Below are 115343 nucleotides of genomic sequence, written 5' to 3'. Positions count from 1 at the left end.
TTTTATTCAAAGAAGCCTAACAAGTGATTGATTTAAGAGCGATCCACATATAAAGCGCACTATAAATACCACGCTAGCACCTGCTGAAACATAACTGAGGAGTAAAGCTTCATTAATTTCCACTAGCATTAGCAAAAAGCGCGCGATATGTGAAAAATATGGTAATCTAATCTGGCGACAACATTGTCGTAGCAGCAAAACATGGTGTTTATGAAAGAAAAAGCAACCTCTTTTGATATTGCCCACTTGGCAGGGGTTTCTCAATCAACCGTTTCGCGAGCGCTCAACAACAGCCCGCTGGTTAACCAAGAAACTCGAGACCGCGTTCAGCGCATCGCCCGGGAACTTAATTACAAGGTAGATAAGAATGCCAGTAATTTAAGAAAACAAAAGAGCAGCACAATTGCCCTACTCTTGTTTGAAGATCCAACATCTGACGACTCGATGATCAACCCTTTCTTTTTAGCGATGCTCGGTAGTATTACTCGCGCTTGTGCGCAAGCAAACTACGATCTCCTCGTATCATTTCAGAACTTAGAAGACGACTGGCACGCGGAGTACGAAGATTCAAACAAGGCTGACGGTATTATATTGTTAGGCTACGGTGACTACACTGACTATCAGAACAAAGTTGCTCAGCTTGAATCGCAAGGTACGCATTTTGTTCGCTGGGGGGCACCTGATGAAGCTCATCCGGGGGTCAGTATCGGCTGTGATAACTATCAAGGTGGTCAAAGCATTACTTCTCACCTCATCGGACTGGGTAAAACATCGTTTGCCTTTATTGGCGACAATGGCGAGCACGCACCGGAATTTAAAGCGCGCTTCGAGGGGTATTTTAAAACATTACAATCTCATGGCTTAGCGCAATCAAGTGTCCAGCGTAACGCCATTTCTACCGAGGATGCAGGCTTTGAAGCGGTCAAGTCATTGCTGCAATCTAGCGAACTACCTGAAGCTATTGTCTGTGCCTCAGACCTTATTGCCATGGGTGTTTTGCGCGCGTTGCGTCAAGCAAAAGTGAGTGTTCCTGACGATGTTGCTGTGGTAGGTTACGACAATATTGCCGTATCTGCTTACACCACGCCTTCGCTCACCACGGTGCAGCAAAACACAAAGCTTGCAGGTGAGTTATTGGTAAATACCCTATTGAAAGCAATAAACAATGAGGAGGTGGAGGATTACTTAATGCCCGCAGACATCATTGTACGCCAATCTTGTGGCAGCGAATAAACGGCGTTAACTTGTGCCTTTTTGAATAGCTATTACTTCCATAAAAAAGCCCCGAACGTTTACGCTCGGGGCTTTTTTTGACTTTCAATTTTTTGCGTTCGTCGTTTTTTACTGGCTAAGCAAGTTGTTACTGACGAGCAAGTTGATGTTCAATTTGAGTGAGTAACGCAGGGTTACTAGGCTTGCCTTCTCGAACCCACACTTGAACGCCATTAGCCTTAACGGTAGCGTTTAACGCAGCGCCGTCCTCTACGTTTTGGGTTTGCCCAGACAATTGTTCTACCCAATTGCCCGACTGCATTAGTTTACTCACCTCAAACGTTTGGGCATTCTCCCCCTTGTTTAGCAACACCAGCGCTGTTTGCTGCGCATCTTTGGTATCGATAACGCGGTAGAATGCCGCGCGATGGCCGCTAAGTTCCAGATTTACCTGCACACCGCGTTGCAAGGCAACAGTGTTCTTACGCACGTTGGCGATTCTTGTTAGCGCCTGTTGAATAGGATGGCTCTTAGCCTGATCGATACGTTGCTGGCCAAGGTAGTTACGATTACCAGCATGCTCAGCCGTACCGCGCATGAAACCGATTTCTGAGCCCATATAAACAACCGGTATACCTCGAACAGTAAAGAGCCAGTTGTGTGCATTAATAAACCCTTCATCTGTTGCATCAATGCGCGCCATATCATGGTTGTCATAGAAGGTGGTTAGTTCATAGGGGTTATTGTAAGGGCCGTGAGTGAGATATAGTACCTTTTCTAAATCTGCGAAATCACTTTCTAGCGGCTTTTCAAAGACGTTTACCATGGCTTTTTGCATAGGAAAGTCTAGAACGCTAACACCACCATTTTTAGGTAACGTATGCTGCGCAATATTTTTAGCTTCGTAGTCGAACGCTTCACCAAACATAAAGAAGTCTGGGTTTTGTTTGCGAATACGGTCAGACGCTTCACGCCAAAATGAATGCGGCACGTGCCTTATGGTATCTATCCTAAATGCATCAGCGCCTTGCGATATCCAATAAAGGTAACTGTTAATTAAATAATCCCGAACTTCTGGGTTCTCATCATCTAGGTTTGAAAGCTTTACTAAGTCTGGATAATTATGGAAAAAGCTATGTAGCGGATTGTTTTCAGGATCCAACTCTTCAGGCGCTAGGTTTTGATGGTCAGCAACTAAGTTTCCATCTTTATCGTAAAGCTCACCATAACCTGGCAAATCTTCTTTCATGGTAAAGCTTGGGGTGCCATGATTTGCAACGATATCAAACACTGATTTAAGACCGTGCTGACGCATCCGTGCGGTATAGTCACTTACGCTCAAATCGTCGCTAATTAAATGCTCATCCGCTTTATAAAAGTTAGTTGCCCAGTAACCATGATAGCCAGTTTTCCCGCCGTCTTTAAATGCACCGCCGTACGTAATAGGCTCGTCGCCGTTAAACGCATAGTCAGGGTTGTCATGTACAGGTGTCATCCATACCGCGGTGAAACCCATATCTTTGATGTAATCCGCGTTATTTAAGATGCCTTGTAAATCACCGCCCATATAACCCACATAGGCTTTTTTACCGTCGGGCCCTTCAAGCGGCAACTGCCAAGTAGGATGTTCACCACCCTGATCTTCGTGGTTATTCTTAGGGTCACCGTCGACAAAGCGATCTGTTACTACAAAGTACACCGCTTCGCTAGCAAAGGGCGTGCTGGTACCCACAATAGCCTGTGAAGTATGCATCTCTTTTTTATCTGAAGACGATGTAGCCGTGCTGGTGCAAGCCGAACAAAGCAAACCAGCTATCGTTAATGCAATTGCTGAACGTTTAAATAGCATATTAAGCTCCCTGCTCCGCTTCAAGTTCTTGTTTATCTGACTCTTTAACAAAGAAGACCGACACAGCACCAATTAGCATAGATACACCTGCAACCACAATAATGTACTTGGCATCGTTATCGAATACACTGCTTAAGATCCATCCAGCAGTTAGGCCTGAAACAATTTGCGGTGCTGCCACGGTGAAGTTGAATATACCCATGTAAACCCCGGTCTTATTCGCTGGTAATGCGCCGGCTAACATAGCGTAAGGCATAGCTAAAATAGCCGCCCACGCAATACCCACGCCTATCATTGGAATAAGAAGTTTTACCGCACCAAGTGGCACTGTCACTTCAGTAATGAGCAGGTTTACGTTCACCATAGTAAGGTCTTGAAATAGCAAGAAGCTTACATAGCTCAAGCCACCAAGCGCTAAAGCCGAAGCGTACACTGTTTTACGACCAAATTTATCAGCCAGCTTTGCTAAGAAAATAGAAAAGATTGCAGCGAACACAGAATACGCCGCGAAAAGTATGCCTACCCAGTCACCAGCAGCACCTTTTGCCATAACAATAGTCTCTGGCACCATAGGGGCCGCAGCGATATAAGCGGGGTCAAACCATTGCTTGTCAACGTTCCAAATATGTTGAGTTATAGCTGGCGTGGTGTAAACCCACATAATAAAAAGCGCAAACCAAGAGAAGAATTGAACAACTGCCAGTTGTTTCATAGTGGCAGGCATGTCTTTTACCAGAGCAAAAAACTCACCTAAACGTTGGCTAAGCGGTGCTTTAGCATTACTTTCATTTAAAGCGGCTTCATCGGTAAGGCCTTTGTAGCGATTATATTCTTGTGGCGCATACTCTTTAGTGCGTATAACGGTCCAAATAACCGTACCTAGCAGTACAGTCGCACCGATGTAGAATGCCCACATTACCGAAGGCGCAACCTCTCCCATTTGAGCGGTATTTTCCAGTCCTACCACATTGGTTAGAACGAATGGCAATATAGAACCAATTACCGCACCGATATTAATAAGAAGCGACTGAATTGAATAACCTATGTTGCGTTGTGACGCTGGTACCATATCGGATACCAGTGAGCGGAACGGCTGGAAACACACATTGAACGATGCATCCATCAGTGCAACCATTAAGGCCCCCATAAGCATAGGTGCTAAGAAGGCAACGAAGATCGGCGCATTGGGTAATAAGATCATGCCTACCACTGCAGCAAGCGCACCGGCAAGTATAAACGGCCGACGGCGACCTAATCGATTCCAGGTTCTATCCGATGCCGAGCCAACTATAGGCTGTACTATCAAGCCCATAATGGGCGCTACAAGCCAAAATAGCGATAGTGAATGAAGGTCTGCACCTAGGTCCGATAGTATCCGACTGACGTTTGCGTTTTGCAGTGCAAAACCAAATTGAACACCCAGAAAGCCAAAGCTGACATTCCATATTTGCCAAAAAGAAAGGCGTGGTTGAGTTGCTTGCATATTTTGCTCTATTTATTGTTTTACTTTAATTAATACGGTTATTGCACAATGAAAACATTAGCTGACATAGCAGGAAGGCTTATGGTTTCAGAGGCGTTAAATGTTTGGCCGTCACTCACGCGAGTTATTGATACATCCGTACCCAATACCTCTGCGTACTTTGCTAAAGGCAAATCTACCGGTTTTTTATTAAGGATAACCATAAGCTTCTGTGCTGTATCCTCGGCTACTCGAAAATATGTGTAAACCCCGTCTACAGGCGCATAATGTTTAAGCTCACCTTTAAATAATTGAGGATGAGTTTGGCGCAGCGCTAATAAGGTTTTTATACGCTCCTGCGCCCACAGCTCGTCACCAGAAAGGCCCTTACCGCTAAACGCATTTTTTTCGCTATCCGATGGCCACCCGCCAGGAAAGTCAGAGCGAATAATACCATGGTCTTCTGTCCCTTCATTGCCCATCAAAATCTCAGTACCGTAGAATACTTGTGGTATACCGCGCGTTGTTAAAAACAGCGTCATTGCCATATTCCATTTAGCTTTGTCGTTGTTTAACTGGGTGAATATTCTGCTCATATCGTGATTATCCGGAAAGATAACCAGATTATTCGGGTCACCATACAAGAAATCAGTAGCTAACGTTTCGTAAACTGTAATAAACCCAGAATTCCAGCTTTCATCGCTATTAAGCGCTTCAACAACGGCAGTTTGAAGAGGGAAATCCATCACAGAAGGCAACGCGCTATCATAATCATCGTGTCGCTGACTGCCTGCTTGCCAATAGGCTGTGATAGCAGGGTTTACCGACCACTCTTCCCCAACGATATTGAAGTTAGGGTATTCCTTCATAATACGGTTGGTCCACTGACTTAAAAACCCTTTATCAGGGTATGAATAAGTGTCTACTCGTATGCCGCTCAGATTTGCGGTTTCTACCCACCAAATTGCATTTTGAATTAAGTAATTTGCTAAATGTGGATTGCGCTGGTTGAGATCTGGCATTGTTGGTACAAACCAACCGTCGCTAAACCCTTTGATATCGCTTGCTATGGCGTGAGGGTCGTGAAGCGATTCACGCTTGTGGGTAGTACCCACAAACTGTCCGTTATTGTTTATCCAGTCAGAAGACGGTTTATCGTCCATCCATACATGCTCACTACCAATATGATTAAGCACCATATCCATAATAACGCCGATGCCGTTTTCGTTTGCTTTGTTACTTAGTTCAATAAACGTCTCATTAGAGCCAAAGCGCGGGTCAATGTTGTAGTAATCGGTGGTAGAATAGCCATGGTAGCTGTACTTTTCCATTGCGTTTTCAAGCATGGGCATCGTCCATATTTGGGTGAAGCCCATCTCTTTTATATAATCGAGGTTATTAGCAATGCCCTCGATATCACCACCGTGGCGCCCGCCTTTAAAAGTCCTATCGACCTTATCCTGATAACCATCAATGTTGTCATTTTCCAAATTGCCATTAGCAAACCGGTCGGGAGCAATTAGGTATATGGCATCTTCTGGCCCAAAGCCTTCTCTTTCTGACGAACCTTTGGCACGTTCTTCCAAAGAATAGTGAATGTCCCGTGAACTACCGTCCTCGTCTTTTAACGATAACACCAATTCTTGCGGACTCGCGTCGGCAATATCTAGCGTTACAAAAAGATAGTTTTCACTATCAAGTGCTCTGCTTTGTTTTATTTGCACACGCCCTTCGGACACGGAAACCTTATCATCAGCAACGTCTTTGCCAAAAATCATCAGTTCTACTTCAGTATGTTGCATGCCTGCCCACCAGTTAGGTGGATAAACGTCTAGGTTACTTTCTTGTGAAGAAAAAGCAGAAAATGCTGGAAATAAAGTAGCAAGGCTAACAACAAGTGAGCGCGAGACACTACGTGATGAGAAAATAGCATTAGTTACGCGGTTTCGATTAAACATATAGACACCGATGTTAAAAATACGTTAAGTGCAAAATATTACCGAGATACTACATTGCATAGCCTGACTGACCAATGCTCTGCATACGTATTCACGAGACACCAAGTCAATACACAGGGTGTCTCGTTTAAATAAAATCTCTAGCATTAGATTTCGTTTATAGCTTTACACACTATCTAGAAGGCAAATACTTTCGTCTCTAGTCCATCTAGTGATAACGAGGCTCTGTAGTTAACATCACCTTTTTCTAAGATAATGCCGTCATGAGAAAGAAGTGGCTCAAGGCTAATAGTTTTGTTATTTGCACTTAATACGCTTGCTGGTACTGTAAATTCTATTTCCCCTACTGGTGCATCACTAAAATTTGCGATAACCAAGAAACCATGATCATCTTGTACACGAGCAAATGTAAATTGCTGCTCTGAATACGCTGAATTTTCGACGCCGAGATTGAGCGCGTGGAGGCTTTGGTAATTACCAATAGTGGCCGGGTTAGTAGCGGCGATAGACATCACGCGTTTGTAAAACTTATGCAGTTCTTTTTCTTCCTTTGTAGATTGACCACCATCAAATTTTCCATTATTCATAAACCGCTGATGAGCAGGAACGCCAACGTAATCGAAAATAGACGTACGCGTTGGGTCGCCAAAGCCTGTCTCTTCGCTGCCGTCTTCGCCCACATCTTGGCCAAAATAAAGCAGCGTTGGAGAACTGCTTATAAGCGTACTCACGGCAAGTGCAGGCTTACCTTTTTCAGCGCTACTTGCAAAATCAGGGCTAGCAATACGCTGCTCATCATGGTTCTCTAAAAAGTGCAGCATGTGTGGTGCAATATCGCTAACTTCTTTGTGAACAGCGACCAGGTCACTAACCTTGCTCTTTCCTTGCATAATTGCTTTTAGCGTATCGTAAAAGCCTACCTTGTCGTATAAATAGTCCATCTTGCCTTTATGAAGGTAATCGCGATATTTGTCAGGCTGATAAACTTCTGCCAGCAAGAATGCATCAGGTGCTTTTTGCTTAATGCTGCTGTTGAGAAAAGACCAGAACTCTACTGGTACCATTTCGGCCATATCAAAACGAAATCCATCGACCCCTTTTTCAACCCAATAATGGGCAATGTCTCTGAATTTGTACCACGAGTCGGGAAGATCTTTCCCTTGCCAAAACGCGGCGTGCTCTGCGATAGATTTTCGACTGTATTCGTCTGGTAGCAAGGGAAAATCATAGGAACCGTCTGGCTTCACACCATAATTAACCTTTACTGTTTCATACCAGTCGTTAATATCTGGCTGCGCTGCCCTTGCACCGTTCCCTGTCCACTTTGCAGGAAACTCATCGAACTTACCGTCTGACAATGGGTGGGGCTCGCCACCTAGCACTTGGTAATTATCAGCAGAAGGCACTTTAAATGCTTCGCCAACGACATAATAGAAGTTGTTATCGCGGGCATACTCTACAGACGTATCGTCTGTTGCACCAAAATCACTTACCCCTTCAGGGGCAGAAAGCGAATGATAATCGCGGGCCACGTGGTTAGGAACAATATCGATAATGACTTTCATACCCGCAGCATGAGTTCTTTCAATCAGGGCTTCGAACTCTTCTAGGCGCTTTGCTGGGTTATCAGCTAGGTCAGGATTAACATTGTAATAATCTTTTACAGCGTATGAGGAACCAGCGCGGCCTTTCACTACATCGGGGTCGTCATTTGATATACCGAAGTCAGTATAGTCATTGATTACTGCATGATGTGGCACACCGGTATACCAAATGTGACTGGTGCCTAAAGCCTTGATGGCTTCAAGAGCTTTAGGGGTAAAGTCGCTGAATTTGCCTACGCCATTTTGCTCGATCGTACCCCAAGGCTGATTAGTAGAATTAGTATTTCCAAATAGTCGAGTGAATACCTGATAGACCACTGGTTTACCTTGTCTTTCACTGTTATCCGTATGCGTTAACATATCACTTTGTTGATTTGATGCTGAAGACTTACTTCCTTTGCCCTCGTGTGTTTGATTATTTGCTGATGGCGACGGACCAGTGCACGCCATCAAACTCAATGAAAGCATAGCAACAGATAGAGGCTTAAGGGAAAAACCCGACTTTTTATTAAACATAGTTTTCGTGACAAAAATGTAAATGATGCCAACAGGATACGCGTTAAATGTATGTTAAAAAACATGCATACGTATTCAGAAATGAAAAAGCCGCCCTAGAGGACGGCTTTTAAAAATGGCTTTACAACAATGTCTAAGCCGCTTGTGCCACACGCAATGGTTTCTGTATGGGACGAGCGGTATGTGTCGGAACAGTTTCAACAGCGTGTAACGCATTATCAAGCTTACTGTGGATCTTCTTGTGAAAACTTTTTAGCGGCTTAGCTAAGTCTTCTAATAATACGTTCGTAGATAGCCTATAGGGAACACGCTTACCGTTAAACTCTACGGCATCTCCTACTGGATTGAAATGAATACCAAATGCTTTCATTCTTCTTGCTAATTTGGGCTCCATCAAAACGTATGCATGCTTAATATTTAAGTGTTGGCAGATACTGGTTGCCATTAAATACAGCGCAATAGAAAGATAAGGAAAGTGCTCTACGTTAAATGGTGTACTCTTCTTTTGTTTTATCTTTTTAAGCTTATCGGCAGGCAGGATTTTCGAACGCATTTGGCGAACTCTGAACTCTCTTGGAATTGCCAATCTTGATATCTCACAAATGCTCGTAGGGTCGCAACTAGAGGGAAGCAATGAACCGTCATCAAAAGCATCTGCGCACTTTTCTTCTAAAGGCAGCGATAACCCTGCTTCGGTCGGCAAGACCAAACGAATGGTACCTGCGCATTCGCCTGTTGGTCGGTGTTTTATGTAGCAGTTGATGGCGCGATCGTCGTATTTATCTTTTTCAATGGCTGCCGCGTTTTTTTGCTCAAACTTCATTTCCTCGCAATAAACTTTATGACGGGTTTTATAGCTCACTTGTTTTTCATTTTCTTCGTTAGCTATAACGAGTTCATAACGGCTAAAAAAGAAGCTGGTGATAGTTTCTTCAAGTGACAATCGGCGTGGAAATGCTTTAAGCAGTTGTCGAGGTAACTGGTTTAACTTGTTAGTTACAGCACTATTTAGCGCACGAGCAGCGCTCATTGTTGTTGTTTTCAACGCAAAAGTCCCCTAATTTATCTTAATTATTAGGCTTGTGGGTAACTTCCTGTTCGCAGCAGTAGCCTTTGGTATATTGTTTTAAATTAATATTTAAAACGCTATTTTATCTTTGTCTTATTATTGGTATCTCGGCTTTGTCTGATAAGCGCATCCCCACTTACAAAATCAGACTTTGATAGGCGGTCATACAGTAAAACATTCGCTGTTGCCGCCAAATTCATACACGAATACGTGGGTACATAAACAACGTGGTCGCACCACGAGAGAGTGTCTTCGCCTACACTTCCATCTTCAGGGCCTAGAATATAAAAGGCATTTTCTGGGTGTTCAAACGTTGGTAAAGGCTCAGCGCCTTCAACAAGTTCAACCGCAACTACGGACGCCCCCTCTGGTACAACATCCCGTAAATTATCAACGCCAACCGTCGGAATAACCTTATGAAACGCTTTCGTATCTGCATTAAAGTCTTTAGCGAAACGATAACGCTGCCCCGTATAAAACACGCTAGCGACACCGTAGCATCCAGCAGCACGTAAAATAGATGCTACGTTGACTGGATTTTTTGGGTTAACTAGCCCAATCGAAATTTTTTGATTTGCTATTTGCACTTTTTATTAGCTTTTTATTATTTGAGTTTGATACTGCCACGACTTAAAGCAAGCTGCTACGCGTAACCACAAAAAATTAACCATAAGTATTAGAATAAATACATAAAACCTACAGCGACGTCATCGTGACCGATACGTTGTTGCAGGTAATCAGTTATTGGTTTACGCCTTAGCACAACCCTATCAATCAGGCCATTTAATGCGCTAAATGCTATTTTCTCGTCTACAACTTTACGCTTTTCTTATATTGGCAAGCGTTTCACGTGTCTGTAATTAACGTATTAAAGAAAATAACTAATCTTGTTCAGGTTACAGCAAATTGCAGACCAATAGTGTGAAAATTTTGCAAGTTCGGTGCAAAGTTTACATCTTTAATAACATGTAAAAGATAAACACTCTTTTTATCAACTAGTTATGATAAAAAATAGGGTTTGGTGCGTTTAGCTTGTTGTAGGAGCTAGTATTTGTTTTGCCAGATCAATTGTCTGATTAGGGACAAGAACTAATAAAAAGTGAAGGTTATAAATAAACTATAGACGATAGGCCCGATAGTGTGTTGCCATTTTGAAACACGATAACCCTCTGTAAATATTGACTTTCTTTACGAACAAAAAAAAGCTTGGATGATATCCAAGCTCTTAATGATAACTGTTGCTAAATTCATACAGGACTTTCGTATAATTGCTGCGGACTCTCTAGGCTATTTGGTAATTTAAACCATCAGCATTTGAATTAAGATTTTTAAGATGACGTCGGGCCATACGCCTACCCTGCCCATAACCTCTCAATAACTTCTTCTTATCCATAGTAAGTCGTTTAACGCAGAAAGCTTCATCCGGTGCTATTACTCGAATGATGCAGTCGGTCGGTGGTTGTTTAAAAAAATCGAGGGTTTCATTATAAATGGTCGCGCGCTTAAGCATTTTTTCTAGAATTGCGGGTTGGTTTCCATACATCTTTTGCATCAACCAGGTTGATTTTACTTCAGGCTTAGTAAACCCAAGTGGTTGAGAAAGTATTACGGTAATGTCCCTTGCCCCCATGTTATAAGCTTTAATTGCAGGTATTGCATCTGCAACTCCGCCATCCAGGTAGCGCGTACCGTTAATGATTATTTCATCTCGATATGCGGTAGGTAGCGCACAAGATGCTACCATCAATTCGTCTACATTAGTTTCTGTGGCCTGAATATATTCACATTCACCTGATTCAGCATTCGTAATACCCACGTACAAGGGCATACTGCTCTTTTCACCTGGAGAGGGAATGTTCATTGATTGCTTTGAATGATGCCATAACCAATGCACATCTGTCATATGACCACCTTTTATGAATCGTAGCGGACTAAAGAACTCTCGCTTCGTTGCATATTGGGTGATAATAGTTTTACTCAAACCTTGCATTTTGGAAACGTAAGTCGACAAATTTGTCGCCCCAGCGGACACCCCTAGCGTAAAATCAAAGGGGTAATAGTCTTGCTCCATGAATTTATCTAGTACGCCAGCCGCAAATATTCCGCGCATAGCGCCACCTTCTACAACTAATGCACTTTTCATCTGTTCTCTCCCTGTAGATACATTCATAACCTTCTGGTAGGACCACTTCCGGTAACAATTATCCTACAAGAGAATCAAGAGATATGCCAAGAAGAAAAAAACCGCGAACAAGGTCGCGGCTTTTAAATTGATAACACTTAGACGTTAACTAAATTTTCTGATGAGCTTTTATTTCATCGTTACAGTCAACATGGGTGCATTACCATCGGGCCCGGCAACCTTAAATTCATAAAGGCCAGATTCAGCGATTTCAATCATCAAATTGTTATTGCTCGCTCCCAAAATTTTAGGCTCACTTGGCGTGACGATATTACTCGCGGCATCGTTAGGATTACCAAGGTTTACCGTTGACCAATCTTCAGAGGCAACTTTAAACTCGATGCTACCTGCACTTAACTCGATGTCGGCTGCGTAAACACCCTCTCCTTGATACTCAAACATATCTGCTACACCCCAACCGTTCATACCACCGCGAATATAAACTTGGGTGTCTCCCCAAAATGCTTCTTTAAATACACCAATGGTAGGGGCATCTAAGTCAGTCACGTTGAACACAAACACATAGCGATCAGCAGTTTCAATGTTTAGAACAAGGTTATCGTTAGTCGCAGCCAAACCAAGGGTTTGACCTGGCGCTAAGTTACGGTCGGCATCGTCGGCAGACAACGCACCAAAGTTCACTGTACTCCAGTCTTCGGACGCCACTTTAAACTCGTACGTGCCAGGCTCAATATCTCGAGCAAAGGTATAGATACGACCACCTTGGTAAGAAAACTCATCGTCTGTACCCCACCCGTTCATTGCACCACGAAGGTACACAGGCGTTCCAACGTAGGGTTCTTCGTTTTCAATCATTAATATAGGCGCTTCGCTGTCTGATGCATCGATGGTAAACAGGTATGTTGCACTGATATCAGGTGTAAACGACAGGTTAGTATTAGTCCGAGCAAGTACTTTCTCCTCTTTTGCTATTACCATCCCATCTTCACCATCTGCAGCACCAAAGTTCACCGTGCTCCAATCCTCAGAGGCAAACTTAAAGCCATAAGTTACACCGCCTTCAAGCGCAGCTGTAGCCGTATATACACCGTCACCTTGATAAGTAAATGCATCATCCGTTGACCAACCGTTCATGTCTCCACGAAGGTAAGTAAGGGTATCGCCGTAGGGCACAACGTCAGGCGCGCCAGAAGTTGCATACGCTGATAGACCGTACCCTTGAGCCCCAGACTGAGGCTTAACAAACACAGCAATAGTCAGTGCAGGTACAGTAAAGGTTCCGTTAACGTCTTCACCCTCAACAAAAGTTGCACCACGTACTGCGGCATCAACTGAGTTCATTTGTGTTGCGTGAAGTGAAAAGCCGGTTGCTGTATTTACAGTGATAGATTTCTCTTCGTAACCCGTGTTAACCAGAACCATCACCGCATCGTTCATCATATCTAGGTCTTGACGAGATACTTCGCTGTTATCTGATACACCATCGTCAATACTCATTGCGATAAGACCACGCTGTTGGCGTGAACCAATATTGTGGAACCCAATACGATCGATAATATCTTCCGCCGAGGTTAATCTAAACAAAGGACTGGTCATTCTAATGTTTAGCAACTCCGCAAATACGTCTGATGCAAACATAATGTCCGCCATAGAAGCTGCACGGTTAGGGTTGTAAATAAATTCACCCATTTCTTCCCAACGGGCTTCATTGTCTTGTGCTAACGGTAAGCCTACATTCCAGTTATTTGTCTCGTATGTGAAATCTACATAGTTAAACCAGTCACCCGAGTCATAGGTATTTCGATCCATTGATTTAGAGCGAAGCATTTCGCCGCCCATCTGTAGAAATGGAATCCCCTGAGACACTAGGTTAATGCCCATAGCCACATTTTGTGCGCGCACTCTCTGCGCTAACGTGATGTCTTGTGGAAGCGTGTAATTTAATTGGTCCCACAAGGTTTCATTATCGTGTTTAGACACATAGTTAATGATGTCTGCGGGGTCTTCTGCATAGCCGCCCAAGTTACTCGTCGCACCAGCACTGCCTGAAGAGGTTTCCAATACATAGTCTTTAAGCGTACCAATCATGCCCATTTTCACACGGTCTTGTGCACTTAACAGCCCATCATCTTCGGGTCGAAATATAGCGCCCTGACGAATAGCTTCACGAATGCGATCGTTATAAGTACCAATTTCAGTACCGGCCATATTGAGCTGGCTGGCTTGCTCGTAACCGCGGTCTATTTTGGTCCAACCCTCGCCATAAAAGTAGTTGTCTTCATCAATAGCTTTAACAGCATCACGAAGGCGTACCATGGTGTCTTTGGTTGCCTGACTCATGATGTCAAAACGGAAAGAGTCGTACTTGTAGTGTTCAGCCCACATAAGCAACGAGTCTTCCATGAATTTTTCCATCATCACATTACGTGGTTCTGTGTCATCACAGCACGTTTCGCGGACAATCGCCCCACTATCTACCTCATAACGGTGGTAATACCCTGGTACAGCTTTATCTAGAACAGACTTACTGAAAATACCAGATGCGTTGGTATGGTTATAAACCACATCGAGTGCAACACGAAGCCCCATTTCATGAAGCGCTTGGATCATAGCGCGCATTTCTACAATACGTTCAACACCTTCAGCACTTGATGCATAGCTACCTTCAGGCGCATTAAAGTGATGAGGGTCGTACCCCCAATTGAACGTATCCAGATTGCGTAAGTCATCGGTCAACTGCTGAGCTTTACCCGCTTGTGATAACGGGTCGTAAGCGTTGTAAACATCAATCAATAATGTGTCCGCGCTTTCTTCTTCACATACCGCAGCACTGCTATTTAAGCGACAAAGTTTGCCCACTGTATCGTACAAATCAACAGTGTTAGTTGGGTCTTCATCAATAGTTGCGATGTCATTCGCTGGAAGGATATGAAAATAGGTTAGCCCTGCCTCTACCAACTTTTTAAGGTGCTCAACCGGTGCCGTTCCCTCTTCGGTAAAGGCGAGGTATTTCCCACGATTTTCTTCGGAAGTAGACATATCGCGCACGCTGAAATCACGTATGTGACCTTCGTAAATAACCGCGTCTTCATAATTTTCTACCGTAGGAATGGTGTGAGTATCCCACCCCTCAGGTTTTAAATCTTCATCGGCAAGGTTTACAAAGCGTGAGAAACGACCGTTTGTGCTAAGCGACACAGAATATGGGTCTGTTACAAGCAGGGTTTCTACGTTACCTGTAACAGGGTGATATACCGTAACCTCATAGCGATAAAGCTGACGGTCTAGCGACATATCGCCTTCATAGCGCCATACGCCTGACGCGTCATCACGTACCATATCTATACGCTGACTTAACGTTTTATCATCGTTATAAAGCAAAAGGTCGACATTCGAAGCGGTAGGCGCCCACAGCGCAGCGGTAATACCTTGGTCTGTATAAACCCCGCCAAGTTGTGCCTCGTCGGCATCATCTTCACCCATGGTGTAAAGTGCATCAATTGCGTTTGCCAGTTGAATACCGGTTGCTGCTACAAGTGCACCGTCTGCATCATATCCTCCAACGACCGCTTGTGTCGTCAGTACAGTTTTCGCATCTTCAACCGACCAGTCTCCTTCCCACGCCTGCATCGAAGATAAATGCAATGCGCGAGCAGATTGCTCTTCGGTAAGTGTTGTACTCATTAGCGCTACTTCATTACCATTGATACCCTCTTCTAGGGTGCTCTGTAAATCAGCCTGGGCTGAATAGTGAAGTTTCACTTCTGATACAGTTTCGGGAACATCCCATAAAATGGTGTTCGCATCTAACCAATGGGCACCAAAGCCTTCTATATCAACCGGCTGTGGCCCAAGCGACATGATCGGGAATTCAAAAATCGTTGGTTCGCCCGAAAGAGTAAAGTTCATTCGCACAAAAGTTTCATCGTCTTGTACTAATGAAGCTTGAAAATCACCGCCACCCATCTCTTTACCTGCATCATCAGTACCTTTGTGAATGATGAAGTTATGACAGCTGCCGTAACCTTCTTTAAGATCTAATATCCAATAGGCCCCATAGTTCGGATCGATACCGCTATGAATTCGACCGTTCGCCCAATCCGTGTCTGCGTCAGCATAGGCATCACATTCGTCATTGTTCCAAGTATGTAGTCGCCATCCTTCATAAGCAGCGTCGTTACTAGAATTATCCGCGTCAACCGCAGCGCGATTGTAATATAGTACCGCTTGATTAGATGACGGGGTAAATACAGGCGCAGGTAGACTTGGATCGGCCCCAGCTTCACACGCGTCGTTTGCTTCGTTAGGTACTAACGGCGCGTCACATTGAATAGGAGGCGGCGGCTCGCAGGCCGTTCCTGCTGCATTAGGTACATTGGGCACTTCACAAGTAAGCAAATCGTTTGTGCCTGACTCTACGCCAGAACCGCCGCAACCCGTAAGTGTATAAGCGCCTACTAAAAGTAACGCTGTCCGCACTACTTTCTTTTTAGTAAACATAAAATTCTCCTGAATATTTTCGCTATTTTTGGCAACTGAACGTTTTTGTGCGTCGCCAAATAAATTACCTAAGATGTTGTTTTTCATAGTTGATATGTCATTCCTAGGTAATATTGGGTGCCAAAGTACTGAATAGTGCCGGTTTGCTCTTCTGACGCGAAATAGCTTTTGGTTGGCTCATCCGTTAGATTGTTTACTTGAAACAGAACGCTCCAATTGTCGTTAATTTCGTAAGACGCTTGGTAATCAATAACCAGTTCGTCATCAAAGTTAACAACCTGATCGTTAACCGCTACTTGCTGAGATACGAAGGCATCGCGATAGCGACTAGATAGGCGGGTTTCAAAGCCCTCGTATTCCCAGAAAACGGTTAGTGTTGCCACGTTTTCAGAAAGCCCTGGTAAATTAGCGGCATAAACGCCATCGCCAAGGGTGCGCTGAATTTCACTTTCCGTATATGAGTAGCTTGCGCTAACCCCTAAGCCTGACCATAACCCAGGTAGCATGCTGTAAATTTGCGTGTAGGCGACTTCTAGTCCTCTAATGTAGCCACCTTCTGCGTTATTTACCGCAGTGCTATAGCTTCCGTTTTCTGTAGGCACAGTAACAAAGATAGGATCGCCGTTTTCATCCCTTGCTAGTTCAGCTTCTTGCCCTGCAAATTCAGGGGTTAAGTAGACTGGAACGCTTACGTTGTCTGGAATGACTATGCCGTTTGCTTCAAAGTCGTAAGGCTCTATTTCAATGTCTTCTACAAATGACTCAATGTCTTTATAGAAACCCGCTACAACCAGAGCCCCTTCTGTATCTGAGAAGTAATATTCCCATGACACATCGTACTGTGTAGCGTAAAACGGCTCTAAGTACGGGCTATTACGGGCATTACCACTAACCCTTGCTGTTGGGTTTGAAAGCGTGATTTCACCTGAGTCTCTGTCTTGGAACGCAGTAACTGTTTCAATAGTAGTAGACGCATTCGCCGCAAAACGGTTAATTGGCGCTCTCCCCATTACTTTTGCGGCAGCTACTCGAAGCTGAGTATCGTCAGTTAGTTTAAAGTTCAGGTTAATAGAGGGCAGTACATCTGAATACTCGTGGCTGATTAACGCTGGACGATAAAAATTATTGATGAGCCCTACGTCATCTGTAATGTTTTGCGCGCCTGCCGTAGGGTCGCTTACCTCAACCGACGTCCCCGTTTCTAAGTCTTGAATAAGCTGGGTAGCGCGCTGCAGTGTAGTTGAGCTCTGTTTGCTTTTAACGTATCTAACACCGATATTACCCGTAACAGGAATACTACCAATTTCAGTGTTGATGTTTGCCATTAAGTAAGCCGAGTTTACGGTTTCAAATACATCACCGCTTTCTTGCAGTGTCCACGCTGTAGCTGGGCCTGTTCCTGGGCCATTGATAACGCCAGCAGCTCCAGGCCCCCATGTTTGAACAGGCTGCGGTCTACCTTCTGGGAACCAAGCATTGAGCGCACTGTTTAAATCGACTGATAAATAGCTTGGGAAATATCCAAAATCACCGCTCCAATCAACTTGTTCAACCATGTCTGACGTTAAACGAAGTGGCGGTTCACTGACTGAAAAGGCACTGTCATTACCGTATTCAAAGACAGAGCGATCGTTGTTGTATTCCCGGTCTGAATAACGATATCCAAATTCAAAACCAGAGATGATTGGTGCGTCTACGTAATACTGGAAGTCGACACGGTATGCATCTAGCTCATCTTTGTTTTCAAATGGATAGATACCGTACTTGCTCACCATGACCCGGTCTAAATCGGTAAAGGCATCAGTTTGGTTAAAACCAATATCAGGCAGGTTTAAGCCGTTCAGCAAATAAGATATTTGAACGTTTTCATCAAATACTGGGTTCGCAGCTGTCGCATCTTCGCCTACAAGCGACCATAACAAGCCGTTTCTAAAGTCACTTTCAGCACTTGAACGAGATACGTCAAACTGAACTGCTAAATCCGGTGATATTTCCCAGCTAGCATTAACACCTAAGTTAGTAACACTGTCGAAGTCTTGATTGTCGTCGTTTACCAGTTCAACTCGGGTGAAGCTATTGTCTGTGCGAGAAAAAGTACCGCCAACGACGCTGTTGTTTACTACAACCGGGTTAGTAATACCCGCGTTGATACCGCCTAACTTAACGCGAAATCCCCGAGCAAATGCTTCAGAATCAAATTTTGAAATGAAGGCATCAGCTTTTAAGGTGAATGTATCGATAGGCGCCCATTCAAACGCCGCAACGTAGCCATCGCGCGTTTCTTCACCGCCCTTGTGCTGCATCTCAAAACCTTCTGAAATGAGCTCACAGTTTGGACAGTCTGCCGAGCCGTCGGTATCCCCTTCCAGGCCATCAACATCTACCTGACCGTTATAAGCTAAACCGATGAACTGCGTAGAAACGCTTGGCTGGAATAGACGTGCATAACCCAATGATACACCTAGGGTATCGTCTAGAAATTTACCTTGATAAGAAAAGCTTAGTCTATGACCGTATTCTGTAGCATCGCTTATTTCGGATGCTCTATCGTTATACATACCACGCATGTTAGCGCTAAATTTATGTTGCTCTTCAATGGCAAGTGGTGATGCTGTTTTTAGTTCTACCGTACCCGCAATACCGCCTTCAATTAGCGATGCCTTGGGAGATTTATAAACCGCTGCCTCGCTAATAAGCTCAGACGGATATTGGTCAAATTCAATAGCGCGACTTCCGCTGGTGGATACCTGCTCCCTACCGTTTAACGTAGAAAAAACAAAGTCACCTGATAAACCGCGAATATTGATTTGCGCCGCTTGTCCGCCGGTACGCACTGCCGAGATACCCGGCAAGCGGGTCAGAGCATCGGCCATAGATACGTCGGGAAGCCCGCCAAGGTCATCTGCAGATATTTGCTCAGAAACCGTGTCAGAGAAACGTTTTTGGTTTAGTGATTGAATTAAGCTGGTACTGAAACCACGTACTTCGATACGCTCTAAGGTATCTTCATCTGGTCGTTCAACTTCATCTACGGGTGTGTCTGGAGACTCTTGAGCATAGAGCGGCAGCGCACTAAACGCGACCCCACTACTGATCAAGGCCGCCATGATAGTGCTGGGTTTGAATGTTTTCATTGGTGTCCCATCCTTGTTTATTATCGACATTTTTAGGAATACCACACCCAAAAATGCCTCTTATGGTTCAACACCAAATACTACTGGTTTGTATAAAAAGGGAGCAATGCTATGCATACGTATTCATTTACATATGAGAAACATATATTTAATGAATCGTGGTTTTTTAGCAATTTAGTTAACATTTTATTATCAGAAATAAAAAAGCAGCCATATGGCTGCTTAATAGAATGCGCGTTTATTTACCTCGCTAATGCGTTAAGAATACGCAAAATAACATAGAAAATCTTTAAGTAACCTACTTCATTGAACGCTTGTACTTCGCAACCATCCCGTTTATGTAATCGTCATGTGAAGGCAATTTAGCAATAGGCTCTCTTTTAAGTTCTAGCAATTTTGTTAACATTTGATTTAATTGTGCATCGGATACGCTATTTACTAAGCCATGGTAATCCTTTGGCATTACACCCTGTCCGTATAAAACTTGAAGCCAAGAACTTTCAAGGAAAAGATCGTTTTGTTCTCTTTGAAGAACACCATTTTCTTTGAAAAGTTCAATCTTATGGGCTAATGAGTCTGGCAGCGTGATGTTGCGCATATCGTTAAAAAAGGCACTGTCCGTTCTTTCATTCACTACATAGTGTAATACCAAAAAATCTCTGATTTGTTCGAATTCGAGTTCTGATTGTTTGTTGTATTCGTCAATTAAGCTCTTTGTCACACCATTGTGCGGAAACAGCTGAATTAAACGCACAATTGCTGATTGAATAAGGTGAATGCTAGTTGATTCTAGAGGCTCTAGAAATCCGCTTGATAGGCCTACCGCCACCACGTTTTTATACCACTGCTTTCGCCTTCTACCGGTTGTAAATTTTATCAGCTTTGGATCGCCCAGTGGTTTAGTATCTAAGTTTGATAATAAAGTGTCACAGGCTTGGTCATCGCTTATATAACGAGAGCTATAAACATGACCGTTACCATTCCTATGTTGTAACGGAATTCGCCACTGCCACCCTGCATCGTGTGCTATAGAGCGCGTGTACGGTGCGGTTTTTTCGTGCCTTTCTGACGGGACTGCCAGCGCACTGTCACAGGGTAATAAGTGGGACCAGTCGTCATAGCCTGCCCCTAAAGCACCTTCAATCAACAAGCCTTTAAAACCGGTGCAATCTATAAATAAATCGCCATCAATGACTTCTCCACTTTCCAGGTGCAGCGCTTGTATATATCCGCTGTCATTACAACGTTGTACTCTTGCGATCTTACCCTCTACACGCACTACGCCCATTTGTTCACTTAGCTTTCGCAAATACTGCGCATACAGACTGGCGTCAAAATGGTAGGCAAACGGAAGTTCTAAAACGGGGTCTTTTGCATTAATTTGGGCGAATTTTCCCGCTTCAGCAGCGAGATAATTCAGATCATAATCCCACAAATCGTTCATTAAACCTTGTTGGCGAGCCTTCACCCAATAGTGATGGAAATGACAAAATGCCATACTTCTGCCAGGAGCTCCGAAGGTGTGGTAGTAACATTCTCCTTTAGTCTTCCAGTTTTCAAAACGAATGGCGAGTTTAACCGTAGCTTTAGTGTCGTGAATAAACTGAGCTTCGTCTATACCCAATACTTGATTTACGAGTCGAATTGGAGGAATGGTTGCTTCTCCAACACCAACCGTACCTATGGCTTCAGATTCCACAAGCGTAATTTCAATAGCCTGGCCAAGCAGCTTCTTCAAAAGTGAAGCAGCTAACCAACCGGCAGTACCGCCTCCTGCTATTACGACGCGGTTTATAGATTTTTTAAGAGGGGTAAGCATAAACGTCTCGAATTTATCAGCTACTATTAACGATTTTTCTTTATACAAAAAAGAAAAGCCACCGTTTGCTTTCTTTTAGCATAAGCTAAAACAAAAAGCAGCAGGTGGCTTTACACACACGAAGCGATTAGAACTTGTAGTTAAAACCTAACAAGTAGTTTGTTCCGTAAGTCTGGAACTGTGTAATTTGGCGTCCGTCAGCAGCAGATGCTTGAATATCGTCCTCGTCAGTCAAGTTCTGTGCTTGAAGCGTTACACGTAAACCTTCTAGGTAATCGATACCAGATTCGCCGAAGTCATAACCAATTTGGGCATCGACAAGCGTTCCACCCTGCTTAGTTGCATCAACTAACGCAAGACTTAAACCACGCTCTTCAGTCAAGTATTGATCACGCTTCGTTGCAGCTAAACGGAACTCGAAACCGTTGCTTTCGTAGAAGAAAGTCATGCTGTAAGACTCTTCTGAAAGGCCTGGAATTCTTGTTTCACTTTGACCTGGCGCTGCATCAACTTCACCGTCCATGAAGGTAGCACTTGCAAATAAGCCAAAACCTTCTAGAGATTCATGTACAAGGTCAAATGGTAGCGAGCCCTGCAATTCGTAGCCACGTACAAAGCCTTCAAAACCGTCTAGCACACTGCCTACTTGACCTTCGAACAACATAGGCGCTTGGCCTTCAGAACCTTGATGAAGATCTGGAATATAGAAGTCAGTAAAGTCAGCAACGAGTGATGTGCTGCGGTGCCAGTTCTTAATATCTTTGTAGAAGAAAGACACTGCAACGTAACCCGTATCAGCGAAATAGTTTTCATAAGCTAAATCAAACTGGTTCGCTTCAAGTGGACGAAGCTCCGGGTTACCAGCACTACCACTCCAAGGACCGTTCTCAATGTCTGTACTTTCAATTTGGTTATCGTTAAATGAGAAAGTAACCTGTGTATTCGGGCGCATATCGTCCATACGCGGACGAGAAATTACTTTACTTAACCCTAGGCGCACAAACTGACCTTCCGCTACTTCAGCCGATAGATTCAACGTTGGAAGCACATCTGTGTAGTCAGCACCGCCGCTAATTGGATTAGCAATAGTGTAACCGTCTGTATCTGATGTAGTTGAGAAACCTGTAGACTGCTGGTCTGCGTTTACAACTTGAACACCTACATTACCGCGTACCCAGATATCACCGAACTCCATTTCCAAATCTAATTTGGTGTAAAGCGTAATGAGTTCTTCGTCTACCGTGTAGGTATCACCTAGGCGATCATTTTGAACACGGCTGGCATCACTTTCGATGTAATATCCGCTTTCATATAAGCCTAACGAGTCATACGCTAAAATGCCTTCGATACCGATGAAATCTAGATTTGTTACACCTAATACGTCTGGAATTGCTGCATCGCCTGGATATGTAGGAGCCGTTAAATAAGCACCGTTGTTATCTTTAGATTTTGAACGATCAGAATAAACAACACCTGCCGAAAGACCTGTAACCACACCCCAATCTACATAACCTTTAAGGTCGAAGCGCAATGTATCAAGCTCTTCTTCGAAAACAGGTTGGTTTACGAAGCCGTCTTGACCATCAGACTCTAATAGAGGTGGTGCACCCCATGCTTGTGGGCCGGCTAATGTGATAAGTGTTGGGTCAGTTAAGTCAACTGGCGCAATAGTTGGGTGGTCTGAGAACATAACACCGGTAGAGGTCATTTCCCAACTGCGAGCAGTGAGAGGGCGACCTTCTGTGCCTGCACGACCAACACCTGAGTAACTTTCTACGTCAATGATTTCTTTTTCTACTTTACCTGTAGAGTAATCAACTTCCAGTGTCCAAGAATCATTAATTTGGTACTCAGCGTTAATACCTACAGTGGTTAGATCAGCTTCCTGTCGACGAGCATCGTTTCTCACAACACTGTAGAAACCGTCAGAGTATCCACTGGTAACAAGACCGTCTTCAACACCTGTGATGGTATAAGCACTTGTACCCCACTCTGCACCACCTTCTTCAAGACCACGACGAACGTCGTCTTCGACGAAATCGATGTAAAGCGCATCAAGTTGAATATTTAACTTATCTGTCGGTGCCCACTCAACAACAGCTGCAAAAGAGTCACGTTCTAGCATGGCAGAACGTTGGAAAGAGTCATGTCCACCAAGTACAACTGTATCTTCTGGTACTTCTACAGGGTCAAGAGCACGGCGCTCATTGTCAAAATTAATACCGGCATAACCCCAACCGCGGAACTGTTGCTCTTGACGAGGCGATTCCATTGTTGCAACGGTTAATGCTAAACCAATTGTATCGTCTGCGAATTGGTCAACAAAGTTTACAGAGACGCGGTGTCCATCATTATCAAAATCTGGATTCGGAGAATCTTCAGCGTTCTTCTCGAATGTACCGTTTACGGTAAAGGTGCTTTCTGCTGTAAGAGGCTTAACAGTTTGAAGGTCAATTGAGCCACCGATGTTTTGCGTGGTCATGCCCGCTTCCGGTGTTTTGTATACCAGAATGTTTGAAATAATTTCCGTAGGATAAAGGTCAAACTCAACCCCTCGGTTGTCACCCATCCCCAAAAGCTCACGGCCATTTAAAGACGTTCCAACGTAATTTTCGTTAAAACCACGGACCGAGATACCACTTGTTCGACCGTTGCGACGCTCACCAGTAACACCTGGTAGACGTGCAATTGATTCTGCAATACTTGTGTCAGGAAGTTTACCGATATCCTCAGCTGAAAGCGCTTCAACAATGGACGTATTATCCATTTTAATTGCTTGAGCACGCTGTAGGCTGCCGCGTATACCGCTTACTTGAATAACTTCTAGATTAGCTTCATCAACAGCATCAGTGTTTGCTTCTTGAGCTAGTGCAGGTGCACTTCCAAATGCCATACCGCCTGAAATAAGCGCAGCTTTAATTAGGTTGGGTTTAAATTGTTTCATAAAACGGGTGTCCCATACGGTTATAGTTGTTGTCTTTTTGTTGTTCTTATGACAAATAAATGACAATACATCTCACGGGGACAATGCTATAGATGCCCTAGGTTTTGCACAATTGCCTGCATACGTATTCAATAAAATTTATGCAACACGGTTTTAACAAGTAACGAATAGTTAGTGATGTAATTTTACAACACATATCAGGCGCAACAGCCGATATGTAAAATTTTTATGAAATTAAGTTTCAGGAAAATTGTGTATCTATGCTCAAAAAAAGACACGCAAGCGGTGTTGATACTAGGTTTGTTAAAGGATAGAAAGGAAATTAAACGCGATATTTGTAGTTTATAGTAACATTCAAAGCACTAAAAAACCTTTTTAACAGGTTCGTGTTAATAACAGGCTAGCTTAAGCAAAAAAGCCTCGTAAAAACGAGGCTTTGTAGAGATAGTAGTTAATAACGGCCCACTAATGTTTAATCAACGCCGAATCCACACTTCTCTACGGCTTGCTTATAAGCTGATGCAAAGTCTTTCCCCATTTGTATAAAACTTTCACTGGTATAGTGCCAAGGGTCATCGCCATATGAGTATGTGTCAGAGTTAGACATGTAAGTAGCGCAATTGTCTGACTCAACAAAAAGCTGCTGCGCTAAATGCACCCTTTCTATGTAAGGCATAATATCTTCTTCGCCCATTTCGGAATCGGTGATTTTGCCAATAACAACAGGTAAATCATCGGTTCTTAACGCGGCACGGAATAACTGCATTAAGGAAGTAAGATTATCTAGATATGCATTGGCTGATGCTTCGCTCGCATGGGCATCTGCCTCGCCTTGCATCCAAATAACGCCCATAGGTTTAAGCGTATCTGGTTCACCATCCCCGTCGATATCAATGAAGGAATAGGCATTGTTAATCGTTTCTAGAGCGAAATCGTACTGGTTAAGTCCTTTGCCTTCATTAAAATTGGGGTACCAGTTGCTGTAACCCGTATTAAGCGCCAGTCCAGTGCCGCCTACCGCATACTTTATAATGGCAATTTTTTTATTTGGATACTGCTGCTCTATGGCTTTTGCAAAGGTTAACTCTGCTCCGAATCGCTCAGAAAGCGCATTAGCTTTTCCATCTGATTTAAAGCCTGTACCGTGACCGGGTTTTAGCTTATCCCACTTCCCTACACCGCCATTCTCTTGATTATCGAAGACGCCATTACCATGAAAAATCATGACATCTTGTTCTTTTGTTAGACTACGCGGTAAATCAGAAACGTACCCATAGCCGTCCATATTCGATTGGCCAGCCATGAAAAAGGTCAAATACTCATCGGCTACACTCGAGCAGGAAATCAGTGAAGCTAAACAGACTATTGCGGTGTTTTTCGTAATACAGTTCTTCATATAGTTCTTCGCGTATTTTATTGACCCGTTAAGACTACTGGTAAACATAATCATAACAATGTGAATACGATTGCAAGCTTACGAAAACTCAAAAAGTAAATTAGGTTAAAATACTAAAAACAAAAAAGCCCGCTTAAAGCGGGCTTTCAATTCGACTAATAAGCGTTAGCTTACCAACCTGTAGTTTCGCGTAGCGCTTTGCCGATTTCAGCAAGTGAGCGTACTGTTTTAACGCCTGCGTCTTCTAGTGCTTTAAATTTCTCATCAGCAGTACCTTTACCGCCTGCGATGATTGCACCAGCGTGACCCATACGCTTACCTGGAGGGGCAGTAACACCAGCAATGTAAGAAACAACTGGCTTAGTTACGTTCTCTTTAATGAACGCAGCCGCTTCTTCTTCTGCAGTACCACCGATCTCACCGATCATTACGATAGCTTCAGTTTGCGGATCGTCTTGGAACATCTGAAGGATGTCGATGAAGTTTGAACCAGGAATTGGGTCACCACCGATACCAACACAAGTAGACTGGCCGAAACCTTCGTCAGTAGTTTGCTTAACCGCTTCGTACGTAAGTGTACCAGAGCGAGAAACAATACCTACTTTACCAGGCTTGTGGATATGACCAGGCATGATACCAATTTTACACTCTCCAGGAGTAATAACACCTGGGCAGTTTGGACCGATCATGCGAACGCCTTTTGCTTCTACATATTCTTTAACGTAAAGCATATCTAGCGTTGGAATACCTTCAGTAATACATACGATTAGCTCGATACCCGCATCTGCAGCTTCAACGATTGAATCTTTACAGAATGGAGCTGGTACGTAGATAACTGTTGCAGTTGCGCCAGTTGCTTCTACCGCTTCGCGTACAGTATTAAATACTGGAAGACCTAGGTGCTCAGTGCCGCCTTTGCCTGGTGTTACACCACCAACCATTTGCGTACCGTAAGCAATTGCTTGCTCAGAGTGGAAAGTACCCTGACCGCCAGTGAAACCCTGACAAATTACTTTAGTATCTTTATTAATTAATACAGACATTATTTGCCCTCCGCTGCAGCAACTACTTTCTGCGCTGCATCAGTTAGCGATTCAGCAGCAATGATATCAAGACCAGAGTTCGCTAGAACGTCACGGCCAAGCTCTGCATTGGTACCTTCAAGACGTACAACTACTGGTACTTCTACGCCAACTTCCTTAACCGCACCGATAATACCTTCTGCAATCATGTCACAGCGTACGATACCACCGAAGATGTTAACCAATACCGCTTTAACATTGTCATCAGAAAGGATGATTTTAAATGCTTCAGCTACACGCTCTTTAGTCGCGCCGCCACCAACATCTAGGAAGTTAGCTGGCTTGCCACCGTGTAGGTTTACGATGTCCATTGTACCCATTGCAAGGCCAGCACCGTTAACCATACAACCTACGTTACCGTCTAGTGCAACATAGTTAAGTTCCCACTGAGCCGCGTGAGCTTCACGCGCGTCTTCTTGTGAAGGATCTTGCATGTCTTTAAGCTTAGGCTGACGATATAGTGCGTTGCCATCGATACCAACTTTTGCGTCAAGGCAGTGTAGGTTACCGTCAGTTTTGATAACTAGCGGGTTAATTTCGATAAGTGCAACATCAAGCTCTTCAAACATCTTAGCTAGGCCAAGGAAGATTTGAGTAAATTGCTTAATTTGAACGCCAGAAAGACCAAGAGCAAACGCCATTTCACGAGCTTGGTAAGGCTGAGGACCTACAATTGGGTCGATTTCAGCTTTAAGGATTTTCTCTGGAGTCTCTTCTGCAACAGTTTCAATCTCAACGCCACCTTCAGTAGATGCCATAAATACAACGCGACGGGTTGTACGGTCAACTACTGCACCAAGGTAAAGCTCGTTAGCGATATCTGTGCAAGATTCAACTAGGATTTTGCTCACAGGCTGACCATTTTCGTCAGTCTGGAAAGTCACCAAATTTTTGCCTAGCCAGTTTTCAGCGAAAGCGCGAATGTCGTCTTTGTTTTTAACTAGCTTTACACCGCCAGCTTTACCGCGACCGCCCGCGTGTACTTGACACTTAACTACCCACTCTTCACCGCCGATGCGGTCAGCGGCTTCTACAGCACCTTGAGCAGTGTCTGCTGCGTATCCTTCAGAAACAGGCAAGCCGTATTCTTTGAATAGCTGCTTACCTTGGTATTCATGCAAATTCATGGTGTTTCTATCCGATTTTTTTATGAGACAAAAGTCGCAAATGCGACTTGATTAGTTTGACTGATATTATAGGGCAAATATCAGCGTTGCGTTAGGTGCTAAGCTAGCATACACAAGCCTAACACCTAACCACAATTCCGTGAGACGAAAGTCCTATACGTCTAGAAGTAGACGTGTTGGATCTTCAAGCATCTCTTTAACGGTTACCAAGAACCCTACTGATTCTTTACCATCGATAATACGGTGGTCATAAGAAAGCGCTAGGTACATCATTGGTAGAATTTCTACTTTACCATTAACAGCCATTGGGCGGTCTTGGATTTTATGCATACCAAGAATTGCACTTTGTGGCGGGTTAATGATTGGTGTAGACATTAGTGAACCAAACACACCACCGTTGGTAATTGTGAAGTTACCACCTTGTAGCTCAGCCAATGACAATTTACCGTCACGGCCTTTAAGTGCTAGTTCTTTAATTCCTTTTTCAACACCAGCCATGCCTAGTGTATCAGTATCTTTAAGTACTGGAGTCACAAGGCCGCGTGGTGTAGAAACAGCAATAGATACATCGAAGTAGTTGTGATAAACAATGTCATCACCGTCGATAGACGCGTTAACTTCAGGGAAACGCTTAAGAGCTTCAGTTACCGCTTTCACGTAGAAAGACATAAAGCCAAGACGAATACCGTGACGCTTCTCGAAGCTCTCTTGATACTGTTTACGAAGGTCCATAATTGGCTTCATGTTCACTTCGTTAAACGTTGTTAGCATTGCAGTAGAGTTCTTGGCTTCAAGAAGACGATTAGCAATTGTCTTACGAAGACGCGTCATAGGAACACGCTTCTCAGTACGGTTGCCTGTTGGCAGTTCTGCTGGTGCAGACTCGGCAGCAGGTGTAGCCTTAGCAGCGCTATCGCCGCCTTTAAGGTACTTTTCTACGTCTTCTTTAGTGATACGGCCATTTTTACCAGTACCCTTCACTTTAGCTGCGTCTACGCCTTTTTCAGCAAGTAGACGGCGCACTGACGGGCTAAGCGCATCGCTGCTGTCGCCATCATCACTATCATCGCTTTCGCTAGATGCTGCGGGAGCAGAAGCACCGCTTGCAGCACCTTCTACAAACTTAGCAATAACTTCTTCAGCTGTAACAGTCGCGCCTTCTTCTGCGACGATTTCAGCCAGTGAACCGTCTGCAGGAGCAACAACTTCAAGTACTACTTTGTCAGTTTCGATATCAACCAAGTTTTGGTCACGAGAAACAGACTCACCCACGGCTACATGCCATGTAGCGATAGTCGCGTCGGCAACTGATTCAGGAAGAACAGGTACTTTAACATCTGAAGTTTTACCAGATGCAGCCGGAGCTGATTCAGACTTAGACTCTTCTTTAGACTCGCTATCAGCTTTTGGCTCAGAAGCAGCAGCGCCACCCTTCTCTAGTTTAGCAATAACTTGCTCGCCTAAAACTGTTGCACCCTCTTCGTTTAGGATCTCACCAATTGTACCGTCCGCTGGCGCCACAACTTCTAAAACTACTTTATCAGTTTCAATATCAACCAGGTTCTGGTCTCGTTTAACTGCGTCACCGGCCTTTACGTGCCAGGTTGCAATGGTGGCATCGGCAACTGACTCAGGTAGAACCGGAACTTTTATCTCAATTGTCATTACTGTTCCTTATTTAATTGTGAGTGCGTTTTCAACCAGAGCTTTCTGTTGCTGGTTGTGAACGGATACATAACCTACTGCAGGTGACGAGGATGCATCACGACCTGCATATGTTAATTTTGCACCATCTGGAATTGCTTGCCAGAAATGGTGTTGGCTACAGTACCAAGCGCCTTGGTTTTGAGGCTCTTCTTGACACCAAACCCAATCTTTTACATGGCTGTATTGTGCCACAACTTTAGCGCATTCTTCTTGTGGGAATGGGTAAAGTTGCTCCAAACGAACGATTGCGACGTCTGTTTGCTCATTTTTACGGCGTTGGTCTAACAAATCGTAGTAAACCTTACCTGAACACATAACAACGCGCTTAACGTTCTTAGGATCGATATCGTCTATTTCACCAATTACGTTGTGGAATTTACCTTCTGCTAATTCTTCTAACGAAGATACGGCCATTGGGTGACGTAATAATGACTTAGGCGACATCACGATAAGTGGTTTACGCATTGGGCGAACAACTTGGCGACGAAGCATGTTGTATACCTGAGCTGGTGTTGAAGGCACACACACTTGCCAGTTGTGATCAGCACACATTTGCAAGAAACGCTCTAAACGTGCAGAGCTATGCTCAGGGCCTTGTCCTTCATACCCATGTGGTAGTAATACAGTTAAGCCACACAGACGGCCCCACTTGGCTTCACCTGAACTTAGGAATTGGTCGAATACAACTTGCGCACCGTTGGCGAAATCACCGAACTGCGCTTCCCAGATTGTTAAGCAGGTAGGCTCTGCAGTGGCATAACCATATTCAAATGCCATTACCGCTTCTTCAGAAAGTACAGAGTCGTAAATTTCGATTTCACCCTGTCCTTCTCGAATATGCTGTAGAGGCATATAAGTAGAAGCATCAGCTTGGTTGTGAAGTACAGCGTGGCGATGAAAGAAAGTACCGCGACCAGAGTCCTGACCTGTAATACGAATGTCTTCGCCGGCATCTACGATAGTGGCATAAGCTAAGTTTTCTGCCATACCCCAATCTAGCTTTTTGTCGCCAGCAACCATGGCTTTACGGTCTTGGTAAAGTTTGTTAACACGTGACTGAAGCTTGTGCTCTTCAGGAATAGTGGTAATTGATTCACCTAGCTCTTTAAGCTTTTCAACCGAAAGTGCACCATCGTATGGTGTATCCCAGTCGTGTCCTAGATACGGAGACCAGTCTACACTGTGCTCAGTCATTGGACGCCACTCTTCAACAACGCATGCACCGTGGTCTAGCGCTTCGCGGTATTCTTCAATATAGCGGTCGGCATCACGCTGCTCAATCACACCTTCAGCAATTAACTGGTCAGCATAAAGTGCACGTGGAACTGGGTGCTTTTTAATCTTTTGGTACATCAACGGCTGCGTGGCATTTGGCTCGTCCGCTTCGTTGTGACCATGACGACGGTAACAAACTAGGTCAATTACTACGTCTTTCTTAAACTTATTACGATATTCAAGCGCTAGCTGTGTAACAAAGGCAACCGCTTCTGGGTCATCAGAGTTCACGTGGAAAATTGGCGCCTGAACCATTTTAGCGATATCAGTACAATACTGAGTAGAGCGAGTATCTTCCGTTTTTGACGTAGTGAAACCAACTTGGTTGTTCACCACTATACGAACGGTACCGCCTACTGCAAAGCCGCGCGTTTGCGACATGTTAAAGGTTTCTTGTACCACACCCTGACCGGCAATTGCTGAGTCGCCGTGAATAGTAATAGGAAGCACTGTGTTAGTGTCGTTATCGCGACGCGCAAGACGAGCGCGTACTGACCCCATTACTACGGGATTAACTATTTCTAAGTGAGACGGGTTAAATGCTAGCGCTAAGTGAACATTGCCACCTGGCGTTGCAAAGTCAGAAGAGAAACCCGCGTGATATTTAACGTCACCCGCACCAAGAGAATCATCGTGCTTACCAGAGAATTCATCAAACAGAACTGAAGGGTTTTTACCCAACACATTAACCAGCACGTTCAGACGACCACGGTGAGCCATGCCGATAACCACTTCTTTGGTACCTGCTGTGCCCGCCTTGGTGATAAGACCTTTAAGCATAGGAATCAGAGCGTCACCACCTTCTAATGAGAAACGCTTCGCACCCGGGAATTTAGAGCCTAGGTATTTTTCCATACCATCTGCTGCGGTTAGGCCTTTAAGAATGCCTAACTTCTCATCGCGTGAGATTTCTGGTTTGGCCTGAACTGATTCAATCTTTTGCTGTAACCAACGCTTTTGCTCGGTATCGGTGATGTGCATGTATTCCGCACCGATAGAGCCACAGTATGTGCGATTAAGGGATTTAAACAGCTCACCTAGCGGCATAGACTCTTTACCAATGGCGTAAGAACCTACATTGAATACTGAATCAAAATCTTTCTCGGAAAGACTGTGGTGAGAAAGTTCTAGATCGCGTACACGCTCTTGTTTCCATAAACCAAGCGGGTCTAGGTTTGCGTGCTGATGACCGCGGAAGCGGAATGCGTTGATTAACTGAAGAACTTTAACTTGCCTATCGTCTGAAACATTTGCCGAAGGCACAGACGGGCTAGACATGCGGGCTGTGGGCCCTAACGCAGCAAGTTGCCTAAATTGATTTTTGATAGTTGTATGATTGGTTTCTAACTCTACGCCATCGACTTTGGGGAGGTTATCGAAGATTTGTCGCCAATTTTCAGAGACGCTTTGAGGGTCTTCTAAATAGGTTTCATACAACTCTTCAACATAGGCAGCGTTGGCACCTGCCATGTGCGAGGAATCCCACCACGCTTTCATCACGCTTTCTTGCATTTAATTTGCCTTGCTACGTTTTATAAAATCTAGTTAACAATCAATATGTATTATAAGGTTATTCTCAGCATAACCAAGTGTTATAACAGCGAATATATAAAAAAATAGCCATCCTTTTGGGATGGCTATTTAGAGCATCACTTTCTGTAACTAAAAGAAGTTATCAGAATATAGTACTAAACAGCCCGTTGTAAAAGCATAGACTTAATTTGGCCTATTGCTTTTGTTGGGTTCAAGCCTTTAGGGCATACACTCACACAGTTCATGATACCGTGACAGCGGAATACGCTGAATGCGTCATCAAGGTCGTTAAGACGTTCTTCAGTTGCAGTATCGCGACTATCAATAAGGAAGCGATATGCATGAAGTAGACCCGCAGGACCAATGAACTTGTCTGGGTTCCACCAAAACGATGGGCATGACGTTGAACAACATGCACAAAGAATACACTCGTACAGTCCATCAAGTTTCGCGCGTTCTTCAGGCGACTGTAAGTGCTCGCGCGCTGGCGGCTGCTTGCTATCGTTGATTAAGAACGGCTTAATCTTTTCGTACTGTGTATAGAACTGTGTCATATCAACAACAAGGTCACGTACAACCGGTAGACCTGGAAGTGGACGAACTACTATTTTACCTTTGCCCAGTGCAGATAGAGGAGTAATACATGCTAGGCCATTTTTGCCGTTCATGTTTACACCGTCTGAACCACATACACCCTCACGGCACGAACGACGGAAAGAAAGCGTCGGATCCTGCTCTTTTAGTGCAAGTAGCGCATCTAGCACCATCATGTCTTGACCTTCCTCTACTTCTAGAGTGTAGTCTTGCATGCGAGGCTTCGCATCTACTTCAGGGTTGTAACGATAAATCGAAAAAGTTAATTGCATGATCGTTGCCTCTCTTAATATGAACGCACTTTAGGCGGGAATGCTTCCCTAAGCTTAGGCGCCATATTCACTTCACGTTTAAGCATTTTATCAGTGTTCGGATCGTAGATGCTGTGGCATAACCAGTTGTCATCATCACGTTCCGGGAAGTCGAAGCGGCTATGAGCACCACGGCTTTCCGTTCTGAAGTTCGCTGCTACTGCTGTGCTGTACGCAGTTTCCATTAGGTTATCAAGCTCTAAACATTCAATACGTTGAGTGTTGAAGTCTGAACTCTTGTCGTCAAGGCGTGCATGCTTAAGACGCTCGCGAATTTCGCTAAGCTCTTTAAGACCTTCCGCCATGGCTTCACCTTCACGGAATACTGAGAAGTTAAGCTGCATGCATTCTTGCAAGTCTTTCTTAATTTGAACAGGGTCTTCGCCCTTTCCTTTCTCTGAATTTTCCCAACGGTTGAAACGTGTCATTGAGGCTTCAAGATCAGACTCAGACGCGTCGCGTGTTGGTGCCATTTCAGATAATGTCTTACCAAGATGTAAGCCAGTCGCACGACCAAATACAACAAGGTCAAGTAGTGAGTTACCGCCAAGGCGGTTTGCGCCGTGTACCGATACACATGCAATTTCACCACATGCGAATAGACCGTTAACTACCTTATCATTACCGTTTTCATCAACAGTTAGACATTGGCCATCAACGTTGGTAGGAATACCACCCATCATATAGTGACAAGTAGGAATTACTGGGATCGGCTCTTTAACTGGGTCAACGTGTGCAAATGTACGCGATAATTCAAGAATACCTGGTAGACGAGATTCAAGAACGTCTTTACCAAGGTGGTCAAGCTTAAGCTTAATGTGAGTACCCCACGGGCCTTCACAACCGCGTCCTTCACGAATTTCCGTCATCATTGAACGTGCAACAACGTCACGACCCGCTAGGTCTTTCGCGTTAGGTGCATAACGTTCCATGAAGCGTTCGCCGTCTTTATTTAGAAGGTAACCACCTTCACCACGACAACCTTCTGTTACCAATGTACCTGCGCCAGCAATACCCGTTGGGTGGAACTGCCACATCTCCATATCCTGAACCGCTACACCTGCGCGTAGCGCCATACCAACACCGTCACCGGTATTGATGTGCGCGTTTGTCGTTGAAGCGTAGATACGACCGGCACCACCAGTTGCAAGAACAACTGCGCGCGACTTAAAGTAAACTACTTCGCCAGTTTCAATGTCGATTGCTGTACAACCTACAACGTCACCGTCTTGGTTTTTCACTAGATCTAGTGCGTACCACTCAGAGAATACTTTGGTTTTGTTCTTTACGTTTTGTTGATAAAGAAGGTGAAGTAGTGCGTGACCTGTACGGTCCGCCGCAGCTGCCGTACGAGCGCCCTGCTCGCCACCAAAGTTTCTTGACTGACCGCCGAATGGACGCTGGTAGATTTTACCATTCTCGAAACGAGAGAAAGGTAGACCCATATTCTCCATTTCGATAATAGCTTCTGGACCAGTTTTACACATGTACTCGATGGCGTCTTGGTCACCAATATAATCTGAGCCCTTTACGGTGTCATACATGTGCCATTCCCAGTTGTCTTCGTGTGAATTACCTAGTGCTACGGTAATACCACCCTGTGCAGACACAGTATGAGAACGGGTTGGAAATACTTTAGACAACAGCGCGCATGATTTACCAGATTCTGAAATCTGTAGTGCTGCGCGCATACCTGCACCGCCTGCACCAATTACAACTGCATCAAACTCGTGAACGGGTAAACTCATTTTACACTCCCCACAGTACAAATAGGCCAACAGCTACATAGCCGAACGCGATGATATTTAGAATATATTGTAGTCCTGCGCGCAGACCTGTTGCTTTAACATAGTCTGTTAGCACCTGCCATAGGCCGATGCGCACGTGGATCACCACTGCTACTAGTGCTGCCAATGTGAAAACTTTCATAGCTAGGCCAGAGAATAACCCTCGCCATTCGACAAATGTCAGGTTATCGGTAGTTATAAAGAACCACGCCATGAAAACCGAGTACGCGAAAATAATTGCTGCTGTAGCGCGAAGTGAAACGTAATCTTGTACGCCGTCACGCTTAATGCTTGCTTGGTTGGTTACCATAATGCAACTCCCAATACTACGGTCAGTACAACCCAAAGTGCGATTACTGCTTTAGCACTTGTGTTGCCCGACTCTAATTCTTCCCAGTGACCTAAATCCATAACAACGTGTCTTAGGCCGCCTAGAATGTGATACGTCAGCGCTGAGGCTGTGCCAATTGCGACAAATTTTCCAAGGAAACCGTCCATGATTGCTTGAACGTTCGCGAAACCTTCAGGCGAATGAACAGAAACTGCCCATGCCCAAATAACAAAAAGAAGCGCGAAGAACATTGCAACACCGGTTACACGGTGGAGAATTGACGAAATAGCAGAGGGCGGAAATTTAATAGTATTGAGTTCTAAATTTACTGGTCTTTGCTTTTTCACAATGTATGCCTGTTTAATCCGTAGGGGATAATGAATTTCTTACCTTTATTATGTCCTGAGTAAGTGAATTCGATTTTTAACCTGTTAATTGCCTCATCCATTGAGTTGTTAACAATTTGTGAATTATTCTTTAATGCCTGTAACAGAATAAATATTCTGTTTCCGAAGCACCGCTGAGTATATCCAGCGTAGTATATAATTACAATTTTTTGTGCCGTAGTAAGACTTTAGTCGCTATACGCACTTTTGTGATAATTATTTTGCTAAAAAAGAGATCAAAATTGAGCGCAACACGTTATAACGAGTGCAATTACAGTAAATCGAAGTTTATCAGTAGCTAAATAGAATAACTATGCATATCAATAAGAAATTAAGCACTTTTAATCTGAATGCGTAATTATTCTTCATGAAGAGGTTACTTTTTAATCTAACCTGTTAATATATTTATTAATCGGTGGTTTACCTTTGTCGAAAAGCAATTGATAATTGCACTGTATCGGGCAAAGTGATTTACCACTAAGTTAATTGAACGTTAGTTAATTGCTAGTATTTTTTTAAGCAATTCAGAATATTTATTGTTCAAATATGCAATTAAATTGACTTGGTGGTGCATAATAAAGTACAAATACGCCCACTTTTCCCACCGAAGCGGATATTTTCGTCCGTTTTCGCTGCAAACAGAACCATTCTGAGGAGAGCATTTTATGGCAGATCAGAAAGCCATTCTTAAAGCCGGCGGTAAGGAAATCGAGCTTCCTATCTTGTCTGGCACCGAAGGACAAGATGTAATCGATGTCCGTACGTTAGGCCAGCACGGTTATTTCACGTACGACCCAGGTTTTATGGCGACAGGATCTTGCGAGTCTTCAATTACCTACATTGATGGCGCTCAAGGTGTTTTATTACACCGCGGTTTCCCTATCGAAGAACTTGCACGTGACGCAGACTACCTAGAAGTTTGTCACATGCTTCTTCACGGTGATGCACCAACAAAAGAACAATACGAAGAATTTAAAGAGACGATTACACGTCACACCATGGTACACGAACAAATCAACATGTTCTTCCACGGTTTCCGCAACGACGCGCACCCTATGGCAATGCTATGCGGTACCGTTGGTGCTATGTCTTCGTTCTACCATAGTGATTTAGATGTTTCTAACGAAGAGCAACGCAAACGCAGCGCACACCGTCTAATCGCTAAGATGCCAACGCTTGTTGCTATGTGCTACAAGTACAACATCGGTCAACCATTCGTTTACCCACGTAATGACCTTAGCTACGCAGCTAACTTCCTGAACATGATGTTTTCTGTTCCTGCAGAAGAGTATCAAATCAGCCCAGCTGTTGAGCGCGCGATGGACCGTATCTTTACTCTTCATGCTGACCACGAGCAAAATGCTTCAACGTCTACCGTTCGTCTTGCTGGTTCATCTGGTGCAAACCCATATGCATGTATTGCTGCAGGTGTTGCATCACTTTGGGGCCCTGCTCACGGCGGCGCCAACGAAGCGTGTCTGAACATGCTTGAAGAAATCGGTACTGTAGACCGCATTCCAGAGTTTATTGCTCGTGCAAAAGACAAGAGCGACCCGTTCCGTCTTATGGGCTTTGGTCACCGCGTTTACAAAAACCACGACCCTCGTGCCACAGTAATGCGTGAAAGCTGCCACGAAGTACTAAGCGAACTTAACGTTAAAGATCCACTACTTGAAGTAGCAATGGAACTTGAAAAAATTGCGTTGAGCGACCCGTACTTCGCAGAGAAGAAATTGTTCCCTAACGTAGATTTCTACTCAGGTATCGTTCTTAAGGCAATTGGTATTCCTACCAACATGTTTACGTGTATCTTCGCTCTGTCTCGTACAGTAGGCTGGATTTCACACTGGCATGAAATGATGAGCGACCCTAAACAGAAGATCGGTCGTCCTCGTCAGCTTTACACTGGCCACAGCCAGCGTAAGTACACGCCGATTAAGTAATTATTCAGGTAACACTGAACTAAGTATTACGCTTAATAGTAAAAATAGCGCCTTCATGGCGCTATTTTTGTTTATACAACTATCGTCAAGGAACATCCATGCCCTATTCTGCGGTTTTTTTAGGTATCGCCGGTCTTATTCCTTTTCTAGCAATGCCACTAGCCTATCAGCTTAATTTGTTATCACTAACGCAAAGTGCCGTTTATTTTGTGCAGTACTCAGCTGTGTTGTTATCTTTCTTTGGAGGTATTCATTGGTGGGACGCAGTAAGTAACCAACGCTATGGCAAGCAAATGCTTATCGCAATGTTGCCAACAATCGTAGGGTGGCTGTGTTTAGTATTCTCACATGATGTAAAAGCTTTTGGCGTATTGTCACTTAGCTACGTTGCAGTATTAATCTATGACAAGTTCACGCTAAGCCTTCCTAAAGAGCAGATTGTAAGTTATATCAGTTTGCGTATGGGCTTAACTAGCGTTGTGGTTATCTGTCACGCCTGGATGATTTATTTGCTGGTATAGATACCGTATAGATGTAGCATGTGTGCTCGGAAACGGCCAATTTACCGTTACGCATAACCAGGAAATGAAACCTTTAAGCCACTGATAGTATTATTAATTCCACCAATTTCTTCACAAATAAAAAAGGCGATAATAATGAAACATTATTATCGCCTTAGTTCTTTTACCTTACAGTATTTTCAGAAGCGCAAGGTAATTATTCAGCGCGTATAAGTGAAAGTAACTCTTCTGTTTTTTGTTCCATCAGCGCGATGTCGCCTTTGCTTTCAACATTCAATCGGATAACTGGTTCAGTGTTCGATTTACGCAAGTTGAAGCGCCATGTATCGAATTCTAATCCTAATCCGTCAGTTGTGTCGATAACGCTCGCGAGAGGTTGATACTTACTGGTTACACGTTCAAGTGCCGCGTCAGCATCTTTAAGTTTACTGTTAATTTCGCCTGATGATGGGAACGCCTGAATACGTTCTTTTACCATACTTGCGAGCGTTTGTTTTTTCACACATACCAATTCAGCAATTAATAACCAAGGGATCATGCCCGAGTCACAGTAGGCAAAATCTCTAAAGTAGTGATGCGCGCTCATTTCTCCGCCGTAAACGGCGTCTTCTTTACGCATACGTTCTTTAATAAACGCATGGCCTGTTTTAGATTTAATCGGTGTACCGCCTGCATTCGCTACGATATCTTCTGTGTTCCAGTACACGCGTGGGTCATAAATGATCTTGCTGTCGGCATTTTTCTCGATAAAAGCTTCAGCAAGCAAGCCAACAATGTAATACCCTTCAATAAATTCACCGTCTGCATCAAACAAGAAGCAGCGGTCGAAGTCACCATCCCATGCAATACCGAAATCAGCACCTGATGATTTAACCGCGTCAGCTGTGTCTGCACGATTTTCAGGTAAAAGAGGGTTTGGTATACCATTTGGAAAAGTGCCATCTGCGTTGTGATGTACTTTAATGAATTCAATCGGTACACCCTGCACTTTCATTTCTTGTTCAATTGCGTCAAGTGCAGGCCCAGCCGCACCGTTACCGGCATTAACCACTACCTTTAAAGGCGTAAAATTACTCAGATTGACATAAGATAGCATGTGCGAAACATAGTCCATCATGCACGATTTCACAGTGTATTTATCGCTTTGTGAAAGCTTTACTTCATCTACATGAGCAGTACCGTTGAAAAACGCATCAGCGTCAATCTTAACGCCATTGGTATAATGCCCTAACCTCTCTGATACAAAGCTGTCCTCTAACGCTTCTGCTTTTTCTTTAATCGCGTTGAGGCCTGTGTCTCCGCTGATAGGCACAGAGCCTGCTTTCACCAGTTTCATACCGTTATAGTTGATAGGGTTGTGACTAGCAGTTACTTCAATACCACCGTCAACGCCAAGATGTTTGGTAGCAAAGTAAATTTCTTCGGTTCCTGCCATGCCAATGTCGGTAACAGTAGCTCCAGCATCGATAAGACCTGCGCTTAACGCAAGTTTCAGCGGAGTAGAAGTAAGACGTACATCGCTGCCAACAACAACAGTCTTTGCTGCAAGCTCTTGCGCAAAAGCATAACCAATTCGGTAAGCTACCTCTTCAGTTAACTGTGAATTCAATTCGCCACGGATATCGTACGCTTTAAAGCAGGTAATTGGGGTCGCCATTTGGATAGAAATTCCCTGTGTTTTAACTATTTATGATTACATTACCGCCTCTTACGACCTAAAGGAACATACCGGCCTTTATATTTATCGCAAAAGAGAAGGAAACATATATTTAAAGATACTGGTATTAAATCATTAGGAAGAGTGAAATACTAATTCAATTTGAATAACACAGCGTTTGACTATCACCTTTTTAATCACTGAACCTAAAGCGAAAGTTCAAAGTGGGTACTGTTATACAGAACACCTTGATGCTGATACTTGCGATAAAAACATAGTGTAGGATTAAAGCCACTTTTTATAAGTACTTTTTCAGAAGCAGGATTGTTATCCATGACTTCAGCACAAAGCGTTGTGATGCCCATGCTTTTGGCCTCATCTATCAAAAATAAAACGCAGCGAGAAGCTATGCCCTTACCGCATTCTTTTTCGGCAACTCTATAGCCAATTTCCGCCCTGTTGCCTTGTCTATTTTTGATATTAGCACGGGCTACGACCTGGTTGTTTCGCTGCCTGTCAACAAGCACATAGCCCCATGCTCTTTTCTGTTGTTTTAAGTAGCGAAACTCACTAACGTGATTGCCAACACCATCTATTGAATAAAACGCCGCCTCTCTTGGTGCTATAGACATTTCAAAATAGCGTCTATTAATACGCTCAAATTCTAAAAGTGTTAGCACGTGTTTTTCGGCGACGCTTTCAAAATGCATTGGCAGTGCTACTCCTTGCTGAACCTAATGAAGAGGTATTGATTAAAAGCCCAGTCTAATACAAGTCCGCATAGATAATTACCCATAGTCGAATCAAAACAGGCAAACCTTTTATCTACTTTGCTAATGAACCGCTTTGGTAATCGTTAAATGCCTGAACAATTTCCTGCTGAGTGTTCATTACAAAAGGTCCATATTGGACCACAGGCTCTTCAATAGGTTTACCTGAGACCACTATAAACTTACAACCCGTATCAGTGGATACAGATAGCTGCTTGCCACTTTGTGACAAAGCGCCCAGCTCTCCCTGCGACACAATAGTTTCTTTGCTAAGTTCGTCGCTATTAATGACCACGATTCCCTCGTACACGTAAATAAAGGCAGCTTCATCCGACCCCAGTGTAATTTCCGAACTCCCGCTTCGTAGTGCAACGTCTAAAAAAGTAGGAGCAACCGCCGTTGTCTTCACAGGCCCTTTCACACCGTCAATTTCACCCGCTAACACTTTGATTACTGCATCTTGAATGTGTACTGTCGGAACAATTTCTGGCTGTATGTCTTGATAGTTCGGCGCTGACATTTTCTCTTCGGCCGGAAGATTCACCCACAGCTGAAAGCCTTGTAACAAGCCCTCCTCCTGCTCTGGCATTTCTTCATGTATTATGCCTCGACCCGCATTCATCCATTGAATGCCACCAGCATCAATAACCCCCTCATTGCCTACAGAGTCTTTATGGCGCATTTTTCCTGCAAGCATATAAGTAACTGTCTGAAAACCACGGTGAGGATGTGGTGGAAAACCAGCAATGTATTCACCTGGATTATCTGAACCAAAAAAATCCAACATTAAAAAGGGATCGAGGCGAGGTAGATCAGGTTGTCCGATAATACGAGTAAGCGACACCCCCGCGCCATCACTTGTTGGCATACCTGTAACCACTTTCTCTATCGATTTTCGTTCACTCACTTCCACTGACATAATGTGTATCTACCTTAAATCTTAGCCTTCACTATCTTTTACGAGCTTCACGTTTAGCTTTTTGTATTACCGATCTTGAGTGCTTCAACGTCCCATTTTATCGCGACCGTGAGGCGACATAAGATCTTGCTCAGGCCCGACGGGGATTACCTGGGTTGGATTTATCATAGTGTGGCTGTAGTAATAGTGCCTTTTGATATGGTCGAAGTTTACCGTTTCAGCAACGCCCGGAACTTGATAGAGTTCTTTCATATAGCCGTAGATATTTGGATAGTCTGCGATTTGCTTTTTATTGCATTTAAAATGCCCGTGATACACAGCGTCGAAGCGTATCAGCGTAGTAAATAAGCGCCAGTCTGCTTCTGTTATTTTACTGCCAACCAAATAACGTTGTTTGCTCAACCTTTCTTCAACCCTATCTAGGGCGCAGAACAATGCAGTTACTGCCTCTTCATAAGCCTCTTGCGTTGTAGCAAATCCAGCTTTGTACACGCCATTATTTATGTCGTGATATACCATGTTATTGATGGTATCGATTTCTTCGCGTAACGCTTCTGGGTAATAATCGTCGTCATTATTAGTAAGTGAGTTAAACCCACTATTAAAAATACGAATAATCTCCGCAGATTCGTTATTCACGATGGTTTCAGATTGCTTGTCCCAAAGAATTGGAACGGTAACACGAGTAGTTATCTCAGGATTAGCCTTGGTGTAAATTTGATGCGCATAATCAAAGTTATAAAGCTTATCACCCGTCGACCCCGGATAGTCTTTAAATTCCCATCCTTGACCAAGCATTTCGGGATGTACTACTGAAACATCAATATGCGACTCCAGTCCCTTAAGCTTTCTAAATATAAGCGCTCTGTGGGCCCATGGGCAGGCTAACGAAACATAAAGGTGATAGCGGTCTGACTCAGCTGGGAAAGTTGCTTCGCCGCTTTTGTTAATTGTGTCACGAAACTTAGATGCTTGACGTTCGAATTTGCCACCGCTTTTACTGGTGTCATACCATTTATCTTGCCACTTCCCATCAACGAGTAAGCCCATATGCCTGCCCCTTTTTATTACTTCATTAAACAATGCATTCATTTAAACATGTATTGGGTAGAACGTATGTCGCTTAAAATCGGATTTATTATTCGAAAAAACTGGAGTGTATTGATCTTTAGTGTGCACTTTTGAGATGATGCGCGCCCTGCTAGCGTGTTCGTACGTTTAAACGTTAGCACACGCCTTTGTTAGTTTATTTTTTAAGTGAAGTGAAGCATGTCTGATGACCCTCGTTTAGGCGGTATCGTGCGCTTGTATGGCGCGCAGCAAACCAATAATTTAGCCAATAGTCATGTAGCCGTAGTCGGCATTGGTGGTGTAGGAAGTTGGACTGCCGAAGCACTGGCTCGTTCAGGCGTAGGCACTATTACACTTATTGATTTGGATGATGTTTGCGTTACGAACACGAACCGACAGATACATGCGCTCTCAAACACTATCGGAGAAGCAAAGGTCGACGCAATTGCAGCTCGGATAAACTTGATAAACCCAGCTTGCAACGTGATCTGTGTCGAGGATTTCGTTACACCTGAAAATACAGCCACATTGTTAAATAAAGAAATGCACGCTGTGGTTGATGCTACCGACAGTATTCGCGCTAAAGCGGCGATGATAGCTCACTGTAAACGCAACAAAATTCCCATTGTTACGGTTGGCGGTGCGGGCGGTCAAATAGACCCAACTCAAGTCACTAAAGGCGATTTAGCTAAAACAACGCAAGACCCCCTAGCAGCTAAGCTACGCAGTGAGCTTAGACGTAACTATAATTTTAGTAAAAATCCAAAACGCCGCTTTGGCGTTGAATGTATCTATTCAACAGAGCAATTGCGCTACCCACAACCTGACGGCTCGGTTTGTTACAACAAATCTGCAATGGAAGGTGGTACTCGACTAGACTGTGCTGGCGGCTTTGGTGCTGTGGTCACGGTAACCGCCACCTTTGGTATGTTTGCCGCTGCAAGTGTAATAAATAGATTAACTGGACAAAAATAGACTTTGGCCGATAACTTGCGCACAATAGTCAAAAACTTATAACACCTTGTCTTAACGACTTTTTAAGCGTTAGCTTGTTATAACAAAAGTATCGGTGAGAAGGAGAACAACATGTCACCTGATGAACTCAATAAATTAATGGCAGATTGCGCGAAGGACGCTGTGGTAACAGCAGCTGATGAGTTCGATATTGTACTCGACCACTCACCCGCTAGCGTAGCACTGGTGGACGACATTTTACTTAGTTTCGTAGATAAATATCACGATTTAGCGTTAGAAGATGAAGCTGTCTTCACTATTTGCAATATCTTCGGCGCTTATGTCGGCGAAATTTTAAAAGCACAGTTAGATGGCGAGTGGGTTTACGATCAGTCTAATCCAAAAGCGCCAGCCGTATTTTTGAAGGTTGGTGAAAATACCTACGCATTAGCAGGTATTTGCTATGAGCGGCTGGTCAATGACAGTCAAATAAGCGTTAATTCTTATTATGAACAAGCGCTGGGCAACCACTTAGGTAGTCACTAAATGTCTATCGGCCTTGTAGTTAATCAACTTCCAGTATAATTAAGTTGCACGGCTGCTGGCTCTCTCGGATGACGCTTCTTTCGGTTAGCGCATTTCTCGGTATTAGTTCTGGGGAACCATACTTTCAGGGATTGGGCGTCTCCCAATCCTCTACCATCCACTTCAAGTGGCGACTCTTGGAAATAGCATATAAAGCTATGCTGTAAAAAACGATTTTCACGCCCGTAATAGTTTCAAACCCCCAGTGATGGTGCATTGTGTAATATAGCTGAACGCTTAAGAGTGCCAGTACACCCAACTGAGCCAGTGGTATAACCCATTTTCGCCAAGCTAAATACTCTTTTTTCCACAAACGTTCACGCTGACTAACTAAAACCAAAGCCATTAACACGGGTAAACTGGCTGCTAGCCCTAAACCCAAGCTTTCTTTTTGCGGGTAAAAAAATGCGAGTAGTTCAATGGTTTGAGTACGAGAAGCTAGAGAAAATATAAACGCTAACCAATCTATGCAAAGAAGAATAAGTACGCTATAGAGCCAACGTGGCGGTAGTATTCTCCCTGACTCATCATAAAAAGCTAGCGGTAATTTGAGCATATTTTCACTTCTATGTTTGTAACTTTGAATCTTCAGAACACCATAAGTCCTGATGTTATTTATCTCTAAGAAGTGACTAAAGTGGGGGTAGACAACGCTTTTTTAAACCTTCTTGTTGTTGCTTTAACCGTATAATCTGTCGCTTTTAATTTTCATACCCCCCAAAAACGTTTTCCGACGCGCTACTCTAAGTATGCGCTAACAACTTATATCGTTAACGCTAAACATATATACTGCGTCTACGCGGGTTTTCCTGTATAATCCGCGGCCATTTTAAGCTCAGTCATTTTCCAGGTGATATTTTAGATGACAGTAGAAACGTTTAATCCAAACAAAGTAGTAAATAAAACCACCACGCTAGAAACGCCAGTGAAGGTATTAAGTGATAACAAACCTTCGCAGCAAAGCAATGGCAGCAGAATTGGTTTTGTTAGCTTAGGTTGCCCTAAGAACTTAGTTGATTCTGAGCGTATTCTTACTCAACTTCGCACCGAGGGTTATGACGTCGTCCCTACCTATAACGATGCTGATCTCGTTATCGTTAATACGTGTGGCTTCATTGATGCGGCAGTTGAAGAGTCGCTAGATACCATCGGTGAAGCACTTAAGGAAAACGGTAAAGTTATCGTGACTGGCTGCCTAGGTGTTAAAGAGGACGAAATTAGAGAGCTTCACCCGAACGTGTTAGCGATTACTGGCCCTCATGCCTACGAAACGGTAGTGGAACAAGTACACGATCATCTTCCAAAACCACATCACAACCCGTTTGAAGACCTCATTCCTGACCATGGTGTAAAATTAACGCCGCGTCACTATGCGTACCTGAAAATTTCAGAAGGATGTAACCACCGTTGCACGTTCTGCATTATCCCTTCTATGCGTGGCGACCTTGTCAGCCGCCCAGTGGGCAATGTGCTTGATGAAGCCAAGCGTCTAAAAGAAGCGGGCGTGAAAGAATTATTGGTTATTTCACAAGATACAAGCGCTTATGGTGTTGATGTTAAGCACAGAACGGGGTTCTGGAACGGCATGCCTGTTAAAGCACACATGCAGCAACTGTGTGAAAAGCTTGGTGAAATGGGTATTTGGGTCCGTTTACACTATGTATACCCCTACCCACACGTTGATGACCTAATACCGCTAATGAACGAAGGAAAAATTCTTCCATACTTGGATATTCCCTTCCAACATGCCAATAAACGCATCCTCAAATTAATGAAGCGTCCAGGCAGTGCCGAACGCGTTCTTGAACGTGTTAAGAAATGGCGCGAGCAATGCCCGTCGCTTGTCATTCGTTCCACATTTATTGTTGGCTTTCCGGGCGAAACAGAAGAAGAGTTTGAAGAACTATTGGATTTCCTTCGTGAGGCCCAGCTTGATCGCGTTGGCGCATTTGCATATTCACCCGTTGAAGGAGCAAGAGCAAACGACCTGCCTGACCCAGTACCAGACGATATAAAACAAGCGCGCCTTGCGCGCTTTATGGAAGTACAGGGTGAGATAAGCCAAGCTCGTTTACAAGCTAGAATCGGTAACGAATATCAAGTTGTTATTGACAGTGTCGATGCAGAAGGAGCAGTTGGTCGTACTTACGCAGATGCACCAGAAGTTGACGGCCTGGTTCACTTAAACGGTGTTTATGACGTAAAACCGGGCGATCGTGTATGGGCTGAAGTTATTCACGCTAACGAACACGACGTGTGGGCTGTACTGTCTGAAGAACAAGATGAAGAAGACGAAGGCACTGATTCCGTGCTGTAACTTCCGGTTCAAAAGCGGTCTCTACTAACAACTCATTTATTCGTTACTTCTGTTACCCTATCGGCTAATTGCCAGTCGATAGGGTTTTATGTATAAAGCGGCTTATACACAATTAAATAAGTAACACAATCAACGCCATCTTCTGTGGTACGTAAATAAAATATGGCAACGTTCCCCTACTCCAAATCGAAACATTTATCTCACTACATCTTGTCGTTTAGGATATTACTCATTTTGACTAGTGTGTTCAGTCCTAGTGCACTTGCCAACACAGAGTGTAAAGCTTTACGAACCGCGGGAGCACAGCAGTGGTTTCCTTATGCCTTTAACGAGTTTGATGGAAAATTAAAAGCCACGGGGATAGCGTTTGACGTTTTAACGCTATTATCGCAGGATTTGGGCGTCACACTAAAAATAGAAACCGGATTACCATGGAAACGCATTGAATCTAAACTCGACGCGGGTGAACTTGATATTCTGGCGGGAAACTATTGGAACGAAGCCCGAAGTCGAAAGTGGCTTATCACCGCATCATTCGCAACAGATGAGGTATACCTTGTGCTCTCGCCCTCATTGGTGCAAACACGAGGTACTGAAATTTCGCTTAACGCACTAACGCAATATATTGGTGTAATGCCACGAGGTATAAGCTTAGGTGAAAAGTTTGATAGCATTAGGTCAAACTTGAAAATTATCGAAGTTAAAGATCACGACAAGATGTATGAAATGATACGTCGTCATCGTGCTGATTACGCAGTTTCACCACAAAGCGCAGCACTAAGCCACTTGAACGCACCAGAGAACGATGGCATGCAATTAAGTCAGTCGGCTATATCATCAAACAATGTGCATTTTGCTATCTCTGCCAAATCAAAATGTGCGTCGCTATTCCCAGAGTTTAATGATGCCCTTAGCGCTCGTTTGAAGGACGGGTCTATTGAACAGATTATTAACACATATAATTTAACGCGGTAGCAATCTACGACTCAATACGAAAACGTAGTTGAAAGGTAAAATAGAAAAATTAAAGGCAAAGATAAAAGAGCGCTTAGTTATAAGCACTCTTTTATTTTAATTCGTTTACGTTTAAGTTCGTGGGAAGCTAGCAATGAGCTTACCAAGGCAATACTTCACCATTTGAATGGATAAAGCGACCGGCGTTAGATACATTTAGCTCATCTATTCTTTGCGACAAACGTTCGGCGCACGTATCAGCGTCGATATCCCCTGCCCCATTTACCATTTCAGTCTGCACGAATCCAGGGTGGAAGATACCTACGGCAATTCCTTGAGCCTTTAAGTCATTGGCCATAGAAACACCCGCTGCATTTAGCGCAGCTTTAGACATTCGATAGCCGTAATAACCGCCTGAACCATTGTCAGCCATTGACCCCATGCGACTGGTGATTAACGCAATTTTACTGTCCTGCGCCATTGCAGGCAGCAGTGTTTGCGTAACAAGAAGTGGGCCCATAGCATTAACGCGAAACTGGTAGTCGATAGTGTTTGGGTCCCAGTCATCAAGACTTTCACGTCCAAGTACACCAGCATTATTGATGAGCAAATCAATGTTGATATCCATTAAAGGAGCAAGTTTTTCAGCCAATGTCTCAGGCTGAGATACATCCACACCTTTGATAATTGTCACACCTGCACTGTTTAACTCATCACAGCTATTACGACATGTGGCATAAACCTTTGCGCCACGTGCTTTATATTGCTTGGTAAGCGCAAGGCCTATGCCTCTATTGCCACCGGTAATTACTACGTTCATAACGGTTCCCTTGTTACAATGTGTATGCTTTAAAAAGGTTTCATTAACCTTTCACAAGAACTGGCTGATTCGTTAGGGTTTATCGCTCAATACTAATAAGTCCTAAGCCCTATTTCTGCACTCATTTCTCGTTATTTTATAGTCTTCAAAAGCCGTTCTAGATCTTCTGGTGTATCAATTCCAACCGGAGGTGGCGCTATCGCAACTTCACAGTGAATTTTATCGCCATACCATATAGCACGTAGCTGTTCTAATGACTCTATCTGTTCGAGCGAACTAGGTGCATACGCCACATATTGCTTAATGTATTGAGCGCGGTAGGCATAAATACCTATGTGGCGTTTGTACAGCGACGTGTTTGCAGATTGTGGGTTCGCCATCATGTGATCCCGTTCAAAGGGAATGGGAGAACGCGAGAAGTAGATTGACTCTCCCTTTTCATTCACCAATACCTTTACGATATTTGGATTAAATACATCTTCAACACTTTCGATTGGCGTAGACAGTGTAGCCATTTGACACTGAGGCGCATTAGCAAGGTTGTCGGCAACCTGTCTGATATTTTCTGCAGGTATAAAGGGTTCGTCACCCTGTACATTCACCACAATAGTAGCGCTGTCAATGCCTTCTTTTTCGACAACCTCAGCAATACGCTCTGTTCCCGATTGATGATTAACTGACGTCATACAGACTTTGGCAAAACCAGCCACTACGTTTTGAATGCGCTCATCGTCGGTTGCCACTATGATGGTATCGGCGCCAGCCTCCTTAGCACGCTCGACGACGTGTTGAATCATTGGTTTTCCGCCAATTAACGCTAAAGGTTTGCCTGGAAACCGGCTTGAGCCATACCGAGCGGGTATCACAACTGTAAATGACATAACTTTTATTTGCCCCTACTTACCACTTAATTAAACGTTTTATTAGCGCGTTGCGTCTACTTCGTCTAACGACAATGCAGTTGCTTTACTTTCGATAAGTACAGGGATGCCATCTTTAATATCAAAAGCCAACCTATCGAATCGGCAAATTAACTGAGTCTTGTCTTCACTAAGTACTAATTTTCCCTTACACACTGGGCAAGCCAAAACTTCTAAAAGCTTCTTATCAAAGGCCATTGTTATTATTCCTGTCCGTTTTGGTGAATCTTTAAACCTGCTTTGGCAAGTTTTACGTTTACTAAATTAAAAAAATCTGGCGCTAAATGAGCGGTAACGGGTAAAAACCAGCAATCGTCGTGGGCGAAGGATGCCGCTTTCACCGCATCTTTTTCCGTCATTAACACTCTGCCGTTAGGTATATCTGAAGGCGTTATAGCATGATGATCAGCCAATGGAGTGGCAGAAGAAAGTTGAATACCCATTTCTCTAAGCTGAGAAAAAAAGCGCTGGGGAGAACCGATACCAGCAATTGCGCTGCACGGCACTTTTTTAATCTCTTCAAGCGTTGTGGTTTTCACTCTGTTAGCCACACAGGTAAAATCCCCTGCGACTAACGTCATCAAATATTGAGGCGCTACGGCATTATTGAATGTTGGCATTGAACGGCTATTATGGATTACCGCATCAACGGTATTTAAACGCCATTGCCCTTCACGTAGTGGCCCCATTGGTAACAAAAAGCCGCTTCCCACTTTTCTGTCATCCATTACCACAACTTCAACATCGCGATGAAGCGCGTAATGCTGAAGGCCATCATCACAGATAATTAAATCACATTGCAACTCGTCACCTAAGTAAGCGGCTCCGCGCGCACGCACTGGGTCGATAACTACATCACACTGGCTTCTTATAGCTAATAAACGGGGCTCGTCGCCTACTTCAGAAGCATCGTCCTCGCCGTTAACTAATCGAGGATAAAACGGTGACTTAGCGCCATACCCGCGACTTAAAATACCAACCTTTGCGCCTTGTTTTTGATAGTAATCGGCTAGCGCCAATACGACCGGAGTTTTACCGTTTCCACCTACCGAAATATTGCCAACTACAATGACAGGCGCACTCGCTTTGTAAGCTTTTTTAAGGCCTACCTTGAATAATAAACGTCGAAGTGCTGAGACAAAGTAAAACAACAGCGCAAGCGGTGATAGAAGCCACACTAATGGATGGCCATAATACCATTTATCGTGCTTGGTTTTACTTTGCAATTGACTCACTTAGCCTCACCAAATTGCAGTGCGTGCAGCTGTGCGTAATGACCGCCTTTTTCAAGCAACTCATTGTGTTTGCCTTTCTCTAGAATGCGGCCTTGCTCAACCACCATAATGCAGTCTGCATTTTCGATGGTAGACAACCGGTGCGCCACAACAATACTGGTACAACGTTTTTGCAGCGTTTCCAGCGCATCTTGAATTAAACGCTCAGACTCAGTATCAAGGGCAGAAGTCGCTTCGTCCAAAATCAAAATGGGCGCTTCGGCAAGGATTGCCCGAGCAATAGCAATACGCTGTCGCTGACCACCCGATAGCATTAGGCCATTTTCACCGATAACCGTATCTAAACCATCAGGTAGGTTCGATAAGAACTCTTCAACATGCGCCATCTTAGCGGCATTCTCAATGTCTTTTCGAGATACATTCTCTCGCGCACCATAAGCAATGTTGTTCGCAATAGAATCGTTAAATAGCGTCACATTTTGTGAAACCACGGCAAACTGCGCTCGCAGATTTTTTAGGTCAATGTCGTTAAGCGGCTTGTCGTCTAGGCGTATTTCACCCTCTTGCGGTACGTAAAAACGCGTAAGTAACGACGAGATTGTCGACTTACCACTTCCCGAACGCCCTACTAGGGCAATTGATTCGCCGGGGTTAGCTTTAAAACTCACGTTTGACAATGCAGGTGTCTGCTTGCCCGGGTAAGAAAAGGTGACGTCGTTGAATTCTATCTTACCTGTAGCGCGTTCAACCTTTGTTTTACCTTTATCTTCTTCATCAGCTTCATCAAGAATTTCAAAGATACTGGCACACGCTGCCATGCCTTTTTGGAATTGGTTGTTAATGGTAGTGAGCTGTTTTAGAGGCTTCAGAAGCATTACCATGCAAAATACGACGTTGATAAACACACCAGCCGTTAGCTTTTCTAGCATGCCCGGCGTACTGGCTATAAACAAAACAACAGCAAGCGCTATTGATGCAATAACCTGAATTGACGATACGCTTAATATAGAGGTCACATGAAGCTTCATCGACTGCTGGCGATTGTGATTATTTTTCTGGTTAAAGCGCTTCTGCTCTATTTCTTGGCCGCCAAACATGATCACAACTTTGTGACCTTTTACCGCCTGCTCTACTGACGACGTAAGGTTGCCCATTGATTTTTGTATGCTTTTACTAACGATGCGAAAACGTTTACTGACAATAGATACAATCACCGCCACGATAGGGCCAATCAAAAGAAAAATAAGTGAAAGTTGCCATGAGTAATAAAACATGACACATAGCAAACCAATAACCAGCGCGCCTTCTCTGACAAGCGTTAACAACGCTTTACCAGAAGCGTTAGCTACTTGCTCAGTATCATAAGTAACCTTGCTTATAAGCCCGCCAACTGCATGATTATCGTGAAATGACACGGGTAAATGGATGTATTTATCGAACAGCTGTTGGCGCATGCGCATAACAACTTGGGCACCAATCCAGTTTAATGTATAGCTGCCTAAGAAATTGAACACGCCGCGCAATAGAAACAATGGAACTATGGCGTACGCAGCCATCCGAAGATAATCTTTATCGTTATTACCTAGGGACTCATCAATCATTGGCTGTAGCTGTGAAAATACAAAAGTATCTACCGCGGAATAACCAATCATACCGATAATGGCAAACACAAAAGGCACTTTGTACGCTTTCAGATACTGTAAAAAGCGCTTAATTTGATAATCCGAGTTGTCGGCTTGTTGCATGTAGTTTTTTTAACCTGTTTAAAACGTTAACGAAAACGCGTTAAGAGTATTGTACTCGTTCTCACTCTAATTCACTAATATAGAGGCAAAATTGGTTAGTCTGCCAACTAACTGAACAATGTGTGGTCACTTCACTATAATACCAACCCTCATAGGTAATTGCCCTACCAGAAGGCGCTGGCAAGGTTTCTAGCAAAGCGTGGGAATGCAGGAATGGCTTTTTACTATTTACAGGGTGTTGAAGTACCAGCTTTTGAGGTGCCGGCTTTTGAAGTGCTAGTTATTGATGAGCTAGGGTTGTGCTTCTAAATGTCGCGGGTTAATGCCTCTCAAATACCAGCGCTTATGCAAAGTATATCGCTGGGTATCTATGTGATAACTGCCCTGGGTAAACGTTGCCCTAACATAGCCGTGGTAACTGGTTAAATACTGCTTTACTTTATGATACTTGTATCGCCTAGCCACTTCACTTGCTGGAAACTGCCAGCGATTCTCGAAACCTTGGGTAAAGATCACAGCCCTTGGTGCAACATGCTCTATAAAGACATCAGTAGATGAGGTCTTACTACCGTGATGGGGCGCAATAAGAATATCAGCACTTAAATTTGAAAAGCTTGGTATTAACGCGCTTTCTTTTGCTGAAATCTCTTGTATTTCACGTGTGATCAGGGCGTACTCGCTCGCCTTTTCAATATCACCGGGTATAAGAACGCTGCCAGACTGACCAGAAACTTTAACCACACAGGACATGGCATTATTGTCTTGCTTATTGCCCTTTGGCGGCCATAAAAATTCGACGGTCAAATTCTGCCAATAAACACGCTTGCCTCTCTCGCATCCCGCGGTAGGCGAATGAAAGCTGGCGTGTGCTGCCAAACTATGAAGTTTAACCGCAGATAAACCTCCCGCGTGGTCGTTATCACTATGTGTATGAATAACAACATCGATGCTTGAAACATGTGTACCTTCCAGAAATGGAAGCAGGTGTGCGGTCGCTGTGCGAGCAATACCCTCAAACTGAGCACCAGAATCAATAATGATTGCTCTACTCCCTCTTGTAATAGCGATCGCGCTAGCTTGGCCAGCATCAAAAACGTGAAGCGTCCAAGGCTCCTCATTAACGGGTGACCATTTTTGAATGAAACTAAAAAAAGGTATGGACAAAATTAGGATACATACTTTTTTGTAGCGCCATGCAGGCAACAGAAAAATAACAACAGCAGCAAGCAAACAGAGCGTAGCGCCATTACCCTGGTGAACATCAACTGCACTTAATGAAAAGCCACTAAGCAGGTTTAGAAATGACAATAAATACCCCAAACAGGTATCACTTGTTTGAAATAGTGCGCTTGCCAATTCTTGGACTGGGCCGAAATGAATAAAATGAAGCAGCAATAGAGAGAGTAAACAAACGGGCAGCAACAAAGTTATAACGGGTAAGGCAATCAAGTTTGCTATTAGCGCAATAATACTTGCACTATCAAACCAGATGAGTGTTAGCGGCATCATTATAAGCGTTAGCGCTATTTGCAGCTTTATTAGCGACACATACCAAGGTGAGCGCTGTAGCCCCCATGTGGTCACTAAAAACCAAATACACACCACTGCACCTACGCTTAAGTAAAAGCTTGCACTTAACATAGAAAGCGGGAAAAGCAGCAAACTCAACGCCAGCATAGCTAACGCAATATTTATTGGCCTCCATGCATTACGTGAAAGCGACAACGCGCAGCCAATAGCTACAAGAACCCAGGCTCGCACAACGGGCAAGGCACTTCCGCTTAACAGCGCATAAAAAAAACAAATAACCACAAGCAAGCAGAGCACTATGGCTCTAATCGGCGCTTTAATAGTTAATAACTTTGAACGTCGATCAGTTTTGTTCTCTCGATCTACTGTCTTTAACCTTATGCTTGTTATGCTGGCTAAGAAGTAATGCACACTACCGAATATATCGAAAACGTGTCTAAGTATGAAAATTATCGGGTTAAAAGCTAATAAGCATACCCCGGCAATAAGTGATAAGTGCATACCGGATATACTAAATATGTGCCCGGTACCTGTGCGTTGTAACAGCGCCCAGTTGTCTTTTGTAAACCCAGCCTTATCGCCAAGCAGTAGCGCCCGCCACCAATTGAGGTTATTGAGATTCTGCGCTTCTAGCGTTGTCGAAAGGTCATAGCGCAACGAATGCTCATGCGTGGTTTTATCGTGCTCTATAGATTTAATATATCCAGTGACATGAATAAACTGACTAACCAGCTGCTGCTGGCGGCTTGCTCCAACGGGATTGACCGTACCGTATGCAGGCTTAAGTTTAACAACCGCTGTAAACGTGTCGCCATTGTGCAAACATTTAAGTCCGACAGACTTTTCTGACGCTTGCGATGTGACGTGCTGCTTTACATCATCTAAACCACGTTGTGAGCGTTGCACTCGCTCAACATTGTCACTTGAAAACTTGTATTGCTTGTGAGCAAGGCGAGCTCTAAAGTTGAAAGCGTAAGATAAAACAGCATTCAGGGGTTTTGGCACTGCGCCATCATCTAAAAATGTCGCGACGCTCTCGCCATTTACCGACGTAATGCTTACCACATAATGAAAAGCGGCCTCTGAGTTATTACTTTTATTAGAAACACATCCCTGCGATAAAACTCGCCCCGATATTGTGACATCTTGTTGAATTTTACCCTTGGGCAGTTGCCAAGCGTAGTAAAAATGCCCTACACTCGCCACCCACAGTACGCCGAGTATTAAGCCGCTCACTGCACAACATAGCTGTACATCAAAAATGGTCTTATTGGACCTAGGTTTTTTTAAAGAAAACAGTAAGATGACAACAATAGCTATCACCAATATGGCAATCATCAATGCCATGGTGTGGGTACTTGGAAGTTTTTGCCATAAAACCGCACTTATTGCGCCAACGCAAAAACAGCTTAGGCAAATTGTGATACGATTGACCATGTTTTCACGTAGCAATTGACAGTGAGTGAACGTTGCTAGTGCAAAACCGTGCTGCGCAATCCCGTTTGCTGTTATTTTTTCTGTCTTTTTTGATTTTATTTTCGAGATGCATTGATATTTATGCCTAAGAAATTTATTCGACGTTTTTTGCCAGATCACCAAAGCATTAAGCAAAACAAAGCGTTAAAAATATTTGGTAGCGTATTGCACGAACCTAATTTATGGCACCTGAACCGTCGCTCTGCATCTGGCGCGTTTGGCATAGGCTTGTTTTTTGCCTTTTGGCCTGTGCCGTTTCAAATGTGGCTTTCTGCAGGTTTAGCTATCCCTTTTCGAGCAAACCTTCCCTTGTCTGTCGCAACAGTCTGGGTAACAAATCCATTTACCATTCCCCCTATATTTTATGGGGCTTACAAAGTGGGTACTACTGTACTTGGGACCAAACCTGAGCATTTTGAATTCCAGTTTAGCTGGCAGTGGGTGGTAGAAAGCATTAACACCATTGGGCCCGCTTTTTTAGTTGGTTGTGGTATTTGCTCTGTGGTTTTCGGATTGGCAGGTTACTTTTCCTTAAACTGGGTATGGCGCTTTCAAGTGAAAAAAGCGTGGGAAAGACGCAGACAAATGCGTAATCAGACGGCTCAATAACAAAGCCCCGTAGAGCAAATTTCAGCAAGAGTAAATAGCAGCATTTGCTTTCGATAAGACATAAAAAACGCCACATCTCATTGTGGCGTTTTTTTTGGTTTTTATCGGAAGTGAGACTTAAGAGTTCCTGTGTTTTGTACTTGAACTGCGTTAGGCCGAGGCTCAATATCAAAGAGGCCTCAGTCTAAAAAGCATTCTTAGCGTTTATTTCACAGGTCTATTTTTCATGCTCAGCGAGGAAGGCAACCAACGCAGCTTCATCCCACACATCTACATCAAGCTCTTGTGCCTTGGTTAATTTAGATCCAGCCTTCTCACCTGCAACAAGGAAGTCAGTGTTCTTACTCACTGATCCCGCCACCTTAGCACCAAGTAACTGTAGCCGCGCTTTAGCATCTGAACGCCCCATTTCACTAAGCGTACCGGTTATAACGCAGGTTTTACCTTCGAGAGGCAAGTTACCCGAATCAGGCTTTTCAATGGCGGGCCAATTGATTCCTTCATTTAGAAGTGCGTCAATCACATCGGTGTTATGCGACTCGTTAAAGAAGTTGTATATATGGGTAGCTACCACCTCGCCCACATCCTGCACTTCTACTAAAGCTTCTAATGAAGCTTCACGAATCGCTTCTAAGGTTTCAAAATGCGTAGCTAAGTTTGCCGCTGTCGCTTCACCTACTTCACGGATCCCCAATGCGTATAGAAATTTGGCAAGGGTGGTCTGTTTTGATGCTTCTAGAGATGCCAAAAGCTTGCTTGCAGACTTCTCAGCCATACGCTCTAAGCCAATAACGTCACCTAAAGCCAGGGTAAAGAAATCTGCAGGACTGTGTACAAGATCAGCATCTACTAATTGGTCAACAAGCTTATCGCCCAAACCATCTATATCAAACGCTTTACGCGAGGCAAAATGTTTTAGCGCCTGTTTGCGTTGCGCTGCACAAATTAACCCACCAGTACAGCGAGCGACTGCTTCATCTTCAAGCTTTTCAACCTGCGAGTCACACACAGGGCACTGGCTTGGGAAACTAATGTCAGTTTCACTACCCGTACGATTTGCTTCAACCACAGAAACTACCTGAGGAATAACATCACCGGCGCGACGAATAACAACAGTGTCGCCAACTTTAACGCCCAATCGGGAGATTTCATCCTGATTATGTAGTGTGGCATTTGATACGGTTACGCCACCTACAAAAACAGGCTCTAAACGCGCAACCGGTGTAATTGCCCCAGTTCTGCCTACTTGAAACTCAACGTCCACCAGTTTGGTTACTTCCTCTTGCGCAGGAAATTTCTGTGCAATCGCCCAACGCGGTGCTCGGGCTACAAAACCAAGGGTGTTTTGCAATTCAATGCGGTCTACCTTAAAGACGACGCCATCAATGTCATATGGCAAGTTGTCGCGCTTTTCCAGGATATGATTGTAGTAATTTAAACAACCCTTACCGCCCTCTGCTGTGTCGATATCTGGGCATAGTGGCAGCCCCCATTTACCCAATTGTGCAAGTCGCGCACTGTGGGTTGAAGGTAAATCAAAGCTTTCTGGTTGTACAACGCCTAGTGAATAAGCATAAAACATCAGTGGGCGTTTAGCGGTGATTTTCGAGTCTAACTGACGCAAACTTCCGGCTGCGGCATTGCGCGGATTGGCAAAGACCTTACCGCCCGTTTCTTTTTGATGTTCGTTTAATTTTGCAAAGCCATCTCGCGGCATAAACACTTCACCACGAACCTCGACGCGGTCTGGATAGTGATCGCCGCGAAGGGTTAAAGGTACATTTGAAATAGTACGCACGTTAGCTGTGATGTTTTCGCCTACCTGACCATCGCCCCGCGTTGCAGCGCGAACTAATTCACCGTTTTCGTACAAAATACTCACGGCTAAACCATCTAACTTAGGCTCACAGCTAAAGTCCAAAGTAGCAGTATCTTTAAGCCTGTCTTTTAAGCGCTTCTCAAATGCCAATAGAGACTCTTCATCGAAAGCGTTATCTAGCGACAGCATAGGCACATCGTGAGTAACTTGCTCAAATGCAGAAAGCGCAGCACCTCCCACCTTTTGACTTGGAGAATTTGGGCTCTGTAATTCAGGATATTGTTTTTCAAGCGCTATTAGCGCCTGCATATCTCTATCATAAACGGCATCGGGAACCGAAGGGTCGTCTAGTACATAGTACTGGTAATTGTATTCATTTAACGTGTTGCGAAGTTGAGCAACTTGTTGCTTTGCTTGTTCTAAAGAGTCTGACATGGAGTTGTTTTCACGCCGTATAAATAATTAAAAGTTTTACAATTTGTTGCTTAGGTTACTTAACCCAAACGACCTTTTGTTTCAAATGAAGCATTAAACCGCCGTCTTTTTAGTCGGTTAGTATAATTTGCAGCCTCGCTGTAGCGCTATTTAATAGAAAAGGACCTGGGTATGAGCCAAGTCCTTTATTACGCTATCATCAAGCACGTACAAAGCGTGCGATATAGACAGTTGAATAGCTTGCGTTAGCTGCGAGCAATCATACGCTTGCGTTCAAATTCACGAATTTTTTCAACGTATTGCTGTAAGCCCTGTTTAGTTAACACACTTCGACGACCATCTAAAACCTGAGCACCAAACTCGTCCGCTAGCTTACGCGCCGCGTTGTGCATCATATTGAATACTTGATGAGGGTCGCCTTCAATGGGCAATATCATAAACAAAGATACACCTTGGGTCTCAAAATTTTCCAGGTTATCAATATCAAAAACACCAGGTTTAAACATATTGGCTAGGCTAAATAATACAGGCCCTTTGCCATTGGAATTTACGTGACGATGGAAGATATCCTGGTCGCCAAACTTAAACCCTAGTGTAAGCAACATAGGTAAAAGCGCAGCACCAGAAATAGCCTCACCTTCAGGTGCTCTTACGTTTAACACCAATACTTCGGGTTCAACGCTAGATGACTTTGCTGGCTCAGATGAGCTAGTGGCAGTGTCGCTGTGTGTATCATTTGCACTAAAGCTCTCTTCACCAAATTCCGGGTTACCCTGCTCGCTGGTGTCGAAGTCGATGCGCATTTGGTCATCGCCAAAATTAGGCTCTTCCCGCTTCTTGATCGGTGTTTTGCTTCGCTTACTACGTGTAAAACGTCGCGGCTGTTCATTTTCTTCCTGGCTACTCCGTAATGAAGATGAATCTTCTTGGGCGTCTAAGCTAAAGTCAGCCACTTCTCGCTCGTTTTTAGCCGGTGCTTGAACCGGTGCTGGTTCTTCTTCAAGCGTAGGGTCTACATAAAACTTTTGCGCAGGACGAACGGGTGCTGCTGGCGCCTGTGCGGGCTGTGCCGTGGTTTGATTATCAGAGTAACCGTTATTTGAGCCATTCGAGTTGTTCGGCGCTGAATAAGACGCCTCTTGTGCATTTTCTTCGCGCTGTGTTTGTGGCGCTGACTGAGCTTCATCGTCGCCTTCTCGAAGCAAGAAACCAGGAGGCTCAGGGAAGGCAGCAACGTTGTCATCGCTTTTACTTGTTGCGGTATCAATCGAGCGAGCCTGCCCTTTCATGTGTGGCTTGGGGTTCGTTACCACTGAACCATACAGCTTGGGCGCTTCTTGAGCGTCTTCTTTTTCGCGCTCTTTTCCATCCTGTTTTTCGGCTGGCGACATCGAAGAATTATCATTGCTGCTGGCATTAGCGTGTTCTTCGCCAGCATCGTCTTTCTGGCTATGAATGTCACTCGAAGAAGCATATTGAGAAGAGTGATTGCTCTCATCGTTACTGAATTTTTGAGCGTCGCTGCCGTTATCTGGGTTATTCACCGAGTCATCATACGACATGCTAGAAGCTGAATTTTCTGCTGCGCTGCTCTCATCTGCTCTATTAGGTGAGTTTTGCGAATTGCTAACCACTCGAACCGCACCAATGCCAAGTTCATCAAAACCTTCCTGTGGTTCGGATTCTAATTCGCCATCATCCTCCTGCCATTGACGGGGCTCTAAGCGCTCTTTTTCCGAAGGCTTACCGTTTTTACGAATTTTCCAAATACCGTGGGCAAGCACAGCAATGATAAAAACCGTGCCTCCAAGGAGTAAAAATAGACGTAATTGATCTTCCATTTAATTTCTTTCGCCCTTTGTTATGCTTCTGCGAAGGCTACAGCTTCGTCAACGTCTACCGCTACCATACGTGAAACTCCAGGTTCCGCCATAGTAACACCGGTTAAGTGACTAGCCATTTCCATCGCTATTTTATTGTGGGTGATATAAATAAACTGCACTGTTTGTGACATTTCTGACACTAAGTTACAAAAGCGCCCTACATTTGCATCATCCAATGGTGCATCTACTTCATCCAGCAAGCAAAATGGTGCCGGATTCAATCTGAAAATAGCAAACACCAATGATAAAGCGGTTAATGCTTTTTCTCCACCGCTTAAGAGGTGAATCGTACTATTTTTCTTACCAGGGGGACGAGCCATTATCGTTACCCCAGTCTCTAATAAGTCATCATCGGTAAGCGCAAGGTATGCTGAGCCACCGCCGAAGACTTTAGGAAATAACATTTTAAGGTCTTCGTTAACCTGCTCAAAAGTGTTTGAAAAGCGCGTGCGTGTCTCTTTATCAATTTTTCGAATAGCGGACTGCAGAGTTTCCAACGCATCGGTAAGGTCGTTGTGCTGTGTATCCAAATGAGACTTTCTTTGTGACTGGGTCTCATATTCTTCAACCGCAGCTAAATTTACCGCTCCTAAACGCTGAAGGTTGGCTTGCGTTTTTTCAAGGTCTTCTTGCCAACGCTTTTCTTCAGCCTCTTCTGGCAAGGTTTCTAAAATGCTTTTTAGTGATTGCTGTGTTTCGTCAAGCTGTTCTAGGATCGTATTTGCGCGTACCCGATACCCTTCAATATCAATGTTTAGTTTATCGATGTTTGTCTGTCGGGTTTGTATGTCTTTACCTAGAGCCTGATGCCCTTTTTCGGCTTCTCGCAACCACTGTTCAATATCTTCAAGGCTGCGCTGCTTAGCGCTTTTTAGTTGCTCTAACTCAGCCTTATTCTCTAGCAGAGACTGAAGCTCTGCTTCCTGAATTTCTTCCGGAGACGTAAGATGCGCTAGCTCTTTTTGTAATCTCTCTTTGTTTTTTACATATTCTTCACGCTGCTCAAGATTACGCGTAACCTGCTGTCTATATAAGTTTTGATGATTTTCAAATTGCTGCTTTTTTAATGCAAGCTCATGATTTTGCGACGTTAATGAATCAACTGAGGCGCGTAATTCTGATGTATTTCGCTCATTTTCTTCACGTTTCGCATTAACTTCATCAATATGCACTTCGTATTCAAGAATGTGCGCTTCTAGAAGTTCTAACTTTTCAGAAAGTTGCGCCAACTGCTCTTCTTCTTTGGCAAGCATTAACTCTTGTTTTGCCAATTCATCATTAAGTTTGGCGCTGCGAGTAGATTGCTGCTCTTGCTGCATTTCAAGTAAAGAAAGCTTGTTTTTAATCTGAGCCCGTTGATTTTCTTTTTCAGCTAAGGCGTTTTGAGCTGTATGCTTTCGAGCTTCGCATGCTTCAAAAGCTTGCTTCGCTTCCTCAATGGAATGCTCAACTTCTTCAATGAGACTTTCAATAGCTTCAATATTATCTGTAAGCGATTTAATTTTGTTAGCACGCTGTAAAGCACCGTCATTCACCTCACCCGGTTTAACGACCCAATGGGAGCTGGCCCATAAACCTGAAGGTGAGATTGCGCTAGTAAAGCCTTTAACACCGCTTTTCATTTCGGTATCAGTTAAGCGTTCCACCTTACTTGCAAGATCTTCATCGTCTTCACAAAGGTAAATATCATCAAAAAATGCGGGAACCTGTGCCGGTGAAGTGTTTCTACCGCCAAGCTCGGTTAATAAAGCATGGGCTAAAGAGCCGGCTTTTGCCGAACTTACGAACAGGCTTTCGGTGTACACCTTTACGCCTGTGGGCAGACGCGCTTTGTTTTTCAAAAGCTCTTGTATGGGGTAGTTTTTCGCGACTACAGGGTCTCTAGCGTGCTGTAATATAGCTTCGATACAGGGTGCAAGCTTTTGGCTTGAGCTAATTTGTTGCCAAAGCTTTTCTATTCCCTCTAATAGCGTATCTTCAAAGTTAGAAGCGTCTTGCTGAAGTGCTTCTAATGCAGATTTAGTGGATTGGGCGGTTTGCAGCTGACCCTGCGCCTCACGATGTCTCGCTTCAATAGTTTGCACTTCAGCATGCTGTTTTTGGAGTTTCTCGCTAGCTGTTTGAACCGCTTGTTTACCTTCATCAATATCAAAATCTAGCTCGTTTGCTTGCTCTTCTAACAATGCTATTTGATCTGAGTAGTCTTCGTCATCAAGCTGTTTTAGCTCGTCTTGCAGTTCGCTAATACGCTGGGATGTGCGAAGCTGCATACTCATTGTAGACTGAATTTGGCTATGACACTGTTGCACGTCTTGTCGAAGCTGGTTGTACGTCTGCTCTTGCTCACGAGCTTTTGCGTTAAACTCTCTTAGCGACTGCTCTACGTCTTCAAAACGCGCTTTTGCATGTTCCAGCTCAGCTTCTTTCAGTAAAAGCTCTGGTTCAATGTTTTCAAGCGCCTCGTTTGACACAGCAAGTGCTTCCTGCGCTTCATCAATAGAGTGGTTTAGCAACTCATGCTGTTCGTTTATCCGCGTTAACTCTTGCTCTATTTGCCCTTTTCGCTGTTTCGCATGCAGGGCGTTTTGCTCTAATCGCGTGATTGCATTGCTTGTGGTGAATAACTGCTGCTGCAGATCATCGATGACTTGCTTGGTCTCAACTTGCTTAGTTTTATACGACTCAAGCCCGGCTTCATCACCTTGTAACTTAGCATTCAAATCGTCGACTTCTATTTGCAGTGTTTGCTGCTGCTTTTGCAGCGCTTCAATATGTTCGCTATTTTTAAGAAATCTAATTGCCGCAAGCTGACCCTTCAACTCTCTGGCCTGTGCGCGCAATGTTTTATAGCGGGTTGCAGCGGCAGCTTGTCGCTGTAATTTTTCCAACTGCTTGCCAAGTTCATCGCGCACATCGTTTAAACGTTCCAGGTTGTCTTGCGTGTGCCTGATGCGATTTTCTGTTTCTCTGCGACGCTCTTTGTACTTTGATATACCCGCAGCTTCTTCAATAAACACGCGCAGCTCTTGTGGCTTAGATTCAATAAGCCGTGAGATCATACCTTGTTCGATAATGGCGTAAGAGCGTGGTCCTAGCCCTGTTCCTAAAAACAGATCGGTAACGTCTCGTCTGCGACATTTGGTACCGTTGAGGAAGTAAGTTGACGTGGCATCTCGAGTTACTAATCGTTTAACCGACAGCTCGTTGTAGTTAGCAAATTCGCCTGCGATCCGCCCTGCACTGTTATCGAAAACAAGTTCAACGCTACATTGCCCCACGGGTTTTCGTGAAGATGAACCGTTGAAGATCACGTCTGTCATCGCATCGCCGCGTAGGTTCTTCGCTGAACTTTCACCTAATACCCAGCGAACAGCATCAATAACATTGGATTTACCACAGCCGTTCGGCCCAACAATGGCAGTCATTTCCCCGGGAAATGGAATAGTAGTCGGCTCAACAAAGGACTTGAAGCCCGCAAGCTTTATCTTCTTAAGCCTCACGCATCATCCCTATGATATACAGAGTTGCCGGACGAAATCGTCATAGCTTCAGCCCAATACCCCTTGATGGGATGCTGAATTAGCGGATGATATGGAAATGATGTAATCACACAGAAGGTTCTTTTGTTATTATGTTTCGACTCTACCAAAACTAACAGCTTGTAACAATTACCATTTCGGCGAGTTAGGCACAGAACGCACCAAGGGCGTATGATAGAGTAAATAGCTAATAAACAAAGCGTTTAAAATAACGCGAAGGAGTATGAATGAGTTCAGGTGGTGTACATTATTTCTTTGAAGGCTTTTCGCTTATAAAGACGAAAGGGCTAAAGCGTTTCGTGTTTGTGCCCCTCATTATAAACCTTGTTCTGTTTTCCGTTGCTTTTTATTTCCTGTTCGGCCAAATAGAAATGGGCATAGCCTATGTTATCGACCTTGTACCAGAATGGTTAGGCTGGATAAAAACGGCCATCAGTTTCTTCTTATGGCCTTTAGCGGTAATTAGCGTGTTACTCATTTTCGCACTTATATTTGGCACCTTGGCCAACTGGATTGCCGCGCCTTTCAACGGCGTGTTATCAGAAAAGGTTGAGCGCCATTTAACGGGCCAAGACTTGGGTGATGAAGGCGTTATGTCGTTGGTAAAAGACATTCCGCGCACTGTAGGCCGTGAATTGACTAAACTCATTTGGTATTTACCTCGCGCCATCGGTTTTTTATTGCTGTTCTTTTTCCTACCTATTATCGGTCAAGTGCTTTGGTTCTTATTTAACGCCTGGATGATGGCTATCCAGTATTGTGACTACCCTTATGATAACCACAAGGTAGATTTCACTCGAATGCGCTTGCACCTGGGCGAACACAAAGGAAAAGCAATGACCTTTGGTATGATGGTAAACGTGTTCTCGCTCATTCCCGTGGTGAACTTCATTGTTATGCCAGTAGCAATTTGTGGTGCCACATCTATGTGGGTAAGAGAGCTAAAGCCTACGCTTCGAGGGTAGGGAGAAATAACCCGTTGTAGTAGCTGTGAAGTTGGTTAATGAATAGAACTATGGCGTTATCGAAAAAGAGTGTGCGGCTGCTTATTTAGTGCCGGTAAATGCTTCGTACTCAGCTAGCCAGTGGGCCGCCTCTTTTCGATTGCCGCTATTGTGAAAAGCTTGGAAGAAATTCATTGAGATGGGCCGCTGCGCATTTTGCTTTTCAAGCTGTTGCTGCCAAAGCACCAGATATAAAGGCGGGATCACGCCGCTATCGTGGTGCTCCATAAACGTAATACGTCGGCTAGGTTTGTAGCTATTAAGCCCCAACACTGAACAGGTTTTAGCGCGAGCAATAATGGTTGCGGGGTCTATCGACAGCCAATTCTCTACCGTTTCATGTGGTGCATACCAATACTCAGTATCTACGACAACGTTGGGCGGTCTGAAGTCTTCAATTCCGTCTTCATCGCACAGTTTGTTTGCCATCCCCTTGCCAATGGGGTATTCGTCAGCAAAGCCAGCAAAATGGGCTAGTTCGTGCACAAATACTGAATAAGCGTCACTAATATCCAAATACATTACACCGTTTTGAACATTCGCTTTGCCCTGCTCGGCCACTACTACTGCATGGCTAAATTTACGCTTTTTGGCGATATTGGCTAACGGGGTTATATTGCAACCTAAGATGCCCGCCCTTTTATAGTTAGCGTCGCAATCCAGCACATCGGTTTTCAGCCAAATAGGCGGAGCTAAACAAATAGAAAGGTTTTTAAGGCGCGAATCATTGTTATATGACTGATAAAGTTCGTGCGCTCTCATAATGGTCGCCAAGCTTGTAGCGAAAGGTTGAACGCGCTGCAGGCAATTTGCTTTACCCTCCCAATTGAAAGTGCCAGATTGCCTTGTTGCTTGCGCCACTGAATAAGGAGAATAAAGTTTGATGGCCTCTAGCGCTTTCTCCGCCTGCTGATGGCCTTTTTTCGCCGCAAAATTAAAGTGCGACTTAGCTTCTGAGAATTCACCCTCGCCCCATAAAAGCCTTGCGTACTTAAACGCGCTTTGCATGTCTAAGGTTGCTGTAGCTGCCAGCAAAGGCTTAGCTAACTGCTGTTGACCGTGAAGTAGATACCAATCGGCCAGTGCAGCCTGTGCAGGCAAATAGTCTTGTGACGCTGCGCGTATCAGCCACTTTTCTCGCTTTTCTGGCGAATCGGTAGACATCGCGAAGGCTAGTTGTGCTTCCGCTACATCGCCAAGTGCTGCTAAGCGCATAAAACGCTCTGAAGCACCCTCTTCGCCTAAGATTTGGTACAACAGCCACGCAGCGTCGGCATTTTCTAGATTAACAAGCTTCTCCAGAAAATAGGTCGCTGTCTCTTGGTCAATGGAACCTTTAGAGGAAAAGCCGTTGTTATATGCGCTCTCGAATATCTCGAGCATGTGGGCTTGGGCAATGTCACTACCCTGCTTTGCAGCCAACCAAAGCAGCGCTAGCGCGTTATCTCGTGGATTGTTTTCAAAAGTAGTATCAGTTTTATTTGGGGCGATAGTATCAGACTGAACGCTATCAGATGTGCCAATTTCATCAACTTCTAACAAGCCACTATTTAATATTCCGCCATCTACGTTTGGGTGCGATGGTAATAGCACGCTAATTGCGTTAGAAATAAGTTGGGGGGCATAGCGCCCGCTATCGCCCGCAACAATAAGCAGTGCGAAGACTGCTAAAAATAAGCCTCGCATAATGCCTTGCGCTTACTCTTCGCTAGCTACATCGTTGCTAGCTTTATCACGCAAACGGTTTAGCTCCATTCTTGCGTAACGATGTTCTACGTAGTCGAACACGTTTGTACTTAGCGCAAGCTTGAAGTAATTAGATGCGATGCCGCTATTTCCGCGTAAAGAATGAAATTTACCTAAGTAAAAATACGCTTCACATAGACGGTCAGTTAGCGCTTTTTGGCTTTTAACACCGTTGAGCAATGAGTTAAGTACATCGTTTTCATCAACAGTACCTAGAAACAAATCCACCAGCGAAGTTGCCCAGTGATCGTTGTCTAGCGTAGGACGAATAGTCGCTAAGTAAGTTTGGCCTTCCATTTCTGACACATCGTAATGCGCGAAGTAAGACCACAGCGCACGAAACGGATCACTGTTATCTTTTTCAAAAAAGCGATTAAGGTCGCTAGTTGCAAGTTCTGCACGGCCACCGTAGTAAAGCGCGATGCCACGGTTTAAGAACGCGAAATCGTACTCAGGGTTAATTTCCAACGTAGAGTCAAATGCGTCGTAAGCCTGAATGAAGTCACTCTGCTGGATATAATGAATACCCATAGAGTTATAGGCTTCTGCTAGATCAGGCTTTAAATTAATGGCCTGGGTGTAATCGAACTGCGCTAAACCGGCAAGGCCCACACTGTCGTAAAGCATGCCTCGTTGAAAATGAAGCTCAGCTTTATCTTCATCTGAAAGCGCCGGGCTAGTTAGCACTTGATTATAACGCGCAATCGCCATCTCAGAACGAGGATTAATAGGTGCAGGCTCGGCTAGAAGCAAATTTCCCATTTGTGGTCTTTCTGAAACAGGGGGTGTTTGCGCACAACCGGTTAAAATAGCAGCGAATAGAGAAAAAAAGATGAGACTAACGTTTCTGCACATGGTAAAAAAGCATTCTATAAAAAAAGAAAAAACCGCCTGAGCATATAATATACGCTTGTCCGCGGCGCTAATGCCGCCAACCTTCTCGCATTTGATGATAAAAGTAAAGCGTATTGGGTGGTTAACACAGGTAGCTATGAAGAAAAATAATTTAGAACAACTATCACAACTTGCTTTTAACGCACAAAAAAATTCTCATTCACCCTATTCCAATTTTAAAGTTGGCGCGGCTGTACTTACCCCTAGTGGAGAGACCTTTGCAGGGTGTAACGTAGAAAGCGCGGCCTTCCCTTTAGGCCAATGTGCCGAAGCCACGGCCATCGGTAATATGGTTACGCAAGGTGAAAAACGCATTTCACACATTGTTATTGCCAGTCCGAACGATGAATTTTGTTTCCCGTGTGGCGGCTGTAGACAAAAAATTGCTGAATTTGCGCCAGATGAAACCCCGGTAACCATGGTTAGTCAAAGCGGAGAGAAGTTTGAAACCACAATTGGTGAATTACTCCCCAATGCCTTCAGGGCGCACGATTTAGACAAATAGGTTTATCAACCATACCTTGCAATAAACGAGGCTCAGGCAGTTTTCACCTCTACCAGCCTCGTTTTTGATATCTTATAAAGCAGTGGTGGCAAGGTTTATAGCCCGTTTGTGAAAAGGCGCTTTTGCAAAAGGTAGTACACTGTGTTGTACCAGAACTTGAGAATTAACGCATGGTAGAATTGCTGTTTGCATGTTGTTCCCCCTTTTTTCACTAAACGGAGGAACTTAATAAAAGGGGTGAAAATATTTATTGTTTTTCTACAATTGCTTTTGCAGTTTTTATAGCAAGCTTGGCAACCTTCTAATCATTATTTTCATCTTGGCGCTTATTCAGCTTCGCTGCTGCCACAAAACCAATAATAAAAATGGCGAAGATAACCACGCCTACCCAAATCAATACGTTAAAAAGAAAGTCCATGTCATTTCCTAATCACAGTTTTATGATTTAACTTTAACATTTATTTGACTGAGTAGGCGAATTAGATCATCCAGCCTATTTACTTCATAAACTATGTTATTGAGATTTTTCTATACCAATAGCCATTACAGACTGACCGTCTTTAATGGCTGGCATTTGATTAACCATCATAACCGTGCCATCAACAGGCGATTTGAGGGATTCAACTAAATTACCAAAATAGTCGGTGACCTTACCTATGTCTTGCCCAGTTGACACTTTTTCACCTATCTCCACCGAGGCCTTGAAAAAACCGGTTTTTGAGCTTTTAGGGTATTTAATGGTTTCGTAGATAATTGGCTCAGGGTGCGGTTTTGACTGTTCTGGCAACATCTTTAAAAAATACATAGCGTTCTTAGCCACCTCTAGCGCTTTCTCTACAGACTCTTCATCTGTTTGCGCTAAATGCCCTATTTCGGTAGTAAGACCAGGCTTTCCCCTTGTCATAGCTGTGTTAGGGTAAGAAATTGAATTGTTAGGATCTCTTGGGCGGTCGCCATACATAACAATATGCTGCATGCCAGTTGCTTTCGCGAACTCAAATGTTAAAGCGTCAAGTTCCTCGTCGCCAACAAAAGGAGAATACACATGATTCAATAACGTTTGGTTTGCACTGCCAGAATGCATGTCTATTAAAAAGTCAGCTTTGCCAATAAACTCTCTGGTTAGCAACTCAGCAATTTGTTCTGTCGGTGTGCCATCTGCGCTCCCTGGAAACTCCCTATTCAGGTTTTTCTCATCTTTAGGGTTTAACGCAATTCTATTTGCATGGAACCCATCTAAGTTTGCCAAGTGCAGTACAACCAACACACCGCTCATCTCGTTAGGATTAAGGTTTTGCTGAAGTTGTTGTAAGGCATACATAGACGGGAACTCATCACCATGAATGCCAGCGGTAAGTAGCAGTACTGGACCGTCTTCTTTTCCGTTAATAACGGTTACTGGCAGGGTAATATGCTTTTCAGTAGCAAGGTAGGACGCTTTTTCACCCGTTTGTGTGGTCACGCCCATCAATTCATAAGGTTCATTTGCGTTAGCATTAAGGCTTAACGCGGAACATAGGGAAACAAGAACACCGGCTAACGCTTTCTTTTTAAACGACATACTTAAAAACTCATTAGAAAATAACGCACTAGTAAGCCAGGACGTTTAAGGATAATCAATAATGAGTATTTTAAAGCACCTTTTAATTAAGCTTTTACCTAAGCCTGTTATCTAAAAGTTCCTGGACCGACTTTGGCAACGCATTACGGGCTTTACGTGTGATCTTAACTTCATTTTTTTGCCACAATATTCCTATATACACCACGCCTAAACCAATAGCCGTTAAAGCAACAGGAAAAAGCCAACTGTCTCTAAACACATTCGAGGCCAAATGCCCTAAATAGAAACAACTGCCTAACGCGCCAAATATCACAAATACTTTTCGAACCAATAATGCGCCTAGCCCAACCATGACAAGGTTTATACAAAGATAGAAAAACTTTGAAAGTTCGTTGTCTGAGTTTTGGCTAGTGAGCCCGCCCCAAAACGCAATAACGCCGAATAAATATAACCAAAATGCGTAGTCGGCAGTGTGCCTTGACCGTAAGTCAACCCAAAAAGCCAGTAAGGTCATAAAAATGCCGAAGTACATGGATACTTGTGCGCGGAATTCCCATGTGTATGAATTCCACATGTTGTCTTGGTCGATGATAAGCATGACAGCATCCATACTGATGTACCACAGTGTTACTGCTATAGGCATTATCAAAAATGGATACTTGTACCGCCAAGCTACTATCATGCCGGTCACCAATGTGCCAAGTTCCATGTACAACCACAGCCATTTAACGCGTGTATGCAACTGACGATAGACTGCATCGTTCTCGGGCCAAAGGCCAAGCCACTGTTGAAAACCGTAGATAGCAAGCGGTGTTAAACACACTACAAAGGTTGCACAAATACCGGCAGGAATAATAAGGTTTTTATTTGCTAAAGAGTTAGTAAGTTTTATCCCTACACCAGCGTAGAGCAATGATATGAAGATTATCCCCAGCCCCCCAAACTGTTCCCACCCTAAATTCATAAACAAAGTCATGGCGCCAATAGCGATAAGGCCGCCCAGATAATAAAGAATATGGGTAAAGGTAAAAGCGGGAGAATGCTGGCTTTCTGCCTGAAAGAAGTTATAGAGGTCAACGCCTTGCTGTTCAGAGATGATCTTCTTCGCTACTGCTTTTTGAATACTTGCTTTCGTTACTTCCATGTACTTCTCTGAATTAGCTTGTAGAAATTAGAACTTTTACTTTACTGGGTTATAAGTAAAAAGCCAGCCTAGAGAAGTTACAGAGTATTACTCGTCGCTTTTTCATAAGCCTTCTCAGATTTGTTCCACATTAAGTGGCCAAAAGCGATACCTGCAATGGGAAAAATGATCAAAGCAATGATTGGGCGTACCCAAATATTCTGTGATGGTTCAATAAACTCCATCAATATGGCCCAGAGGATAGCAGTAGGTACACCCCAACCTAAAACACCGTTTACTATAACGAAGCGCTGCTTTCCTTTCCTTCGCGTTTTTGCCCACTTTTCCATGTTCATTGTTATACCCTTTTGTAAAATTAAGCAATCAGCGCAAGGCAGACCAAGACAACGGCTAAGCTAACAAAACCAACAGCGAAAGTTCTTCCTTCGTCTCTACCCGCTCGCGGATATTTGCCAAAGGTTAGAAGCTTAAGCACCACATGGCCTGTACCAGTTATCACGAAGTCAATAATTGCGTCTACGACTATCCACTTTAGTATTCGAAGTATAAAGCGGCCCAGCGGTTCTAAAACGTCTTCCATAACTTTAATGCTCTTAATTGCTTTTATTAAATAGCGCTTTTGTTAAATAGTGCTTTTATTAAACAGTCGCTGTCTTTTAATGTTGTCGCTAACGAAGCACTTTAATCAGCCTATTCGTTCTTCTAACGGCAATACTATAAGCCAATTTCACCAATAAAAATTAAGGCCCACATAGCCAACACAGCGACAAAATTGATGGTAAACACCATACCACGCAATCTAATATTGTTGGTAAATATTTGAACAATGCTGTGCAACACTCTGCCAATTACAAATACCCAAGCCAAGTAGATTTGCACACTGTCTATTGGCTTATCCATTGCGATAAGCAATACACTGGCAATGTAAAAAATTATTGGCCACTCGAATTGATTGCTTAGGTTCGCACTGATTTTAGGCTGAATATTGCTGAAAGGGTTTGAACCATCTTTTCTTTGCCCCACTCCCCACACAACCGGTGCGCGAGCTATAGTGAGTAATGCGTAAAGTACAGTACAAAGAAATACATGCGTAAATAGTGGAAGTATTAAACTGGACATATTAATGAGCTACACGTTCACTTTATATTTCAAATCAAGGGCTTCATCACCTGTCATTCCACGGAAACCCCACTGATACTTTTCTTGTTCTTTAATCGTGATCTCGATATCTACAGGTGAAATTCCTAACTCTAGCTCAATTTGTTTAAACAACGCTTTTATAAGTGTCTTTTGCGTGTGTATTTCTCGCCCTTTCATCATGTTTATTTCGATAACTGTGTATGCCTCGGTTCTACCTTCAGGGTAAAAGAAGTCGTCTTTTGACAGCGGCACAAAGCGATGCGCTCTTTTATTTTCAGGTAAGCCTAAGACTGATTGCATACATGAATGAATAACATCTGATAGCTTGCGTTTTATTGGGTTTAATTGTTCGTCTATGCCATAGATTACGATCACGTTGCCGTCCTTTGCGTTTATTATATTGCTAACGGAGTTTTAGTTATTTTTCATACCCGTTCTACTTCGAGTATTTTATTTTTTCACTTTAACGCAGTTTAACCTCAAATATGATTTCACTTTCTTTTTCTATAGAACCATTTGGACCAAAAAGTATGCTGTAGTAACGCAAACGTTCATTTAACGCCTCTGCTATTAGCACTCCAGTTAATGCAGGTTGCGGCCAAATTGAATTGTGTGCAGAAATCATTTCGGACCACCTTCTGGTTAAAAGCTCTTTATAACCACCATTTTTCCATTCACCCGGTATATCACTCCACTCTGCACAAGTAATTAGCACTTTTAGCGGGGCTGAAAGGCAACATAACTTTCTCATTTCGTGCTCAGCGTCGAGCGCAACATTTTCCGACTCAATGAAAATCAGTGGAACATCTGTTCCATTTCTAGATTTTCGACAAAATGTATAGTCGATTTTGAAGAGCTCTTTTTTGTAATTTAAGCCCATTTTACGAGAAAGCGGCTCTAAAATAGTATCCTCATAAAGGCGAGTACGATTCCTCGATGTCTTCCAAGACTCATTGAATTGGGAAACAGGTAAAGCTTCTAAACTTTTAACGAAGGAAGATCTAAACTCATCCCAAAGTAAGTGCAGTGCCATTTAAATCCTTATGTTGAGTGCGAATAAGACAGGTATAAAATTTATAACTTTGTAGCGAAACAAGCCTGTCTTGTTTACTCATTTGTTTAGCTAACGCAATGGTACTAAAAGATGTTTGTTAGTGTTACGCTCACTCGGTAGTTACCTATTATTTTTAATTGGAAATTTACCTTTAATTGCAAACCAAATACCTGGAAAGCCAAAAGCGAAAAAGAATAATATCGCATTGAATAAAGATGGTTCAGATCTCTTGCCTGATATTAACTCACCATTTCCGAGTTGCCCTAGTAAATACCAAATAGATAACCCAAATACAGTTAACCCAATTACTCGTCCTAAGTAATTACGTAACTTTCCAGTAGTGATACACATTACAAAAATGGTTAAGCAGAAAGCACCAAACACATAAATTCCGATTGGCTTACTCATTTCTGGCGCAATTAAAATCATAACAACACCAAACAACCCTGCAATACTACCGAGTAATATTCTAGATAAAGGACTTAACCCTTTGTTTAGGACATATTGACCAGATTTGTACATACTTTCCCTGTAACCCTAATGCTCCATAAAGAAAGGACAATGCATGGCTATACTTAGCGAAGAATGAGCGCCAGCCATACTTTAAACAACTTTACTTAACATGCCAGGAATAACTTGAAAAATCGAAACTGTCCCCGAATACAAAAATGTGACTACACAAAAATGCCCGCCTTGTTTAGCCGCCTAAATAGCCGCGCCCAAACGACCTACCATTCAATATCTTTTGTCTGTAAACACACAAATAACCCCAGAATTGTTGTACATAATTTCATGGTTGAAATCACAGTACGCTGCGGCAGCATTTAATGGCAGCTGTTCATTGCCCCACCTTTGGGGCTTAAAATATGCGAGCTCTCCGCTAATGCATCTTTTCGCTTCTTGGTCTGTTGAATAAACACACATTTGCGATTGGTCGACGTGAGTCTTTTGGTCGCACCCATTCAAAAGAATAGAAAATATGGCTATGAATAGTAATTTCTTCATGAGACTTCCTTGTTTCGTTCTAGACGGTTTACTCGTGAATAAGGCGTGTATTAGTACTTGTACGCCATAAAGATGCCTGTCTTGATTAATCCGTATTTAGTTTTGCTCAAACGCCAAGCTAGGTTTCACTTATCATTTGAGTTTCAAAGCTTCGATTGCACGTTAGCGTTAGTTGAAAAAGAACATAGTTGTCGTTTTATTGTTTCTATTAGTAAATCGGGTGAGTCTACACCTAAGTATACGGCATGCTTACCATTTATAGGTGAATGTAGCTTTATTTTCACGTTAGGTACACCCGAGTAGTTAAACCGTTTTATGCCCTTAGCTCTCTTCACGAACGTTGTGTTCGTGCTGATATCAGAGATGTTTGAAAAAGTGATTGTAAACGGTTGAAACAACCCGTATCGAACAATGAGGTTATCTTTATAAATCGAAATGGGCCGTACTGCCACAGCTTTATATTCAGCATAGAAAAAAGCTAACCCAAATAGAGTAAAGGCCGAAGCTATGTTGGCAACTGAGCTAGACCAAATAAAATGTAGTAGCAGATGCACAAGCGGCAACTCGATCATCATGACCACAATGAAGCCCATCAAATTACTTTGCGCACCATCTTTTTTATAGTAGTAAAAATGCTGATTACCCAGATATGTACTGCTTTTAATGCGTGAAGCGAATAATGCGAAAGACCACATACGTCCCTCGAACTGAAGTAAGTTGCTAAGCAACGATGAGCCAAAGATACGTTCTATAGGTATTTGCAACGCTAAATCGGGGTCTTCTTTTTTAATAAGAAGTGCGCGAACTGCAACACTTACCGTTATTAAGGTACCTATTTCTAAAGCTAACAAAGCTCCGATAGCAAAGTAGCGGCCACTTTCAAGGTAGTAAAACATCACCTTGTTTTGTTCTGGAATAATAATGGCGCCAATAAAAATCGCACAACAACACAATACAATGGCTTTCAAAACCGCCTTTTGCTTGTCTGGCTCGTACAAAAAACACAGTACTGGCAGTACTAGTAATACGTCTAGCATAAACAACCACTCGTGCTTTTCATCACCATAGCCGTTGATAAAGTTCGAGGAGGAATAGTAAAACCACCACCAAAGAGATGCTAAACATAAGAAAGCTAGAGGGATAGAGCTTTTAAAGCGAGTGTTCATTGCACGGCTCTATAAAATCATGAAAATCGAGTAGATTAACAGCCAAAGAATCTGGCAGCCGTAACTTAGGCGTTGATAAAGCCCAGGTACAGTTTTTCGTTCAAGGGATTTGGCTAGTTTATAAGAAAAGAAAACGCAGCCTACAACGCTCAATACAGACAGAAGCCTCAGCGGCCAAGAATAGTAGCTAGAGAAGGTAACAATCAGCGGCGCCACGATAAACGAAATTAACATTATTAGCCCTGACCATGTATGGATTTTACAACTTTTCGAAGGTGTTGTTGTATATGGGTCGGCGTCCATTGGGAAGTAGCCACAAACCCAAGTACAAATGCCATGTATTATTGTCATTGCACCGATAACCATAGTTGGCATATGGTCTAAATGTGAGTTAATAAGGTAATACCCAAACAGAGTGAATAATAAGCCCAACGGGTAATTATTGATTGCAGGAGAGAGTTTCTGCGTTGGACTACCAAATGCGCCAAGTTCACTACAAAACTGCTTCGAATGGCTGTAGTTTGGATAGAATCGAGAAGCAATGTAAATACCCAAAACTATCCAAACCGATGCTGCTAACCCTGTAAAAGATAAAAGGCTATCCAAGTTAATGTCCTCCTTGATTTTATTGCGGTTACAGTAATTAAGCGAAGTCCCTATTCATAAGCCGAAAAACGTTTTAACTGGCTTGGTACGGGATATTTTGCGTTATCATTTTTTTATTGCCGCTATAGTTTTCATAAAACTGCTGGTGTGCAGTATAAGAAAACGTATCGTCTCTTTTTGTATATTGGGCAATCCAGTCTATCAACATGGGTAAATTATCATCTTGAGCTTGTTTGGTATCGTATTTATGGGGCTCCCAAGGTCTTGCTTTCGCGTTAGCAATACACAACTCGATGGGTAAATTCATAAATATAATTTCTGAAGACTGCCCCTCTACAAGCTTAAGCAGGTCTGTGTAACACCCTTCAATTACCCAAGTCTCATTAGAAGCGGTAAAAGCCCGTATCTCTTGGTCCGACTCTTTAATCGGTTTTCTTTCTGGCGGGCTAGTGGGTTTCCATGCAAGGGTATCGAGATCTAAATGTGCTAAACCGTGAGTTTCACCCAAACGGCGCGCTAGCGTAGATTTGCCAGAACCGGAATTTCCGAATATTAAAATTTTAGTCAAGGCGCTTTCCCTTAAATCACCTACCAACAGATTTCACAACATGCAGCTCAGACTAACGATTAAAACCAACTATCGGTAATACAAGATGAAAACGCAACATGTTAAAGAGTTTTCGTCATCACAAATACTGAGGGCATACTTTGGAATACCCAGCTAATGCTGAAACTTGACCCATTTATTTTCTTTGCGAATAAACCCTACATTAGTCACGGCATGAGGCCATTGGTTTTCCGGGTTGTGCACTATCCCTTTTACCGTCTCTAAACTATCCGTATCCTCTGAACCGGTTACAATGATAACGTCTCTGGAAGGCACATAAACAACAATATCGCCTTTCACTGGAAAGGTTTCTTTCGTCCAAAGCGCATCATAAATCAAAAAAGACGCTTCGTAAGTGCCATCCGCAACCACCATAGAGATAGTCGAAGGATCACCTTTAATTTGTAGCGACTCAATAGCATTCATCAAATTAGACATTGAGAGGTCCCTGAGCTCTTCCTCTTTTACATCTAAGTTAGCAATGTCTTCTTTTGGCATGAACTTGATAGATGAAGGCGTATCAATGGCATAAAGAATATAGAGAACATCATTTAGCTTTTCATAAAAGAAAGGCAGCTCCCCCTCACCACCTTCGCTCATCAATTCAGTTATATGATTTATATAACCTGAATCTTTTATTACGGGAAAGATATTCGCTTTATCTATGTTAGCTTTAGCGTCACTACTGTTCCTTGTTAACGCACTGATGTACGCCTCTATAATTACGTCGAGCTTTTCTGGTTCAGAAAGGTAATTCATATAGGCGTTATCGAGGTATGCGGTTGACGTCCCTCCACCGCTGTAAGTCATCTCAACCTCGAGACGGCCTTTTATTTGTGCACTTATAACCTCTGGTTTGGTGGTAACAGCCTTCACATACCTTTTAGTAAACGCACTTTCATCTAAATTGCTTTCGGCAAAGACACTACAGATAAAAAAGCATACAAACGCTACTATAATTTTTCTCATCGTTACTCACTTATCTCCTTATTTATCGTAAAACTTACGATTTCCCTTTTGGGACTTACGCTTGTATTAATTAACTTTTCAAACGAAGGGTTTGCTAGTTTTGCATACTCAAACTTGCACTAGTTATTAAGTAATAATTTCATTCATGTTCGTTAGCAGCCATGAAGAGAAACTTTCTAACGATTCATTTTCCATACTTTTCTTTTATTAACACATTAAAGTATTGAGTATCGTTTGGGCATTCTTCGCTGTTTTTGGCGAAATCGCTACTGCACCCTGGGTTGCAGAATCCAACGGTATAGCCCCTGTATTCAGCAAGCGAATCGGGCTTTACGGGTTTGCCAGATCTAGGGCAGAACTTATTGATGGGTTCCATAGTTTTTCCTTTTAAATGGCCTTAAACAAACGAAACAATACCAGCACTTCACTCTTCATTAGTTATACATTGAAAGCTTAAAAGTTAAGTTCTCTTTCACAGAGGGCCACTCTGTATTAATAATTGAAAACACAACCGTATCTCTGTAGCCACCATTAGGCATTTTTTGATGATTCCTAAGCACGCCGTCTTGCTTTGCGCCCAAACGAGTAATAGCGGCTCGAGAAGCCTGATTATGCCAATTCGTTCTGAACTCTACAGCTATTGCTTCGAGGCTTTCAAAAGCGTGTGTAAGAAGAAGTCGCTTACATTCGGTATTGCATGATGTTTTCTGATAGCTTTTGCTGTACCAAGTGTAACCAATTTCCACCCTTTGATTTAAAAGGTCAGCATTACAAAAGCGTGTTGAGCCAATAACCTCTCCACTCGCTTTGTCTATAACCACGAACGGTAACGATAGTCCTTTGGCTTTCTGCTCTAATGCTGTCGAAATATAGTCATTAATAGTTTTAGCGCTTGGTACAGATGTGAACCATAGTTTCCACAATTCACCGTCGTTTGCTGCGTTCACTAAAGCGTCTGCATGTTCCATTGTTAACGGAACAAGTTTTATGTTCTCAGATTCTAATTCAATATCTTCAAACCACATTTCACTCTCCATGTATGTCCGACTGCGTGTTGCTAAGCATACAATGATTCTAAGAAGTACGTTACACCTAGCGAGACAATAAGAAGCGATGCATTAATTAATGCTCTAAAAGGCAAACTAACCTGCCCGTACGTTCCCTCGCAAAGATGCCTGTCTAGTTTTGTGTTCCGTGTGTGTGGAGTGATTATGCATCCAAGGCTTTTTGCCAAAAAACAGCGCTGCCAGCCTCTGGGTCTAATTCGTAACTACTAAATCCAAATTTTTTATACGCCGCTTTAGCAACATCATTATTGCTCAGTACCTCAAGGGTAATTTTACAGCAACCACGTGCCTTAGCTATCGACTCCACTTTTTCCAATAATTTTTGACTAAGCCCTAGCCCTCTATAGTTTTTATGAACGCAGATATCATGGATGTTGATAAGAGGTTGGCAAGCAAAAGTTGAAAACCCTTCAAAGCAATTAGCTAATGCCGCCGGGCTGTCATCAACGTATACTAAAACACTAAAAGCGTGCGGAATATTAGAAAGCTTAGCAGTAAGGTTTTTCATAGTTGATTCTGCTAGCGGCTCCCCTCCCCCCATAGGATCACATGCGTATTCGTTTAGAAGAAACGGGATATCCTGAGCGTGTTGTTTATTTTTATAATCAGCTTTTACTATCTCTACATTCATAATGGAACATTTTTCCTAGAGAGTTATTTTGAAATATCGTTATTAGTTATGTAAGGCACAACGGAGCATAAAATGCCTGTCTTTCCTAGTTCTGTATCATAAAGACTTTAAACGTGAATTTAGCTACTAACATTAGTAACTTTAAGATTCGCTCTTTTTCCAGTCGTCTGTAAGTTTGCCCGCGAAGCCCCAGTCCTCTTCTTCAATTTCCTGAATTACAACGTGCGTATATTCCGGCTTTTTACCTAAAACTCGTTCTAATGAGCCGGTGATATCTTTCACTATTTCAGCCTTCTGCTCGCGACTTGCACCTTTAGTAATCTGTACGTTCACGTAAGGCATAAGGCCCCCAATTGTTGATTACAGCTATTAAAATGCTTGTACATATCGCTAAGCCTCATTACGCCTTTTGGTTGAAAACAAGCCAAACCAAAATGCCCCTTCTAAAACAAGCCCCAAAATGATGAATAGAAACACACCTGACTGAATACCCATACTGTAAGATGCGATAGCTGCGACTAGAAGAACCAGAGCGATAAGAATTCGATAAACACCATTCATTTAAACTCTCCTTTTAAATGCCTAAAATAAAGATGCCTGTCTAACTTAATTTAGTTTAGTCAACTTTTAAGCTAAAAGCTTAAACCAATTTGTAACATGATGTCTTTAGTGATCAGTCGGTTAGCTTTGCAGTTTAATAGAGAGCAAGTCGGGCACAAAATATATACATCTGTATACAGAGATATCTGACTTATTAAGGTTTAACTTATCGCAATGCATATACTTGATATCTAAGGCCATTTAGAGAAATAGCATGCAAGATCTATATGACATCCATGCCCCAAAAAAAGCGACTAATTTAAGCTTAAACAGCGACTTATTGCACAAAGCTAGAGACTTAAAAGTCAACCTATCTGCGACCTTAGAGCAGGCACTTAAAGACAATTTGAAAAGTCTTGAAGAAGAAAGGTAGAAAAAAGAAAACAAAGCTGCCATAGCTGCGTACAACGAGTTTGTTGCTGAGAACGGCTGTATAGGTGATGAGTACAGGAACTTCTAATGACACAGTTTGAGTCGATTAGGCTTCTTATGTGTCGCGCTGTGACAACCTTTGAATTGCTTTAGGGTCTTCAGATATTTGTCGCTCTATAATGCTTAAGAGATGGACACTTGCTCGGAAACGGTTTATAGCTTTCCGGAGCGGTGTTTCTAAGACTTTTGGGAAACCGATCTAATTCAAAGAGGGCATTGTACTAAATTTCAATTGCTCTCTTTTCTCTACCATGGATGTATATTTCAACAACCAATAAACAGACGATAGTTTTAAAGAGACAACTTATAGACTGAAGAAAGTGCGCTTGACATAATTTATTCAATATAGCCAAACTCAATTAAAGCTGTAATTAATTCTTTTTCAGGTGATTCTTTTGACCAACCTACAATTTGCTTTACTAGTTTCCCATCTTTAAAAAGATAGAAAGTCGGAGTATCCCAATTCTTAATGTCTTTCCAGTCTTTTTTATTTCTTACATTAATAAAATTTGAATCTATCTCACTAATCTCACTATCAAAATAAATATTATCATGAAGATTATATGAAGGCGGTATTAAAAATAACGATTTACTCCTGAATAATTCTAAAACTGATATGTCGGACGAACTTTTGAGCCAGTTTAAAAACCGTTGTGAGGGAGAACAGCTCGGAGAGGCAATTACTACTATCTGATTTTTATCTAATAAATTATTATCAGTAATGACATTTCTCTTATAGCTGCCATCGTATATTGTATACTCACTTATTGCGAGAGGAGAATCTATGATCTGAATGTAGTCAGGTAAAGCATTATACGTTAGTATTTGGCTGTGCGACTGTAAATCATATGCTTTGTCAAAAAGCCTTTCTTTGATGTAGATACCATGTAATTCAGAAAGAAAACCTCCTATAAATTCGCCCTTTTCTTTTTTAGTAATTAAAATTCTTTCAATAGCTTGAATTAGAAAGTCGTCTGGAACGCAGAAGGTAACTTTCACAGCTGTAAGATATATTGTGTGAAGATCTTTAGTAGATAAGCTTTTATAATCTATATTATTTATAAAGCTAGTAAAGCAGGATTCATTAAATGATTCTAGTAATGGGTATATCAACTTTCCTGTTACTGTAACTCCGTCGATATCATAAATCCGCTCTTTTTCATAATTAAAGTTAATTATATTCTCAACGGCATTATAGTAGTTAGTGATTGACGCATTTTCAGGACAGTATTGATGCGCTTCCCCCTTAACGCTGTCTATTTTAAGCATTAAAAAGAAAAGAACGATCAAAGTTTTGAAGAATAAAGTTTTCATAAAGGGACGAGTAGGGTTTCCCCTACCCGTTAAATATAAGTAAAAAGTCTTAGCAGTTAGGAGTACAAATAGAACCTTGTCTTTCGCTACATGTCGCTCTACTGGAGCACCAATAACCTTAGTGGCCCCCCTCGTCACCAATCCCTATAGCGCTTCCATCTTGTGTTGTAAAATCATCGTTTGAATGTTCATCTTTAGAAGGTTTAGGGGATAGTAAAAGTAGAATGTCTGCATCAGACTCGATTCTTGCGTTGCTAAATAATGATATATTGTGTTGAGCTCCTATCATGCTCAGTATTTTATAAATTTGAGTCGGAGTTAACTCCGCTTCTAAGTCTTGGTAGTGATAACTTCCAACTCCTTTTCTGGTAAAAACAACACTATCAATAAATCTTTGCTTTGCATCTGGCGATAATGCATCCAAAGGACTACCTTGCGATGCTATTTCAAAAAGATCTTGAGTTGTTTTAACTGGAGCTAGAGCACTATCAATACGTTTTTGATGCTCATAAATAATTCTCGCTTCACTTAATCCTTTGCCTTCATGTTTTCCTACTAATCCTGTGCTCAAATCACCTGCGAAAACCTTGAAAATTAATGAGCATGATATTAACGCTATTAATTTTTTCATTTCAAATTCCCTTTATTAGTTGAAATTTTAAAGTACGTTAAAAAAAACAAATAAGTCAAGACTTTCTTTCGTTAATGCATATTGAAAATGATCAAGGAAAACTTAATGGTTATTTTACCAATACTTAATATGCGGAGTTGGACAGATAACATAATATAAAAGTTTAAACTCACTCGAGGATTAAAAAACTAAATTATAAAATTTTATATAACTCATTCTTAAAATTTGCGTTGTTAAAAAAATAAAACAAATAAACAAGACCGAATAAACAAGACAGGCATAACTAGAAAAATCCCAAACTGTCCCCTCGTACACTTTCCTCAATCTAAATTCCTATCCAAACTAGTCAGCGATTTAATTAGAGACAGGACACTATGCCTAAATCCCGAAAGTCACAAATTAGTTTATCAGATACGCACTATTACCATTGTGTTTCCCGCTGTGTTCGTCGTGCTTTCTTATGCGGCGTGGAAAACGGTAAAAGCTTTGAACATCGTCGCCAATGGGTAGAAGACCGTATTCATGTTTTAAGTGAGGTGTTCGCCATTGATGTATGTGCTTATGCAGTAATGAGCAATCATACGCACCTGGTATTACACTTAAACAAAGAGAAGGCAGACGCACTGAGTACAGAAGATGTGATTCAACGTTGGCATAAACTGTACAAAGGCACATTACTGTCGCAGCGCTACATGTCACCAGATTCGCGTAAAGATTTACATGAAATTCAAATTAAAGCGGTGGAGTTAACGGCAGAAGTATGGCGTAAAAGGCTATTTGATATCAGCTGGTTTATGCGTGCACTGAATGAATATATTGCTAGGGCAGCGAATAAAGAAGACGACTGCACGGGCCATTTTTGGGAAGGACGGTTTAAATCTCAAGCGCTATTGGATGAGTCAGCCCTTGCCGCCTGTATGGCTTATGTTGATTTAAACCCAGTACGAGCAAAGATGGCAAAAACACCTGAAACATCAGAGTATACCAGCATTAAATACCGAATTAACGCAGCAAAGGTAGGAAAAACACCTAAACGACTTATGCCTTTCGCAGGCAATCCAAGTCAAGAGATGCCACACGGTTTACCTTTTACTCTTCCAGACTACTTACAGCTTGTAGATATAACCAGCCGATATATTCACCCAAACAAGCGCGGCAAGGTTGAGCATAACCTTCCTTCTATATTAGAGCGCCTCAATATTGAACATGAACATTGGCTAACTTTAACTACGCAGTTTGAAACCTGCTTTAAGCACGCCGCCGGCAAAGTAACTCACCTAGAGCAATACGCACAGAATCAACATCAGCAACGGGTTCAAGGACGACACAGTGCGATGCGATTACTCGGTTAACTTTGCAGTTTAATAGAGAGTAAGACAGGCACTATATGTATACATCTCTTCATAACAATTTCGGGCTTGTTAAGAACCTATTTTATGTAATGCGCATCCCTATGCGCATACTTAATATCTAGAAAAATTTGGAGTGATAGCATGCATGGTTTATATGACATCCATGCCCCAAAAAAACGGCTAATTTAAGCTTAAACAGCGACTTATTGCACAAAGCTAGAGACTTAGAAGTTAAGTGCAAAAGTGACTGTCTTGTTTAGGATTAAATGTACAACCTGTTATTTTTCAGAATTTCTCGTATTTGTGCTTGGTCTTGAAGTACCGTTTTATATATCCATTTGTAAAAATATTTTCCATTGGTTGCAATGACTTCTTCTGCTTTTTCTTTACCCAAGATTTGCGTTAAAGAATCTAACTCCATTAAGCAAACAGCAAGATGCAGATAGGTAGAAAATTCGCTTCTACCTCCGTCAGGAAAGCCAACCGGAACAGACGAGTATATCTTTCGTAATTCGGCAACAGTATTATCAACCTCTTCTTTTCTCGCACCTTCGAACCAGTGAATTTGTTCGTGTAGAAGTTGAGACAAGCCAGCGTGGTCATTATTTGGCATAGAAGCCTTAAGGGTTAAAACGGGATGGCTGAAGGGACTCCTCGCTGATTCATCTATAATAATTTTATCAGTGAACCACCATTTTTTAAGATCATACTGTTCAATGAGTCTAAAAATTTGGTCGCGTTTCAACTCTTCTTTCTCAGTGCCATTGGCAAGAGAAACGTCAATTTCGGCAGCAGCAACCTGCGATATAAAAAGAGTAAATAAGGCTGCTTTTATACCTTTCATTTCGACCTCCTTGTCTTTTCAATTACCTAATTAAAATAAAGGGTAGACTGGCAAACAATGTATGACTTTGCACACAAACATGCCTGTCTTGTTTAAAGTATTTTGTTTAGTATTTAAAAATGCAATTTTTTGTTATAAGCCAAGTTTCTGTTGATGCTGAAATAACCCTTTAAGAGCGCTATAGAGTCCGGCAGCCATGGTAAAGTCATGAGTTTCATGCTCAAATTCATCAAATCGCACATTTAAATCAATATTGCGATTTCTTAAGATTGTCTGAACTAACGAGTCATAAACTTGGCGCATTTCGCCCCCTTCATTGCCAATATCCATATAAAGATAATTTTGAATGTGTTTGGCTGTTGCCACGTATTCTTTTGTTGCCTGTAATGTTTCTCGCTCTCCCCACCAAACAGCAGGACTGAACGCTAAATGTCCTTGAAATAGATTTGGACGAGACTGGAAGCTATGAATAACCAAAAGACCTGCAACTGAATGCCCTGAAATTACATTATAGTTATTGGTTCGGTAGTGCATGTTTATGGCAGGAATAAGTTCACCTTCTAAAAAATCCAAAAATTTATCACCACCACCGCCTTCTCCTACTGGCCCTCTTGGATCTTTGTTTACTGTGGGGGCAAAATCTCTCAAACGATTATTGCTGGTGACACCTACGATAATGTGTTCATTTGAGCCTTTAGATAAATGCAGCCTCTGAATCATTCCATTAACCAAGTCACCATTAGCCACCCCATCTAGAACATATAAAACTGGATACGCTTTTGTTCTATTCGTCTTATAAGATGCCGGCAACGCTACAGTTATACTTGGAGTCTCATCCATAATTGTTGACTGGGAAATTTTTATGCTTACGAAATTCGACGCATTAATTCCGATTGAAAAGAAGGCTGTAAGTACTAGAAATACAATTTTCAAACTATAAAGCTCCGTTTCTGGTTGAAAAATTTAAAAGGCACGTACACCCCAATAAGAGATAACAATACGTGGATTAAAATTAGACTAATATATTTTTACAGGAATTTTCCAAGTTCTTTCTATACTTTGAGTAAACAAGCAGCGAAAGATGCCTGTCTTGTTAAGTAAGTATGCAATTACCTAATTAAAATAAAGGGTAGACTGGCAAACAATGTATGACTTTGCACACAAACATGCCTGTCTTGTTTGATACAGCCGATATATTCACCCAAACAAGCGCGGCAAGGTTGAGCATAACCTTCCTTCTATTTTAGAGCGCCTCAATATTGAACATGAACATTGGCTAACTTTAACTACGCAGTTTGAAACCTGCTTTAAGCACGCCGCCGGCAAAGTAACCCACCTAGAATACGCACAGAATCAACATCAGCAACGGGTTCAAGGACGACACAGTGCGATGCGATTACTCGGTTAACTTTTTAGTATTCTATTGAAAGACGTAACGCCCACATTTGTGGCTGGTTCGGAGCGTGCGTAAACATGCCTGTCTTGTTATGTACCCGGAGCGTGCGTAAACATGCCTGTCTTGTTATGTAGTAATAGTGCAAGTACTCGTCGCTCCCGATATCTCCCGTACCACCACCATCGGAATTGCCGTGGTCTGACGACATTATATAAACATGCCCGTCTTGTTTAGTACAGAAGTACACAAACATGCCTGTCTTGTTAAGTACCTGTCTTGTTTAGTATTGTCTTGTTAAGTATTTTGTTTAGTCCTAGTATTTACCATCCATTTCTCAAGCAACTTTTCCACGGCTCGTTATTGCCAGAATATAGCTTAAGAACATCACAAAACCTTTGAAAATCGTACAGCTCGTAACTTTCTACATGACCTTTTTCTATGGCGGTTTGTGCCGCTTTTTTAGCTGGTTTTGAAAACTTTGAACACGTTGACACGTAAATACAGTTTTTCACATTACTAGATGTTCCATCACCTAAAACTGTTTCAGGAGCAGCCAAAAGAGTTGCACCCAAAAACTCTCGAATGCAACTAACAGACTCGATGTGTTCAAGTTTCTTACGCCTTTTGACTTGAACAACGATAGGACTATCAGAATCAACAAACATTAAATCAATACCACCATCATGAGACTTGCCCACCAACTCAACATCACATGAAAAGTGCTCTCTAAATACAGATTGGACTAACTTTTCCATAGATTTATCATGAATATGAATAACATCATTGTTGTGTTTATCCAAATGTTCTTGAAGGCTTCGTATTGGGATATTTTTATCATCGATCTGATATTGTTTCAAAATGCCGCTAGTCACCTCAACTGATCTTGCGTCAATATCTCCAGTAGTCACTTTATTGCACCTTAATCTCCACCAACCACATTTAGGGCATTTTTTAACAGTCTCTTTAGCATCGTAATATCCACCACCTAGCCAGTCAGGATAAGTGAATGAACTATCGAAGTGTGTTTCATTTGTTTTAATGCTACAAAATGGGCAAATATCATCGCTTACTTCATCAAAAAATAGTTGTGTTGCCCCGACAGGTGCTTTGAATCGATCTTGATGACCAGTCGAACGTATGAAGTCACTATAGTCCAATATTTTTCTCATGAAACCACTCCGAAGTCTGATTAAATTATAAACATTTTACTCGTCCCCACACAGTCATCCTTTTTCACATCACTTCGGGATAATTGATCCTAGTATTTTTAAATACCTTAACCCACAAACGATAGAAGAATAGAGAGAAATCCGTGATGTCAAATCCCTCATGTGTTAAAGCCGTGTAGGTACTTTGAGGGTACTTCACGCATCTCGGACGACAAAAGCTAGCTTTCGCTGGCGTTTAAAACTTATTCCATAAAGACTAAAACAAACAAAAATCAATAAATTTTTTTAAATAATATGCCTGTCTTGTTTAGTCTGAGCGAAATTGAACACCTTTATCGGGATGAGTGAACATATGCCATATTTGAGCGAAGCGAGTTCGGCGCGCGTTTACAAATCCCTCTTGAAGCGTTTGTTAGGTCTCAGTCTGCAAGTGCAGATACTCTCATGTGTAATTCTACAAACTCATCAACTTGTCCGTTGAAAAACGTTTCTCGAAGCTCTTCAAATGTTAAAGATGGAAATAGCTTGTTTGCTATTTTTTTACCACCTAAGGCAGCCGCTAAAACATGAGATTTTGATAATGCTTTAACATCACACCAGTCAGTAATAGTGAGGTTTGCACCCGGAACTAAGCGTTCGATACCAGCTGAAGACATATAATTTTCTATTTCTCTCTTCTTAGATACCGTAAAGTTCACGCCTTCTACAAACCCATACTCTGCCAACTTTTCAGCATTTGGAGATGCTTCACCTTCTGAAGTTTTGTCAGAGTCTAAGAAAATGAAGAATGGTTTATTCAAAGTTTCCAGCAAGTCTAGTGTTACCCAATGCTTGATGCTGCCACAACCACCAACAGGGATAGTAACAACTCCAAGATCAGCAAAGTTTTTTTCAACTATTCCACTGTCTTTATATGTATTGGCTAGATGCTCGAACGCAACGCAATCGTCTATGCCTTCGACAAGAAGAAAACATTTTGTACTATCGAACAAGGGGATAAACTGATTGTCGATTGTTATTCCTAGATCGCTCGCAATACCAGAGTGATCATTTACACTTGAATCACATGTGTATGAACCCGCCACTTTGTATACCCTATGCAAGTCAGATTTTTGAGTTTTCGAAACAATTACGGGAGAGTGCGTTGTTAAGAAAACTTGGTAACCAGCAACCGAAATGTCACTTAGCTTTTCGAATAGGTTTTCTTGCGCAGAAGGGTGAAGAAATGTTTCAGGTTCTTCAAAGCCAAAGACGACATTTTGAATTTCATTAGCTCTCTGCTCAGCAAGATGCTCAAAATAAGCCATCATTGTAATTCTTCTGAAGCCGTCACCTCTTGCTGAAAGAGGCACTGAACCATTTCCGTTATCGCTGTCAAAGGTAGTGGTTATTAGCTTACTCCAATCGAATTCTACGTTTGCATGAACCTGTTCACTTTCAGGGACTACAGCATTGATTTTTCTTGTAATAGCAGAAAGAACTGTTTGTAAGTGCCCTATCACCGTATCCTCAAGAGCTTCAGTATTCACCTGTTGCTGAATGATGTTAAACGCCAAATCTTTAAAGTATTTCTGTATAGTTGAATCACTTTCTGACAAAGGGGCGTCCGCTACAAAATATTCAAACCTAGGCAAGCATGACTTAATAGCGCTCTCAGTCTTTTTAAGGCGAGATGCTCCTGAAGTCGGTAGCTTCTCTGAAATATACGAAGATTCATCTCCACGAGCGATAAAGAACTCTCGAAGTCTATTTCTTTTCTCTGCATTATTATGGACTTCACCAGTGTCCGGGTTTGTCATTAAACCTGGTTCCGCTTCTAGCTCATTATCTCGACATAGCTTTATGAGTTTAGCTTCCGTAAGTGAAAAGAAATCTAGCTCACCAAATGAGAGCCTTTCTACAAAATATTCGGGAGTAATTTTACCTGACTTGGTTCCATCCCATCTTTTTGTAAGATGTAAATAACCATCACTATTCACTAAACCTTCAGCTTCAAAAGTCGTGGTAGTATTCTCGTCAATAACAATTTGCGTATGATTCGGACAAAAGTAAAGTTCGATTACAGAAAATCGTTCTGTCGTGTTGTTTAAATATTCTGCTTGATACTGCCTTGAATTTAAAAAAAGATCTAAGGCTTTCAATATGGTTGACTTGCCCGCATCATTTTTACCCACGAAAACATTGAAATCTTTCGCAGGTATTTCTACTCGCTCACTAATCCCCTTAAAGCCACTAATCGCAATTTTTTCTAATTTTATCATTATCCCTAATTCCAACTGATGAGGTTTAACAGTCTAATCGTTCCTAAACCGTCATGCTAATCCACACAACATTCGGGAACCTGTCCGTGTTTTTAGAACTACAATAACCCACAACCAACAGAAAAATAAAGAAAAAACGTGCTGTCCTTTTATCTCAATAACAAAAAAGCCAGCATAAGCTGGCTTTCAAAACACAAAAACAAATCTCGTCTTATAAGAAAACTACTTCCCCTGCCTAGCAGCCAATTTCTCCAGCTGCTCGTCAGTGGCAGGAAGCTGATGCTTCTCTTTCCACTCTGAATACGGCATTTTGTATACTACTTCGCGTGCGGCTTCGTAGTCGATATCAGCGCCCTGCTCGCTTGCAGCTGCCGAATACCATTTCGCCAAGCAGTTGCGGCAGAAATCCGCCAAAATCATTAGGTCGATGTTCTGCACGTCTTTGTTTGCGTCTAAGTGTTCTACTAAGCGGCGGAATACTGCTGCTTCTATTTCGGTTTGCGTTTGCTTATCCATTATCTAATACCTCTAAAAAAGCGCTTTTCGTTATAGGTTGGATGTGAGGGTTAAAAAGTAAAACCCAACCCGTTACGGCTTTTAAAACCCAAAACGAAAAAAGGGAGCCAAGCTCCCTTTTTACTTATATACGGCTAACTAGGTTTAAAACCTAATCGGCATTACTCTGCGTCGTCAGACTTAGGCGCAGGCTTTTCTAGAAGCTCTTTAATGCTTAGGCGTACACGGTTTTGGCGGTCGATTTCCATAACCTTAACGTCAACCATTTCACCTTCTTTAAGGTAGTCAGTAACCTTGTTCACACGCTCGTGAGCGATTTGTGAAATGTGAACAAGACCTTCTTTACCTGGAAGTACTTCTACGAACGCACCGAAGTCTACAATACGTGTAATCTTACCGTTGTAAGTCTTACCAACTTCAATTTCAGCCGTTACTTGCTCAATCTTGCCAATAGCGATGTCTGCTTTCGCACGCTCTGTAGCGAAGATTTTGATAGTACCGTCGTCTTCAATCTCGATGTTAGTGTCAGACTCTTCAGTAATTTGACGGATCATTGCGCCGCCTTTACCGATAACGTCACGAATCTTGTCTTGGTCAATCTTCATTGTGTAAATGCGTGGAGCAAATTCACTTAGCTCTTCACGGTGACCGCCAATTGCTTCGTCCATTACGTTAAGAATGTGCAAACGTGCTTCTTTTGCTTGTTTAAGCGCAATTTGCATGATTTCTTTAGTAATACCTTCAATCTTAATGTCCATTTGAAGTGCAGTAATACCGTCGGTAGTACCCGCTACTTTAAAGTCCATGTCGCCAAGGTGATCTTCGTCACCAAGGATGTCTGAAAGTACAACAAAGTTGTCGTCACTCTTAACTAGGCCCATTGCGATACCCGCAACAGACGCTTTAATTGGAACACCTGCATCCATAAGCGCTAGTGAAGTACCACATACCGACGCCATTGAAGATGAACCGTTTGATTCTGTGATTTCAGAAACCACACGTACTACGTACGGGAATTCTTCTTCACTTGGCATTACTGCTTGAATACCACGCTTCGCTAGACGACCGTGACCAATTTCACGACGCTTAGGCGAACCAATCATACCGGTTTCACCAACACAGTATGGAGGGAAGTTGTAGTGAAGCATGAAACGGCTGTCGCGCTTACCTTGAAGCTCGTCAATCATCTGTGCGTCACGCTCTGTACCTAAAGTAGCAGCAACAATTGCCTGCGTTTCACCACGGGTAAATAGTGCAGAACCGTGAGTACGAGGAAGAATGCCTGTTGCTACGTCTAGAGCACGAATCATTGCAGGCTCACGACCGTCGATACGTGGCGCGCCAGAAAGGATGCGTGAACGTACTACGTCAGACTCAAGATCGTGAAGAAGGTCTAGTACTTCTTTCTTGTCTTGTTCTTCGTCTTCAGCAAGGATAGCTTCTAGTGCTTTTTCAGTTGCTGCAGTTACTGCGTCTTTACGCTCTAACTTGTCAGAAATCTGGTAAGCAGCTGTCATTTCAGCTTCAGCTAGTGCTTTAACTTTGTCTTTAAGTGCAGTGTTTTCTGCTTCTGGTGCCCAGTCCCACTTCTCAGTGCCAACTTCAGCAGCGAATTCGTTAACCGCGTTAACTACAGTTTGTAGTTGCTCGTGACCGAACATTACCGCACCTAGCATAGTATCTTCAGAAAGCACGTCAGCTTCTGATTCAACCATGAGTACTGCACCTTCAGTACCCGCAACAACAAGGTCAAGCTGGCTGTCAGCTTGCTCTTCTGTGCGTGTATTTAGAATGTATTCGCCGTTGCTATAACCAACACGAGCCGCACCAATTGGGCCGTTGAAAGGAATACCTGAGATAGCAAGCGCTGCAGAAGTACCAATCATAGAGATGATGTCTGTAGGGATATCTGGGTTAGCAGACATTACAGTAACAACAACTTGTACTTCGTTCTTGAAGCCTTCTGGGAATAATGGGCGAATTGGGCGGTCGATAAGACGCGCAGTCAATGTTTCGCCTTCAGATGGACGACCTTCACGCTTGAAGAAACCACCTGGGATTTTACCCGCAGCATATGCTTTTTCTTGGTAGTTTACTGTTAGAGGGAAGAAGTCTTGATCTGGTTTGGCTTCTTTTTTACCAACTACTGTTACCAGTACAGACGTGTCGTCCATGCTCGCAAGAACCGCAGCTGTCGCCTGACGAGCAATTACACCCGTCTCTAGAGTTACAGTATGCTGTCCATACTGAAATGATTTAGTAATAGGAGTCACTATTTGTCCTTTAATTTCAATCTTTATTTTATCGCTTTTAAACGCGGCGCATAGTATAGCTTTGAAGTAGCTGTAATGCCATTGCCAAATACAGCCCCGCGTGGAATTTATTTAGTGAATTTGCGAAAAATCGCTATCACCTATAGCACCATGACTATATGAAATATCTGTGAAATTTCAATTATTGACTATATTTTCATCATACTGACACAAAACAGCGTATGCTAGAACAAAATGCGAACAAGGTAATAACCCGTAGGTAATGCTATGAGCCATATACTGGCAATAAAGATACGGGCAATAAAGATTATTCATAACAAGAACGTCTAATATTAGTGTGCTAAGGAGATAACCATGTTGGTACTTCGACTTAATAAAGCAGGCATGCCACAAGAGTGGATAGATGTTGAACAAGCCGCAAAGCTTTACAGTCAGGACAAGGTGCTATACGAGCTAGGCAGTGATGCTATAACCCTTAAAGGTGGCTGGAATCACGAAGGGCTGCAAAGCGAACTTACCCTATCAAGTATTATCGCTTGCGACGGCAAGGTAACAGATTTATCTGGCAAAGTTGCCCTTTCCAACCGCTATCTATTTAGGCGCGATAGCTATTTGTGCATGTATTGCGGCAATAAGTTTACGCCTAAGCAACTTACCCGAGACCATATCATTCCCCGTTCTCGTGGCGGAAAAGATATCTGGACGAATGTAGCCACCGCTTGTCAGCGATGTAATCATGCTAAAGCCGCTAAAACACCTGAAGAAGCGAATATGCCTTTACTCGCTGTGCCGTTTAGGCCCAATGTTTACGAGCGCTTTTATTTAATGAACAGACGCATACTGGCAGATCAGATGGCATTTTTAGAAGGGCATTTTTCCCATCAGCGGGAATGGACGTGTAACGAATAAATGGCAACAAAAAGCAGTGAGCGACCAGTAACTTAAAAAACAGGTCGCCCGTTGATAGAATTTTACAGCCCAGTGCTCGTTGTTGTTTGCTGTTCTGTTGTAGCCGACGCTTGAAGGTTGGCGTTGTTATTCTCGCTTTGCTGTTGCATTAGCATAGCTTGCTCTTCTTTTTGCGCTCTAAACCACAGGCTTAACCAATCGGAGCACATTTTGTGTTCTAACTCATGGGCTTCAATGGTTGGGCAGAATAAACTAACCTTTACAACAACCTTTGCAAGTTCATTTGTTTTAATCTCGACTTCTGGGTCTATACGAATAAACTCTTGTTCTAAATGACGTTCGATTAAACCTTTATAGCGTTCTGCAACGTCTCGAAAGTATTCACAATGGGCTTGAGCGCGGGCGTGAAAAGCAGGTAACAAGCTATAGGCATTTACCGTAGGCTCGTTAACAATTTCAAACGAATGCAAACGGTAGCGGCGCATAAAGTTAAGGTTACGCACGGTTTGAGTAACTAGCTGGCTGTTAGGTACGTAAACGTGTTTACCCGTGTAGTTAAAGCTTTCTGGGTCAACTTCTAAAAGCGCAGTTTTTGCCCAGTCCATTTCTACTACTTCACCAATAATATTATTCATTTGGATCCAGTCCCCTACCCTGAATGGCCTTGCGCCAAGGTAGTAAATGAAGCCCATAAAGCATTGAATAAATTCTCGGGTGGCTAGCACTATGGCAACCATAAATGCGGCAATAGATATAGCGAGTGTTTGTATTTCAGAGCTCCACACCATCATCAACACAATGATGATAAAAGCGTTACCTAACTGCTCTAAAATATTAATCTGGTTTCTTCTATCTTCCCCGCGCTGAGAACTGATGCGCCTTATCAGCAACAGCACACCTTTTTTAGAGAAGTGCAATACAATTAAAAGTAGTAGTGATGTCAGCAGTTTATACTCATTGGCAAACGCAATAAGCTGATTCCATAACTGCGTGGGGTCTATCACAATCTCCATGTATGCTCCGACTGTACTGGCGAGGGTAAATCTTTGAATAAAAATAAAAAAGCGCCGACGAATGCCAGCGCTTTTCATTATGAAGCATGTAAACCTGCGGCACAATGCCGACCAGTTGCAACAACTATTTTTTAGTCGCGAATTTGGCCTTCACCGTTCACCAGGTATTTCTCTGAAGTCAACGACTCTAAGCCCATTGGACCGTAAGCATGTAGCTTAGTTGTCGCAATACCAATTTCTGCGCCAAGACCTAGCTGACTGCCGTCAGAGAAGCGTGAAGAGGCATTAACCATTACCACACTTGCATCTACTGCGCGCTGGAACAGCTTACCTTTCTCAGCATCTTCGGTCACAATAACTTCGGTGTGGTTACTACCGAACTGCGCAATATGATCTACTGCACCTTCGAAGTCATCAACTACGCGAATTGCGATTTCTAAACCAAGGTACTCTTCGCCGTATGCGTCTTCTGCAATTACGTCTGCGCCATCAAAATATTGGCTACCTTTTTCGTTTACGTGAACCGTTACACCTTTTTCTTTAAAGGCATCGGCCACTTTAGGTAGAAAGTCACCCGCAACGGCTTGGTGTACAACCAAACCTTCAAGCGCATTACACACGCCAGTACGCTGGGTTTTACCGTTTAGAAGTATAGCCATGGCTTTATCTAAATCAGCATCTTTATCTACATAAAGGTGACACACACCTTTAAAGTGCTGAATAACCGGAACCTTAGCGTTATCGGTTACGTAGTTGATAAGCCCTTCACCGCCACGTGGAATAATAACATCAATGTAGTCGCGTTGTTCCATCAGCTCTTGCATTAACGCGCGATCTGGGTTTGGCACAACGGTAACTAGCGCTTTAGGCAAGTCATGCTTCTCAAGCACGTCTTGCATAAGTTCAGCAATCGCCAAACTTGTATCAAGGGCTTCTTTACCACCACGTAAAATTACGGCATTGCCCGATTTAAAACACAGCGCGCCCGCGTCGGCAGTAACATTAGGTCGTGCTTCATAAATCATGCACACAACGCCAAGCGGTATACGCATTTTCTTAATTTCAATTCCGTTAGGACGCGTACCAATAACACGCTCTTTGCCTACCGGATCGTCAAGCTCAACAATAACCTCAATGCCTTCAGCCATTGATTCAATGCGCTCATCGTTAAGGATTAAACGGTCTATCATGGCTGCATCTAGATTATTTTCTTTAGCGCGCGCAACTTCCTTTTCGTTCACTTCAATAATTTTGCTTTTATTGGCACGAATTGCCGCGGCCATATCAGTTAACACCGCGTTTTTCTGGCTCTCACTTAAAATTGCCAGTGTACGTGCAGCTTTTTTCGCCTGTTGTGCTAACTCTGTAATAATACTCATTCTTTCTCCAGATTTGCTATGTGCTGATCAGAAATAATTGGCCCTGTTTTTTCTTCAAACTCGTGGGCAAATTCGTCACTTTCCTGATTCGCAATAAAATTCAATAAACAGCTACTGTAGTTCGACTTGGCTTTCACCAATTTAGTGCCGTCTTCTTTACGTACCAATATGGTATCGCCAACCGAGAACTCACCTTTCACGTCTATAATTTCGCTACTTGTTAGTTGCTCTGCATCAGTATGTAAAGAGTCGTCGAAGTCCCCTTCTACTATCACCTCACCTTGCGCATTTGACGTATGACGCATCCAATGCACATTCTCTTGCATTGGCTTAGCGTGAGGTTTGAAATGCGTGCCCGGGTTTTCGCCTGCTAGCAGCATATTAAACGACAGCTCAGTAAAGCCGTTAATAATATATGTATCTATACCATGCGAAACAGCTTTCTCGGCCGCTTCAATTTTTGTGCGCATACCGCCGGTGCCAACACCGCCTTTAACCGCACCACCAGCCATGTCGTAAACGCTCTGATCGATGGTATCAACCGATTTAAGCAGTTTTGCGTCGTCATGTTCATGTGGGTTTTTGTCGTACAACCCGTCAATGTCTGAACAGATGATCAAAGCATCAGCTTCAGCCGCCGACGCCACCATGGCCGATAAATTATCGTTATCGCCAACCTTCAATTTGTCGGTAGTTACCGTATCGTTTTCGTTCACGATAGGCAGAATGTTGTTGTCTAACAAACTGAATATGGTTTCACGAATACTTACATAACGCTCTCTGTCTCTTAGGTCAGCATGGGTAAGTAGCATCTGGGCAGACGGAAAATCAAACAGTCTGTCCCATGTGGCAATCATCTCGGTTTGACCCGCTGCTGCCATGGCTTTCTTTACCGCTATATCTGACTTTTCTTGCTCTGGAAACAGGTGCGCGCCCGCTGCGACAGAACCAGAAGACACGAGTACAACTTGTGTACCGTTGGCTCTGCATCGCACGATAAATTGCGCAATGCTCAAAAGGTAATGACTGCTACAACCTTGCTGGTTGGGCGATATTAGTGCACTACCTACTTTGATGACTACGCGTTTCCAATTAGGATGACTCATAATAAACTTTTTAACCTTAAGATTGTTGATTCGCTAATTCTTCACTGGCTTGCACAAACGTTTTTTGCACGTTCGACGATGGGTCTTCGCTAAAGCGACTTACCATGTATAGCGTTAACGTACTTACCGCAAACCCTGGAATAATTTCATAAATAACGCTGCTTAACGTTTTACCGTCAGCTAAAACGGGCGCATAAATCCAAAACAGTACGGTTACCGCACCACTTATCATGCCCGTCATTGCCGCTTTCGCTGTCAGGTCCTTTTTATACAGACAAAACAGTACTAACGGACCAAATGCGGCGCCAAAACCAGCCCAAGCGTTACTTACTAAAGACAAAATTGTATTCGACGCATCCATGGCTAACAGTAATGCAACTACAGCCACACCTGCTACACCATATCGCCCAATTGTTACCGTTTGCTTTTCACTTAACGATTTTTCTGGCGACTTTTTATTTACCAGTACACGGTAAATATCTTCTGTTAACGAACTTGCGCTAACTAATAACTGCGACGAAATTGTACTCATGATGGCCGCTAAAATTGCTGCCATCAAAAATCCACTAATTAGTGGATGGAAAAGCAATTGCGAGAAGATAATAAATATAGTCTCTGGATCGTCGACTGCAAGGCCAAACTGGTTAGCATAAGCAATGCCTACAAAGCCTGTAGCTAATGCACCAATAATTGTCACTGTCATCCAAGACATACCAATATTTCGTGCTGTTCCAATAGCCTTAACAGAGCGAATTGCCATAAATCGCACAATAATGTGCGGCTGACCGAAATAACCTAAGCCCCAACCCAAACTTGAAAGCAAACCGACTATCGTTAGTGTCTCTAACGATTCTGAAAAATTCGGAACAGATTGATAAGCGGCGCTCGTCATTTGCGAAACGCTATCAAACTCGGTAAATGCAACAATTGGAACCAAGACCAAAGCCACAAACATAATGCAACCTTGCACAAAGTCTGTAAGGCTGACTGCTAAGAACCCGCCCAACAGTGTGTAAGACACCACAACACCTAGGGTGATAAACAAGCCTAGTTGGTAATCGACCGAAAATGCACTTTCAAACAGCTTACCGCCTGCTACTAACCCTGCAGATGTATAAAGTGTAAAGAACAGCACAATGATTACCGCCGAAACGATTCGCAAGCTTGAATTTGGCTTATTGAAGCGCTTGGCAAAGAATTCAGGCACAGTAAGTGAGTCGTTTGCCACTTCGGTATATACACGAAGTTTAGGCGCTACTAATAAATAGTTAGCTAACGCACCTGCAACCAAGCCTATCGCGATGTATACCGCGTCAAAGCCGGTTAAGTACATAGCGCCGGGAAGACCCATTAACATCCAACCTGACATGTCGGATGCACCCGCGGACAGTGCGGTAACTTGAGGGCTTACTTGTCGCCCTCCTAATATATAACCAGAAATATCACTGGTAGATTGTCGGTAAGCAAACAACCCTATCCCCAACATCGCTATAAAATAAACGGCTAGTGATAGGTAACTTTCCATTGGCATAACGTTAGTTATTTCCTCTATTGCTCTTCGAAAACTCGTAAATGATTAACCGTTCTGAACACTTGCTACAACACACGTCGATGCAAATAATTAAATCGAACAATAATCATTAGAGCTCTAACAATATAAGGATTTGACAAAAAATTTCAAGTTTAATTTTTAAACAACTTAATTTAAACAGCATTGATGTTTAATTTACCACCAAACATGTTTCACGACACTTTAATGAAACACAATTAATATTAAACCTTAATTTTCAATACTTTAAAAAATAACAGCCATTCATGGAACAATTTAACTTAGCGCTTAAAGCATAGAAAAAGCACAACTTTACTATCAGCTAAAACATTTTCATCAAAAATGCTTTGTTACGCACACTCAGCTGAAATAACATCCAAAAGAAGCTTTTCTACAGGCAATAATTGGGTTAGTTGCGTACAATCTTCGTTATTTAGTGAACGCACCTTTTCTATAAGCACCTCACACGCTTTCTTGTCGTTTTTAATGGTAAATAGCTTCGGATGAATATAATATTTTCGGCATACTGTGGGCGTATTTCCAAGTTCTGCGGCGACAACCTTGCTCAATGTACTCTCCCATTTTTTGGTTCTGGAATTACTAACTTGGTCGTAGACGCGAGGAAGGTTAGTTAACGCGAACCGACTAGAGGCCCAAGTTCTAAAGTCCTTGCAACTAAACTGCTCGCTTAACTCTTTGTGAATAAACGCATTCACGTCTTCACTGGTTACATCGTGCCAGTGTTTACTCTTATCCTGATAGCGGAAAAGGCAATAACCTTGCTGCTGAGCGCAATCGCAAATCAGCGAGGCAAGTTCGGGATCGTTAACCTTTATGGTTCTCGGCTTACCATGCTTTCCTGTGTAGGCAAGTTCAACGCTATCCTCACACTGTAATTGCACGTGTTTACGCCGCAAGGTTGTTAGCCCGTACGTTTCATTTTCTTTGCTATATTGAGCATTGCCTACCCTCGCACCTGTGTAATCAAGCAGAAGGCACACCAGCGCACATGCTCGTTCTTGCGTCCAAGTTGGTTGCGAAATCAAGGAAAGGCAGTGTTCTCGAAATTCAGAAAGGGCGTTGCCGAAAGCAAGCAGACGCTCGAACTTTGCGACTTGCTGCTGTTCGTGCCATTTGTCATGGTAAATGTATTGTTTGCGCCCTTTCTCATCGAAGCCAACAGCCTGAATACTTGCCTTACTATCACGGCTGATAAAAGTGTTTTGCCAATTTGGGGGAATAACAAGCTTCTTGATACGTTTAATCACACGTTCGCCCGTTACTTTCTTGCCACTGCTATAGCGATAGTAAAACCGTTTACTTCCGCAAGGGATACGCTTTATTGTCAGGTGACTATCGTCTGAATACACATTGCAATAGCCTTTAGTCCTTTTCATTTTTAGTTACTCCTTTCCCCTACTTGCCCCAAAACAATAACAACTGAATAGCTGTAAGAGCACGCGTTAAGGGCGGCTTTGCTTCAATACTGACATGCCGTTGCGTTATTTTTGGGGCAAAGGTCAGTTCTCCTCGAACTACAGCGCTTATCTATAAGAAGAATTTACAGCTGAAATAAGGTAATTGATCACTTGCCTTTAAACCTTTTGCCGAGTTTATTTATCTACCCAGAGCTTTATCTACCAACAGGGGCTTTTAACCAACGCTGTAACAATTTTTCACATCCCGTGTAAAATAATCGCAGTATCCTTCCTCATCTTCACCCGTAAAGCTGATAGAGGCATCGTCATTTTTAATATTTGTCATCGACAGCCCGCCCTTTTATTAACTAAACCATATGTAACGAACAGGAAATATCACTACTTTACAGTCAGTTAGAGCATGCCGCTTTGCAAATTAAACTAAAGTATTAGCTCTACTCATACTCCAGCGGAATACAAATTGAATAGTAAGTTATAACTAGTAATTAGCTGCAGACATTTAAAAGAGACATCTGCAAACAGTTGCTTGCGAGGTTTATGTGAAACCGATAACCGGCGAGTAACTCTTGAACTAATTAAGTGGATTTAATTAGAGAGTCCAAGAAAGAAGTCGAGGATTTAAATATGAGTATTCAAAATTCAAACAAGGTTGATTCAGAAAGCGCTAAAAGTAGCGAGCACGAAAACTTAAGGGCTAATGTCGTCTCTAACGACGAGCTACAAGTGGCTGCCGTATTTAGTTCAAAGCAGAAAGTTCGTGAGGTACTAGAGATAGTGCAAAACAAAACATCAGTAGAATCATCACAGATAGAGATTATTGAAGCAGGTGATGCTAAGTTAAGTGAAAAGCTAGAGCGAAATAGCGAATCAATTGGAAAGAGTATGTGGTCTTCTCACCTTCTTCTTGGTTCACTCGGACTTGTAGCCGGATTAATTGCCGCTTTTCTATTAACTCAATTTGGGCCTGCACTTACGCAGCAAAACCCGTTGTTTACTTATATTGCATTAATAAGCCCTGGCCTCTTCATTGGGCTATTCGTAGCTGGGCTAATCGGTTTGCGTCCGGACAGAAATGAAGTAATACAGACAGTAAGGCATGCAGTTCGCTATGGCAAAGTGGCGTTAGTCATCAATCTTAGAAAGTCTCAATCATCGTCAAAGGTGTCTCAGGTGTTGAAGCAGCACAGCGATAATGTAGTTGAATCTATTCGGTAGTGAAATTAATGACATGAAAACATGCTAAACGGCAGAATGTGTTAGAGTATTAAACTATTGATTGAGCTTGCTACTTAAAACTCGCTTCTTAAAAGATACCACAGGGCAATATACCGAATTTCGCGTATATTGCCCTTTAACGTTTGGTTTGTAGCAATTTGAAAGAAAGACTAGGCACCGATTGTATGGATTTGATATTTTTTGATTTAGATGGGACTTTGTTAAATAAGTCTTCAGAAATTTCTTCTTTCACAAGAGAAACATTGGGCTTACTAAGTGAAAAGGATATTGCCTTTACGGTAGCCACAGGGCGCACCATGCATTCAGCACAATTCGTACTGCAGGGTCAATCTTTTGTACTACCTCATATCTATAATAATGGCGTAGCCATATGGGATCCAAGCGGGAATGCCTTAACCTTGGAAAACCTGCTCGCCCCTAGTGAAGTTAACCTTATTATTGAACATGCGGTTAAAAACAATATTACGCCTTTCATTAACACGGTTAATATGGATAGCCCTAACCACGAGCACGTTATTTATCATTCAGCGCCAAAACATCAAGTGGAATTCGATTTAATCGACAAATACTTTTCGCGAACGAAAGCGCGGCTTGACTCCATCGAAACTTTACCGGCTGATGCTCACATTACGAATATCAGTATGATTGGCGATGCAGCGCTGGTTTATGATATGTACAAACAACTAAACATGCATGACGAGTTGATTGCCTATTCCGGCCCTGCCATTGAAGGCGATGAATATCGTTGGATGGACGTTCACCACAATCTTGCCAACAAAGGCAGCGCAGTAGAGTTATTACGCGGTCAATTAGATGCAAGCAATGTTATTGTTTTTGGTGATAGTGACAACGACTTGAGCATGTTTAAACTTGCTGACGAAGCTTATGCGCCATCAAACGCAAAACCTTATATCAAAGATGCCGCCACTTCTGTAATTGGGCATCACGATGAAGATGGAATCGCTCGCTTTTTAAGAGAGCGATTCTCACTTTAGCCGTTGTTGGCGCTTAGGCTACAGAATAAGGTGAAAACGAAGCCCACCCTTATGTAGCCAGGCTTTATATTAGCCCATCCTAATAAGGGCCCATCTTAATAAGGGCCCGTTGCTGAATTGTATTGATGGTGGCCCAGATTATGTTCACTTACTATATGTTAACTTATTTAAGGGCTACCATTCGATAGGTTCTCTGTCTTTTAGAAATTGACCGTGAGGGCCGCCCTCTTCCTGAGTTGCAAGCCAAATCGCGGTATCTGCACCTTCTTCCGGTGTCTTGGGCGCGTCGCTGCCGCCCATTCGGGTATGTACCCAGCCAGGGGTCATGCTGTTTACCGTGACATCAATCTTTTTGCCATCAGCAGCTTTATCGACCTCTGCAGCCATTTTTACGGTAAGGGCATTAATAGCGGCTTTCGTTACTGCGTAGCATAAAGGCCCCTTTAAACCTTCGGCAAAGCTACCGTAACTGGAACTTACGTTAATAATGCGACCAAATCCTCGTTCAATCATTTGCGGTAAGGTTTGCTGCATAAGCGTTAGGGGCGCACTTACATTAACCTGCATAGATTTCGCCAAACTTTCAGAATTCACTTCTTTCCAATCGGTGTCGTCTAATATCCCCGCGTTATTTATCAGAATATCGATGGGGCCATACACGGCTTCAGCACGCACAAACGCGTCTACAATGGCTGTTTCATTATCAAGAGGCAGTTCAATAACATGTATATCCCCACCTACTATTTCCTTTTTGGCTTCAAGACCTGACTCTTCATCTCGACATCCCATCAATACTTTGTAGCCTTTCGACAGCATTCCCTTCACTATTTCCAGGCCGATACCTCTATTGCCACCAGTTACTAATACGTTTTTCGTCATGCCAATACACTCCTTGCATTTACGCTTGGGCTTGTTTTGCCTCAAAACGATTGGATAAATAAAAACACAGCGGGAAAATTACGCTCCACACCAAAGCAATGAAAATATAAGAGAGCACCATGCTGGCACCTAGCTCTACGGCACCAAACTTAGCGCCTGCGATATAACTGAGAGGCGCAAAGACAGCCCCCGCAATTGCAGCGATAATCATTCGACCATTAAAAGCAGTTAAACTGTGATAGACAGTCCCCGCAAATGCGGCCCATAGAAGGCTAAGCCATATGGGAATTGGCCAAAAGCTCACTAACACTTCTGTCTGATTAAAAATAAATAGACCACTTAATGTCAGTAAGGCGTCAACTAGAGTACCAAGCAGAAAAACGGCACTCATAAGCTTTATGTCTTCGATTCGTTTTGGGGAAAATACAATCCAAATCAAAAGTAGCCCCAGTACGGGAAGTACAGCGCTATTTTGAAACAGGATTACTAACCACCATATCGATTGAAACCACGCGAAATTGACAACCTTGAGTACTACCGTTTTATTCATTGTGGACGCTCATATTTTCTATACAAAAATATACGCTTTCCGCCTTGTGATAGTTCAAATCAAAAATCTCAAAAGTAAACGAAATCAAATAAGTGTAAGTATAAACGCTTAAGCTATTTGCTTTTTCCAATTACAAAGGATGTGTTAGTCGTGAAAATGGTGAAGTACTACATTCTCGGAGCATTGTTGGCGTTAGTGCTAACGGTAACTGTACCCGTGCTATTGCTTAAAATTGCATTCGGATGGGTAGCCTTTTCGCTTATTGCGGTAAGCAGTGCCTATTTGCTTAACTACCCAAGTTTATTTCGTAAACGCGAAGATGGCTCAATCCCCTTCTATATTCGTTGGATCTTTGTTCCATTTCTTTTGGGCTCAGGGCTGTATAACGAATATGCACGCAGAACAGACAAGGTTCCTCCACTGCAAAAAATCGAACCCCATCTTTTTCTCGCATGCCGCATGTCTAGTCAACACGTAGACCTACTTAACGAAAATAACGTCGATGCCATCCTTGATGTTACAGCAGAGTTTGACGGTCTAGATTGGACAGCGTATCAGGAAGATTATAAGTACCTAAACGTTCCTGTTTTAGACCATACAAGCCCCACCGCTGAGCAACTTGTCCTTGCAATCAACTGGCTCAATCAGCAGATATCTGATAACAAAAATGTGGTTGTTCACTGCGCACTTGGCCGAGGCCGTTCGGTGCTAGTGGTGGCGGCTTATCTTTTGGCAAAGAATCCGAGTTTGAGTGTAGATGATGCCTTACGTCAGATTAATCAAATACGCCAAACAGCAAGGCTCAATAAACGCCAATTAGCGTCGTTACAAAAAGTGAGAGATGGCGGGCTCTTATCTTTACGAAAAGAACTAACGTTAATTGTTAATCCAGTAGCAGGTGGCGGTAAGTGGAAACAGTATCGAGGCGAAGTACTTTCTAGGCTTAATGAAAAGTTTAAAGTGACGGTAAAAGAAACCACACCGGAAGTAGACGGAAAAGCATTAGCGCAACAAGCCAAAGATGAAAAAGCGGATATTGTCGTTGCCTGTGGCGGAGACGGTACATTAACCGAAGTTGCGTCAGCGCTAATTAATACTGACATCACCATGGGTATTATCCCTTTTGGAACGGCCAACGCGCTTAGCCAAGTGCTGCACGGGTATATCAGTAAAGTTATGCCTATAAGCACTGCCTGCGACATCATTATAAAGGGTGACACGTTAAAGATTGATACCGCAACTTGTAACGATAAAGTCATGTTGTTAGTAGCAGCCGTCGGTTTTGAAGAACAAATGATTTCGGCCGCTGACAGAGAAGAAAAAAACGTGGGAGGTCAGTTCGCCTATTTAAAAGGGCTGTGGAATGCTATTTCTAATAATGAAAATATGACATTTGAAGTAGCAAAAGATAACAAACCCGCAGAGACATTGGAAACGCCAAGCTTTGTGATCGCCAACGCTGCACCTATGACAACAGCATTGGCACAAGGCGCAGAGCAGCCGGATATAACGGACGGAAAGCTAGATCTCACTTGGTTATTGCCGCAGCCAAGCTCTGACAGGCAGTTTGCATCGCTAGCGGAACTCGTTTTAAGCCCAGCCGAATCTAAAAAGCAATCAGACTCCATACGCCATGAACGCGCATCACAAATAACATTGTCATTCGATAAGCCTACTGCCTATGCAGTTGATGGTGAAATCTATGAAGGCGATAAAATTATTATAAAAACCGTCCCTAGAAGCCTCACCGTGCTTGCCAACTTTGAAGATAAGGATTAATTGTTACATGGCTCAGAAAAGTAATTTTGAAGAAATTTTTAGCTTCCTTAATGACAAGTTTTCTAATGAAACAGAGTACCTTCAAGCGGTACACGAAGTACTTGAAGACATTGTTCCTGTATACAATGCAAATGAACAATACAAAGCATTCGATATAGTCAGACGTATCAGCATGCCAGAGCGAGTTATTTACTTCACAGTCTCTTGGATGAACAGCCAAGGAAACATTGAAGTTAATCAAGGGTGGCGTGTGCAGCACAATTCGGCAATGGGCCCTTATAAAGGCGGGCTGCGTTTTCACCCTACCGTTAACTTATCGGTGCTGAAGTTTTTAGCATTCGAGCAATGTTTCAAAAATGCACTTACCGGCCTTCCAATGGGTGGCGGTAAAGGCGGTTCAGACTTTAACCCTAAAGGTCGTTCGGACCGAGACATCATGTTGTTTTGCCAAGCATTTATGCGTGAACTACAGCGCCACATAGGCGCCAACACGGACGTTCCAGCCGGTGATATTAATGTTGGGGCCCGTGAAATAGGTTATCTCTATGGCGAATACCGCAGGTTAAACAATAAGTTTGAAGGTGTATTAACAGGTAAAGGGCTTGAATTTGGCGGCAGTTATGTACGCACAGAAGCGACAGGCTTTGGCTTAATCTACTTTTTAGAAGCCGTCTGCCAGCACCAAGGTTCAAAAATAGAAGGCCAGACCATAGCAGTCTCTGGCGCGGGCAATGTAGCACTCCATGGCGCACTTAAAGCAGTAGAAAAAGGCGGAAAGGTCATTTCTCTTTCTAATAGCCGAGGGCTTCTACATAACGAAGATGGGTTAACTGATACTGCACTTAAATGGGCAATAGAGAATCACGCTAACCGTAATAATATTCTTGCAGATATGGCTGACGAAAGCATGGGTAAGTGGGTACCTGATAAAAAGCCATGGCATTTAAAGTGTGATATTGCCCTGCCCTGTGCAACTCAAAATGAGCTGCTTGAAGATGACGCGAAAGCATTACTGGATAATGGTTGCCAAATGGTTTTAGAAGGAGCGAATATGCCGTGTACGAACGAAGCACAATCACGCTTTTTAGACGCTAAAATCGTTTATGTTCCGGGCAAAGCATCAAACGCGGGCGGTGTTGCTTTGTCTGGCTTAGAAATGAGCCAAAACGCTATGTTCAATCAACGGGATGCTAGTACGCTAGATGACCAACTTTATTCTATTATGGAGAGTATACATCAACGCTGTCTAGATGAAGGAAAGGAAAACAGTGGTGATTCCAAATACGTAAATTACATGAAGGGCGCTAACATTGCAGCGTTCAGGCGACTTGCTGATGCCATGGTTGCACAAGGCGTATAACCTCATCTTCTTAATAAAGTTGTCGATAAGTTTACGGGTAAAGCCTCTGTGAATTTATCGGCAACCTCAGTGTAAATTTTGCTCTCTTCCTTTAACAAAACTGGCCTTCTTTTTATCAGCAAGACTAATAAAATAAATAAATTCATAAAGTTATATACATAAGATTCATGGAATAAAAATCGCATTACTAGAAGTGTCATTCACTTTTAAATTTGCAAAAGGAACTTCCCATGAAAATTTTTGAAGCACTTCGTCAAGACCACGAAAAACAACGTTTACTGCTTAAGATCTTAGCTGAGACCAGCGGTAATACTGCGGCACGTCGCGAATACTTTGAAGAGTTAAAAACACAGCTTGAAAGTCATGCTATTGCAGAGGAGCGCCATTTTTATACGCACCTGTTAGAGAAAGATTCGACGGTAGATTTAACGCGTCACGGTATCGCGGAACACCATGAAATTGACGAGCTACTTGAAAAACTAGACGAAACTGACATGAGTTCACCGGCCTGGCTACGTCATTTAAAGAATCTACAAGAAAAAGTAGAGCATCACCTTGCCGACGAAGAGCAGAAGTTTTTTCAGGTTGCGGGCAGTGTTCTAAATGAACGTCAGAAAACTCAGCTAGCCGATGAATATAAAAAAGAAATGAAACAAGAGCTCGATGAAGAAAAACTGACAGCCTAATTAAAATAACTGAAGCGCCATTAGGCGCTTCTCTTTTTTGTTAATGTTACATGAAAAAGCCAGCTTAAAACGCTGGCTTTTGTTTGTTTCGTTACTGCTTTACAACACTTATTACATTGTTACCCGCGCAGTAGAGCGAGTGACATCACCTACTTCTTGGCAATGATATAAATTGCGTGGATAACACCTGGGAAATAACCAAGGATGGTCAGTAGGATGTTAATCCAAAAATGCGCACCCAAGCCAACTTGTAAAAATACGCCTAGCGGTGGAAGTAAAATTGATAAAAGTATACGAATGATGTCCATAATAAATTCCTTGTTTTTGAAGTAATTTCACAACTCAGTAGGCAAAATACTCACACGTAGCGATAAAATTAGGCCTATAGAGCGTTTTTACACGTCTCGTTGTTATTTTTTGCATTAACAATGCCAAGTCGCTTGAACAATGCCGAGTAACTGGAACGCACATACGTTACCTTGCTGTATATAAATACCGAGCAAACTGCATTGCGTATACTTAAAAAATAAACTTTTCCTTATAAAAAAGCTATTCACCGAAAGGCGTATTTTGAAGCCAATCATCAAGGTCTGAACGATTTAGCGGGCGGCTAATGTAATAACCTTGCGCAATATCGCAGCCCCATTCCTTCAAAATTTCAAGGGAAGCTAAATCTTCTACACCCTCAGCAACCACTTTCAAATTAAAAACATTCGCCAAACTAAGCACAGTATGAACAATTTGTTGATCGTTCTCATCGCTAGCCAGAGAAAGAATAAAGCTTTTGTCTATTTTAATCGTTTTAACAGGTAAGTTCTTTAAATAGGCCAGTGACGAATAGCCAGTACCAAAATCGTCAATCGCGAAGTGAAAGCCTCTAGCAGTTAATTCGTTAAGGTTTTCAATCGCAAGTGATGCATCAGCAACTAAATCACTTTCGGTTATTTCAAGCTCTAGGGATTCTGGTGATAGCCCCTCTTTCGTAAGCAGAGCCACAAGCTTGCTGAGTAACACTTTGTTTTGAATGTCTTGCGTCGACAGGTTCATGGCAACGGTAAACCGATAACCCTTCGACCTAAAGTAAGATAAGTCAGTAATGGTTTGCTGCATTACCCAGGTTGTTACTTGCTCTATTAACCCTGCTTGCTCGGCAATAGTGATGAATTCATCAGGCGGCACAAAACCAAGCGCGCTATTGTTCCAGCGGATCAACGCCTCCATGCTGCAAACTTTCATCGTTTGCAAATCAACCTTGGGCTGGTAAACCATAGACAGTTCGTTTTGTTGGCTCACAAGCGAGCGCTTCAATTCCGTTGTTATAGCAAGCCTGCGATTATACCTATCTTCTAAATCGGTCCGATACCGTACACACCAGCTATCACTATGAATAGCCTCATCGGTCACTATATTCATCTTTCTAAATAGCTCTTCAGAAGAAGAGGCGTCTTGAGGACACTCGATTACTGCCATAGCAACTTTAACAGGGATGGCAATTAAGTTACTTTCAACCGGCTGTTCTAAAATATGTTTAAGTGTTTCTAGCTGATCGTCGTTTAACGATTCGTGTGATATATACAGTATTTCGCCGCCAGCAAGCCGTGCAGACGTGCCAGGCCAGCGCTGCAAGCGCTCTGCAAGTGCTTTAAGTGTGTTATCACCATTCGAGTAGCCATATAAGTCATTTATGGTTCTAAACCCAATAACTGTTATAGCTACAACCTGAACCGCTCGCCCCTCTTTAAGTTCAGACTCAAAATAGCCTTCAACATAGTTTCGATTAAAAAGACCGGTTAATACATCGTGTTCAGCCTGGTAGCGAATGTGCTTTTCACGACTTTTAATACTCTCTTGCATGCTGTCTACGGCAACTGCAAGCTCTGTAATTTCTTTTAGTTTCGACGGTGATTCTAGGGTTGAACCATAACTACCCGATGCTACTTTATTTACGGCTTTAACTAGTTTAGAGACAGAGTCGCTCACATTTCTAGCCAGAAACAGGGAAAGTCCGAGCGCTACTAAAATAGCTAGTAGACAGAATGCCAATATAGTTAATTGAATACGCGTAAACGCGTTGAAATAAGACGTTGTATCGACCGCTAATGTAATAGCAACCGGTAAATTTTGCTCAGAGCCTATACTTACCTGCCGCGCCAAGTAAGTTAATTCGTCTTTAAAGGTTACATCCACCCAAGACGGATCTTGTTGTGATGCAATTATTCGTTGTGCTTCATCGTTATCTAATGTTGCCTTAATGATCTCGTTGGAATCTGCCTTAGAAATGATAATTTCGGCATCAACAAGTTGCTTTAGCTGTTCAAGTAAATCATCGTCAAATTCAACACCAATTAACATGTAGTATCTGAGTGTCGGGATCTCTACCCGAATAAGATTCAGCTCAACTAAATTATCATTTACAACAAAGAAGCCGCTGTCTCGACCTTTTGCAACAAGCGATAAACTACTCTCTACGTCCTGACCAACCTTGAATAAGTCTGTGTGGGTTGCAACAACCTTGTGATCAAGGCTCACTAACGCAATGATTTTGGTATTAAGGCGGTCTGCATAACTCGTAAATGCAGCTTCAATAGAGGGAATATTCTCGGTCCCAACGGCGCGCCTGAAGTCAAAGGAACGCGCCAGGACTTTCGATACACTTTTGATAACGGCTTGCCTGTCGGCGACAACTTTATCGAAAACTTTTTCGGCTAATAGAATATCGTGATCAATATTTTGAACAACAAGTGTGTTTGCAGAGCGCCAAACAGCGCCAATAATCAGAAGTGATGCTATTACAATCCCTATTAATAAGGTTTGGAATAAAGTCTGGCTTAGTGTCTTTTGCACTATAATGCCCCGTGAAGATTGTTGTAATTTTGAAGCAGTCGAAATAGGTATCGACGTTAAGAATAGCTGAATAACAATAATAGGGACAGGTATAACATCCTGTAAATTTTAGATTTTAACGCTTTGTTACAAATGTTTCGCTCTTAACCGATATTTGCTAAAGCTAGGCTACTAAAGAAAAAAGCGAGGAAAAGCAAAAAGCCAGCTTAGCGCTGGCTTTTATTACTATTTGGTGCGGAAAGCGGGACTTGAACCCGCACGAGCTATGCTCACCACCCCCTCAAGATGGCGTGTCTACCAATTCCACCACTTCCGCGAAACTTTTTATATGCTTAGTTTGAACCTTCAGAGCCATCAGCTACAGGAACATCAGTACCATCAGCTACAGGCACATCAGATGCTTCTGCTTCACTAGCTGGCACGTCGCTTTGCGCCGCATCTTCAATAACCGGTACATCCTGGTCAGCCGGAAGCTGCACCGGCTCTTCAACAGCCGCTGGAACTTCTAAGTTGTTCCATTCATCTTCAGCACTTTCGCGGTTGGCGGTCAATGCACCTAAAGTAAGGCTAATGAAGAAAAACAAACCTGCCAATATGCCAGTGGTACGCGTCATAAAGTTACCCGAACCAGACGAACCAAATACTGTGTTTGAACCACCTGAGCCAAATGAAGCGCCCATATCTGCGCCTTTACCCTGTTGAATTAAAACAAATCCAATAAGTAAAAGTGCAACAATTAGGTATGCTACTAATAGCACTTCGTAAATCATAAATACCTCGTCAGTTTGCCGCTTGGCAAATTGAAATAAAATCTTCAGCCTTTAAACTGGCCCCGCCAATCAACCCGCCATCAACGTCTTTCTGCGCAAATAAGGTGCTGGCATTATCTGGCTTAACACTTCCGCCGTATAAAATACGTAGGCCTTGTGCCAGCTCTGTGTCTACTTTATTAAAGTAGCCACGAATAAATTCGTGAACGTCTTGTGCTTGTTCTGGGCTTGCAGTTTTACCCGTACCTATTGCCCAAATTGGCTCATAAGCTATAACTGTTTTGCTTAGCTCATCCACAGACATTGCATTAACAAGGGCGTCCAGCTGTTCACCGACAAACGACTCTACGCTGTCAGCCTCTCTCACTTCAAGGGGTTCACCCACACAAATGATAGGAACTATGCCAGATGCGACACACTGCTTAGCTTTTAGCGCTACAAGTTCGCTTGACTCACCCTGGTCTTCGCGTCTTTCAGAGTGCCCAACGATTGCGTATTTACAACCTGCTTCTTTAAGCATTTGGACTGATAACTCACCAGTATGTGCGCCATTTTCTAAATGACTTACGTTTTGAGTACCGATAGCAAATGAACGAGTTTCAAATGCGTGTAAAAGTAGAGAAGGAGCACAAATTACGATTTCCGATTCAGCTTTTACATCAGCAAGTTTTTGATTAAATTCAGCAACTAATGCCAAATTTCCATTCATTTTCCAATTGCCAGCCACGAATGGCTTTCTTACATTTTCACTCACAACGCAGACCTTAGCCCTGTCTTTAAAGCGGGCGTGATATTAACTATTTAATTGAAAAGATACAAGCACAAAAAGCAAAATTTCCTGCTACGCCAACTAATTGGCGAGATTACGAACAGTTTCAGCAATATGCTCAGCCCATTTATGAGATTGTGCATCGTCGTTCGACTCTACCATCACTCGAATTAGTGGTTCAGTACCACTTTTACGCAGTAACACCCTACCCGTCTTACCTAATGCAGATTCCGCTTCTTTCTTAGCGTTTTGTACATCTTGATGTGACAGGTAATCCACTTCTTGGTTTGCGTAACGCACGTTAACCAATGTTTGCGGGTACATGTCAAAACCGCTCGCTAAGTCGTGTAGATCCATTTGAGAACGCAACATTGCAGCAAGCACTTGAAGCCCAGCAACAATACCATCACCCGTAGAGCTCATATTTAGATTGAGAACATGACCTGAATTTTCACCACCAATAGTCCAGCCTTTCTGCTGCAGCAATTCCATCACGTATCTGTCGCCTACGTTACTTCTTACAAATGGAACACCTAGCTTCGAAAGCGCGTTTTCAAGACCAAGGTTACTCATCAAAGTGCCCACTACACCGCCCTGCATCTTGCCATTTTTAAGCGCATCACGGGCAATAATGTAAACAATCTGGTCACCGTCTAAAACGTTTCCTAGGTGGTCTACCATCATAATGCGATCGCCGTCGCCATCTAACGCAAAGCCAAGGTCAGCGCCTGTCTCTTTAACCTTTTCTACAATCGCATTCATTGAAGTTGCGCCAACGCCGTCGTTGATGTTTAGGCCATCAGGCGCTGTTCCTAGTTCAACTACTGTTGCGCCTAGTTCGCGAAGAACGTTTGGCGCTATGTGATATGTAGCGCCATGCGCGCAATCCACTACTATTTTGAGGCCCGTTAACGATAGCTCAGAAGGGAATGTACCCTTACAAAATTCAATGTAGCGGCCTGCTGCGTCATTAATTCGAGTAGCTTTACCTAACTTGTCAGACGCTACGCATGTCATTGGGCGCTCTAACATGTCTTCAATAGCTAGCTCAATATCGTCATCTAGCTTAAAGCCTTGAGCAGAGAAGAATTTGATGCCGTTATCGTAAAAAGGGTTATGGGAGGCACTGATTACGATACCCGCTTCAGAACGGAATGTTTTCGTTAGATACGCAATAGCCGGTGTGGGCATAGGTCCTAGCAAGCCGATATTAATGCCTGCAGCTGATAGACCAGCTTCTAGCGAGGACTCTAGCATATAGCCAGATATACGTGTGTCTTTCCCGATAAGTACTTTATTTGTGCCGCGGCCAGCTAGAACTTTACCCGCTGCCCATCCTAATTTGGTCACAAACTCTGGGTTGATATTGCTCTCACCCACTTTTCCACGTATACCATCGGTGCCGAAATATTTGCGCTGAGTCATTATTATTCCTTATTTAATCGTATTCAGCATTTTCACGATATTGACAGCGTCCGCTGTTTCTTTAACGTCGTGAACGCGAATAATCTGTGCGCCCATTTGGGCGACAATTGTAGCGAGGCTTACGCTTCCAGCCAAGCGCTCATCTACTTTTCTATTAAGCAAATTGCCTATCATTGATTTGCGTGACATTCCAACTAAGACGGGAAAGCCCAAAGACATAATATCAGGCAGATGTTTAACCAGGGCATAGTTATGCTCTAGCGTTTTACCAAATCCGTAACCTGGGTCGAACAATATTGACTCTTTCGCAATGCCTGCTTGCTCACACACTTTTGTGCGAGCTATTAAAAACTGACTTACTTCCTCAATTACATTGCTATATTCGGGGTTATTTTGCATAGTTCGCGGTTGCCCCTTCATATGCATTAAGCATACGGGTACGGCAGCGGTCGCGGCGGCTTCTAGCGCGCCGGATTCTTGTAAAGCACGTACATCATTAATTAACCCTGCACCCGCGTTGACTGCTTCACGCATTACTTCTGCTTTACTGGTATCAATAGATATCACAGCATCGCTATTTTTTGCGACTGCTTCAATAACAGGTATTGTGCGGTCTAGTTCTTCTTGCAGAGATACATCAGGTGCACCAGGTCGTGTAGATTCACCACCAATGTCGATGAAGGTTGCGCCATCATCAAGCATGCGATGCGCATGTTCAACTGCTTGTGTCACATTGGCGTGCTTGCCACCGTCAGAGAAAGAGTCAGGGGTTACATTTAATATGCCCATCACATGAGACTGTGATAGATCGACGAAGTGCTTTCCAAACTGCATGAATTACTCGCATTATTGTTCTTTAAAGATGAAGCTATAAAGCAAACTGATTTTAACCCACAGAGAAAGCGATAAGCATTAGGTTAAAATCAACCTGCTCTAACAAAAAACGCCAGCTGAACTGGCGTTTTTTAATTAGTGTAGCGGCTTAGCTTGGGATATCGCCCGGCTTGCCTACAGATGGTTTATCAACACCATCGTTTTTAATTTCACCTTCGCGAACTGGTGCACCACCGCTTGGCTTATCGCCACCAGACGGCTTGCTGTCATCCCAGTCTGCAGGAGGACGAACGTCAGTGCGGTTCATCAGATCATCGATTTGCTTAGCATCAATAGTTTCGTACTTCATCAGCGCGTCTTTCATTGAGTGTAAGATATCAATGTTGTCTTCAAGGATTTTTTGAGCGCGTTCGTAGTTGCTGTCGATCAATGACTTGATTTCGGCATCAATAGCACGTGCTGTGTCGTCAGACATATTGGTTGCCTTAGACATAGACTTACCTAGGAACACTTCACCTTCGTCTTCAGCATAAAGCATTGGGCCCATTTTGCTCGACAAGCCCCACTGGGTCACCATCTTACGTGCAATTTCAGTTGCGCGCTCGATGTCGTTAGATGCACCCGTTGTTACTTTATCGTCGCCGTAAATGATGGCTTCAGCAATACGCCCACCAAACAAGCTAGAAATCATGCTTTCTAAGTGTTGTTTAGAATGACTTACACGGTCTTGCTCAGGCAAGTACATGGTCACACCCAACGCGCGACCGCGAGGAATGATCGATACTTTATAAACCGGATCGTGCTCTGGCACTAAGCGACCAACAATGGCGTGACCTGCTTCGTGATACGCTGTCATTTCTTTTTCAGGCTCAGACATCACCATAGACTTACGCTCAGAGCCCATCATGATTTTGTCTTTCGCTTTCTCAAACTCTTCCATTGAAACAAGGCGCTTGTTGCCGCGAGCAGCGAACAATGCAGCTTCGTTTACTAGGTTAGCAAGGTCAGCACCTGAGAAACCTGGTGTACCGCGAGCAATAACTGACGGTTCTACGTTATCAGCCACTGGCACTTTGCGAATGTGAACCTTAAGAATTTGTTCACGGCCGCGGATATCAGGAAGACCAACCACTACTTGACGGTCAAAACGACCAGGACGAAGAAGCGCAGGGTCTAATACGTCAGGGCGGTTAGTTGCCGCAATAACGATGATACCTTCATGACCTTCAAAGCCGTCCATTTCAACAAGCATTTGGTTAAGTGTTTGTTCACGCTCGTCGTGACCACCACCTAAACCTGCACCACGTTGACGGCCTACCGCATCAATTTCGTCAATGAAGATAATGCAAGGCGCTGCTTTCTTAGCTTGTTCGAACATATCACGAACACGCGATGCACCAACACCCACGAACATCTCAACAAAATCAGAACCCGAGATAGTAAAGAAAGGTACTTTTGCTTCACCCGCGATAGCTTTCGCAAGCAAAGTTTTACCCGTACCAGGAGGACCTACCATAAGTACGCCCTTCGGAATTTTACCGCCAAGCTTCTGGAACTTAGACGGGTCGCGAAGGAAGTCAACTAACTCAGATACGTCTTCTTTAGCTTCATCACAGCCTGCTACGTCAGCAAATGTCGTCTTAATTTGGTCTTCACCAAGTAAGCGAGCTTTGCTTTTACCGAAAGACATAGCGCCACGGCCGCCACCACCTTGCATTTGACGCATGAAGAATATCCATACACCGATAAGCAATAACATGGGGAACCATGAAATAAAAATTGACGTTAGAAGAGACTGCTCTTCCGGTGGTTCACCGTAAACTCTTACATCGTTTTTGACTAAGTCAGATACCAACTTGTCATCAAAGTAAGGTACGAATGTTTGGAAAGTTTCGCCTGAACGCTTTGTACCGCGAATTTCGCCACTATTGTTGATGCGAACTTCACGAATATTTCCCTGTTCTGCTTCTCTCAAAAACGTTGTGTAGTCAGTTTGCGAACGAGACGATTCACTCGGTGAAAAGCTCTGAAAAACCGACATTAAAACAACGGCGATGACTAACCATAAGATTAAATTTTTTGCCATATCGCTCAATGCTACTAACCTCTATAAACCCGAATTGCTTGTATATTCAACAAGTTGTTTATTGAATAAACGGCACAACTCGCAACGAAAACCGCTTAACCCAAAGCGTACTACACTTTATACCCACAAGCCACCAAATACACCTCACGAGAACGTGATCTGGACGAGTCAGGCTTACGCGTCTTTATGGTTGTGAAAGATTGTTTAAGCGCGTTCATGAACTCAACAAACCCTTCACCTTGGAACACCTTAATAACAAAAGAACCTCCAGGCTTTAAAACTTGGTGACACATATCTAGCGCTAGTTCGCAAAGGTACATAGAGCGAGATTGGTCAACCGAAGCGTTACCTGCAAGGTTCGGTGCCATATCAGACAACACAATATCTACGGTGTTCCCACCGATTCT

Annotated in this window: 93 protein-coding genes, 1 tRNA gene and 1 pseudogene (1 of these 95 running past the window's edge); 18 read left to right on the top strand and 77 right to left on the bottom strand. The window is 42.9% G+C overall.

From position 1 onward, the window contains the following. Positions 1–210 precede the first annotated feature (210 nt). On the top strand, positions 211–1233 hold the full coding sequence (locus PCAR9_RS09615; RefSeq protein ID WP_179983407.1) for a LacI family DNA-binding transcriptional regulator: 1023 nt from the start codon (positions 211–213) through the stop codon (positions 1231–1233). 127 nt (positions 1234–1360) lie between these two features. On the opposite strand, the gene PCAR9_RS09610 is transcribed toward PCAR9_RS09615, so the two are convergent. The 20 genes from PCAR9_RS09610 to sdhC all read right to left on the bottom strand — a co-directional run bounded on the left by PCAR9_RS09610 (position 1361) and on the right by sdhC (position 35700). Further along, positions 1361–3061 carry an alpha-amylase family glycosyl hydrolase gene (locus PCAR9_RS09610; RefSeq protein ID WP_179983406.1) on the bottom strand — a complete coding sequence of 567 codons (1701 nt, stop codon included), beginning with the start codon at positions 3059–3061 and terminating at the stop codon, positions 1361–1363. Position 3062: 1 nt separating this feature from the next. Continuing rightward, positions 3063–4544 (bottom strand): MFS transporter, encoded by a 1482-nt coding sequence (locus tag PCAR9_RS09605; protein WP_179983405.1) that lies wholly within the window; start codon positions 4542–4544, stop codon positions 3063–3065. Positions 4545–4582: 38 nt separating this feature from the next. After that, the gene (locus PCAR9_RS09600) at positions 4583–6481 is read right to left on the bottom strand and encodes a glycoside hydrolase family 13 protein (protein ID WP_179983404.1); all 1899 of its coding nucleotides are present in this window, start codon (positions 6479–6481) and stop codon (positions 4583–4585) included. Positions 6482–6657: 176 nt separating this feature from the next. Continuing rightward, positions 6658–8601: an alpha-amylase family protein gene (locus PCAR9_RS09595; protein ID WP_232091168.1), complete on the bottom strand. Its 1944-nt coding sequence runs from the start codon at positions 8599–8601 to the stop codon at positions 6658–6660. A 133-nt stretch (positions 8602–8734) separates the two neighbouring features. Next, positions 8735–9646, bottom strand: coding sequence for a PEP-CTERM/exosortase system-associated acyltransferase (locus tag PCAR9_RS09590; RefSeq protein ID WP_232091167.1), 912 nt, complete (start codon positions 9644–9646; stop codon positions 8735–8737). A 101-nt stretch (positions 9647–9747) separates the two neighbouring features. After that, positions 9748–10257, bottom strand: a complete 510-nt coding sequence (locus tag PCAR9_RS09585; protein ID WP_179983403.1) for an RNA methyltransferase — start codon at positions 10255–10257, stop codon at positions 9748–9750. Positions 10258–10952: 695 nt separating this feature from the next. Continuing rightward, complete coding sequence (locus PCAR9_RS09580; RefSeq protein ID WP_179983402.1) at positions 10953–11813, bottom strand: patatin-like phospholipase family protein; 861 nt, start codon at positions 11811–11813, stop codon at positions 10953–10955. A 168-nt stretch (positions 11814–11981) separates the two neighbouring features. Continuing rightward, a complete protein-coding gene (locus tag PCAR9_RS09575; protein WP_179985195.1) occupies positions 11982–16313 on the bottom strand; it encodes an alpha-1,6-glucosidase domain-containing protein in 4332 nt (1443 codons plus the stop codon). An 83-nt stretch (positions 16314–16396) separates the two neighbouring features. Next, the gene (locus PCAR9_RS09570; RefSeq protein WP_179983401.1) at positions 16397–19447 is read right to left on the bottom strand and encodes a TonB-dependent receptor; all 3051 of its coding nucleotides are present in this window, start codon (positions 19445–19447) and stop codon (positions 16397–16399) included. Positions 19448–19745: 298 nt separating this feature from the next. After that, positions 19746–21266 (bottom strand): tryptophan halogenase family protein, encoded by a 1521-nt coding sequence (locus PCAR9_RS09565; RefSeq protein ID WP_179983400.1) that lies wholly within the window; start codon positions 21264–21266, stop codon positions 19746–19748. A 127-nt stretch (positions 21267–21393) separates the two neighbouring features. Next, on the bottom strand, positions 21394–24210 hold the full coding sequence (locus tag PCAR9_RS09560) for a TonB-dependent receptor (protein ID WP_179983399.1): 2817 nt from the start codon (positions 24208–24210) through the stop codon (positions 21394–21396). Positions 24211–24682: 472 nt separating this feature from the next. Continuing rightward, positions 24683–25606, bottom strand: a complete 924-nt coding sequence (locus PCAR9_RS09555; protein ID WP_179983398.1) for a sialate O-acetylesterase — start codon at positions 25604–25606, stop codon at positions 24683–24685. A gap of 170 nt (positions 25607–25776) precedes the next feature. Beyond that, positions 25777–26649, bottom strand: a complete 873-nt coding sequence (sucD, locus tag PCAR9_RS09550) for a succinate--CoA ligase subunit alpha (RefSeq protein WP_025255209.1) — start codon at positions 26647–26649, stop codon at positions 25777–25779. Continuing rightward, entirely contained in the window at positions 26649–27815 is a 1167-nt protein-coding gene (gene sucC, locus PCAR9_RS09545) for an ADP-forming succinate--CoA ligase subunit beta (protein ID WP_025255208.1), read from the bottom strand. The genes sucD and sucC overlap by 1 nt, the downstream gene beginning before the upstream one ends. 153 nt (positions 27816–27968) lie before the next feature. Beyond that, a complete protein-coding gene (gene odhB, locus PCAR9_RS09540; protein WP_179983397.1) occupies positions 27969–29480 on the bottom strand; it encodes a 2-oxoglutarate dehydrogenase complex dihydrolipoyllysine-residue succinyltransferase in 1512 nt (503 codons plus the stop codon). A 9-nt stretch (positions 29481–29489) separates the two neighbouring features. Next, positions 29490–32309 carry a 2-oxoglutarate dehydrogenase E1 component gene (locus tag PCAR9_RS09535; protein WP_179983396.1) on the bottom strand — a complete coding sequence of 940 codons (2820 nt, stop codon included), beginning with the start codon at positions 32307–32309 and terminating at the stop codon, positions 29490–29492. 176 nt (positions 32310–32485) lie between these two features. Further along, on the bottom strand, positions 32486–33196 hold the full coding sequence (locus PCAR9_RS09530) for a succinate dehydrogenase iron-sulfur subunit (RefSeq protein ID WP_012518362.1): 711 nt from the start codon (positions 33194–33196) through the stop codon (positions 32486–32488). Positions 33197–33210: 14 nt separating this feature from the next. Further along, positions 33211–34983 carry a succinate dehydrogenase flavoprotein subunit gene (sdhA, locus tag PCAR9_RS09525; RefSeq protein WP_118494940.1) on the bottom strand — a complete coding sequence of 591 codons (1773 nt, stop codon included), beginning with the start codon at positions 34981–34983 and terminating at the stop codon, positions 33211–33213. Position 34984: 1 nt separating this feature from the next. Next, complete coding sequence (sdhD, locus tag PCAR9_RS09520; RefSeq protein ID WP_179983395.1) at positions 34985–35332, bottom strand: succinate dehydrogenase, hydrophobic membrane anchor protein; 348 nt, start codon at positions 35330–35332, stop codon at positions 34985–34987. Further along, positions 35326–35700 (bottom strand): succinate dehydrogenase, cytochrome b556 subunit, encoded by a 375-nt coding sequence (gene sdhC, locus PCAR9_RS09515; RefSeq protein ID WP_071814724.1) that lies wholly within the window; start codon positions 35698–35700, stop codon positions 35326–35328. Before sdhC ends, sdhD begins: the two co-directional genes overlap by 7 nt. A 704-nt stretch (positions 35701–36404) precedes the next feature. Between sdhC and PCAR9_RS09510 the strand changes: the two genes are divergently transcribed. Continuing rightward, positions 36405–37682, top strand: a complete 1278-nt coding sequence (locus PCAR9_RS09510; RefSeq protein WP_179983394.1) for a citrate synthase — start codon at positions 36405–36407, stop codon at positions 37680–37682. Positions 37683–37780: 98 nt separating this feature from the next. Then, positions 37781–38203, top strand: coding sequence for a DUF3429 domain-containing protein (locus tag PCAR9_RS09505; protein WP_179983393.1), 423 nt, complete (start codon positions 37781–37783; stop codon positions 38201–38203). A gap of 196 nt (positions 38204–38399) precedes the next feature. Here PCAR9_RS09505 and PCAR9_RS09500 read toward each other — a convergent pair whose 3' ends face one another. The 4 genes from PCAR9_RS09500 to PCAR9_RS09485 form a co-directional block, all read right to left on the bottom strand. After that, positions 38400–39860, bottom strand: coding sequence for a phosphohexomutase domain-containing protein (locus PCAR9_RS09500; protein WP_179983392.1), 1461 nt, complete (start codon positions 39858–39860; stop codon positions 38400–38402). Positions 39861–40066: 206 nt separating this feature from the next. Beyond that, positions 40067–40570, bottom strand: a complete 504-nt coding sequence (locus PCAR9_RS09495; protein ID WP_179983391.1) for a GNAT family N-acetyltransferase — start codon at positions 40568–40570, stop codon at positions 40067–40069. 115 nt (positions 40571–40685) lie between these two features. Next, on the bottom strand, positions 40686–41549 hold the full coding sequence (locus tag PCAR9_RS09490; RefSeq protein ID WP_179983390.1) for a pirin family protein: 864 nt from the start codon (positions 41547–41549) through the stop codon (positions 40686–40688). Positions 41550–41633: 84 nt separating this feature from the next. Then, a complete protein-coding gene (locus PCAR9_RS09485) occupies positions 41634–42599 on the bottom strand; it encodes a glutathione S-transferase family protein (protein ID WP_179983389.1) in 966 nt (321 codons plus the stop codon). Between the two features lie 219 nt (positions 42600–42818). Between PCAR9_RS09485 and tcdA the strand changes: the two genes are divergently transcribed. Beyond that, complete coding sequence (tcdA, locus tag PCAR9_RS09480) at positions 42819–43595, top strand: tRNA cyclic N6-threonylcarbamoyladenosine(37) synthase TcdA (RefSeq protein ID WP_179983388.1); 777 nt, start codon at positions 42819–42821, stop codon at positions 43593–43595. Between the two features lie 111 nt (positions 43596–43706). Beyond that, on the top strand, positions 43707–44120 hold the full coding sequence (locus PCAR9_RS09475; RefSeq protein WP_179983387.1) for a hypothetical protein: 414 nt from the start codon (positions 43707–43709) through the stop codon (positions 44118–44120). 124 nt (positions 44121–44244) lie between these two features. On the opposite strand, the gene PCAR9_RS09470 is transcribed toward PCAR9_RS09475, so the two are convergent. Continuing rightward, positions 44245–44715, bottom strand: a complete 471-nt coding sequence (locus PCAR9_RS09470) for a DUF2919 family protein (protein ID WP_179983386.1) — start codon at positions 44713–44715, stop codon at positions 44245–44247. A 306-nt stretch (positions 44716–45021) separates the two neighbouring features. Here PCAR9_RS09470 and rimO point away from each other — a divergent pair, with 306 nt between their 5' ends. Next, the gene (gene rimO, locus PCAR9_RS09465) at positions 45022–46476 is read left to right on the top strand and encodes a 30S ribosomal protein S12 methylthiotransferase RimO (RefSeq protein ID WP_179983385.1); all 1455 of its coding nucleotides are present in this window, start codon (positions 45022–45024) and stop codon (positions 46474–46476) included. A gap of 243 nt (positions 46477–46719) precedes the next feature. After that, positions 46720–47451, top strand: a complete 732-nt coding sequence (locus PCAR9_RS09460; protein WP_232091286.1) for a substrate-binding periplasmic protein — start codon at positions 46720–46722, stop codon at positions 47449–47451. 139 nt (positions 47452–47590) lie between these two features. Here the strand turns inward: PCAR9_RS09460 and PCAR9_RS09455 are convergent, their stop codons facing one another. The 6 genes from PCAR9_RS09455 to PCAR9_RS09430 all read right to left on the bottom strand — a co-directional run bounded on the left by PCAR9_RS09455 (position 47591) and on the right by PCAR9_RS09430 (position 55027). After that, positions 47591–48250, bottom strand: a complete 660-nt coding sequence (locus PCAR9_RS09455) for an SDR family oxidoreductase (protein ID WP_179983383.1) — start codon at positions 48248–48250, stop codon at positions 47591–47593. 131 nt (positions 48251–48381) lie between these two features. Then, positions 48382–49131, bottom strand: coding sequence for a 3-deoxy-manno-octulosonate cytidylyltransferase (kdsB, locus tag PCAR9_RS09450; protein ID WP_179983382.1), 750 nt, complete (start codon positions 49129–49131; stop codon positions 48382–48384). Between the two features lie 42 nt (positions 49132–49173). Further along, complete coding sequence (locus PCAR9_RS09445; protein ID WP_179983381.1) at positions 49174–49368, bottom strand: Trm112 family protein; 195 nt, start codon at positions 49366–49368, stop codon at positions 49174–49176. Between the two features lie 5 nt (positions 49369–49373). Further along, positions 49374–50405 carry a tetraacyldisaccharide 4'-kinase gene (gene lpxK, locus PCAR9_RS09440; protein WP_179983380.1) on the bottom strand — a complete coding sequence of 344 codons (1032 nt, stop codon included), beginning with the start codon at positions 50403–50405 and terminating at the stop codon, positions 49374–49376. Continuing rightward, positions 50402–52150: a lipid A export permease/ATP-binding protein MsbA gene (gene msbA / locus PCAR9_RS09435; protein WP_179983379.1), complete on the bottom strand. Its 1749-nt coding sequence runs from the start codon at positions 52148–52150 to the stop codon at positions 50402–50404. Before msbA ends, lpxK begins: the two co-directional genes overlap by 4 nt. Before the next feature lie 291 nt (positions 52151–52441). After that, positions 52442–55027, bottom strand: a complete 2586-nt coding sequence (locus PCAR9_RS09430) for a DNA internalization-related competence protein ComEC/Rec2 (protein WP_179983378.1) — start codon at positions 55025–55027, stop codon at positions 52442–52444. Positions 55028–55237: 210 nt separating this feature from the next. Between PCAR9_RS09430 and PCAR9_RS09425 the strand changes: the two genes are divergently transcribed. Then, positions 55238–55765 carry a DUF2062 domain-containing protein gene (locus tag PCAR9_RS09425; protein WP_179983377.1) on the top strand — a complete coding sequence of 176 codons (528 nt, stop codon included), beginning with the start codon at positions 55238–55240 and terminating at the stop codon, positions 55763–55765. A 217-nt stretch (positions 55766–55982) separates the two neighbouring features. On the opposite strand, the gene ligA is transcribed toward PCAR9_RS09425, so the two are convergent. The 3 genes from ligA to smc all read right to left on the bottom strand — a co-directional run bounded on the left by ligA (position 55983) and on the right by smc (position 63402). Further along, positions 55983–58019, bottom strand: coding sequence for an NAD-dependent DNA ligase LigA (gene ligA / locus PCAR9_RS09420; protein WP_179983376.1), 2037 nt, complete (start codon positions 58017–58019; stop codon positions 55983–55985). A gap of 245 nt (positions 58020–58264) precedes the next feature. Next, positions 58265–59860, bottom strand: a complete 1596-nt coding sequence (gene zipA, locus PCAR9_RS09415; RefSeq protein WP_179983375.1) for a cell division protein ZipA — start codon at positions 59858–59860, stop codon at positions 58265–58267. Between the two features lie 20 nt (positions 59861–59880). Further along, positions 59881–63402: a chromosome segregation protein SMC gene (smc, locus tag PCAR9_RS09410; RefSeq protein WP_179983374.1), complete on the bottom strand. Its 3522-nt coding sequence runs from the start codon at positions 63400–63402 to the stop codon at positions 59881–59883. 266 nt (positions 63403–63668) lie between these two features. Here smc and cysZ point away from each other — a divergent pair, with 266 nt between their 5' ends. Continuing rightward, on the top strand, positions 63669–64406 hold the full coding sequence (cysZ, locus tag PCAR9_RS09405) for a sulfate transporter CysZ (RefSeq protein WP_179983373.1): 738 nt from the start codon (positions 63669–63671) through the stop codon (positions 64404–64406). Positions 64407–64487: 81 nt separating this feature from the next. Here cysZ and PCAR9_RS09400 read toward each other — a convergent pair whose 3' ends face one another. Together PCAR9_RS09400 and nlpI are read right to left on the bottom strand one after the other, a co-directional pair. Continuing rightward, the gene (locus tag PCAR9_RS09400) at positions 64488–66131 is read right to left on the bottom strand and encodes an SEL1-like repeat protein (protein WP_179983372.1); all 1644 of its coding nucleotides are present in this window, start codon (positions 66129–66131) and stop codon (positions 64488–64490) included. A gap of 12 nt (positions 66132–66143) precedes the next feature. Then, complete coding sequence (nlpI, locus tag PCAR9_RS09395) at positions 66144–67046, bottom strand: lipoprotein NlpI (protein ID WP_179983371.1); 903 nt, start codon at positions 67044–67046, stop codon at positions 66144–66146. Between the two features lie 136 nt (positions 67047–67182). Between nlpI and cdd the strand changes: the two genes are divergently transcribed. After that, on the top strand, positions 67183–67590 hold the full coding sequence (cdd, locus tag PCAR9_RS09390; protein WP_332066607.1) for a cytidine deaminase: 408 nt from the start codon (positions 67183–67185) through the stop codon (positions 67588–67590). Positions 67591–68104: 514 nt separating this feature from the next. Here cdd and PCAR9_RS09385 read toward each other — a convergent pair. The 17 genes from PCAR9_RS09385 to PCAR9_RS09305 form a co-directional block, all read right to left on the bottom strand. After that, positions 68105–69151: a succinylglutamate desuccinylase/aspartoacylase family protein gene (locus PCAR9_RS09385; RefSeq protein WP_232091166.1), complete on the bottom strand. Its 1047-nt coding sequence runs from the start codon at positions 69149–69151 to the stop codon at positions 68105–68107. Between the two features lie 94 nt (positions 69152–69245). Further along, complete coding sequence (locus PCAR9_RS09380) at positions 69246–70295, bottom strand: DUF2157 domain-containing protein (protein WP_179983369.1); 1050 nt, start codon at positions 70293–70295, stop codon at positions 69246–69248. Between the two features lie 77 nt (positions 70296–70372). Further along, positions 70373–70630, bottom strand: a complete 258-nt coding sequence (locus PCAR9_RS09375; RefSeq protein ID WP_179983368.1) for a hypothetical protein — start codon at positions 70628–70630, stop codon at positions 70373–70375. A 20-nt stretch (positions 70631–70650) separates the two neighbouring features. Continuing rightward, entirely contained in the window at positions 70651–70875 is a 225-nt protein-coding gene (locus PCAR9_RS09370) for a hypothetical protein (RefSeq protein WP_179983367.1), read from the bottom strand. 134 nt (positions 70876–71009) lie between these two features. Further along, entirely contained in the window at positions 71010–71414 is a 405-nt protein-coding gene (locus tag PCAR9_RS09365) for an MAPEG family protein (protein WP_179983366.1), read from the bottom strand. Between the two features lie 9 nt (positions 71415–71423). Continuing rightward, a complete protein-coding gene (locus tag PCAR9_RS09360) occupies positions 71424–71810 on the bottom strand; it encodes a tautomerase family protein (RefSeq protein ID WP_179983365.1) in 387 nt (128 codons plus the stop codon). A gap of 88 nt (positions 71811–71898) precedes the next feature. Further along, positions 71899–72468 carry a hypothetical protein gene (locus tag PCAR9_RS09355; protein ID WP_179983364.1) on the bottom strand — a complete coding sequence of 190 codons (570 nt, stop codon included), beginning with the start codon at positions 72466–72468 and terminating at the stop codon, positions 71899–71901. Between the two features lie 141 nt (positions 72469–72609). Further along, positions 72610–73011, bottom strand: coding sequence for a hypothetical protein (locus tag PCAR9_RS09350; protein WP_179983363.1), 402 nt, complete (start codon positions 73009–73011; stop codon positions 72610–72612). 626 nt (positions 73012–73637) lie between these two features. Continuing rightward, positions 73638–74660, bottom strand: coding sequence for a hypothetical protein (locus tag PCAR9_RS09345; RefSeq protein WP_179983362.1), 1023 nt, complete (start codon positions 74658–74660; stop codon positions 73638–73640). Positions 74661–74669: 9 nt separating this feature from the next. Further along, positions 74670–75266 carry a DUF998 domain-containing protein gene (locus PCAR9_RS09340; RefSeq protein WP_179983361.1) on the bottom strand — a complete coding sequence of 199 codons (597 nt, stop codon included), beginning with the start codon at positions 75264–75266 and terminating at the stop codon, positions 74670–74672. 73 nt (positions 75267–75339) lie between these two features. Further along, positions 75340–75834 carry an AAA family ATPase gene (locus PCAR9_RS09335; protein WP_179983360.1) on the bottom strand — a complete coding sequence of 165 codons (495 nt, stop codon included), beginning with the start codon at positions 75832–75834 and terminating at the stop codon, positions 75340–75342. Between the two features lie 153 nt (positions 75835–75987). Continuing rightward, positions 75988–76842: a DUF1444 family protein gene (locus tag PCAR9_RS09330; protein WP_179983359.1), complete on the bottom strand. Its 855-nt coding sequence runs from the start codon at positions 76840–76842 to the stop codon at positions 75988–75990. Between the two features lie 184 nt (positions 76843–77026). Next, positions 77027–77218: a YHS domain-containing protein gene (locus PCAR9_RS09325; protein WP_136781430.1), complete on the bottom strand. Its 192-nt coding sequence runs from the start codon at positions 77216–77218 to the stop codon at positions 77027–77029. Between the two features lie 58 nt (positions 77219–77276). Next, positions 77277–77867, bottom strand: a complete 591-nt coding sequence (locus PCAR9_RS09320; protein WP_179983358.1) for a GNAT family N-acetyltransferase — start codon at positions 77865–77867, stop codon at positions 77277–77279. Positions 77868–78051: 184 nt separating this feature from the next. Beyond that, positions 78052–78540: a GNAT family N-acetyltransferase gene (locus PCAR9_RS09315; protein ID WP_179983357.1), complete on the bottom strand. Its 489-nt coding sequence runs from the start codon at positions 78538–78540 to the stop codon at positions 78052–78054. A gap of 141 nt (positions 78541–78681) precedes the next feature. Further along, positions 78682–78882, bottom strand: a complete 201-nt coding sequence (locus PCAR9_RS09310; protein WP_179983356.1) for a tautomerase family protein — start codon at positions 78880–78882, stop codon at positions 78682–78684. Between the two features lie 48 nt (positions 78883–78930). Next, positions 78931–79101, bottom strand: a complete 171-nt coding sequence (locus PCAR9_RS09305; protein WP_179983355.1) for a hypothetical protein — start codon at positions 79099–79101, stop codon at positions 78931–78933. 253 nt (positions 79102–79354) lie between these two features. On the opposite strand from PCAR9_RS09305, the pseudogene PCAR9_RS09300 reads away from it, so the two are divergent. Then, a pseudogene (locus PCAR9_RS09300) lies at positions 79355–79600 on the top strand (type II toxin-antitoxin system CcdA family antitoxin). Between the two features lie 308 nt (positions 79601–79908). On the opposite strand, the gene PCAR9_RS09295 reads toward PCAR9_RS09300, so the two are convergent. Both PCAR9_RS09295 and PCAR9_RS09290 read right to left on the bottom strand, forming a co-directional pair. Further along, positions 79909–81024 (bottom strand): thioredoxin domain-containing protein, encoded by a 1116-nt coding sequence (locus PCAR9_RS09295; protein ID WP_179983354.1) that lies wholly within the window; start codon positions 81022–81024, stop codon positions 79909–79911. Next, positions 81005–81517 (bottom strand): hypothetical protein, encoded by a 513-nt coding sequence (locus tag PCAR9_RS09290; protein WP_179983353.1) that lies wholly within the window; start codon positions 81515–81517, stop codon positions 81005–81007. Before PCAR9_RS09290 ends, PCAR9_RS09295 begins: the two co-directional genes overlap by 20 nt. A gap of 374 nt (positions 81518–81891) precedes the next feature. Here PCAR9_RS09290 and PCAR9_RS09285 point away from each other — a divergent pair, with 374 nt between their 5' ends. Further along, positions 81892–82869 carry a transposase gene (locus PCAR9_RS09285; RefSeq protein ID WP_179983352.1) on the top strand — a complete coding sequence of 326 codons (978 nt, stop codon included), beginning with the start codon at positions 81892–81894 and terminating at the stop codon, positions 82867–82869. A gap of 262 nt (positions 82870–83131) precedes the next feature. Here the strand turns inward: PCAR9_RS09285 and PCAR9_RS09280 are convergent, their stop codons facing one another. The 6 genes from PCAR9_RS09280 to pnp all read right to left on the bottom strand — a co-directional run bounded on the left by PCAR9_RS09280 (position 83132) and on the right by pnp (position 91328). Further along, on the bottom strand, positions 83132–83713 hold the full coding sequence (locus PCAR9_RS09280) for a hypothetical protein (protein ID WP_179983351.1): 582 nt from the start codon (positions 83711–83713) through the stop codon (positions 83132–83134). Between the two features lie 132 nt (positions 83714–83845). Continuing rightward, positions 83846–84646 carry an alpha/beta hydrolase gene (locus tag PCAR9_RS09275; RefSeq protein ID WP_232091165.1) on the bottom strand — a complete coding sequence of 267 codons (801 nt, stop codon included), beginning with the start codon at positions 84644–84646 and terminating at the stop codon, positions 83846–83848. 783 nt (positions 84647–85429) lie between these two features. Next, complete coding sequence (locus tag PCAR9_RS09270; RefSeq protein ID WP_179983350.1) at positions 85430–86278, bottom strand: restriction endonuclease; 849 nt, start codon at positions 86276–86278, stop codon at positions 85430–85432. Between the two features lie 419 nt (positions 86279–86697). After that, positions 86698–88539 (bottom strand): ATP-dependent nuclease, encoded by a 1842-nt coding sequence (locus PCAR9_RS09265; RefSeq protein WP_179983349.1) that lies wholly within the window; start codon positions 88537–88539, stop codon positions 86698–86700. Between the two features lie 222 nt (positions 88540–88761). Beyond that, a complete protein-coding gene (locus tag PCAR9_RS09260) occupies positions 88762–89055 on the bottom strand; it encodes a DUF1244 domain-containing protein (RefSeq protein WP_179983348.1) in 294 nt (97 codons plus the stop codon). Between the two features lie 161 nt (positions 89056–89216). Continuing rightward, on the bottom strand, positions 89217–91328 hold the full coding sequence (gene pnp, locus PCAR9_RS09255) for a polyribonucleotide nucleotidyltransferase (protein ID WP_179983347.1): 2112 nt from the start codon (positions 91326–91328) through the stop codon (positions 89217–89219). Between the two features lie 354 nt (positions 91329–91682). Between pnp and PCAR9_RS09250 the strand changes: the two genes are divergently transcribed. Next, positions 91683–92237, top strand: a complete 555-nt coding sequence (locus PCAR9_RS09250) for an HNH endonuclease (protein WP_179983346.1) — start codon at positions 91683–91685, stop codon at positions 92235–92237. 62 nt (positions 92238–92299) lie between these two features. Here PCAR9_RS09250 and PCAR9_RS09245 read toward each other — a convergent pair whose 3' ends face one another. The 5 genes from PCAR9_RS09245 to PCAR9_RS09225 form a co-directional block, all read right to left on the bottom strand. After that, positions 92300–93250, bottom strand: coding sequence for a mechanosensitive ion channel family protein (locus PCAR9_RS09245; RefSeq protein WP_179983345.1), 951 nt, complete (start codon positions 93248–93250; stop codon positions 92300–92302). A 131-nt stretch (positions 93251–93381) separates the two neighbouring features. Further along, positions 93382–94629, bottom strand: coding sequence for a glutamate-5-semialdehyde dehydrogenase (locus tag PCAR9_RS09240; RefSeq protein ID WP_179983344.1), 1248 nt, complete (start codon positions 94627–94629; stop codon positions 93382–93384). Further along, complete coding sequence (gene proB / locus PCAR9_RS09235) at positions 94626–95735, bottom strand: glutamate 5-kinase (protein ID WP_179983343.1); 1110 nt, start codon at positions 95733–95735, stop codon at positions 94626–94628. Before proB ends, PCAR9_RS09240 begins: the two co-directional genes overlap by 4 nt. Positions 95736–95751: 16 nt before the next feature. Continuing rightward, positions 95752–97266, bottom strand: coding sequence for a sodium/proline symporter PutP (gene putP, locus PCAR9_RS09230; protein ID WP_179983342.1), 1515 nt, complete (start codon positions 97264–97266; stop codon positions 95752–95754). Positions 97267–97634: 368 nt separating this feature from the next. After that, positions 97635–98681 (bottom strand): DNA topoisomerase IB, encoded by a 1047-nt coding sequence (locus PCAR9_RS09225; RefSeq protein ID WP_179983341.1) that lies wholly within the window; start codon positions 98679–98681, stop codon positions 97635–97637. 666 nt (positions 98682–99347) lie between these two features. Between PCAR9_RS09225 and PCAR9_RS09220 the strand changes: the two genes are divergently transcribed. Beyond that, on the top strand, positions 99348–99938 hold the full coding sequence (locus PCAR9_RS09220) for a hypothetical protein (RefSeq protein WP_179983340.1): 591 nt from the start codon (positions 99348–99350) through the stop codon (positions 99936–99938). A 185-nt stretch (positions 99939–100123) separates the two neighbouring features. Then, positions 100124–100954 carry an HAD family hydrolase gene (locus PCAR9_RS09215; RefSeq protein WP_179983339.1) on the top strand — a complete coding sequence of 277 codons (831 nt, stop codon included), beginning with the start codon at positions 100124–100126 and terminating at the stop codon, positions 100952–100954. Between the two features lie 174 nt (positions 100955–101128). Here the strand turns inward: PCAR9_RS09215 and PCAR9_RS09210 are convergent, their stop codons facing one another. Both PCAR9_RS09210 and PCAR9_RS09205 read right to left on the bottom strand, forming a co-directional pair. Continuing rightward, on the bottom strand, positions 101129–101833 hold the full coding sequence (locus tag PCAR9_RS09210) for an SDR family NAD(P)-dependent oxidoreductase (RefSeq protein WP_179983338.1): 705 nt from the start codon (positions 101831–101833) through the stop codon (positions 101129–101131). Between the two features lie 19 nt (positions 101834–101852). Next, the gene (locus tag PCAR9_RS09205; RefSeq protein ID WP_179983337.1) at positions 101853–102383 is read right to left on the bottom strand and encodes a DUF2878 domain-containing protein; all 531 of its coding nucleotides are present in this window, start codon (positions 102381–102383) and stop codon (positions 101853–101855) included. A 150-nt stretch (positions 102384–102533) separates the two neighbouring features. On the opposite strand from PCAR9_RS09205, the gene PCAR9_RS09200 reads away from it, so the two are divergent. The 3 genes from PCAR9_RS09200 to PCAR9_RS09190 all read left to right on the top strand — a co-directional run bounded on the left by PCAR9_RS09200 (position 102534) and on the right by PCAR9_RS09190 (position 106208). Further along, complete coding sequence (locus PCAR9_RS09200) at positions 102534–104162, top strand: diacylglycerol kinase family protein (protein ID WP_179983336.1); 1629 nt, start codon at positions 102534–102536, stop codon at positions 104160–104162. A 7-nt stretch (positions 104163–104169) separates the two neighbouring features. Beyond that, positions 104170–105522 (top strand): NADP-specific glutamate dehydrogenase, encoded by a 1353-nt coding sequence (gene gdhA, locus PCAR9_RS09195; protein ID WP_179983335.1) that lies wholly within the window; start codon positions 104170–104172, stop codon positions 105520–105522. A 230-nt stretch (positions 105523–105752) separates the two neighbouring features. Then, entirely contained in the window at positions 105753–106208 is a 456-nt protein-coding gene (locus PCAR9_RS09190; RefSeq protein ID WP_179983334.1) for a hemerythrin domain-containing protein, read from the top strand. Positions 106209–106357: 149 nt separating this feature from the next. Here PCAR9_RS09190 and PCAR9_RS09185 read toward each other — a convergent pair whose 3' ends face one another. From PCAR9_RS09185 to rlmE, 9 genes are all read right to left on the bottom strand, one after another. Further along, positions 106358–106516, bottom strand: coding sequence for a YqaE/Pmp3 family membrane protein (locus PCAR9_RS09185; RefSeq protein ID WP_015067141.1), 159 nt, complete (start codon positions 106514–106516; stop codon positions 106358–106360). A 241-nt stretch (positions 106517–106757) separates the two neighbouring features. Then, on the bottom strand, positions 106758–109052 hold the full coding sequence (locus PCAR9_RS09180) for a putative bifunctional diguanylate cyclase/phosphodiesterase (protein ID WP_179983333.1): 2295 nt from the start codon (positions 109050–109052) through the stop codon (positions 106758–106760). Between the two features lie 230 nt (positions 109053–109282). Then, positions 109283–109368: transfer RNA gene (locus PCAR9_RS09175), tRNA-Leu, on the bottom strand. 16 nt (positions 109369–109384) lie between these two features. Beyond that, on the bottom strand, positions 109385–109822 hold the full coding sequence (secG, locus tag PCAR9_RS09170) for a preprotein translocase subunit SecG (protein ID WP_179983332.1): 438 nt from the start codon (positions 109820–109822) through the stop codon (positions 109385–109387). Between the two features lie 10 nt (positions 109823–109832). After that, positions 109833–110576, bottom strand: coding sequence for a triose-phosphate isomerase (gene tpiA, locus PCAR9_RS09165; RefSeq protein WP_179983331.1), 744 nt, complete (start codon positions 110574–110576; stop codon positions 109833–109835). A 96-nt stretch (positions 110577–110672) separates the two neighbouring features. Next, positions 110673–112016 carry a phosphoglucosamine mutase gene (gene glmM / locus PCAR9_RS09160; protein ID WP_179983330.1) on the bottom strand — a complete coding sequence of 448 codons (1344 nt, stop codon included), beginning with the start codon at positions 112014–112016 and terminating at the stop codon, positions 110673–110675. 9 nt (positions 112017–112025) lie between these two features. Beyond that, a complete protein-coding gene (gene folP, locus PCAR9_RS09155) occupies positions 112026–112850 on the bottom strand; it encodes a dihydropteroate synthase (protein WP_179983329.1) in 825 nt (274 codons plus the stop codon). Between the two features lie 148 nt (positions 112851–112998). Then, positions 112999–114945 (bottom strand): ATP-dependent zinc metalloprotease FtsH, encoded by a 1947-nt coding sequence (gene ftsH / locus PCAR9_RS09150; protein WP_179983328.1) that lies wholly within the window; start codon positions 114943–114945, stop codon positions 112999–113001. A 101-nt stretch (positions 114946–115046) separates the two neighbouring features. Further along, positions 115047–115343, bottom strand: the end of a protein-coding gene (gene rlmE, locus PCAR9_RS09145) for a 23S rRNA (uridine(2552)-2'-O)-methyltransferase RlmE (protein ID WP_014949364.1). It continues 333 nt past the right edge of the window; the window shows 297 of its 630 coding nt (coding positions 334–630); its start codon lies off the right edge, out of view — the gene reads right to left on this strand; it ends in the stop codon at positions 115047–115049.

The sequence above is a fragment of the Alteromonas macleodii genome, assembly GCF_903772925.1.
Classification (GTDB): Bacteria; Pseudomonadota; Gammaproteobacteria; order Enterobacterales; family Alteromonadaceae; genus Alteromonas; species Alteromonas macleodii_A.
The sequence above is the reverse complement of the archived record's forward strand: the minus strand, read 5'-3'. Positions and strand labels throughout refer to the sequence as shown.

What these genes read in the sequence shown, in the direction of transcription:
- odhB (WP_179983397.1), bottom strand. Translation starts at nt 29,480, where the DNA reads ATGACAATTGAGATAAAAGTTCCGGTTCTACCTGAGTCAGTTGCCGAT.
- PCAR9_RS09270 (WP_179983350.1), bottom strand. Translation starts at nt 86,278, where the DNA reads ATGAGAAAAATATTGGACTATAGTGACTTCATACGTTCGACTGGTCAT.
- PCAR9_RS09455 (WP_179983383.1), bottom strand. Translation starts at nt 48,250, where the DNA reads ATGAACGTAGTAATTACCGGTGGCAATAGAGGCATAGGCCTTGCGCTT.
- PCAR9_RS09610 (WP_179983406.1), bottom strand. Translation starts at nt 3,061, where the DNA reads ATGCTATTTAAACGTTCAGCAATTGCATTAACGATAGCTGGTTTGCTT.
- PCAR9_RS09315 (WP_179983357.1), bottom strand. Translation starts at nt 78,540, where the DNA reads ATGAATGTAGAGATAGTAAAAGCTGATTATAAAAATAAACAACACGCT.
- PCAR9_RS09595 (WP_232091168.1), bottom strand. Translation starts at nt 8,601, where the DNA reads ATGTTTAATAAAAAGTCGGGTTTTTCCCTTAAGCCTCTATCTGTTGCT.
- cysZ (WP_179983373.1), top strand. Translation starts at nt 63,669, where the DNA reads ATGAGTTCAGGTGGTGTACATTATTTCTTTGAAGGCTTTTCGCTTATA.
- PCAR9_RS09285 (WP_179983352.1), top strand. Translation starts at nt 81,892, where the DNA reads ATGCCTAAATCCCGAAAGTCACAAATTAGTTTATCAGATACGCACTAT.
- sdhD (WP_179983395.1), bottom strand. Translation starts at nt 35,332, where the DNA reads ATGGTAACCAACCAAGCAAGCATTAAGCGTGACGGCGTACAAGATTAC.
- tcdA (WP_179983388.1), top strand. Translation starts at nt 42,819, where the DNA reads ATGTCTGATGACCCTCGTTTAGGCGGTATCGTGCGCTTGTATGGCGCG.
- nlpI (WP_179983371.1), bottom strand. Translation starts at nt 67,046, where the DNA reads ATGTGCAGAAACGTTAGTCTCATCTTTTTTTCTCTATTCGCTGCTATT.
- PCAR9_RS09500 (WP_179983392.1), bottom strand. Translation starts at nt 39,860, where the DNA reads ATGGCGACCCCAATTACCTGCTTTAAAGCGTACGATATCCGTGGCGAA.
- PCAR9_RS09425 (WP_179983377.1), top strand. Translation starts at nt 55,238, where the DNA reads ATGCCTAAGAAATTTATTCGACGTTTTTTGCCAGATCACCAAAGCATT.
- PCAR9_RS09225 (WP_179983341.1), bottom strand. Translation starts at nt 98,681, where the DNA reads ATGAAAAGGACTAAAGGCTATTGCAATGTGTATTCAGACGATAGTCAC.
- msbA (WP_179983379.1), bottom strand. Translation starts at nt 52,150, where the DNA reads ATGCAACAAGCCGACAACTCGGATTATCAAATTAAGCGCTTTTTACAG.
- PCAR9_RS09430 (WP_179983378.1), bottom strand. Translation starts at nt 55,027, where the DNA reads ATGGCATTGATGATTGCCATATTGGTGATAGCTATTGTTGTCATCTTA.
- kdsB (WP_179983382.1), bottom strand. Translation starts at nt 49,131, where the DNA reads ATGTCATTTACAGTTGTGATACCCGCTCGGTATGGCTCAAGCCGGTTT.
- proB (WP_179983343.1), bottom strand. Translation starts at nt 95,735, where the DNA reads ATGAGTCATCCTAATTGGAAACGCGTAGTCATCAAAGTAGGTAGTGCA.
- PCAR9_RS09615 (WP_179983407.1), top strand. Translation starts at nt 211, where the DNA reads ATGAAAGAAAAAGCAACCTCTTTTGATATTGCCCACTTGGCAGGGGTT.
- PCAR9_RS09580 (WP_179983402.1), bottom strand. Translation starts at nt 11,813, where the DNA reads ATGAAAAGTGCATTAGTTGTAGAAGGTGGCGCTATGCGCGGAATATTT.
- PCAR9_RS09535 (WP_179983396.1), bottom strand. Translation starts at nt 32,309, where the DNA reads ATGCAAGAAAGCGTGATGAAAGCGTGGTGGGATTCCTCGCACATGGCA.
- cdd (WP_332066607.1), top strand. Translation starts at nt 67,183, where the DNA reads ATGAAGAAAAATAATTTAGAACAACTATCACAACTTGCTTTTAACGCA.
- PCAR9_RS09205 (WP_179983337.1), bottom strand. Translation starts at nt 102,383, where the DNA reads ATGAATAAAACGGTAGTACTCAAGGTTGTCAATTTCGCGTGGTTTCAA.
- putP (WP_179983342.1), bottom strand. Translation starts at nt 97,266, where the DNA reads ATGCCAATGGAAAGTTACCTATCACTAGCCGTTTATTTTATAGCGATG.
- PCAR9_RS09605 (WP_179983405.1), bottom strand. Translation starts at nt 4,544, where the DNA reads ATGCAAGCAACTCAACCACGCCTTTCTTTTTGGCAAATATGGAATGTC.
- PCAR9_RS09510 (WP_179983394.1), top strand. Translation starts at nt 36,405, where the DNA reads ATGGCAGATCAGAAAGCCATTCTTAAAGCCGGCGGTAAGGAAATCGAG.
- gdhA (WP_179983335.1), top strand. Translation starts at nt 104,170, where the DNA reads ATGGCTCAGAAAAGTAATTTTGAAGAAATTTTTAGCTTCCTTAATGAC.
- PCAR9_RS09600 (WP_179983404.1), bottom strand. Translation starts at nt 6,481, where the DNA reads ATGTTTAATCGAAACCGCGTAACTAATGCTATTTTCTCATCACGTAGT.
- rimO (WP_179983385.1), top strand. Translation starts at nt 45,022, where the DNA reads ATGACAGTAGAAACGTTTAATCCAAACAAAGTAGTAAATAAAACCACC.
- secG (WP_179983332.1), bottom strand. Translation starts at nt 109,822, where the DNA reads ATGATTTACGAAGTGCTATTAGTAGCATACCTAATTGTTGCACTTTTA.
- PCAR9_RS09400 (WP_179983372.1), bottom strand. Translation starts at nt 66,131, where the DNA reads ATGCGAGGCTTATTTTTAGCAGTCTTCGCACTGCTTATTGTTGCGGGC.
- PCAR9_RS09250 (WP_179983346.1), top strand. Translation starts at nt 91,683, where the DNA reads ATGTTGGTACTTCGACTTAATAAAGCAGGCATGCCACAAGAGTGGATA.
- PCAR9_RS09575 (WP_179985195.1), bottom strand. Translation starts at nt 16,313, where the DNA reads ATGTTTACTAAAAAGAAAGTAGTGCGGACAGCGTTACTTTTAGTAGGC.
- PCAR9_RS09290 (WP_179983353.1), bottom strand. Translation starts at nt 81,517, where the DNA reads ATGAAAAAATTAATAGCGTTAATATCATGCTCATTAATTTTCAAGGTT.
- glmM (WP_179983330.1), bottom strand. Translation starts at nt 112,016, where the DNA reads ATGACTCAGCGCAAATATTTCGGCACCGATGGTATACGTGGAAAAGTG.
- PCAR9_RS09560 (WP_179983399.1), bottom strand. Translation starts at nt 24,210, where the DNA reads ATGAAACAATTTAAACCCAACCTAATTAAAGCTGCGCTTATTTCAGGC.
- PCAR9_RS09220 (WP_179983340.1), top strand. Translation starts at nt 99,348, where the DNA reads ATGAGTATTCAAAATTCAAACAAGGTTGATTCAGAAAGCGCTAAAAGT.
- PCAR9_RS09280 (WP_179983351.1), bottom strand. Translation starts at nt 83,713, where the DNA reads ATGAAAGGTATAAAAGCAGCCTTATTTACTCTTTTTATATCGCAGGTT.
- PCAR9_RS09210 (WP_179983338.1), bottom strand. Translation starts at nt 101,833, where the DNA reads ATGACGAAAAACGTATTAGTAACTGGTGGCAATAGAGGTATCGGCCTG.
- folP (WP_179983329.1), bottom strand. Translation starts at nt 112,850, where the DNA reads ATGCAGTTTGGAAAGCACTTCGTCGATCTATCACAGTCTCATGTGATG.
- PCAR9_RS09185 (WP_015067141.1), bottom strand. Translation starts at nt 106,516, where the DNA reads ATGGACATCATTCGTATACTTTTATCAATTTTACTTCCACCGCTAGGC.
- PCAR9_RS09215 (WP_179983339.1), top strand. Translation starts at nt 100,124, where the DNA reads ATGGATTTGATATTTTTTGATTTAGATGGGACTTTGTTAAATAAGTCT.
- PCAR9_RS09380 (WP_179983369.1), bottom strand. Translation starts at nt 70,295, where the DNA reads ATGGAAGTAACGAAAGCAAGTATTCAAAAAGCAGTAGCGAAGAAGATC.
- PCAR9_RS09265 (WP_179983349.1), bottom strand. Translation starts at nt 88,539, where the DNA reads ATGATAAAATTAGAAAAAATTGCGATTAGTGGCTTTAAGGGGATTAGT.
- PCAR9_RS09375 (WP_179983368.1), bottom strand. Translation starts at nt 70,630, where the DNA reads ATGAACATGGAAAAGTGGGCAAAAACGCGAAGGAAAGGAAAGCAGCGC.
- PCAR9_RS09190 (WP_179983334.1), top strand. Translation starts at nt 105,753, where the DNA reads ATGAAAATTTTTGAAGCACTTCGTCAAGACCACGAAAAACAACGTTTA.
- PCAR9_RS09490 (WP_179983390.1), bottom strand. Translation starts at nt 41,549, where the DNA reads ATGTCAGTGGAAGTGAGTGAACGAAAATCGATAGAGAAAGTGGTTACA.
- zipA (WP_179983375.1), bottom strand. Translation starts at nt 59,860, where the DNA reads ATGGAAGATCAATTACGTCTATTTTTACTCCTTGGAGGCACGGTTTTT.
- PCAR9_RS09240 (WP_179983344.1), bottom strand. Translation starts at nt 94,629, where the DNA reads ATGAGTATTATTACAGAGTTAGCACAACAGGCGAAAAAAGCTGCACGT.
- PCAR9_RS09325 (WP_136781430.1), bottom strand. Translation starts at nt 77,218, where the DNA reads ATGGAACCCATCAATAAGTTCTGCCCTAGATCTGGCAAACCCGTAAAG.
- PCAR9_RS09385 (WP_232091166.1), bottom strand. Translation starts at nt 69,151, where the DNA reads ATGTCGTTTAAAAAGAAAGCGTTAGCCGGTGTTCTTGTTTCCCTATGT.
- PCAR9_RS09310 (WP_179983356.1), bottom strand. Translation starts at nt 78,882, where the DNA reads ATGCCTTACGTGAACGTACAGATTACTAAAGGTGCAAGTCGCGAGCAG.
- PCAR9_RS09505 (WP_179983393.1), top strand. Translation starts at nt 37,781, where the DNA reads ATGCCCTATTCTGCGGTTTTTTTAGGTATCGCCGGTCTTATTCCTTTT.
- sdhA (WP_118494940.1), bottom strand. Translation starts at nt 34,983, where the DNA reads ATGAGTTTACCCGTTCACGAGTTTGATGCAGTTGTAATTGGTGCAGGC.
- sucD (WP_025255209.1), bottom strand. Translation starts at nt 26,649, where the DNA reads ATGTCTGTATTAATTAATAAAGATACTAAAGTAATTTGTCAGGGTTTC.
- PCAR9_RS09530 (WP_012518362.1), bottom strand. Translation starts at nt 33,196, where the DNA reads ATGCAATTAACTTTTTCGATTTATCGTTACAACCCTGAAGTAGATGCG.
- PCAR9_RS09305 (WP_179983355.1), bottom strand. Translation starts at nt 79,101, where the DNA reads ATGAATGGTGTTTATCGAATTCTTATCGCTCTGGTTCTTCTAGTCGCA.
- PCAR9_RS09570 (WP_179983401.1), bottom strand. Translation starts at nt 19,447, where the DNA reads ATGAAAACATTCAAACCCAGCACTATCATGGCGGCCTTGATCAGTAGT.
- PCAR9_RS09320 (WP_179983358.1), bottom strand. Translation starts at nt 77,867, where the DNA reads ATGTGGTTTGAAGATATTGAATTAGAATCTGAGAACATAAAACTTGTT.
- PCAR9_RS09495 (WP_179983391.1), bottom strand. Translation starts at nt 40,570, where the DNA reads ATGCATTTTGAAAGCGTCGCCGAAAAACACGTGCTAACACTTTTAGAA.
- PCAR9_RS09365 (WP_179983366.1), bottom strand. Translation starts at nt 71,414, where the DNA reads ATGTCCAGTTTAATACTTCCACTATTTACGCATGTATTTCTTTGTACT.
- PCAR9_RS09470 (WP_179983386.1), bottom strand. Translation starts at nt 44,715, where the DNA reads ATGCTCAAATTACCGCTAGCTTTTTATGATGAGTCAGGGAGAATACTA.
- PCAR9_RS09330 (WP_179983359.1), bottom strand. Translation starts at nt 76,842, where the DNA reads ATGAGAAAAATTATAGTAGCGTTTGTATGCTTTTTTATCTGTAGTGTC.
- sucC (WP_025255208.1), bottom strand. Translation starts at nt 27,815, where the DNA reads ATGAATTTGCATGAATACCAAGGTAAGCAGCTATTCAAAGAATACGGC.
- PCAR9_RS09355 (WP_179983364.1), bottom strand. Translation starts at nt 72,468, where the DNA reads ATGGCACTGCACTTACTTTGGGATGAGTTTAGATCTTCCTTCGTTAAA.
- PCAR9_RS09485 (WP_179983389.1), bottom strand. Translation starts at nt 42,599, where the DNA reads ATGGGCTTACTCGTTGATGGGAAGTGGCAAGATAAATGGTATGACACC.
- PCAR9_RS09445 (WP_179983381.1), bottom strand. Translation starts at nt 49,368, where the DNA reads ATGGCCTTTGATAAGAAGCTTTTAGAAGTTTTGGCTTGCCCAGTGTGT.
- ligA (WP_179983376.1), bottom strand. Translation starts at nt 58,019, where the DNA reads ATGTCAGACTCTTTAGAACAAGCAAAGCAACAAGTTGCTCAACTTCGC.
- PCAR9_RS09245 (WP_179983345.1), bottom strand. Translation starts at nt 93,250, where the DNA reads ATGGAGATTGTGATAGACCCCACGCAGTTATGGAATCAGCTTATTGCG.
- PCAR9_RS09475 (WP_179983387.1), top strand. Translation starts at nt 43,707, where the DNA reads ATGTCACCTGATGAACTCAATAAATTAATGGCAGATTGCGCGAAGGAC.
- PCAR9_RS09260 (WP_179983348.1), bottom strand. Translation starts at nt 89,055, where the DNA reads ATGGATAAGCAAACGCAAACCGAAATAGAAGCAGCAGTATTCCGCCGC.
- PCAR9_RS09350 (WP_179983363.1), bottom strand. Translation starts at nt 73,011, where the DNA reads ATGTACAAATCTGGTCAATATGTCCTAAACAAAGGGTTAAGTCCTTTA.
- PCAR9_RS09555 (WP_179983398.1), bottom strand. Translation starts at nt 25,606, where the DNA reads ATGAAGAACTGTATTACGAAAAACACCGCAATAGTCTGTTTAGCTTCA.
- PCAR9_RS09345 (WP_179983362.1), bottom strand. Translation starts at nt 74,660, where the DNA reads ATGAACACTCGCTTTAAAAGCTCTATCCCTCTAGCTTTCTTATGTTTA.
- PCAR9_RS09565 (WP_179983400.1), bottom strand. Translation starts at nt 21,266, where the DNA reads ATGCTTACCCCTCTTAAAAAATCTATAAACCGCGTCGTAATAGCAGGA.
- PCAR9_RS09370 (WP_179983367.1), bottom strand. Translation starts at nt 70,875, where the DNA reads ATGGAAGACGTTTTAGAACCGCTGGGCCGCTTTATACTTCGAATACTA.